A 103,701-nucleotide genomic window follows, 5' to 3' on the forward strand; every position below is an offset into this window, starting at 1 on the left:
CCCGACGTGGGTCCGTTCGTGTACGAGCCCACGGTGCTCACCGGGGTCACCGCGGCCATGGCCTGCCGTGACGAGGAGACGTTCGGACCGGTGGTCAGCATCTTCGAGGTGGGCTCCGACGAGGAGGCCCTCCGGCTGGCCAACGACAGCGACTACGGCCTCAACGCCTCGGTGTACACCCGCGACGTGCGGCGCGGTCGACGTCTCGCGGCACAGATCACCGCCGGCACGGTCAACATCAACGAGCCCTACGGCGCCGCCTGGGGCAGCGTGGCCGCCCCGATGGGCGGGATGAGGGCCTCCGGCGTCTCCCGCCGGCACGGCGCCGAGGGGATCATGAAGTACACCGAGTCCCAGACGGTGGCCGCGCAGCGCCTGGTGCCCCTGCGGCCGTTCCTCGGCATGTCCGAGCAGGCCTGGGTGAAGGGCATGACGGCGGCGCTGCGGGTGCTGAAGGCCGTGGGCCGCCCGTGAGCGACTACGACGTCGTCGTCGTCGGCTCGGGTTTCGGCGGCTCGGTCAGCGCCCTGCGGCTGGCGGAGAAGGGCTACCGCGTCCACGTCATCGAGTCGGGGCGCCGGTTCGCCGACGAGGACTTCGCCAAGACCTCGTGGAACCTGCGTCGCTACTTCTGGGCCCCACGGTTGAAGTGCTTCGGGGTCCAGCGCATCCACCGCCTCCCGGACGTCGTGGTGCTCGCCGGGGCGGGGGTCGGTGGCGGCTCGCTCAACTACGCCAACACGCTCTACGTACCCCCCACGCCGTTCTTCCATGACCCGCAGTGGCGTGACATCACCGACTGGCAGTCCGAGCTCGTGCCGCACTACCGGGTGGCCTCCAGCATGCTCGGCGTCGTCACCAACCCCTGCGAGGGCCCGGTCGAGCAGGTGATGCGCCAGGCCGCCGAGGACCTCGGGGTGGCCGACACCTTCCGCAAGACGCCCGTCGGCGTCTTCTTCGGTGTGCCGGGGGTCCGGGTCCCCGACCCGTACTTCGGCGGGGCTGGCCCGGACCGCACCGGCTGCACCGAGTGCGGCAACTGCATGGTCGGGTGCCGGGTCGGCGCCAAGAACACCCTGGTGAAGAACTACCTCGCGCTCGCCGAGCGTCTCGGCGCCACCGTGGAGCCGATGCGCACCGTGCTGGACGTGCGCCCGGAGCCGGGCGGCACGGCATACCGGGTCACGACCGAGGCGACCGGCGCCTGGCTGCGCAGGCACCGGCGCACCGTCACCGCCGACCAGGTCGTCTTCGCGGCAGGCGCCTGGGGCACCCAGCGGTTGCTCCACACGCTCAAGGACACCGGTGCCCTGCCGGCGCTCTCCGGCCGTCTCGGGCACCTGACCCGCACCAACTCGGAGGCCCTCGGGGGTGCGATGATGCAGAAGGCGCCCGAGGGGGTCGACCTCACCAAGGGTGTGGCCATCACCTCCTCGTTCCACCCGGCGCCCGACACCCACATCGAGAACGTGCGCTACGGCAAGGGCTCCAACGCCATGGGTGCGCTCGCGACCATCCTCGTCGACGGGGGAGGGTCGGTGCCGCGTCCGGTGAAGTTCCTGCTGGAGGCCGTTCGCCACCCGGTGGTCTTCCTCCGCTCGTTGTCGCTGTACCGCTGGAGCGAGCGCACGGTCATCGGGCTCGTGATGCAGACCCGCGACAACTCGCTGACCGTCTCCGGGCGCCGGGGCCTGCTCGGCGGCCGCACCCTGACCTCGCGCCAGGGCCACGGCGAGCCGAACCCCACGTGGATCCCGGCCGGGCACCGCTCGATCGTCGCGCTCGCCGGGCGCCTGTCGCAGGCCACGGGGCTGCGGGCCTTCCCGGGCAGCTCGCTCGGCGAGATCGTCGACGTGCCGATGACCGCCCACTTCCTCGGCGGCGCGGTCATCGGAGCCGACCGCGAGCAGGGGGTCGTCGACCCCTACCACCGGGTCTGGGGCTACCCCGGGCTGCACGTCGTCGACGGCTCGGCGGTCTCGGCGAACCTCGGCGTCAACCCGTCGCTGACCATCACCGCCCAGGCTGAGCGGGCCATGTCGCTGTGGCCCAACCGGGGCGAGCCCGACCCGCGGCCGGCCCAGGGCGAGGCCTACCGGCGGCTCGAGCCGGTGCAGGCGCAGCGACCTGCCGTGCCGAGGTTCACGCACGAGAGCGCGCAGGCCTGAGCTGGCCGGACAGGCCTGACCAGGCTGGACAGAAGAGGGGCCCGGCTGCTGCCGGGCCCCTTCTCGCTGCGGGTCAGCTCGACACGCTGCCCTCGACCGTCTCGGTGCCGGCCGAGCGGCCCTCCGAGGCGCCGATCTGCTGCTGGCCACCACGGCTCTGCACCTCGATCTTGCGAGGCTTGGCCTTCTCCGAGACCGGGATGGTCATCGAGAGCACGCCGTTCTCGTAGTGGGCGTGGATGTTCTCGAGGTCGAGGCCCTCGCCCAGGGTGAGCTGGCGCATGTAGCTGCCCGACGGCCGCTCCTGGGCGATCCACTCCGCCTGCTCCTCGCCGCGCAGCGTGCGCTCCGCGCGCACCGTGAGGGTGTTCCCGTCCATGTCGACGTCGATCGAGCCCGGGTCGACGCCGGGCAGGTCGATGTTGACGACGTAGTGGTCGCCGGCTCGGTAGAGGTCCATCGGCATCCAGCGCGGTGCGCGCGTCGCCGACGGGCCGCCCCACATCTGGGCGGTGAGCCGGTCCATCTCACGGAAGGGATCGAAGACAACAGCCACCAGAAACACCTCCTGCGTCCAGTCCGGTCCGCCACCGCGGCGAACCGGGTCTTGTGGCGTTGGGGTCGACCGGGTCCCGTCCGGCCGACCGCCCCCCTGACGGGTCAGGACCATTCTGCCTCGGACAACGCGGAGCGCAACAGGTGTATTCCGCTGCGGCACAAGGGCGCTCATGCGGGCTGGGTGGAGGTGGGTGCGGCTGGAGATGAGCCGGGGATGGTTCTCCAGCCGCACCACCCAGCACAACGACGGTGCTGTGACGGGGGTTACGTGCGGTACGGAACTTTTTTCGCAGGCCGGTCAGCAGTCCGGGAACCCTCGTCGCGCCACGAGTGCCACAGCGCGGCATACGGGCCCTCGGCGGCCAGCAGCTCGTGGTGGGTGCCGATCTCGCTGACCAGGCCGTCCTCGACCACCGCGACCCGGTCGGCGTCGTGGGCCGTGTGCAGCCGGTGGGCGATCGCGACCACCGTGCGGCCCTCGGCGACCGCGGCCAGCGATCGCTCGAGGTGCCGGGCCGCGCGGGGGTCGAGCAGCGAGGTCGCCTCGTCGAGCACGAGGGTGTGCGGGTCGGCCAGCACCAGCCGGGCCAGGGCCACCTGCTGGGCCTGCGCCTCGCTGAGCCGGTGGCCGCCGCTGCCCACCACCGTGTCGAGGCCCTCGGGCAGCGCCAGCGCCCAGCCGGCGGCGTCGACGGCCGTGAGCGCCGCGAGCAGGGTGCCCCGGTCGGCGCCCGGGCGGGCCAGCAGCAGGTTGTCGGCCAGCGTGCCGACGAAGACGTGGTGCTCCTGGGTCACCAGGGCCACCTGGGTGCGCAGGTCGCCGAGCTCGAGGTCGACCAGCGGCACGCTGCCCACCGAGACCACACCCGTGCGCGGGCCGTCGATGCCGGCCATCAGGCGGCCCAGGGTCGACTTGCCCGCGCCGGACGGGCCGACGATGGCGAGGCGCTCGCCGGGCCGGAGGTCGAGGCTGACCCCGCGCAGCACGTCACGGCCGCTGCGGTAGGCGTAGTGCACCTCGTCGACGTCGAGCCGGTCGCCGTCCGGGCGGGCGCCGGTGGCCACCCGGTCCGGAGGCACCTCGCCCACGCCGATGACGCGGGCGAGCGAGGTGGCGCCGACCTGAATCTCGTCGAGCCACATGAGCACCTCGTCGAGCGGTCCCACCATCTGGTGGATGTAGAGCGTGACCGCGGTGGCCGCGCCGGCGGTGACGTGCCCGTTCATCGCCAGCCAGCCGCCCCACAGCACCGAGCCGGCGACGGGGAAGAAGTAGCCGAGCTCGACGAAGGGGAACCACCGCAGCCGCAGCCCGAGGGTGTAGCGCTCGGCCTCGTAGCAGTCGCCGAGCGCCTCCTCGAACCGGCGCCGACGGGCAGGGGCGAGCGAGAGCGCGTCGATGGTGCGGGCGCCGTCGACCGTCTCGGAGACGACCCCGTTGAGGCTGGCGTAGGTGGCGCGCTCCCACAGGTACCCCTTGCCGGCGAAGCGCAGGTAGCGCCGGGTCGAGAACCAGTAGAACGGCAGGCCGACCAGCATCGGCAGGGTGGCCAGCGGTGAGGTCAGCAGAGCGGCCACCACCGTCATGACGATGGTGACGGCGGCGACGAAGATCGACGGGATGCCGAACCGCACGACGTGCGAGAGGGCCTCGACGTCGTTGGTGGTCCGCGCGACGAGGTCGCCCGTGCCGGCGCGCTCGACCGTCGACAGCGGCAGGTTCACCGCGCGGCCGATGAACTGCTCGCGCAGCTCGGCGAAGACGGTCTCGCCGAGCACCAGCGAGGCGCGCCGGGCCGCCCAGGTGAGGCCGGTCTGGAGCACCACGGCGCCGGCCAGCATCATGGCGAGCCGGTCGACCTCGGCCAGCGTGCCGTCGCCGGTCACCGTGTCGACGAGGCGGCCGACGAGCCACGGCCCGGCGAGGGCGGCCAGCGCCGCGAGGGCGTGCAGGCCGAGCACGACGGACAGGTAGCGCCGGTGCTGCCGGACCAGCCCGCGCGTGTGTCGCACGACGGCGGCCGTGTCGGCGATCGGCAGCGTCCGCCGCGCGTGGTCGGTCACCATGCCCATGTCAGTCCTCCTCCCCGCGGGTCACGATCGAGCGGTATGCCGGGTGCCCGGCCAGCAGCTCGTGGTGGGTTCCGCTTGCGGTCACCACCCCGTCCTCGACGAGGAGCACCTCGTCGGCCTCGCCGAGCACCAGCGGGCTGGCCGTGGTGACGACGGTGGTGCGGCCCCTGCGGGCCACCGCGAGTCGGCTGGCGATGCGGGCCTCGGTGTGCGCGTCGACCGCGCTGGTGGGCTCGACGAGCACGAGCACCTCCGGGTCGGCCAGCAGCGCCCGGGCCAGGGCGAGCCGCTGGCGCTGGCCGCCGGAGTAGGAGCGGCCGCGCTCCTCGACGAGCCCGTCGAGGCCGTCGGGCACCGCCTCGAGCACGTCGAGCGCGCTGGCCACCTGGAGCACCGCGTGCACCTGCTGGTCGGGGGTGCCGGTCCGACCGGCGAGCAGCCCCTCGCGCAGGGTTCCGGTGAACAGGCGCGGGTCGGCCTCGCTGACGACGATGCGGCGGCGCACCTCGGCGAGTGGGAGTGCGTCCAGGCGCTGACCGTCCCAGGTCGTCTCGTGGCGTCCGGGCCCGTGCCTGCCCAGCCGGTCGGCGATCGCCGCGGTCTCCTCGGGGTGGGCGGAGACCAGGGCGGTCAGGGCTCCCGCGCGCACGCGGACCCCGGAGAGCGGGTCGACGAGGTCGCCCGACGTCTCCGGCGAGGAGGCCTCGTCAGGGACACCTGGCTCCTGGTCGGGCTCGACGGCCAGGATCCGCAGCACCTTCCGGGCGGCGATGTGCGCCCGGATGAAGCGGTCGACGAACTCGGTGACGGTGCGCAGGGGCATGGTGAGGAACGCGGCATACCCGTAGAAGGCCACGAGCTGGCCGGCGGTGATGCGGCCGTCGAGCGCGAACCTCGCGCCGATCCACGTCACCAGCACCACGAAGACGCCGGGGAGCAGCACCTGCGCCGAGTCCAGGGCCGCCTGGACGCCGGCCACCCGCACCCCGACGCGCCGCACCTGCTGCGACTGCTCCTCGTAGCGGCGCAGGAAGGTCTGCTCGCCGCCGATGCCGCGCAGCACCCGCAGGCCCGCCACGGTGTCGGCGCCGAGGGTGGTGAGCCGGCCGGTCTGCTCGCGCTGGTCGGCCTGGCGGCGCTGCAGCGGGCGGACGATGAAGGACAGGCAGGAGAGCAGCACAGGCCCGCCGACGAGCACCAGCCAGCCCAGGGGCGGCGAGGCGGCCAGGAGGATCGAGCCCACCACGACGTAGCTCGCCAGCGCGCCGGTGAAGCGGCCGGCGACGTCGAACAGGCCGCCGATGCGCATGACGTCGTTCGCGAAGACGGCGATGACCTCGCCGGCGGGGATGGTGCGGGTCAGGGCGGGGCCCGCCTCCTCGATGCCGCGGGCCGTGAGCCGCGCGCTGCGGTAGGAGCCCTCGAGCCAGTTGCGCACCGCGAGGTAGTGCCGGGTTGCACCGGCCGCCGCGGCGAGGGCGCCGAGCCCGGTGATCACCAGGGCCCAGCGAGCCAGCCCGCCCCAGTCTCCCGGGACGATGCCCTCGTCGATGCCGTTGCCGACGGCCGCGGGCATGAGCGCCAGCGACACCATCCAGGTCGCCCCGGCGAGCAGGACGAGCAGCTGGATCCGCCACTGCTGCAAGGCGAGCCACAGCAGGAACCGCAACGGACCCCGGGTGTCCGGGGCCCCGGGGTCGTGGGTCAGTGGCGTGTGCATCAGGCTGCCCACGGTAGGTGTCCGGCGGGCCTGGACGACACTGGTTTTCCGGGCTCACGTAGCCTGTGGAGGTGCTGCGAACCGCCCTCAAGCCCCGCTGGCTGGGCCTGTTCGCGGTACTCGTCGCCATCCTCGTGTCGTTCACCTGGCTGGGCCTGTGGCAGCTCGACGTCGCTCGGGACCGGGGCCGCGCCGAGGCGGTCGAGAAGGCGCCGGCGCAGCCCGTCGTCGACCTCGCCACCGTGGTGGGCCCTCACCAGCAGTTCCCCGACGACGGGTCCGGGCGCCTGGTCCGGGCCACCGGCTCGTATGCCGCGGGCGGCCAGCTGCTCGTCGCGCCCAGGCTCCTCGACGGCCGCACAGGGTACTGGGTGGTGGCGCCGTTCGTCGTCGACAGCACCGGCGGCACCCTCGCCGTGGTCCGCGGCTTCACGACCGACCCGGCAGCAGTGCCCGAACCGCCCGCGGGGACGCTCACCCTGGTGGGGTCCCTCGCTCCAGGGGAGTCGCCCGCCGAGGCGCCCGCCCCGCCGGCCGGCGTCGCACCGGCCCACCCCCTGGCGGGCTCCATCGACCTCGCCGTGCTCGTGAACCAGTGGGAGGGCGACCTCTACAACGCCTTCGCGTTCGGCACCGAGGAGCGCGGCGCCGACGGTGCCCCCCTCGACGCGGCCCCGCTCGAGCGGGTGCCGCCGCCCCGGATCGGTGAGGCGGGGCTGTCGTGGCGCAACGCGGCATACGCGCTGCAGTGGTGGATCTTCGCCGCCTTCGCGGCCTACATGTGGTTCAGGATGGTCCGCGACGACGCGGAGCGCGACCGCCGGGAGGCGGAGCCGGTGACAGCCCCCGAGAAGGAGAAGAGCAGCACGTGAACGAGATCCGCGACCCGCAGGCAGCCCAGAAGGCCCTCACGTTCTTCAAGGTGATGGCCTTCATCGTCGGTGTGGGCCTGCTCGTCCTGGTGGCCGAGATGATCCTCAACTACGGGTTCGACAACCACGCCCTCGACTGGTGGCCGCAGCCGCACGGCTTCATCTACATGGTCTACCTCGTCGCCACCGCGAACCTGGGGTTCAAGGTGGGCTGGGGGCTCGGGAAGATGGTGCTGGTCATGCTGGCCGGGTGTGTGCCGTTCCTCTCGTTCTGGGTCGAGCGGTCGGTGGCGAGGGAGGTCGAGGGGCAGCTCGCAGGTAGCCTTGCCTCGTGACTGATGCAGCAGCCGCGGACGTGACCCAGGCCCAGGACGACGACCGCGTGGAGGCCACCGCGGCCGACGGCCCGGCGGTGCCCGAGATCGAGCTCCAGGCCCGTCCGGTGCTGGTCGTCGACTTCGGCGCGCAGTACTCGCAGCTCATCGCCCGCCGGGTGCGCGAGGCCAACGTCTACAGCGAGGTCGTGCCCAGCACGATGCCGGTGTCGGAGATGCTCGCGAAGGACCCGGCGGCGGTGATCCTGTCGGGCGGTCCGTCCTCGGTCTACGAGGAGGGCGCCCCCTCCCTCGACGGCGCGCTCCTCGACGCCGGGGTCCCCGTGTTCGGCATGTGCTACGGCTTCCAGGCCATGGTCCAGGCGCTCGGCGGCACCGTCGCGAAGACCGGCCTGGGCGAGTACGGCGCGACGCCCGCTCGCATCAGCGACACGTCCTCGGTGCTCTTCAACGGGCAGCCGGACGAGCAGTCGGTCTGGATGAGCCACGGCGACTCGGTGACCGAGGCTCCCGAGGGCATGCGCGTGACCGCCTCCACGGCCGGCGCCCCCGTCGCGGCCTTCGAGGACGACGAGCGCAGGCTCTACGGCGTGCAGTGGCACCCCGAGGTCATGCACTCCACGTTCGGCCAGCGGGTGCTCGAGAACTTCCTCTGGCGCGGCGCCGGCATCGAGGGTGACTGGACGGCCGCGAACGTCGTCGACGAGCTGGTCGAGGCGATCCGCGAGCAGGTCGGCGAGTCCCGCGTGCTGTGCGCGCTCTCCGGCGGCGTCGACTCGTCGGTGGCGGCGGCCCTGGTGCAGAAGGCCGTGGGCGACCAGCTCACCTGCGTCTTCGTCGACCACGGCCTGCTCCGGGCCGGTGAGGCCGAGCAGGTCGAGAAGGACTTCGTGGCGGCGACCGGGGTCGACCTCGTCGTCGTCGACGCGCGCGACCGGTTCCTGTCGTCGCTCGCCGGTGTCTCGGACCCCGAGGAGAAGCGCAAGATCATCGGCCGCGAGTTCATCCGGGTCTTCGAGCAGGCCGCCCGCGACATCGTCGGCGAGCACCGCGGCGAGGACGACCACCCGGTCGAGTTCCTCGTGCAGGGGACGCTCTACCCCGACGTGGTCGAGTCCGGTGGCGGCACCGGCGCGGCGAACATCAAGTCGCACCACAACGTCGGCGGCCTGCCGGAGGACCTGCAGTTCAAGCTCGTCGAGCCGCTGCGCTCGCTGTTCAAGGACGAGGTGCGCCAGGTCGGCCTCGAGCTCGGGGTGCCCGACGGCATCGTCTGGCGCCAGCCCTTCCCCGGGCCGGGCCTCGGCATCCGCATCGTCGGTGAGGTCACCGCCGAGCGGCTCGCGACCCTCCGGGCGGCCGACGCGATCGCGCGGGAGGAGCTGACCGCTGCCGGTCTCGACCGCGAGATCTGGCAGTGCCCCGTCGTGCTGCTCGCCGACGTGCGGTCCGTGGGCGTGCAGGGCGACGGCCGCACCTACGGCCACCCCATCGTGCTGCGGCCGGTGTCGTCCGAGGACGCGATGACCGCTGACTGGACCCGGGTGCCCTACGAGGTGCTGGCCAAGATCTCGACGCGCATCACCAACGAGGTGCCCGAGGTCAACCGCGTGGTCCTCGACGTCACCAGCAAGCCGCCGGGCACCATCGAGTGGGAGTGAGCCGATGACCGCGGGGGAGGCCGGGGACCTCGGCGGCACGGTGCGGCAGGGCAGCCTCAGCCGCGCGGTGATGCGGCACGTCGTGATCGGCCCGCCGCTGAGGCTGGCGACGCGCATGCGGGTCGAGGGTCGCGAGCACGTCCCGCCCACGGGGCCGCTCATCGTCGCCTCGAACCACCTGTCGTTCATCGACTCGATCGTCATCGCGCTCGCCTCGGGCCGTCAGGTCCACTTCCTCGGCAAGGCGGAGTACTTCCAGGGCACCGGCCTGCGCGGCGCGATGGTGCGCTGGTTCCACTCGACGGCCGGGACGATCCCGGTCGACCGCGCCGACGCCCGGGCGGCCGCTCGTTCCCTCGAGCTCGGCGAGCAGGTCCTGCGCCGCGGAGACGCCTTCGGGGTCTACCCGGAGGGCACGCGGTCGCCCGACGGGCGCCTGCACCGGGGCCGGACGGGCGTGGCCAGGATGGCCCTCAGCAGCGGCGCCACCCTGGTCCCGTGCGCGGTGATCGGCACCGACCGGGTCCAGCCGCCGGGGTCCAAGGGGTTGCGCCCCGCGAAGGTCACCGTGCGGTTCGGCCCGCCGGTCGACGTCGACGCCCTTTCGCAGCGCCACCAGAAGGCGGCGCTCCTGCGTGCCATCACCGACACCGTCATGGACGCGATCGGTGAGATGAGCGGTCAGGAGCGGTCCGGCCGCTATGCCAGCGACGTCAAGGCCGAGCTGGCTGCCCGCGAGCCCAGCAGCGCCTGAGCCCGACCCTTGCCCGACCCCGTGGCCGACGCCCTGCCCGATCCGCGGGCGGTTCGTGCGGCGGTCGCCAACGTGGCCTGGTGCGAGAGCGTATGCCGTGGGCACGGCATACCGGGGTCGGTCACCCACGGGATGTGGCTGGCCGGTGGCCGGCCCCCGCCGTTCTTCCCCGATGTCGTGACGCTGGCCCCGGGGTTGGAGGCCGCAGCAGTGGCCGAGGCGGTGCCGCGCCGGGACGGGGCCTCGGTCAAGGACAGCTTCGGCGACGTGGACCTCGGCGGTCACGGCCTCGCGGTGCTGTTCGAGGCGGAGTGGGTCTGGCACGAGGCCGCCCCGCCGGGTGGGGAATCGTCTCCGGCGGAGGGCTCGCTGCCGGCGGGGTCGTCTCCGGCGGAGAGCCCCGCGTGGGCGGAGGTCGTCGATGAGGCGGCGCTGGAGGAGTGGGCCGCGGCCAGCAGTCAGGCCGGCACGTTCCCGCCCGCCCTCCTGGCGGATCCCTCAGTGCGCTTCATCACCGCCCGGGGTGCCGGCGAGGTGGTGGGGCGGGCTGCACTCTGCCTGGGTGCCGGCGTCGTCGGCGTGAGCAACGTCTGGGCCGGTGGGTCCGGGGTGTGGGAGACGCTCGGGGGAGCGGCCTCCCGGCTGTTTCCCGGGCGTCCGGTGGGCGGCTACGAGCGGGGCGCCGACCTCGCCGAGGCGGTGGCGGCAGGGTTCGTGCCGGTCGGCCGCCTGCGCGTGTGGGTGCGCCGCTGAGGGCGTCCGGTGTCGGTCAGGTCGCTACCGCGGGTCGAGGGGGATGACCCGCTCGCGAACGACCCACGGAAAGGGCGGCCTCCACCGGCCCGTCCGGCGGAGGAGCACCAGGGTGAACGGCGAGGCCCACCAGACCGCGGCGGTGAGCACGACGGCGGCCACGGCGGGCCACCACGAGTCCAGGACCAGCCAGCCCACCAGGACGAGCGCCACGCCCAGGAGGAAGGCGCCCATCTGGACCAGGCCCGTGAGCATCAGGTTGGCGCGCTCGACCTGTTGGCCGTGGAGCAGGGCGGCGTTCCAGACCGCGACCACCTCGTCCATGGTGGTGAGCTCGACAGCTTCGGTGCCGCGGTCCTCCTCGACGTCGGCGACCGATGCGAAGTGGCTGACGAGGACCTCCACCGGCCCGCCCTCCACCACCTTGGTCACGCGGCCGCGCGCCGCCTGCCGTGTCATCTCCACCTCGACGTCGGCCAGCCCGCGTGCCTTCTGCATGCGGCGCGGCCAGGGCGGGACCTCGGGCCACCGCAGCAGGGTCTCGACGAGCGTGCCGTCGGCCAGGACGCTGCGGGCACGGACACTGGGAGCCCCGTGCATGTCGCTGATCTCGACCAGCGTGGTGCCGTCGGGCGTGGCCAGCACCGGTGCGGGCCGTTCGAGGTTCCGGAGGAAGTAGGCGTTGGTCTCGTCGTCGTAGGCGTCGGCCCAGGCCATCGTGCCGTCGGTGCCGTCGTCGAGCACCAGGCAGCCGGCCGCCAGCAGGCCGGCGTCCATGTAGGCGAGGATCAGCTCGGGGTGGCTGGCGTACTCGATGAGCCACGGCGCTTCCCGGTAGTGCATCGTCGTCCCCTCGTCGGCGGGTGCGTGCGGCACACCGTAGGCGCGGGGGAGGTGGCGCAGGCCCCGATCGACAGCCCGGTCCACCGTTCGGCCCACCCGGCCACCGGACGGCACCCGGGCTACCCTCGATGCCCGTGCGGCACACCATCTGGATCACCCTCTTGGCCCTTCTCCTCGCTGCCTGCGGCGGAGGTGGGGCCGGCCGCGCCGTGGGAGCGACCAGTGCGACACCGTCGGCGACGTCATCAACCACGGCGCCCACGACGAGCCGCACGCCCACGCGTTCCACCGCGCCGACCACCACCACGCCGCCCGCCCCGAGGAAGACCGCCACCGTGAAGCCGTCGCCGAAGCCCAAGCCTCGACCGGTCGGTCTCGTGGGCGACACGCGGAACGCCCTGGCCTTCGCGCCGCTGTCCAACCCCTCGGCGGTGACCATCGAGGGGTCGGTGCCCAGCTACCGGGCGTGGTCCACCTCCAAGGTGCTCGTGGTGGCGGCCTTCCTCGACACCGTCGTCGACGGCGACCCCAGCCGGCTCACCTCCACGCAGCGCACCCAGATCACGAGGGCACTCACCGAGTCGCACATGGACTCGACCATCGCCCTGCGCGACCAGATCCCCGGCAGCCCCGGCGCGGCGATCACCGCCGTGCTGCGGTCAGTGGGGGACACGACCACCGTGGCGCCAGACCGCTCCCAGGGCTCGATGCAGTGGACCATCCGCCAGCAGGTGAAGTTCATGGCCGCGCTCCACGGCGGACGGGTGGTGTCCAAGGCCGCGAGCGCGCACATCCTGGGGGTCATGCGGCCCATCCCGCAGCACCGATGGGGGCTGGGGACCATCGGGGCCGGGCCGTTCAAGGGTGGCTGGCTGCGCAGCGACACCGAGACCCGGCAGATGGGCATCGTCGACGGGTATGCCGTGGCCATCATCACCGCGGGAGTGGGGCCGGCGCTGGTCCAGACCGACGGGGACGCGGCGCACGTGCAGCAGATGAACTACCTGGCGGGAGTGCTGCAGAAGCGTCTCGGCTCGCAGTGAGTCGGGGCCTGGAGTCGGGGCCCGGTGCCGTCCTGAGGTGTCGGGGGGACTCCGCCCTCAGCTGTGGATGACTGCACATGGCTGTCGGTGGCGACCACTAGGATCGAACACATGTTCGATCGACTGGCGGAGGCGCAGCGGTTGCTGCGGGAGGAGTTCGAGGACTCCTGCCGCCCCGCTGGCGCGGTGGGCCTGTCGGATGCCGACCTGGCCGAGCGGGCGGAGGCGGCGCAGCGGGTGGCGAACATGGCGCAGGCGGTGCAGGTGCAGCGGGTGGCGCAGTACGCCGCGCGGGAGGACATCCGGTTGGAGGACGGCACGTTGGGGCAGCAGGACCGCGGGCTGGGGCACGTGAGCGAGTTCGCGGCCGGGGTGGTCGGGCCCGGGTTGGGGTTGTCCCCGGCCGGGGCGGACCGGAAGGTGGCCCTCTCGGCGCGGTTGGCCTCGCGGTTCGTCCCGACGCTGGCGGTGATGGCGGCGGGGGACCTGGATGACTACCGGGCCTCGGTGCTGGTGGCCGAGCTGGCCGACGCCGACGTCGAGGTGGCGGCCGCCGTGCAGGAGGCCGTGTTGCCCAAGGCGCCGGGATGGACGGCGGCGCAGCTGCGGGCGGCGGTGCGGCGGGCGCTGGCCCGGCTGGACCCCGACGCGGTGCGGCGCAGGGTGGAGCGGAACCGGGCCGAGCGGGGGCTGTGGCGGCGGCCCGGCGAGCCGGGGGTGTCTGAGTGGTTGGCGGTGCTGCCGAACGAGACCTCGGCGGCGTGCTGGGCGGCGGGTCGACGAGCTGGCCCGCCGGTACCGGGCCGACGGCGACGCCCGGACCCTGGACCAGGCCCGGGCGGACGCGATGGCCGACCTGGTGCTCGGGAACGCGACGGTGACCACCACGGTGACCTTCACGGTCCCGGCCGTGACAACGGGCTGGCCGGGCAGGTCCGGCAGCGGCTCGTCGACTCCGGGCCAGTTGACCCCGCTCGGGCTGCCCGTCGCCGAGCCGGGCGTTCCGGCGCCTGGCCTTCCGGGTGCCCCGGGTCTGCCGGTCGGGGTCTGTGACGTGGCCGGGGAGCCGGTGCCGGCGGGGGTGTTGCCGGTGGTCGAGGTTCCCGGGGTCGGGGAGGTGCCCGGGGAGGTGGTGCGCGGCATCGCCGCCGCGTTCGGCACCAGGGCGGTGCTGGCGTAGTGCGACTGGCGATCCGGCACCCTGGCGTCCGAGACCTGCCAGGCGTACCGGCCGCCGCCGTGGCTGGACCGGCTGGTCAGGGCCCGGGACGGGACGTGCCGGTTCTTCGGGTGCACCGTCCCGGCCCGGCGCTGCGACGTCGACCACGTGATCGCCCACCCGCGCGGGCCGACCGAGCAGGGCAACCTGATGTGCCTGTGCCGGCACCACCACCGCCTCAAGCAGCAGGAACGCTGGGCTGTGGAGATGACCCCGGACGGGGTGGTCACCTGGACCACCCCGGTCGGTGACCGGTTCACGACCTGGCCGGTCGACCACCTCGGGGTCCGTGACCTGCCGTCCAGCCTGGCCTCCTGACTCCAAAACCTGGCCTTCTGACGTGGCCTCCTGACATCACCTCCTCTGCGGTCGCCACGTGCCCCCAGCCCGGGCCGGGGTGTGCCGCGCGGCCCTGCCCTGCGCCACGCATTAGGGTTGGTGCGTGCTGAGGACGACGGCAGCGGTACTGGCAGGCAAGGCGGCGCGGGCCGCCTCGCGCCTTCGGGGCGGTGGGTCGGCGCTGCCGGGCCTGGTCGCCGAGAAGGTCGACCCCGGGTTCCTCTCCCACGCCCTGGCCGACGTGCCGCGGGGCATCGTGGTGGTCAGCGGCACCAACGGCAAGACAACCACCACCAAGATGCTGGTGGCCGTCCTGCGCGCCCACGGCCTCGATGTCTTCACCAACCCGACAGGCAGCAACTTCACCCGCGGCGTCATCTCCTCGATGCTCGGCGAGCTCCCCGTCAGTGGCCGCCTCAAGGCCGACATGGCGGTGCTCGAGCTCGACGAGGCGCACGCCCTGAAGTTCGCCGCCGCGGTCAGGCCGACGCACGCGCTGCTGCTCAACGTCGCCCGCGACCAGCTCGACCGCTTCGCCGAGATCGACCACACCGCACAGCTGTTGGCCTCGCTCGCCGAGCAGGCCACCACCGGGGTCGTGCTCAACATCGACGACTCCTTCATCTCCCGGATCCGCGACAAGGTCGCCGACGACGTCGCGGTCCGGTACTTCGGGGTCGACGCGTCGATCGCCGACCGGCTGCCCGAGATCCAGGAGCAGGACGTCCGCTTCGACGACGACTTCGTGCCGCCGAAGCCCGGTCCGGACGACGGCCTGCTCAAGCCGGGCGACGAGCGCACCTTCGAGGTCCTGTTCGGCGAGCCCGGTGACGGCGACGGGACGGGCCAGAACGTCGGGCCGCTCGAGCTCCAGCAGCGCGGTCTCGCGGCCATGATCAACGCCACCGCCGCCACGACCGCCGCCCGGATGCTCCTCGGGTCAGGCTTTGACACCGCCAGGGCCGAGGCCGCCCTGCGGGCGGTGACTCCGCCGTTCGGCCGTGGCGAGGTCGTCATGGTCGACGGCCAGCCGCTCGAGCTCGTGCTCGTCAAGAACCCGGCCGGCTTCACCGTGGCGCTCGGCACCTACGGCAGCACGCCGGTCAGCACGATGATCGCCATCAACGACAACTACGCCGACGGCCGCGACGTCTCGTGGCTCTATGACGTCTCGTTCGACAGCCTGCGGGAGCGCGGGGTCGCGATGACCAGCGGTGTGCGGGCCTACGACATGGCCCTGCGGCTCCAGTACGACGACGTGCCGGTCGAGGCCATCGAGCCCGACCTCGAGAAGGCGCTCGACGCCTTCCTGGCCGGCCACCGTGACCAGCCGATGCGCATCTTCTGCACCTACACGGCGATGATGAGCCTGCGCCGGGTGCTCGCCGCGCGCTACGACCTGCCCGACATCGGCGAGGAGGCCTCGTGACCGACTCCGTGTTCCACGCCCACCCGGCACCGGTCGACGTCGCCATCCCCGGCGAGCCCGAGGGCTCGGCCCGGGTGCCCAGCGCCGACCGCGCGGGCAAGGGCGTCATCAACCTCGTGCACCTCTACCCGCGCGAGATGAGCATCTACGGCGACCTCGGCAACACCCGCTGCCTGGCCGCCCGCATCCGACGCCACGGCTACAGCCCGGTCGTGCACCAGCACCACCCGGGCGCCGAGTTCCCGGCCGAGCCCCACCTGCTGGTGGGTGGTGGCGGGCAGGACTCCGGCCAGGTGCGGGTCGAGGCCGACCTCGAGCGAATCGGCGACCGGCTCCGCGAGCTGGCCGAGGGCGGCATCCCCATGCTGATGATCTGCGGCATGTACCAGCTCTTCGGCAACGCCTTCATCACTGTCGAGGGGCAGCGCCTGCCGGGCCTGGGCATCCTCGACGTGACCACCCAGGGCAACGCCAAGCGGATGATCGGGCCGGTCGTCCTCGACACCGAGTTCGGCGAGGTCGTGGGCTACGAGAACCACTCGGGCTCGACCACCCTCGGCGCCGGGCAGGCGGCCTTCGGGAAGGTGCGGGCCGGGTTCGGCAACAACGGCCGCGACGGCACCGAGGGTGCCCGCCTGCACAACGTGATCGGCTCCTACCTGCACGGCCCGATCCTGCCCGCCAACCCCGCCCTCGCCGACGCGCTGATCGGGCTGGCCGCCGAACGGGCGACCGGACGGCCGTTCGAGCCGGTCAGCCAGGACGACGCCGTGGCCGACCAGGCCCGGATGCGTCAGGTCCGCCGCCTGGTGAAGGCGTAGGGAGCGCACCCTCGGGGACGGGCTCGTCCACCGGTGTCGTCTTGGGGCTCACCGACCAGGCGAGCCACCCCATCGCGCCGAGCGGGACCTCCATCAGGTGCGTGTAGACGGAGAACAGCACCACCGCGGCCGTCGCGTTGGCCGGGTCGGCTCCCCACGCCACCAGCGCCGCCGCCGTCGCCGTCTCGGTGACGCCGAGCCCGCCCGGGGTCACGCCCACGGCGGTGAGCAGCCGCCCGATGGCGTACGCGGCGAAGACCTGGCCGTAGAACATGTCGACGTCGGTGATGCGCAGGCACAGCACGAACAGCACGAAGTAGACGGCGAAGAAGCCGGTAAGCCCGAGCGTCATCTTGAGCCAGCCGGTGCGCACGATGTCGCTGATCCGCGCCCGCAGGTCGATGACGAGGTCGCGGACGCTCATGGTGCGGGCGGTGCGGCGGGTGAACGGCCTGATGGCGCGGTCGATGCCCTGGCCGATGACCAGGGCCGCCCGCTCGGAGACGAGGATGGAGACGAAGACCGCGAGGATGGCCAGGCCGCTGATCGTCGCGGCGAGGGCGGCGTCCCGCAGCGGGGAGGGCACGTTCTCGGCGCCGGAGTAGAGCCCGGCGATCGCCACGACCGGCAGCGCGATGCGCGCCATGACGTTCCAGACGCCGGTCACGATCGCGGAGGTGGAGATGTCGCGCCGGGAGAAGCCCCACGAGCGGCAGATCGTGTAGGTCGCGGCGAGGCCGGCGGCGCCACCCCCCGGCAGCAGGTTGCCCACGGACGAGCCGGCGACGTTGACGATGAGCGCCTGCCAGTGGCGCAAGCCGTGCAGCGACCCGGTGAGCGTGAAGGTGTAGAACCACAGGCCGAGGACGACCAGGACCAGCAAGCCCGCAGCTGTCGCCGGCGCGACGCTCCCCAGCACGGCGAAGACGTCGGCCCAGCTCGTCTTGGCGAAGTAGGGAAGACCCCACACGAGCAGGCTGACGGCCAGGCACAGTCCCAGGACGACCTGGGCGACCTGGCGGGTGCGGGTGCGTGACCTCTGGCTCACGGCAGCCCCTCGAACACGTCGCGGGCCACGGGCGACCCCGTCGGACGCGAGGCGTCGACGTACCACTCGCGCCCGAACACCACGTCGTAGAGCGGGCGCGGGATGCGCAGGAACGCCGCCAGTGTCCGGTCGGCGCCGCCGTCCGCGCTCGCCTGGGAGGCATGGGCGCGCATGGAGGCCCGCTTGGCGGCGGCATACCGCCACACGCTGACGCGGTGGGTGATCTCCGACCGCGCGCTGAACGCCCGCTGGAACGAGGTGGGGTCGAACTCCGGGGGGAACCGGTAGACCCGCGACGCCAGGGAGATCGCCCGGCAGATGGTGTCGCGCGGCACCGTCGCCTGCAGCACCCTCGGCGTCCCGGCCAGCTCGGCCGCCAGCATGCCCACCCGGTGCACCTTGACGTGGTCGGGGTGCCCGTAGCCGCCGTTGCGGTCGTAGCCGAGCAGCACGTCGGCCCGCTCCTCGCGCAGGATCGCCGCGAGCCGCTCGGCAGCCTCCTCGTCGGAGGCGCGGGCGAAGCGGATGCGCCCGGGCGGGTCGGCGGACAGCTCGGGCCCGAGCCCGCTGTCGGCGTACCCGAGGTGCTCGACCCGCGCCACGCCGAGCCGCTCCGCGGAGGCGCGCAGCTCGCCGAGGCGACGCTCACCGAGCCGGCCGTCACCGGCATACGCACCCGACGCCAGGCCGAGGTCGCCGTCGGTGGCCACGACCAGCACCACGCGGTGCCCCTCCGCCGCGGCACGCGCCATCGTCCCCGAGGTCAGGAGGGCCTCGTCGTCGGGGTGGGCGTGGAAGGCGACCAGGGTATGGCTCATCACCTGCCATCCTGTCGCATGGCAGGCTCTAGCCCGTGAAGGTGGCGCTGCTGTCCGACTGTTACCTGCCCCGGCTGGGCGGGATCGAGGTCCAGGTCCACGACCTGGCGGCGCAGCTGCGCGCCCGCGGCCACGAGGTCGAGGTGTTCACCGCCACCCCCGGCAGCCACGGCGAGCGGCACGGCTTCATCGAGACCATCGACGGCACCCGGGTGCACCGCATGGCCCTGCGGCTGCCGTGGGAGCTGCCGGTCAACCCCCTTGCGCCCCCCGAGGTGCGCCGGCGGCTGCGTGACGGGGGCTTCGACGTGGCGCACGTGCACATGGGTGTGGTGAGCCCCTTCGCGACCGACATGGCCGACGCGGCCCTCGAGGTCGGCCTGCCCACCGCCATCACCTGGCACTGCCTGGTCGAGCGGTCGCGGCCGCTGTTCCGGCTTACCGGCCACGCGCGCCGGTGGCACCGGCGCGGTGCCGCGCTCAGCGCCGTCTCCGCCGTGACGGCCGCCTCCGTGCACGGCATCGTGGGCGGGCGCCCCAGGGTCGAGGTGCTGCCCAACGGGATCGACGTCGGGCTGTGGGCGCCGCCCCACCCGAGGGTCAAGCCGGCCGGGGTGCCGGTGCACGTGGTGGCGGCGATGCGGCTCGCGGCCCGCAAGCGGCCGATCGCCGTGCTCGAGGTCGCGGCCGCCGCCCGCGAGATCGTGCCGGCCGGCATCCCGTTCACGCTCGAGCTGATGGGGGAGGGGCCGGAGCTGCCCCGGCTGCAGCACTTCGCGAGAACCCACCACATGGAGTCGTGGCTGCGGCTGCCCGGGCGGGTCTCCCGCACGGAGCTGCGGCAGCGCTACTGGCAGTCCGACCTCTACCTCACGCCGGCCCGCCTGGAGGCCTTCGGCATCGCCGCCCTGGAGGCGCGCACCTCGGGCCTGCCCATCCTGGCCCGCTCCGGCACCGGTGTGGCCGACTTCGTGGATGACGGGGTGCACGGCATCCTCGCCGAGGACGACGACGCCCTGGCCGAGGCGCTCGCGATGCTCGTGGTCGACGACCGCCTGCGCACCGACATGGCCTGTCACAGCGCCACCATGCCGCCGGCGCAGGCCTGGCCCTCGGTGCTCGACCTGGTGGAGGCGGAGTACGCCAGGGCCGGAGCCGGCGGATGAGCGGGCGCCGGCACCCACCGACCCCCACGCTGCACGTGGTGGGGGTCGACGAGCGCGGTCTGGCCGTCGTCTCCTTCCGCCTCGCCCACGGGGCAGACCCGGTGGCGGTGCTCTTCGAGCACGGGTGGGTGGCCGAGTCGATCTGCGGCGTCGACACCGTGTCCGAGCCCGACCACGCCCTCACCCTGCGGTATGCCGTGCGGCCGGCATCCCCGCAGGACGCGCCCCGGGCGCGTGCGGCCGTGCCCACCGACGAGGGGCTCGTGCGGGAACCGGGTGAGCAGGTGCACCCCTACCAGCGTGCCGCCGCCTACGGCCTGGTCACGAGCGCCCGCGGGATCCTGCTGACCCAGCTCTCGGAGGCCACCAACGCCGCAGGGCGGTGGACGCTTCCCGGAGGTGGCATCGACCCCGGCGAGTCGCCCCTCGAGGCCCTGCACCGCGAGGTGTGGGAGGAGAGCGGTCAGCGGATCGAGGAGCCGGTGGTGCTCGACATCCACACCCAGCACTGGGTCGGACGAGCGCCCAGCGGCCGGCTCGAGGACTTCCACGCGGTGCGCATCATCTTCACGGCCCACTGCCCGTCGCCCACCGATCCCGTCGTGCACGACGTGGGGGGCTCGACCGCAGCGGTGCGCTGGGTGCGCCGCGAGGAGGTGGGGGGCTACCGGCTGACCCGCTCCTTCGCGCCGCACCTGAGCACCTGGCTCGAGCTGTAGCCGGATGCACGACGAGGGCCCGGGTTCGAGGCGAACCCGGGCCCTGCCGCCTGCCGTGGGTGCTCAGCTCCTGCGTCGCCGCGAGGAGAGCAGGCCCAGGGCCCCCAGCACCACCAGGAGCGCGCCGGCCGCCACGATGCCCAGCGGGCCCACGTTGCCCCAGTCGATGCTCCAGTCCGCCAGCTCCTGGGCGAAGGCTGCGGCCGCCACGAGCAGGCACACCAGTCCCAGGATGACCGGGGCGAGGTAAGGGCCCTTGACGAGCTCCGGCTCGGGGGCGGCATACGGACCGGCGCCCCGGGACGCCGCGGTGGCGCTCGCCGTGGTGGCGCTCGCCGCCGTGGGGGCGGGCACGGTCTCGGTCCGGTCCGCGGCGGGCGGGGTGGGCTGGGTGGGCAGGGCCTTGGTGCGGTCCTGCTCGGGGATGTTGTCGCTCATCTGGTCACTCCTTGCCGATGATGATCTCGCCGGCACCGACGTGGGCGTTGACCACGAGGTCGGTGGGGCCGCTGCCGATGACCTCGGTGCTGCTCAGGGTGCGGCCGCCGGGCCCTTCCTGGGACCACTGGTTGTTCTCGTCCAGGCCCCAGCCGCCGGCCTCCTTGACCTCGCCGACGTTCACGTCGCTGCGGACCTCGACCGTGAGGTCGTCGGGCACGTAGATGCGCAGCTCACCGACGCCGACGCTGGCATCGATCTCGCCGGGCGTGGCCGGGTCGGTCGGGTAGTCGCCGAGGTGCAGGTTCGCGGACCCGATGCCCAGGGAGTACCCCTGCGAGGAGGACGCCTCGGTCGGGCGCCACTCCCGGTCGCCCACGCCGCCGCTGATCTGCAGGCCGGGCACGATCGAGGCGAACCAGGTGGTGATGGCCAGGAGCACAGCGAGCAGACCCGTCAGCCCGGAGCGGAACCCGGCCAGGCCCATGCCCAGGACCGCGACACCGACGACCGTCAGGGCGGCAGCCAGGCTGACGACGTGGTCGTCGCCCGACCAGGCGTACTCGGCGTGCAGCCACAGGGTGAGGCCGTAGGTGGCCAGCGCCAGGCCCGACACGACCACGGCGGCGAGGAACCCGGCGGTGCGGTGACGGGGCCGCGGCGGGCGGGGCGGCAGCGGGGGCTGCGGGGGAGGGGGTGCGTACCTGCCCGGGCCACCTGGCACCACGGCGCCGGGCGGCAGCTGTGCGGCACCGGGCGCGCCCGGCGGCAGCTGCGCAGCACCGGCCGTGCCGGGCGACCGCTGCCCGGCGACGGGCGGCTGCTGGGCAGTCCCGGGGGGTTGCTGTCCTGCCTCCGGTGCGCCGCCCTCGCCACGACCCCGGGCCGTGGCCTTCTGGCCCACGCCCTCGCCCCAGGCGGCTGCCTGGGCGCCGGCCTGCTGGCCCCACTGGCCCGCCTGCTGGCCCCACTGGGCGACCTGCTGGCGGCGAGCCTCGTCGTCGCCGCGGTTGCGGGTCACGAGCCAGATGACGACGCCGACGGGGATCGCGACCCACCAGAGCCACCACAGGCCCCAGCCGTTGCCGTCGACGAACCCGGAGCCGCCGACCAGCGACAGCGCGATCAGCACGAGGAGCGCGATGCCCCAGAAGTCGCCGTGGCGCAGGCCCCGCTCCGCCACGATCTCCTCCTTGTCGTTGGGCACGAACGCCCACGCGATGAGGTAGAGCGTGACCCCCAGGCCTCCGAGGAGGATGAGGACCACGAGAACCGCCCGGATGACGAGGGGGTCGACGCCGAGGCGGTTGGCGATGCCGGAGCACACGCCGGCCAGCCACTTGTCCTCGGTGTCCCGGCGGAGGTCGAGCTCGCGGAGCCACCCGAAGAAGCGGTCCATCCCCGAGCTCTGTTGCGGAGTGCCAGCGGTCTGGCCAGGGTTCTGCGTCATGCCAACCATGCTTCCTGTGGGCTGGGTCCCTCACCATGAGGGTCGACCCTGACGGGACCCTGAAGTAGAGCCCTCCGCCCCTGAATACGGTGTTTGCGCCAGTCGGGGTGGTCCAAGATGGGCACATGCCCACCCCGTACGAGCGGCCCGCCACTGCCCTTGAGGCAGGGGCCGCGGAGCAGCGCCCGCCGCGGCGCACCCTCCACCGCCCTGTCGAGGGCAGGGTCGTCGCCGGGGTGTGCGCCGGCCTGGCCGAGCACCTCGGTGCGCCGGTGCGGCTGGTCCGCATCGTGTTCGTGCTGCTGGCGCTGCCCGGCGGTGCGGGCCTCGCGGCCTACCTGTTCCTCTGGGCGCTGACGCCGCAGTCGGTGCAGGGCGTGGTGGAGGGCGACGACGGCCGGGTGCCCGTCGACCCGGCCCGCCCGTCGGGTCCGGCGGTGCCGGTGGGCGAGGCCGCCTCGGCGGTGGGCGCCGCCACCGACGAGCAGGAGCGCTCGGCGACGCGCGCCCTGCTCGCGGGCGGGGTCCTCCTGGTGGCGGGGCTCGTGGCCGTGGCGCAGAGTGCCGGCTTCAACCTCCGCCTGGGCTTCCTGGTGCCGCTGCTCATCGTCGCCGTCGGAGCGGTGATCGCCTGGTCCCAGCTCGACGACGCCCAGCGCGGGCGCTGGCTCGGCTCCTCGGAGGGTCCTCGGCGGTTCAGCGTGGCGCGGTTGGTGTTCGGTGCCCTCCTGGCCCTGACCGGGCTGGTGATCGTGGCGACCCGTGGCCGCTCCCTCTCGGCGATCTGGGACATCGCCCTCGCCTCCCTGGCCGTCGTGGCCGGGTTCGTGCTCATCGCCGCCCCCTGGGGACTGCGCCTGTGGGGAGACCTGCGGCGCGAGCAGGCCGAGCGGGCCCGGGCCACCGAGCGCGCCGACATCGCCGCGCACCTGCACGACTCGGTGCTCCAGACCCTCGCCCTCATCCAGCGCCGCGCCGACGACCCCGCCGCCGTGGCGCAGCTGGCCCGCGCCCAGGAGCGCGAGCTGCGCTCCTGGCTGTATGCCGGCCAGGCCGGTTCCGACTCCACGCTCGCCTCCGCGGTCGCGGGGGTGGCGCACGAGGTCGAGGACGTGCACGGCACGCCCATCGAGCTCGTCGCCACCGGCGACCGTCCGCTGGACGACGGCGGCACCGCCCTCGTGCGCGCGGTGCGGGAGGCCCTGCTCAACGCGGTGCGCCACGGCAGGCCTCCGGTGTCGGTGTACGTCGAGATCGGCCCCGCCGGGGTCGAGGCCTTCGTGCGCGACCACGGTGACGGCTTCGAGCTCGACGACGTGCCCGAGGACCGGCTCGGGGTGCGGCAGTCCATCCTCGGCAGGATGCAGCGCCACGGTGGCAGCGCGCGGGTGCGCCGGCTCGAGCACGGCACCGAGGTGTGCCTGACCCTGCCACCGCTCGTGACCAACGGCGGCCCCGCCGAACCCGTCCGGACCGCTTCGCCCCAACCCCCTGCGGAGGCCTCCCATGCAACCCCGTGAGCCCCACGTCGAGGTCGTGCTGGTCGACGACCACCGGATGTTCCGCTCCGGCGTGCGCGCCGAGATCGGTGACAGGGTCGACATCGTGGGGGAGGCCTCGAACGTCGAGGCCGCCGTCGACGTCATCAGGGCGACCCGCCCCGCGGTGGTGCTCCTCGACGTGCACCTGCCGGGCGGCACCGGCCACGGGGGTGTCGACGTGCTGCACGGCTGCCGCGGCCTCGAGACGGCCGGTGGCCAGCCCGTGCGCTTCCTCGCGCTCTCGGTGTCGGACGCGGCGGAGGACGTCATCGCCGTGATCCGCGCCGGGGCCCGCGGCTACGTCACCAAGACCATCAGCGCGACCGACCTGACCTCGGCGATCCGGCGGGTCGCCGACGGCGACGCGGTCTTCTCGCCGCGGCTGGCGGGCTTCGTGCTCGATGCCTTCGGCGCGGCCGCGGGAGAGATCGCGGAGGTCGACGAGGAGCTCGACCGGCTCAGTGCGCGTGAGCGTGAGGTCATGCGGCTGATTGCGCGCGGCTACCAGTACAAGGAAGTGGCCAAGGAGCTGTTCATCTCGGTGAAAACCGTTGAGACACACGTTTCCTCGGTGCTGCGCAAGCTGCAGCTGTCGTCCCGCCACGAGCTGACGGCCTGGGCGATGGGGCGCCGGCTGCTGTGAACTAGGCTCCGGGCCATGGACTTCCTCAAGCACCTGCTCGTCCTCGTGCACCTGCTCGGCATGGCTGCGGTCGTCGGTGGCTGGCTCGCCGTGGTTCGCGCCCCGAAGGTCATCCCCCCCATCCTGTGGGGCGCCCGCGCGCAGGTGCTCACCGGCCTGCTGCTCGTCGGCGTCCTCGAGATGAATGACGACCCCGTGAACAACGGCAAGGTCGGCGTGAAGCTGCTCGTCGCCCTGGCCGTGGCGGCGTGCGCCGAGATCGCCAACGCCCGCCAGAAGCGTGGTGAGCCGAACCCCACCCTGGTGGGCGCCGCGGGCGCGCTCGCCGTCCTCAACACGGCGATCGCGGTGCTCTGGTAGGCGGGCGGAGACCTCAGCCGGCCGCCCGCGGGTCGCGTGCGGCGCGCCGGCCCTCGTCGTCGTAGCCGCCCTCGGGCGGGACCATCTCGGCTCGCACGCCGAGCAGGCGGATGGGGCGCTCGTCGGCGAGGCTGCGCAGCAGGTCGAGGGCGGTGTCGCCGATCAGGGTCGCGTCGAAGGTCGGCTCCGCTAGCTTGCGGCTGCGGGCGACCGTGAAGAACGGCGCGAAGCGCACCTTGAGGTGCACGCGCATGCACGGCCGCCCCTCTGCCGCAATGTCCTTCACGACCTGCTCGGCGAGGGTGGCCACGGCTGAGGCGATCTCGTCGGCGTCGCTGAGGTTCTGCTGGTAGGTGACCTCGCGGCCGTGCGCGCGCGGGATGTAGGGCGTGTCGTCGACGTGGGCGCTGCTGACTCCGCGCCCGAGGCGCCCGTAGTAGGGACCCATGGCGGGGCCGAACTCCGCTGCCAGGCGCTCAGGCTCCGCTGCCGCGAGGTCGGCCACGGTGGCGATGCCCAGGCCGGCCAGACGGGTCGAGATGCGCTTCCCGACGCCCCACAGGGCGCTGGTCGGCCGCTCGCCCATCACCTCGAACCAGTTGTCGCGGGTCAGCCGGAACACCCCTTGCGGCTTGCCGAAGTCCGTGGCGATCTTGGCCCGGACCTTCGTGTCGCCGATGCCGACCGAGCAGTGCAGGTCGGTGGCTGCCAGCACCTGTGACTGGATGCGCCGCGCGAAGGCCTCGGGGTCGTCGGTGTCGACGCCGACGAACGCCTCGTCCCAGCCAAGCACCTCCACCACGGCGCCCTCGAGGCCGCGGAGGGTGTCCATCACCTGCTGCGAGGCCGCCTCGTAGAGGGGTGCGTCGACGGGCAGCAGGACAGCCTGCGGGCACTTGCGGACGGCCACCTTGAGCGGCATGCCCGAGCTGACCCCGAACTCGCGGGCCTCGTAGGAGGCGGTCGAGACCACCGCGCGCTCCGCCGGGTCGCCGCGGCCCCCGACGATGACCGGCCGGCCCCGCAGCTCGGGGCGCCGCAGCAGCTCGACCGCCGCGATGAACTGGTCGAGGTCGACGTGCAGCACCCAGGGCGCCATGGCGACAGTCTGCCCGGTCGCCCTGACGGGTCAGGGGACGATCAACAGCTTTCCGGTGGTGCGCCGGCCCTCGAGCTCGTCGTAGGCCCGCGCCGCGTCCTCCAGCGGGTGCCGGCCACCGACCTCGAGGTGCAGCCGCCCCGCAGCCAGGTCGCCCAGCACCGAGCCGGCCCGCTCGAGCAGCTCCGCGCGGGTCGCCACGTAGTGCCCGAGCGTCGGACGGGTGAGGAACAGCGAGCCGCCCCGGTTGAGCCGCTGGATGTCGAAGGGTGGCACCTGGCCGCTCGAGGCGCCGAAGAGCACCATCATCCCCCGGGGCCGCAGCGAGGCGAGCGAGGCGTCGAAGGTCGCCCTGCCGACACCGTCGTAGGCGACGTCGACGCCAGCTCCTCCGTTGGCGGCCAGCACTGCCGCGGCCAGGTCGTCGGTCTCCGAGTAGTCGATGACCGTCGCTGCACCGAGCCGGCGGGCGATCTCGAGCTTCTGCGGCGACCCGGCGGTGGCGATGACCCGCCCGCCCCTGGCCGTGACCATCTGCACGAGCAGCTGCCCGACCCCGCCGGCGGCGGCGTGGACCAGGGCCACGGTTCCCGGCCCCACGGCATACGTGCTGTTGACCAGGTAGTGCGCGGTCATGCCCTGCAGCATCGCCGCGGCGGCCACGTCGAGGTCGAGTCCGTCGGGCACGGGCACCAGGTCGTCGACGGGGCGGTTGACGGTGGTGGCGGCGCTGCCGAGCCCCTGCCCCCACGCGACGCCGTCGCCGACCGAGACGTCCGCCACGCCCTCGCCCACGGCGGTGACGGTGCCGGCGCCCTCGGAGCAGGAGACGAACGGGGTGGCGATCGGGTAGACCCCCTCCCGCTGGTAGACGTCGATGAAGTTGACGCCCACCGCAGCCACCTCGACCTGCACCTCGCCGGGCCCCGGGTCCGGCACCTCGACGTCGCGGACCTCCAGGACCGAGGAGTCGCCGTTGCGGGGGACCACCAGGGCGCGCGCTGTCGTGCTCACCTGCCCGACTGTAGGCCGCGCGGCCGGGCGCCGCTCGGCCGGCTCAGCTCGTGGTGACCCAGTAGCGCCGCTTGCCGGAGCGCTCGTCCTCGAGGACGCCCCCGCACGCCTCGATGGTCCGCGCCGAGGCGGTGTTGCCGAGGTCGCAGGTCACGAGCACCCGGTCGAGGCCCCTGCGCGCGGCGACCGGCAGCACCGCGCGCAACGCGTCGGTGGCGTGCCCGCGCCGACGCGCACCCGGGCGCACGGCATACCCGATGTGCCCGCCGAGCTCGGCGAGGAACGGGTTGTCGAGGCTGTGCCGCAACGAGATCTGGCCGAGGTACTCGTCGCCGTCAGCCATCCACAGGTGCGTGGCGGGGACCCAGCCGGTGGGACGGGGGCTGTCGGGCTCGGCGTCGCCGACCTTCAGCCGCACCAGCCGGGCGAACTCGGCGGGGTCCTCCAGGCCCTCGCGAGTGAACGTGATGCCGGGGAAGTGCTCGTCGGCGGGCCACACCAGCACGCCGCTGTAGGCCTCCTCGCCCGCGTCGAGGAACTCGTCGACGGCGGCGAGGAAGGAGCTGTGGAAGCGCACGTGCGGGGTGGCGAGCTCGGTCATGGCACGACGGTAGGGCTCCAGGGCATCGGACGTCAGAGGCGCGCGACGACCTCGTCGAGCATCGCCTCGGTGAGCTTGCCCGTAAAGGTGTTCTGCTGGCTGACGTGGTAGCTGCCGATGAGCCGCACCGGTCGGCCGTGGCCCGTGGTGAGCAGGGTCTCGGCGCCGTGGCCGAACCGCGGCTTGGGGCGCGGCACGTCCCAGCCCACCCGGCGGGCGCTCGCGAGCGCGGCGTCCCAGCCGATGGAGCCGAGGGCCAGCATGGCCCGCAAGCGCGGGGCAGCGAGCTCCAGCTCGCGGTCGAGCCAGTGGCCGCACGTCTGCCGCTCGGTGGTGGTCGGCTTGTTGGCCGGCGGCGCGCAGCGCACCGCCGCGACGATCCGGATGCCGTGCAGCGCCAGCCCGTCGCCGCTCGCCCAGGAGTGCGGCTGGCTCGCGTAGCCGCCGCGGTGGAGGGCGGCGTAGAGCCAGTCTCCGCTGCGGTCCCCGGTGAACATGCGCCCGGTGCGGTTGGTGCCGTTGGCCGCCGGGGCGAGGCCGACCACGAGCACCTCGCCGTCGGGGTCGCCGAAGCCGGGGCCCGGACGTCCCCAGTAGGGCTGGTCGGCGAAGGAGGCCCGGCGGCCGTGGACCGCGACCTCCTCGCGCCAGGCCACGAGGCGAGGGCAGGCGCGGCACACCGAGACCCGCGCGTCGAGCTCGGCCGTGGTCGGCGCGCCGGACGCCAGCCGGGCCACCTGGGCGGGGGTGCGGGCGACGGGGGTGTCGGGGCCGGCGGGGTCACCCGGCCAGCCGGTGCCCGGTGGCACGGGGGAGGGGAACACCTGCCCGGTGACCGGGTGGGGCAGTGGCACGCTCACGGACGGACCCCCGGTGCCCCGGGTGGCCCGGCCGCGGGGAGGTCGGGCGGCAGCGCTGCGCCCGCAGGCGCGACGGGCGGCGCGGTCAGGCTGCGGACACCGGGGAAGCTGAGCGCGAAAAGGGTGGTCAGCACCATGACGACCCCGCAGCCGATCAGCGCCGGGTGCGGACCGAAGGACTCGGCGGCCGGGCCGGCCAGGATGAGCCCGAGCGGGCCGAGCATCAGCGAGCCCAGGGCGTCGTAGGAGCTCACCCGGGACAGCGCTGCGGGCGGGATCTCCCGCTGCATGGTGGTCTGCCAGAGCACGGTGAAGAGGTCGAAGCACACGCCCAGCACGAACGCGCTCGCAACCACCAGCCACAGGGGCGCGCTGCCGCCGAGGAGGAGGTAGGGCGGGGCCGCCCCGAAGCTCAGGAGCGTCACCGCGAGGATGGGGCGGCGGGGCCGGATCCGCATCGCGATCAGCACCCCCACGATCAGCCCGATGGCCTCGCCGGTGAGCACCGCGGTCCACGCCTTGGGCCCGCCGAGCTCCTGCCTCGCGACGACCGGGCCGAGCACGAGGTGGGCGGCCTGCCACACCATCACGAGCACCGAGAACTGCACGACGACGACCCAGAGCCACTGTCGGCTGCGGAACTCCTGCCAGCCGTCTCGCAGGTCGCCGAGGATCGTGCCGGAGACCTCTTGGTGGGCCCGGGCTCGCGGCAGGGCGAGGAGGGAGATCAGCAGGCCGCCCGCGCCGAACAGTGCGGCGGCGATGAGCAGCGCCCAGCCGCCACCCACCGCGACGACGACCACGCCACCGGCGACCAGACCGGCCACGCGGGCGACGTTGCCGCCGAGCCCCAACAGGGCGTTGCCCTGCTGGAGGTGGGCGGCCGGCACGACGTCGGGCACGATGCCGGTGAGGGCCGGCCAGACCATCGCGGTCGCGGTGCCCGAGACCGCGGCGGCGGTGGCCAGGGCCCACGTCGGCGCCTGCTCGCCCAGGATCATCAGGCCCAGGCCCACATGGGCCAGGGCGTTGACCCACTCGGCGGCCTGCAGCACGCGGTGGCGCGGGTACCGGTCGGCGATGACCCCGCCGGCGAGCGTGAACACCACGATCGCGACCGCCTCGGCCGCGAGCACCAGCGACAGGGTCGTGGGCGTGGCACCGGGCAGGTCGAGGATGCCGAACGCCAGGGCCACCGGTGCGAAGGCGATCCCGAGCATCGAGAGGGTGCGTGCGGCGAACAGGTACGCGAAACGGCGGTCGCGGAGGATCGCCACGTCGCTGCGGTAGTCGTGCACGGTCCCCACGCTACGGGCGGCCGCAACCGGAATTCGGCACGCAACGGGCTTCGGCCACGACAACCGTGCGCAGCGCCGCCCCGCGTGCCACGCTCGTGCCCGTGGCGGACCGGCGGCAGCGGTGGCGGCAGGCGGCGGAGCGTGCCGCCGACGTCGCGTGGCCGACCCGCCCGCGTGCGTGGCGCGACCTGCCGGGCCGGCTGCGCGGCACCCTCTCGGAGGTGTTGCGGCTGACCACCGCGGCGGTGCTCGCGTGGCTGCTCGCGTGGCAGGTGACCGGCGCGAAGTACGACCTGACCAGCGCGCTGACGGCCCTGCTGGTCCTGCAGGCCTCCGCCTTCTCCACCGTGCGGATGGGCCTGCTGCGGGTCGGGGCGGTGCTGACCGGCGTGCTCGTGGCCGTCGCCATCTCGACGCTGGCGGGCCTGACCTGGTGGAGCCTCGCCCTCGTCATCGCCGCCTCGCTGCTGCTGGCCAAGGTCTTCCGGCTCGGCGCCCAGGCCCTCGAGGTGCCGATCAGCGCCATGCTGATCCTCGGGGTGACCTCGCCCGACCTCGTGGCGGAGGCGCGGGTCGCGCACACCCTCGTCGGTGCCGCGGTGGGCGTGGCCTTCAACCTCCTCCTTCCGGCCGCGGTGCCGAACCGCCGGGCCGGCTCCGAGGTGCTGCGGGTCGCCTACGCGGCTGCCGACTGCCTCGACGGCGCGTCGCGCACCCTCGCGGAGGGGCAGGTCAGGCGGGCCGACCTCGCCCAGTGGGCCGAGCAGGCGAGGGCCGTCTCCGGGCCGCTGGCCACGGCGTCGCGCGCGGTCAGCCAGGTGGAGGAGTCCCGCAAGCTCAACCCCCGCGCGCTCGGCACGCAGAGCGTGGCCCCGGTGCTGCGCAGCGGGCTCGACCGTCTCGAGGGCTGCGTGCTGGCCATTCGCGCCCTGTTCGCCGTGCTCCTGCAGGAGCTGCCCGACGAGCCACCCGCAGCCGAGCAGCGTCCCGACCGGCCCGGCTCGCCTGCCTACGACGAGGACGCCCGCCAGGCGTTCGCGGTCGTGCTCAGCGACGTCGCCGACTGCCTGCGCGGCTTCGGCGAGCTCGTGCGGGCCGAGGCGGAGGGCAACCTCGAGGAGGCCGAGCGCGCGCTCGCCAGCAGCCTCGAGATCCTGCGCGAGACCCGCGCCATCCTCTCCGAGCTGCTGATCAGCCGGCCGAGCAGCGACGCCGGCCTCTGGCTGTTGCGCGGCACGATCCTGGCCGCGGTCGAGCAGGTGCTCGTCGAGCTCGACCTCGAGCGCCGGGTGCGCCAGCGCGAGGAGTGGCAGCGCCGCTCGGCCCTGACCCTGCCCCTGCTGACGGGTCTGGAGGTGCGCCTGCCCCGGGGCCGCCGCGCCCGGTGAGCGATGAGGTCGGTGTCGCCGCCGCACCGTAGGCTGGGCAGCAACATGAGCACGCTCTTCGACGACCTGCCCTTCCCCCGCCCGACCTCCACCACGGAGGCTGCCCGCGACACCGAGGTGGACGCCGCAGGCGTCCCCACCTGGGCTGCTGCCGCGGCGGCCGGTGAGGGCCCCGACGGCCCGGGCGTACGGCACACCGACCCCGAGGAGCTGCTGGCGGGACTCAACCCGCAGCAGCGGGAGGCGGTGCTCCACGAGGGCGCGCCGCTGCTCATCGTGGCCGGCGCGGGCTCCGGCAAGACCCGGGTGCTCACCAACCGGATCGCCTACCTGCTCGGCGCCCGCGGCGTGCAGCCCGGACAGGTCCTGGCCATCACCTTCACCAACAAGGCGGCCGCCGAGATGCGCGAGCGGGTCGCCGCCCTCGTGGGCCCCCGTGCCCGGTCGATGTGGGTGATGACGTTCCACTCGGCGTGCGTGCGCATCCTGCGCCGCGAGGCCGCCAAGGTCGGCATGAAGTCGACCTTCTCCATCTACGACGCCGCCGACAGCCAGCGCCTGATGTCGATGGTCATGCGCGACCTCGACCTCGACCCCAAGCGCTACCCGCCCCGCTCGTTCAGCCACCAGGTGAGCAACCTCAAGAACGAGCTCGTCGACGAGGAGGCCTACGCCTCGCGGGTCGCCGAGGGCACCCACCAGGAGCGCACCCTCGCCGAGGCCTACACGAGCTACCAGCGGCGCCTGCGCCAGGCCAACGCGCTCGACTTCGACGACCTCATCATGACGACGGTCAACATCCTGCAGGCCTTCCCCGAGGTGGCCGAGCACTACCGCCGCCGGTTCCGCCACGTGCTCGTCGACGAGTACCAGGACACCAACCACGCCCAGTACCAGCTCGTCCGCGAGCTGGTGGGCGGCACCGCCGACGCGCGGGTGCCGGCCGACGGGCCCAGCGTCCCGCCGGCCGAGCTCGTGGTGGTCGGTGACGCCGACCAGTCGATCTACGCCTTCCGCGGCGCGACCATCCGCAACATCGTCGAGTTCGAGGAGGACTACCCGGACGCACGGACCATCCTGCTCGAGCAGAACTACCGCTCGACGCAGACCATCCTGCAGGCGGCGAACTCGGTGATCGCCAAGAACCCGGAGCGCCGCAAGAAGAACCTGTGGAGCGACTCCGGCGACGGCGCCCGCATCGTCGGCTACGTCGGTGACAACGAGCACGACGAGGCGTCCTTCGTGGCGCGGCAGATCGACCAGCTCGGCGACCAGTACGGCGTAAAGCCCAAGGACGTGGCGGTCTTCTACCGCACCAACGCCCAGTCCCGTGCGCTGGAGGAGGTCTTCGTCCGGGTCGGCCTCCCCTACAAGGTGGTCGGTGGCACCCGGTTCTACGAGCGCCGCGAGGTCAAGGACGCGCTCGCCTACCTGCGGGTGATCTCCAACCCGACCGACACGGTCAACCTGCGCCGCATCCTCAACGTGCCCAAGCGCGGCATCGGTGACCGGGCGGAGGCCTGCATCGCCGCCCTCGCGGAGCGGGAGCGGATCCCCTTCATCGCCGCGTTGGGCCGTCCGGAGGACGCCCCGGCCATCGCGACGCGGTCCGTCACCGCCATCAAGGGCTTCACCACCCTGCTCGAGGAGCTGCGGGAGGTGGCCGAGCGCGACGACACCGGAGTGGGCGACCTGCTCGAGGCGATCGTCGAGAAGACCGGCTACCTCGCCGAGCTGCGGGCCAGCCACGACCCGCAGGACGAGACCCGCATCGAGAACCTCGCCGAGCTCGTCGCCGTCGCCCGGGAGTTCGACGAGAACCGCGCCGAGACCGGTGAGGTCGCCACCCTCGAGGACTTCCTCGAGCAGGTCTCCCTCGTGGCCGACGCCGACGAGATCCCCGACAGCGAGGAGGCCGAGGACCAGGGCGTGGTCACGCTGATGACGCTGCACACCGCCAAGGGCCTCGAGTTCCCGGTCGTGTTCCTCACGGGCATGGAGGACGGCACGTTCCCGCACATGCGGGCGCTCGCCGACAACCGTGAGCTCGAGGAGGAGCGCCGGCTCGCCTACGTCGGCATCACCCGGGCCAGGGAGCGGCTGCACATCTCGCGGGCGGCGGTCCGCTCCGCGTGGGGCGCCCCGCAGTACAACCCGGCCAGCCGGTTCCTCGACGAGATCCCCGAGCACCTCGTCGACTGGCAGCGCACCGGCGACACCCAGCTGGCCTCCCGCGGCTCGGCCCCCGCCGTGGCCAGGCTCGCCGCGCGCCCCGGCGTGCGCTCGCCGGGCAACCGCAAGGTCATCAGCCTCGACGCCGGCGACCGGGTCACCCACGACTCCTTCGGCCTGGGCACCGTCGTGCGGGTCGAGGGCGAGGGGGACAAGGCGATGGCCCACGTCGACTTCGGCGCCGACACCGGCGTCAAGCGGCTGCTCCTGCGCTACGCCCCGCTCGAGAAGCTCTGACCGTCGCCGGCCGGGCCCGGGCTGACACGAGCCCGAGCTGACACGGCCCGGAGCCGACACGCGAGCGCCCCCTCGGACCGGGTCCGAGGGGGCGCTTCACACGTTCTGCGGTGGGCTACTGCACGCCGCGCTCGCGCAGCCACGGCTCGGGGTCGACCGCGCCGCCGCCACCGGGGTGGATCTCGAGGTGCAGGTGCGGGCCGGTGGAGTGGCCGGTGTTGCCGCTCGTGCCCACCTGGTCGCCCACGGCGACCTGCTGGCCGACGGTGACGCTGATGGTGTCCATGTGGGCGTAGTACGAGACGGTGCCGTCCCAGTACTCGATCTCGACCTTGTTGCCGTAGCCGCCCTCCTGGCCCGCGAAGATGACGGTGCCCTGCGACATGGCCATGAGCGGCGTGCCCACGGGGCAGGCGAAGTCGTTGCCGTTGTGCATGCGTCCCCAGCGCATGCCGAAGCCCGAGGTGAAGGTGGCGCCGGCGATGGGCGAGATCCACTTGCGCTCGGCCTTGCGCTTGGCCTCGGCGGCGGCCAGGGCCTTGGCCTTGGCCGCGGCGGCAGCCTTCTTGGCGGCGGCATCCTTCTGCTTCTTGAGCAGGGCGGTGCGGGCGCGCTCGCGGGAGGCTCGCTGCTCCTCGGCCACGCGGGCCTGGGCGGCAGCCATCTTCAGCTCGAAGGCCTGACGCTCCTCGGTGGCCTCGGCGCGCTCCAAGGCGGCCGCGTCGGCCCTGGCGCGGGCCTCGGCGCCGGTCAGGTCCAGCTGGATGGGGGCGGACTCGGCGACCGAGGCCCCGGTGGCGGTCAGCACCAAGGTGGCCGCCGCGGCGGTGGGCAGAGCGAAGCCGGAACTGAAACTCTGGGGGATTCGGCGTCGTCCGTTGCTCGAGCCGCGGTGGCGGCCCTGGTAACGAGAACTCACAGAGGGTTTACCTTCACGTGCAGGGGACACGGGAACTGCGAGACTACTGCGTTACCTAGTCGTTACGCAAAGAGCCCCCCGGGGTTTCCCCTTCTTTTTGTCCGTTTTTGGTGGGGTTCACCTCACCCGATCGAGGTCTTTCCCTCCTCCGAACGGGTGACGAGCGTCATGGTCCGATCGGGCTACCGGACCCCATGGTCACCGCCCGCCGCGCGGCGCAGCGGCAGGGGCGTGACCCCCGAGGTGACGGTGTGGCCCTCGGAGTCGAGGTGGGCCAAGGTCGTGGAGATCCCGTGCACCACGCTGCCGAGGATGGGAAGCGACATGTGGCCCACGCCGTGCAGGTCGATGTTGCGCACGCTGAGGTCGGGGTGCTCGAGGGCGGCGTTGCGCTGCGGGAAGATCATCTGGTCGAGGTCGGACCAGTAGGCCACGAACCGGGTCCGGCAGTGGGGCACCGGCTGGTCGAGCTCGCGCATGAGACCGCTGCCGGGGCGGAGCTGCCGGGTGAGCTGGTTGTGCCAGCCGTATGCCGTGTAGGTGCCCTGGTGGGGCGTGCCCAGGGTGACGAGGGTGTGCACCCGCTCGTCGCCGCCGAGCCGGGTGATGTAGTAGCGGGCGATCAGGCCGCCCATGCTGTGCCCGACCACGTGGATCCGCTCGTAGCCGGTCTCGGCCACCAGCGCCTCCACCTCCTCGGCGAGGCGGGCCGCGGCGGCCCGCACGTCCGTGGTGAGCGGCGAGTAGTTCATCGTCGTGACGCGGCCGAACCCGCGCCGCCGCAGGCCCAGGCGCAGCAGGGTGAAGATGGAGCGGTTGTCGACCATGCCGTGCACGAGCAGGATCGGCGTCCCGGCCGCCTCGACGTCCGAGATGACCAGTCCGCGCTGCACCGGCGGCAGGTGCTCGACGCGGTAGCCGTGCTGGCTGTCGGCGCCGTGGCGGAACAGCAGGCCCGACGGGTAGAGCGCGAGGTGGGTGGTGAGCCAGGCGGCCTCGACCGCAGCGCCGACCACCCCGGTAGGCGTCGCCAGGGCCCGCACCGCGCCTCCGACGATGTCGTTGGCGGCGGCAGCGGTGCTGCCGACGGCCCGGACGGCGTCACCCGCACCGGAGAGGGCCCGGCCCCACAGGGACGCGCCGCGTGCGTGCGCGGCCGGTGCGGGGCGCTTGGGTGCGGCGGCCCTCCGGCGAGGGCGGGAGCTGCAGATGTTCTGCGACATGGCTCCGCCGACGGTAGCCCCTGCCGGGCCACTGCGCGCGGGCAAAAGGTCACGATTCGGACGTGTCGCGGCGGAGCAGCCGGTGCCACGCGGCGGTGGCGGCCCTCACCCCGGCTGCCGGGGGGTGGCCGGGACGGCTAGTCTGCGGCCCATGACTGAGACCCCAGTGCGTGTCGTGGTGGCCAAGCCCGGCCTCGATGGCCATGACCGTGGCGCCAAGGTTGTCGCCCGCGCACTTCGCGACGCGGGCATGGAGGTCGTCTACACCGGCCTCCACCAGACGCCCGAGCAGATCGTCGAGGCCGCCATCCAGGAGGACGCCGACGCCGTCGGCCTGTCGGTGCTCTCGGGCGCCCACATGACCCTCTTCGCCAAGGTCGTCGAGCTGCTCAAGCAGCGTGACGCCAGCGACATCGTCGTCTTCGGCGGCGGCATCATCCCCGAGGACGACATCCCCGAGCTGGAGAAGCTCGGCGTCGCCAAGGTCTTCACGCCCGGCGCCACCACCACCGAGATCGTCGACTGGGTGCGCTCCACCGTCACCACCGACTGAGCGTTCCCACCGCGCGCAGCGGAAGGGGCCCGGCACGTTGCCGGGCCCCTTCGCCGTCCACCGGTGCTTTGGGCGGGTCGCTCAGCGCACCACCGGCAGCGTGAAGCGGGCCGGCTCGAGGGGGTTCGCGCGGACGGTCACCGGCTGCACGGCATACGCGTTCTTGTAGGCGGCGTCGGTGCTCGCGAGGACGAGGCGAATGCGGTGCCCGGCCTCCACCCGGTGCACGACCGCCGGCAGCTCGATGCGCAGGGGCTGGGTCACGTCGGCGACCCGCACCGGGCTGATGAGCTTGTGCACCAGGGTCTGCGTGCCGTCGGGCGCGACGTCGTACATCTTGGCGAACACCTGCAGCTGCCCGGCCGGTCCCGTCGCCTGGGTGGCCGCGACGACCGGCGACTCGAAGCGGACGTCGAGGGTCGGCGCGCCGACGATGGTCGTGGGTGCGGAGAGGGCGGGGGTGGTCCAGGCGCCGAAGGTGCCGGGGGCGTCGCTCGGCGTGGTCGTGCCCTCGGGCAGGTCGACGGCACCCTCGAGGGCGGAGACCTCCGAGTAGGACGCGAACGCGCCGCCCCCGGGGTTGGACCAGCTCTTCGAGCCGGGCAGCACCGCGGCCCGGGAGGTCACGAGCTCGTCCGCCGCCGAGAGGTACCACGTCTGCCGCGTGCCGACCGGGTAGGAGTCCGCCGTGCCGTAGGCCGGCTCCGCGCTCCCGCTGTAGTCGACCCAGTCGCGGAAGTAGGCGAACTCCGGGCCGGCGTCGGCCGTGGTGCCCTTGAGGTGGTGGTCGAACCAGTCCTTGATCCGCCGGCCGAGGTAGGTGCCCTCGATGTCGGCGCCGCTCAGGTCGAGCTCGCCGGGGGCGGCGCCGCTGTGGCCGTTCGCCCCGCCCGAGTGGCCCCACGACTGCCAGGCCATCGAGACCTCCACGCCGCGCTCCTTGAGCCCGCGGTAGGTCGCCACCGCCTCCTGCAGGTTGAAGAGGGTGTCGTTCTGCCCCTGGATGAGGAAGGTGGGCACCTCCACGTCGTCGAGGTAGTGCGCCACGGACACCCGGTCGGTCAGGCGGTAGGTGTCGTCGGTGGGGAAGCCGAGGGTGTCGAGGGTGGCCTTGGCCCGGCACGCCTCGAGGACGAAGTTGGGGCACCCGACGTTGCGGGTGGGGTCGATGCTCGCCCCGGTGATGCCGTCGGCGATGCCGACGCCGAAGAACAGCGAGACCCATCCGATCTTCTGGGTGCCGGGGTTGGAGTCGGCGTAGGTCGTGCCGGTGGTGAAGCTCGTGTTGTTGGGGGCCAACGAGTAGCGCAGGTCGTTCCACGTGATCAGGGGAACGAGCGTGTCGACGCGGTCGTCGACCGCGGCCGTGGCGAACTGGATCTGACCGCCGTACGACCCGCCGATCATCCCGACCCGCGGGTCGTGGGTGGCGGCGTCGTCGAGTGTCGTGAAGTCGACGTTCAGGGTGCCCGGCCCGGCGGGCACGCCACCGAGGTTCGCCGAGTCGTATGCCGCGGACGAGCCGCCGCCGAGGAACGTCACCAGCGAGCGCGCCGCCACGCCGTCGACGCCGGGGTCGTCGAGCGAGATCTTGCAGCCGCTGTCGGGGAAGCCGAGGCCGGTGTAGGAGAGCACGGTGTAGCCGCGCTGGGCGAAGGCCCGGCCGATGCCGGCCTGGTCGGCCTTGCTCCCGCCGAAGCCGTTGGTGGTGAGGATCGCGGGCACCCGGTGGTCTGGACCGGCGGAGTGCGGCCGGTAGAGGTCGGCGTCGATGGTGCAGCTCTGCGGCCGGCCGAGGTCGTCCTTGCCGGCGGGCACGGTGAAGGACAGGCCGGTGAAGGTGTCGACCGCGTCGAGTGCCTGCTGTCGCTCCCGGGGGGCCGCCGTCACCGGCTGCGTGGCCACGACCGCGGCCGAGGCCACGGCGGTGAGCACGGCCAGAGCTGTGCGGACGGTCTTCGGGCGATGCGGCATGGGTACCTCCCGGACAGGGGCGGGCCGACGCTGGCGCTGCCCTCTGGTCGGACAACGACGTCGCGGCGCGGTCGGTTACGGGCCGGCCCGAGCCGTCCGGCTCCTGAGATGTGGCGACCACGACGTGGACGCCGCTCGCGTGGTCGGCGCGGAGAGGTGACCGGGCCTTTGCTCGGCGCTGACGATCCGGGGCCGAAAACCTTTGTCTGCCTTGCCTTCCCACGTGTTTGGCAAAGTCTTCGCAAGGAGCATTGACCTCCGCACGGGCGGGTCGATTGGGTCACCACCACGCCGAACCCCGCGGTGAACGACGCCGAGTCAGGAGGGGGCGCGACGTTCCTTCAGGTCCGCGACACCCAGGGCCGGACCCATCCATCGAGGAGACCCACCCGTGATCCGACTGTCCACCGGTGCCGCCTTCGGCGTCGCCGTCGCCGCGGCTGTGGCCGCCGCGCCCGTTGCGGGCGCCGCAGCCACTCCCGCCGCGACCCCCTCGTCCGACACCCGGCCGGCCGTCGTCGCCGAGCAGGCCCAGGCCGACCGCCAGCGCCAGTCCATGGGCCTGTCCAGCGACGAGAAGCTGACCGTGCGCGACGTGGTCGTCGACGCCGACGGCACCCGCCACGTGCGCTACGACCGCACGTACCGGGGGCTGCGGGTCCTCGGCGGCGACTTCGTCGTGCGCAAGAGCGCGGCCGGCTCGACCGAGCGCGTGTGGTGGAACGCCAGCGGCAGGGCCGCAGTGGCCTCCACCGCACCGGCGGTCGCCGAGTCCGAGGCGGAGCGCTCCGCTGCGCGCCGGGCGGGCTACTCACCGAGGAGCAACGACGGCGAGCTGGTCGTCTGGGCGAACGACAAGGCGCCCCGCCTGGCGTGGGACGTCCTCACCGAGGGTGTGCGGGCCGACCAGACGCCCAGCCGGCTGCACACCATCGTCGACGCGGACAGCGGCGCCGTCATCACGGCATACGACGAGGTGAAGAACGGCACCGGCAACTCGCAGTACTCCGGCACCGTCACCCTGAACACCATCTCGTCCGGCTCGACCTGGCAGCTGCGCGACAGCGTCGGCAACTACACGACCGACCTGAACGGTGCCACGTCCGGCACGGGCACCCAGTTCACCGACGCCGACAACACGTGGGGCACCGGCTCGCCGAGCAACCGGCAGACCGCCGGCGTCGACGCGCAGTACGGCGCGGAGAAGACCTTCGCCTACTTCAAGAACGTGCAGGGCCGCAACGGCATCTGGAACAACGGCACCGGTGCCCGCAGCCGCGTCCACTACGGCAACGCCTACGTCAACGCGTTCTGGGACGGCACCCAGATGACCTACGGCGACGGGTCGGGCAACACCAAGCCGCTCACCTCGATCGACGTGGCTGCCCACGAGATGGCCCACGGCGTCACCGAGAACACGGCGAACCTCAACTACTCCGGCGACGCCGGCGGCCTCAACGAGGCGAGCTCGGACATCTTCGGCGCCTCGGTGGAGTTCTACGCCAGCAACGGCGCCGACGTGGGCGACTACCTCATCGGCGAGAAGATCGACATCAACGGCAACGGCACGCCGCTTCGCTACATGGACCGCCCGAGCCGGGACGGCCAGAGCCAGGACTGCTGGACCACCAACACCAAGAACCTCGACCCGCACTACTCGTCGGGGCCCCTGAACCACTGGTTCTACCTGGCCTCGGAGGGCTCGGGTTCGAAGACCATCAACGGCGTCAGCTACACCAGCACGACGTGCGGCGGCGCCCCGGCCGTCACCGGAGCCGGCAGGGACAACATCGCCAAGGTCTGGTACCGCACGCTGGCCACCAAGCTCACGTCGGGCAGCACCTACTCCGCCGCCCGCGAGGGCGCCATCGCCTCGGCCAAGGAGCTCTACGGCGCGACGAGCGCGACGTGCGCCGCGGTGGAGAAGGCGTTCACCGCGATCTCCGTCCCGGCCGGCGCCGAGACCTGCGGCGGCTCGACCCCGCCGCCCTCGGGCAGCAACCTGCTGCAGAACCCCGGTTTCGAGTCGGGAGCCGTGAGCTGGACCGGCACGGCAGGTCCGATCACCAGCAACACCGGGCGCCCGGCCCGCACCGGCTCGTGGAAGATGTGGCTCGGGGGCAACGGCTCGACGAGCACCGAGACCGAGCAGCAGAGCGTCACCATCCCGTCCACGGCGACGTCGGCCACCCTGAGCTTCTGGCTCCGCACCGACACCGCCGAGTCCGGCAGCACGGCCTACGACACCATGAAGGTGCAGGTCGTCGACGGCTCCACGACGTCGACGCTGGCGACCTACTCCAACGTGGGCACCAACTCGACCTACACGCAGAAGTCGTTCAACGTCATCGCCTACAAGGGCAGGACGATCTCGGTGAAGTTCCTCATGAACGAGGACTCCTCGCTCCAGACGTCCTTCGTCGTCGACGACACCGCACTGACGGTCGGCTGACGCTCGCCGAGAGGGACCCCCGCCCCACGGCGCCCGACGTGGCACGGGGGTCCCTCGCGCGTGCGGGAGGGTCCGCACCCGGTCCCTTCGGCCGGATCACGGGCCGCTTCCGTCGTGCCTCACCGGGATCCGGGGCAGCGCGCCCTACCCTGCGGGGCCATGACGTCTGACCGCGGGCGCCGAGGGAACGACCGGCGCCGCACCGCCGCTGCTGCAGTCACCACGGTGCTGACGGGTGCGGTGGCCCTCGCCGCCTGTGGTGGCGGGGAGCCGGCCCGGGTTGCCGCCCCCACATCGCCCTCGACCACGACCGCCCCCACCCGGACGGCCACGCCGACCCCGACGCCGGCACTGGTGCCGCTGCGAGGCGGCCCCGTGCTCGCGGTGAAGATCGACAACACGCCCAGCGCCCGGCCGCGAGTCGGCCTCGACGTCGCGGACGTCGTCTACGTCGAGCCGGTCGAGGGCGGGCTGACCCGGTTGCTGGCGGTGTTCTCCAGCCGCCTGCCCAAGGAGGTCGGCCCGGTGCGCAGCGCCCGCGAGTCCGACATCGACCTGGTCGCCAACTACGGCCGGGTCGCGTTCGCCTACTCGGGCGGCTCGGCCTACACGGTGCGGGCGCTGGCCAGAGGCCGCCAGGTGAACCTCAGCTACGACGCCTCGGGCGAGGGCTTCCGCCGCGAACGCTCGCGACCCGCGCCCTACAACGTCATCGGCGACCCGGCGGCCCTCCTCGCAAGGGCCGGAGGCAGCGTCACGCCGAAGGACATCGGCTTTCGTTTCGGCCCGCCCGCCAAGGGCGGCACCGCGGCGGCGTCGGTGACCGCACGGTGGCCCGCCAGCCGGGTGAGCCTGGCCTGGAACGCCAAGCGGCGGCAGTACCTCGTCACCACGGACGGCAAGGCCGACGTCGGTCCCGACGGGCGCCAGCACGGGGCGTCGACGGTGGTGGTCCAGTACGTCGGGAGCCACCTGTCGGGCAACCGCGACGTCAACGGGATGCCCACACCGCTCGTGGACCTGACCGGCAAGGGCAAGGTCGTCGTCCTGCGCGACGGCAAGGCCTGGTCCGGGACGTGGAAGCGTGCGAGCGCCACGGCACCGACCAGCCTCACGGCGGGCGGCAAGCCCATCACCCTGGCCCCCGGCGGGCCGGTATGGGTGCTGCTCGTCACCCCGGGCCAGGGCGTGACGGTCGGCTGAGGGAGGGCTGGGCAGTGGCGGCCTATCCTTCGACCATGAGCGCGCGTGCGGTCGCTGCCGGTCTCACCGTCCTGGCCGCCCTCGGCGCCGCAGCCTGCTCCGATGGCGGCGAGCCGAGCCGCACCACGAGCACTGCCACCCCCACGCCCACCCCGACCGGCCCGCTGAGCGGGCCCGCCCTCGCCGTCAAGATCGACAACACGGCCAAGGCGCACCCCCACCTCGGCAAGGCGGAGGCCGACGTCGTCTACGTCGAGCCCGTGGAGGGCGGGCTGACGAGGCTGCTGGCGGTCTACTCCAGCACCATGCCGAAGGAGGTCGGCCCGGTGCGCAGCGCCCGCGAGTCCGACCTGGCGATCCTCGGGAACTACGGGCCCATCGCCTTCGCGTACTCAGGGGCCTCGTCCTACACGAACCGCTTCCTCGACAAGGGGGAGCAGGTCAACCTCAGCTACGCCGAGTCGAGCCAGGGCTACCGCCGCGAGAAGTCCAGACAGGCGCCCTACAACGTCATCGGCGACCCCGAGGCGCTCCTCGCCCGCGCGAAGGGCAGTGCCCGGCCCACCGACCCCGGCCTGACGTTCGGGCCGGCGCCGGAGGGAGGCGCCCCGGCCACCTCCGTGTCCGTGCGGTGGCCCGCGACGCAGGTGGCGTTCGCCTGGGACGCCGGGCGCAAGGAGTACCTGCTCTCCACGGACGGCAAGCCCGACGTCGATCCGGAGGGGAAGCAGCACGGAGCGGCGACCGTGGTGGTGCAGGTCGTCACGACGACGGCCTCGAAGAACAAGGACGTGACCGGGGCCGCCACCCCCGTGGTGCAGCTCACCGGTGAGGGGAAGGCCACGGTCCTGCGCGGCGGCAGGGCGTGGCCGGGCACCTGGTCGCGCGAGGGCCTCGCCGCCCCGACCTCGTTCGCCTCCGGCGGCACGGCTCTCACGATGGACCCTGCCGGCACCGTGTGGGTGCTGCTCGTGGCGCCCGGGCAGGCGGTCACGGTCCGCTGAGCCCGGCCACGCGGCATACCCGCCGGTAGCGTGAGATTGGTCCCTTCCCACGACCCGGAGAGGCGCCCTCGTCCGGCACAGGGCTAGTCTCGGGCGCGGACCACCCCCTTCGCAGATGAGGACGGATTCACCCGTGGATCTCTTCGAGTACCAGGCGCGCGACATGTTCGAGGCGCACGGAGTGCCGGTGCTTGCCGGCAAGACCGCGACCACTCCCGAGGGGGCCCGCGCGGCCGCCGAGGAGATCGGCCCCAGGAGCGGCGGCGTCACCGTCGTCAAGGCCCAGGTCAAGACCGGCGGGCGCGGCAAGGCCGGCGGCGTCAAGGTCGCCAAGACCGCGGACGAGGCCGAGCAGCACGCCCGCGCCATCCTCGGCATGGACATCAAGGGCCACACCGTCGGCACCGTGATGATCGCCCAGGGCGCCCGCATCGCCGAGGAGTACTACTTCTCGCTGCTGCTCGACCGGGCCAACCGCTCCTACCTCGCGATGTGCAGCAAGGAGGGCGGCATGGAGATCGAGCAGCTCGCGGTCGAGCGCCCCGAGGCGCTCGCCAAGGTCGCGGTCGACCCCAACACCGGCATCGACGACGCCAAGGCCCAGGAGATCGTCGACGCGGCGGGCTTCGACGCCGAGACCGGCGCCAAGATCGTCCCGGTGCTGAAGTCCCTCTGGGAGGTCTACCGCGACGAGGACGCCACCCTGGTGGAGGTCAACCCGCTGGTGAAGACCGAGGACGGCGAGATCATCGCCCTCGACGGCAAGGTCACCCTCGACGCCAACGCCGACTTCCGACAGCCCGGCCACGCTGCGCTCGAGGACAAGGCCGCGGCCGACCCGCTCGAGGCCGCCGCGAAGGAGAAGGACCTCAACTACGTCAAGCTCGACGGCTCCGTCGGCATCATCGGCAACGGTGCGGGGCTGGTCATGTCCACCCTCGACGTCGTGGCCTACGCCGGTGAGGAGTTCGGCGGCCAGAAGCCCGCGAACTTCCTCGACATCGGTGGTGGCGCCTCGGCCGAGGTCATGGCCGACGGCCTGCACATCATCCTCGGCGACCCGCAGGTGAAGTCGGTGTTCGTCAACGTCTTCGGCGGCATCACCGCCTGCGACGCGGTGGCCAACGGCATCGTCGGCGCCCTCAAGAAGCTCGGCGACGAGGAGAACAAGCCGCTCGTCGTCCGGCTCGACGGCAACAACGTCGAGGAGGGCCGGCGCATCCTCGCCGAGTTCAACCACCCGCACGTGATCATCGAAGAGACCATGGACGGCGCCGCCCGCAAGGCCGCCGAGCTGGCGTCGAAGTAAGGGATACACACCAATGGCAATCTTTCTCGACGAGAACTCCAAGGTCATCGTCCAGGGCATGACCGGCTCCGAGGGCATGAAGCACACCCAGCGCATGCTCAAGTCCGGCACCGCGATCGTCGGCGGCGTGAACCCGCGCAAGGCCGGCACCAGCGTCGACTTCGAGGGCGGCACCACGGTGCCCGTCTTCGGCACCGTCGCCGAGGCGATGAAGGAGACCGGCGCCAACGTGTCGGTCATCTTCGTGCCGCCGGCCTTCGCCAAGTCGGCCGTGGTCGAGGCGATCGACGCCGAGATGCCGCTCGCGGTCGTCATCACCGAGGGCATCGCGGTCAAGGACACCGCCGAGTTCTTCGCGTACGCGCAGGACAAGGGCACCACCCGCATCGTCGGCCCGAACTGCCCCGGCCTCATCAGCCCCGGCAAGTCCAACGCCGGCATCATCCCCGCCGACATCGCCGGTGGCGGCCGCATCGGCCTGGTGTCCAAGTCGGGCACGCTGACCTACCAGATGATGTACGAGCTCAAGGAGTTCGGCTTCTCCTCCGCGGTCGGCATCGGCGGTGACCCGATCATCGGCACCACCCACATCGACTGCCTCGAGGCGTTCCAGAACGACCCCGAGACCGACGCCATCGTCATGATCGGTGAGATCGGTGGCGACGCCGAGGAGCGGGCCGCGGCCTACATCAAGGACAACGTGACCAAGCCGGTCGTCGGCTACGTCGCGGGCTTCACCGCCCCCGAGGGCAAGACCATGGGCCACGCCGGCGCCATCGTCTCCGGCTCCTCGGGCACCGCGCAGGCCAAGAAGGAGGCCCTCGAGGCCGCCGGCGTCAAGGTCGGCAAGACGCCGTCCGAGACTGCCCAGCTCATGCGCGAGATCATGCAGGGCCTGCAGAAGTAGGTTCTGCCGCAAGGCCTTCCACGACAGCGGCCGGTCACCTCGATGAGGTGGCCGGCCGCTCGTCGTTGTGGCACGGCGCGTATGCCGCGTGCGCGCCTAGGGCAGGCGGGCCAGATCCATGAGGCGCTCGAGCTCGGCGAAGCCCTGCGCCTCGGTGCCGGTGAAGCCCTGGCCGTCGTCGGTGCCGTGGAAGACGAGGGTGCTGACGGCCCCCTCGGTCTGCATTCCCGTCATCCCGACCCACTGGTACATCGTCCCGGTGGCCTCGCCGCTGACCTCGGTGGTGAGCAGCCAGGTCTGCGGAACGGGGCCGCGCTTGGCCGTGGTGCGCCTCTCCGCCGTGCCGCAGCCCTTCATGACCAGGGTGTCGAGGCGCCTGATGTCGGCCTGCACGAGCTCGTAGCCCTGGGCGTCCTCGAACAGCCTCACCCGCTGCTTGCCGATGTAGTTGGCGTCGCCGCTGCCGGCGCGGATCGACACGATGCCCCAGCGGCCACCGATGCCGGCCTGGAACTCGTCGGTCTCGCACTGCACGATCGAGGCCGAGCCCTCCTGGTCGCCCTCGCCGGCATACGTGCGCTGGCCCTTGCCCAGGAGCTTCGACGACCACTGCGACGCCGGCACGAAGAGGCTCGAGGGCAGCAGCGGCTCGGACCCCACCACGGGCATGTCGTCCCCGGCGGTTGTCGTCGGTGACGGTCCCGCGGTCGTGGGGCTGGTGTCGCCGTACTGTTCCAGCCGCTGGGTGGCGATGGCCGCGAGGCGCTCGACCTGCTCGCGGGAGAACTCGCTCGACGGGTGGTCGGGTTCGGTCACGGTGACCACGGCGAGGTGCTTCCCGGCCGTGGCCACGGCATACCAGCCTGACCCGGCGCCGCCGGCCTTGTAGGAGTAGAGCCGCGGCCAGGAGTCGGTCTGCACGGGCGTCACCGCGAACTCGCCCTGCTGGCAGGAGCCGATCGCGCGTGCGACCGCGGCGGCAGCGCCCGACGCCGAGCCCGACGTCGCCGCCCACCGGGTCTGGCCGCCCTGGATGTTGCCCTGCGCCGAGAGCAGGGTCTCCGCCTGGACGGGCCTGCCCAGCTGGGTGGAGCCGAGGCAGGGGTCCGCCTCGTAGCTGGTGACCGCCTCGGTGCCGAAGTCGCTCGACCACCCGAGGGCCAGCTTCCACTCCTTGGCCAGCGGCAGCGCGCCGGGCTCGCGCAGGAACGGGGAGACGGCCTGGCGGTCCACCGGGGTGGTGGGAGCCGGAGTGGTGGTCGTGCTGGTCGCGGGCGGGACGGGCTGGCTGGCGTTGTCACCGCCGAGGGCCGAGAAGCCGACCACGGCAGCCACCAGGGCCCCGGCCGCGGCACCCGCGGTCCAGCCCAGCATGGTGCGCCGCCGGCGGGCGCTGCCCCGGGCCTTGACGAACCGCACGTCCGCCAGCGGCAGCGTGTCGACGTCGGCCTTCAGCGTGCCCAGCGACCGCCGGACGTACTCGTCGTCGGCCGGAGTCCAGGTGTCGGTCTCAGCCATGGTGGGACTCCTCGTGGCGCAGGGCCGCCGCCAGCTGGGCGCGGCCTCGGTGCAGGCGGGCCTTGATGGTTCCTGCGGGAGTGTTGGTCTCGTGGGCGATCTGCTCGATGCTCAGGTCGCCGATGTAGTGGAGCGTGACGGCCTCGCGCACGGGCTCGGCCAGGGTGCGCAGGGCGGCGATGACCGCCACCCGGTCCTCGGTGGGTGGGCCGGTGGCCGCCGCCGTGCTCTCGCCGTGCCGCTCGTAGGCGCGGTCCTGGCTCGACTGCTTGCGCCAGGCCGAGATCGCCAGCCGCCGGGCCACCGTGCGCACCCAGGCGAGCGGGTCGTCGTACGTGTGCACGTGCCCCCACTGCTGCCAGGCCCGGGCGTAGGCCTCCTGCGTGCAGTCCTGGGCGAGGTTCAGGTCACCGGTCGTGGCGTAGACGAGGTGGACGACGCGTCGCGCGGTGCCGCGGTAGAACGCGTCGAAGTCGGCCTCGGTGCCCTGCGTCGGCATCGCTGTCGTCGCCGCCCTCTCCTGGTGCAGTCGGATCTGGTCGGGCTGCTCGCCCCCCTCACCCCACCAGACGCGCGGCCCCACCGCGAGGGTTGCGGCCCGGCCGCAGTTTCTCGCCGGGGGTCAGAGCAGTCCGGGCAGGTGCGCCCAGGCGGCGGGGGTCGCGGTCGGCGGGACGCGCGCGTCGTCGCGGCGGGCGAGGACGAACCACACCGCGGTGCAGGGTTGCCCGTGCGGGTTGCTGAGCCGGTGCGGGGTCGAGGAGTCGAAGTGGATCGAGTCACCAGGCCCGAGCGAGTAGGTCTCGAAGCCGACCTGCACCTCGAGCCGGCCGGTGACGATGACGCCGTACTCGCGCCCGCCGTGCCGGACCATGTCGTCCTCGGGGCAGGAGGCGCTGCCGGGGCCGTACTCCACGTGCAGGAAGTCGACGAGCGGGTCGTCGGCCGTGAGTCGCTCCCACACGACCCCCGACATCTGCACCCGCCGCCGCTCGCCGGCGCGCACGACCGGCGCGTCGATCCGCGGCCAGGCGGCGGGGGTGGGCGTGGGGGCGTCGGCGGGGTCAGGGGCGGGGCCATCGGCCGGGCCGGCACCGAGCAGCTCGTTCAGCGAGATGCCGAGCACCGACACCAGCGCGTAGAGGGTGCCCACCGACGGCTTGGCCTTGCCGAGCTCGACCTGGGAGACGAAGCTCGGCGAGACCTCCACCTGGCGGGCCACCTCGCGCAGGGACAGGCCGCGTGCCTCCCGGGCCGCGCGGAGGGCGGCGCCGAGGTTCTCGGCCGTGGGCTCGGGGCCGGAGGGGGCCGACGGGGGAGTGGGTTCGGGCATCGGGTTCGATTCCCTTCCGCAGCCGGGTGCGCGGGCGGCCCGCGTGCAGTGTGACTGTACACCTGTCGCGAGGTGCGCCGGCGTGTCTGCCCGACGGCATACGTCATGTGAAGTAATACTTGACACCCCGCTCGGTCCGGTGGCGTAATCGCAGGTAACCCGAGACGAGTGTGAGGCGGGTCACCATGGCAGTGCGGACCTACGGCCCCAATGCGGTCGACTGGGAGCAGCGCATCGACCTCGACCGGCTGCGCCGCGACCGCCTGGCGCGGATCACGGCCGGGCTCGAGGCATCCTCGCTCGGCGGGCTGCTGTGCTTCGACTTCTCCAACATCCGCTACCTCACCTCCACCCACATCGGCACCTGGGCGCTCGACAAGCTGATCCGGTTCGCCGTCCTGCCGCGCGGCGGCCAGCCGGTGCTGTGGGACTTCGGCTCGGCAGCCCGCCACCACCAGCTGTTCAACCCGTGGCTCGACGGCGAGAAGCGCGCCCGCGCCGGCATCTCCACCCTGCGGGGCGCCTTCCACCCCGACTCGGGCACCGCCGAGGAGGTGGCCCGCAAGGTCGCCACGGTGCTGCGCGAGCACGGCATGGACGGCGAGCCCCTCGGCGTCGACATCGTCGAGATGCCGATCCTGGCGGCGCTGCGGGCCGAGGGCCTCGACGTGGTGGACGGCCAGCAGGTGTTCCTCGAGGCCCGCCGCATCAAGACCGCCGACGAGATCGGGCTGCTGACCCAGGCCTGCTCCATGGTCGACGCCGCCTACGAGGAGCTCTACGGCTTCCTGCGACCGGGCGTGCGCGAGAACGAGTGCGTGGGCCTGGTGAGCAAGGTGCTCTACGACCTCGGCAGCGAGTTCGTCGAGGGGGTCAACGCGATCTCGGGGGAGCGCTGCGCACCGCACCCGCACGTCTACAGCGACCGCATCGTGCGGCCCGGCGACCCGGCGTTCTTCGACATCCTGCACAGCCACCTCGGCTACCGGACCTGCTACTACCGCTGCTTCGCCGTCGGCAGCGCGTCGCCGGCCATGCGCGACGCCTACACGCGGTGCAGGGAGTACATGGACCTGGCCATCGCCCGGGTGCGGCCCGGCGCGACCACCGCCGACATCGTCGAGGTCTGGCCCACCGCGCAGGAGTTCGGCTTCGCCAGCGAGGAGGCGGCGTTCGCGCTGCAGTACGGGCACGGCGTGGGCCTGAGCATCTGGGAGAAGCCGATCTTCAGCCGCCTGGTCTCGCTCGAGCACCCGGAGACCCTCGAGGAGGGCATGGTCTTCGCCCTTGAGACCTACTGGCCCGCCGGCGACGGCTGGTCGGCCGCCCGGATCGAGGAGGAGGTCGTCGTCACCGCCGACGGCTGCGAGGTCATCACGAAGTTCCCGGCCGAGGACCTGCTCATCGCCGGCCAGCGGTATTGGACGGTCGGCGGGCCCCTGGCGCCGGTCCGCGAGTCGCAGTCGCACCTCAACACCGCCCAGGGCCGGGGGGAGCCGTGAGCACCGAGACCGCCGCCCCGGTGGACGCCGCCACGCTGCTCGGCTGGTACGAGCAGATGGCCGTCATCCGCGGCACCGAGAAGGCCGCGCACGACCTGTTCCTGCGCGGGCTCGTCAAGGGCACCACCCACCTCGCGGCCGGGCACGAGGCGGTGGCAGTGGGGGCCAGTGCCGCGCTGCGGCCCGACGACTACGTCTTCGCCACCTACCGGGGCCACCACCACGCGATCGCCCGCGGCGCGACCCCCGAGGGCTGCCTCGCCGAGCTGATGCAACGGCACACAGGGGTATGCCGTGCCAAGGGCGGCTCGATGCACCTCACCCAGGCGGACCACGGGATGATGGGCTCCTACGCGATCGTGGGAGCGCACCTGCCGATGGCCGCCGGAGCGGCCTGGTCGGCGAAGCTGCGGGGCAGCGGCCAGGTCGCGGTGGCGTTCTTCGGCGACGGAGCCACCAACATCGGCGCCTTCCACGAGGCGCTCAACCTCGCGGCCGTGTGGAAGCTGCCGGTGCTCTTCGTCTGCGAGAACAACCGCTACATGGAGTACACCGCGATCCACACGGTCACGGCGGTGCCCAACCCCGCTGCCGACCGGGCGGCCGCCAACGGCATGCCCGGAGTCGTCGTCGACGGCAACGACGTGGTGGCCGTGCACGACGCCGTGGGCCGGGCCGTCGAGAGGGCGCGCAGCGGTGCGGGCCCGACCGTCATCGAGGCGCTGACCTACCGGCACTTCGGCCACAGCCGCACCGACCCGGCGACCTACCGGCCCGTCGAGGAGGTTGAGGAGTGGATGGCCCGCGACCCGCTGCTGGTGGCCCGCAGCCGCCTCCTCGGGGAGGGTGCGACCGAGGCTGACCTCGACGCCGCCGCCGAGCGCGCCGCCGCCGTGGTCACGGCGGCGGTCCGGGCGGCCCAGGCGGCCCCACCGGCGGACCCCGCCGACGCGTACACCGACGTCTGGGCGGACGGAGGTGCGGCATGGCGAACGTGAAGGCCGGCGCCGGGGACTCCGAGGTGATGACCTACCGCGACGCGGTCGCCGAGGGCATCGCGCGCGAGATGCGGCGCGACGAGCGGGTCGTCTGCCTGGGCGAGGACATCGGCGCGGCGGGCGGCGTGTTCAAGACGACGGTCGGGCTGTTCGACGAGTTCGGCCCCGAGCGGGTCTGGGACACCCCGATCTCGGAGCAGGCCATCGTCGGCGCCGCCATGGGGGCCGCCATGACCGGCATGCGCCCGGTGGCCGAGATCATGTTCAGCGACTTCCTCGCCTGCTGCTGGGACTACCTGGCCAACGAGATCCCCAAGGCCCGCTACATGACCGGCGGCCAGGTGACGGTGCCGCTCGTGGTGCGCACGGCCAACGGCGGAGGTCTCGGGTTCGGCGCGCAGCACTCGCAGTCGGTGGAGAACTGGGCCCTCGCCGTGCCGGGCCTGAAGATCGTGGCGCCGTCGACGCCGGCGGACGTGGTGGGCCTGATGGCCTCTGCGATCCGCAGCGACGACCCCGTGGTGTTCTTCGAGCACAAGGGCCTGTTCGCCAGCAAGGGCCCGGCAGCGCCTCCGGAGCACGCCATCCCGCTCGGGAAGGCCAACATCGCCCGCGCGGGCACCGACGTCACCGTGGTCGCGCTCGCGGCCACCGTGCCCATGGCGCTCGAGGCTGCCGAGCGGCTGCACGGCGACGGCGTCTCGGTCGAGGTGGTCGACCTGCGCTGCCTCATCCCCCTCGACGTCAGCACCGTGCTGGCCTCCCTCGAGCGGACCAGCCGGCTGCTCGTCGTCGAGGAGAACCCCTACCAGGGTGGCTGGGGCGGCACCGTCGCCTCGGTGGTCGCCGACGAGGGCTTCGAGCTGCTCGACGCCCCGGTGCGCCGGGTCGCCGGTGACAACGTCCCCCTCCCGTTCGCGGATGCCCTGGAGCAGCAGGTCATCCCCACGGTCGACAAGGTCGTCGCCGCCGTGCGGCGGCTCGTCTCCTACTAGCGCAGCGCGGCCGTGCACGCGGCCGTCAGGAAGGGAGCAGCAATGGGCAAGATCCTCCTCAAGGGCGGGACCGTGCTGTCGGTCGACCCGCAGATCGGCGACCTCCCCACCGGGGACGTGCTCATCGAGGACGACCGGATCGCCGGTGTCGAGGCCAGCATCGACGCCGACGCCGAGGTGGTCGACTGCACGGGCCGCATCGTGGTCCCGGGCTTCGTCGACACCCACCGGCACACGTGGGAGGCGGCGATCCGCAACTGCGCGCCCAACGCCACGCTCGACGACTACTTCGTCGAGGTCCTCGACACCTTCGCGCCGCTCTACCGGCCCGAGGACGTCTACGCCAGCAACGTCGCCGGCTCGCTGGAGTGCCTCAACGCCGGCATCACCACCCTCGTCGACTGGTCGCACATCAACAACACCCCCGAGCACCCGGACGCCGCGATCCGGGGCCTGCAGGAGACCGGGATCCGCGCGCAGTACGCCTACGGCAGCGCCAACACCTCGCTCGAGAAGTACTGGTTCTTCAGCGCCGAGGCGATCCCCGCCGACGACGTGCGGCGCGTCCGCGAGACCTACTTCTCCTCCGACAGCGGCCTGCTCACCATGGCGCTCGCGACCCGCGGCCCCGGCTTCACCCAAGACCAGGTCGTGCAGGCCGAGTGGGGCATGGCCCGCGAGCTCGGCATCCCGGTCACGGTGCACGTGGGCATGGGCCGGCTGGCCGGCCGGTACGCGATGGTCGAGCAGCTCGACCGGCTCGGCCTGCTCGGGCCCGACACCACCTTCATCCACTGCTGCTACTTCAGCGACCACGAGTGGCAGCGGGTCAAGGACACCGGTGGCACCATCTCGATCGCCCCGCAGGTCGAGCTGCAGATGGGCCACGGGTGGCCCCCGGTCAACAAGGCGCGCCAGTTCGGCCTCCGGCCCAGCCTGTCGATCGACGTCGTCACCACGGTGCCGGGCGACATGTTCACCCAGATGCGTGCGGCCTTCGGTGCCGAACGGGCCCGGGTCAACGCCCTCACCTGGGAGTCGGGCGACCCGACCCCGGAGACCATGCTGACGGCCCGCGACATGCTGACCATGGCCACCCTCGACGGGGCGCACGTGGCCGGGCTGGAGGACCGCACCGGGTCGCTGACCCCCGGCAAGCAGGCCGACGTGGTCGTCATCGACGCGCGCGCCATCGGGATCGCGCCCGTCCACGACCCCGTGGCCGCCGTGACGCTCTCGGCCGACGTCTCCAACGTCGAGCACGTCATCGTCGGCGGGGCCTTCCGCAAGCGCGACTTCCGGCTGCTGGCCGACTTGGGCGCAGCCGTGTCCCGGGTCCAGGCGTCGCGCGACCACCTCGTCGAGGCAGCCGCCAGGGCGAAGGAGCCGGCTGCGTGACCACCCACCACCTCGTCCGCCGGGCCGAGTCCACGCGGTGGGCGCCGATCGCCGGCCCCCTCGCGGGGGCGCAGGGGTATGCCGCGTGGCCGGTCGTCGACGCCAGCACCCCGGCCGTGCACACCGGCTTCGGCCTGGGCCGGTTCGAGCCCGGCGGCTCCCTGCCGCCGCACGTGCACTCCTACGAGGAGAGCCTGTACGTCCTCGAGGGCCACGTGGTGGTGCAGACGCCGGGAGAGGCGGTGCGGCTGGCGGCCGGCGACTACGGGCTCGTCCCCATCGGGGTCCCGCACTCGCTGCGCAACGACGGCTCCGGCGACGCGGTCTTCGCGAGGATGTCGGCGCCCACCCCCCGGCCCGAGCACGACCACGACACCTTCGTGCTGCCTGCCCTGGCCGAGACCGAGCCGATCGGGGCCGATGTGCGGGACCCCCGGACGCGGCGCTACGGGCACATCGACGCGGCTGCCCTCGACCCCGAGCTGCAGACGCAGGACCGGCTGGCCGTCTCGGCGAGCATGCGCACCGCCCTGCTCGTCTACAGCGGGATCGCGGTGAAGATGATGGTCGACTCCGACCTCGGGGCCACGCAGTCGACGATGTTCATGGTGCAGTACGAGCCGGACGGGGTGGCGGGCGCGCACGACCACCCGTTCGAGGAGACCTACCTCATCGTCGAGGGGGCGGTGGAGGCCACCTTCGACGGCACGGCGTACCGGCTCGGGGTCGGCGACGTCGCCTGGGCAGGCGTGGGCTGCGTGCACGGCTTCCGCAACGTGGGCGACGGACCGGTGCGCTGGCTGGAGACGCAGGCGCCGCAGCCGCCGGGTCGGCACTCCTACCGGTTCGCCCGTGACTGGGACTACCTGAGGCAGCAGTTTGGAGGGTCGGCATGAGGACCGTGGTGATCGGCGGCACGTCGGGCATGGGGCTGGAGGTTTCCCGCCACCGGGCGCTCCTCGGCGACGAGGTCGTGCTCACCGGGCGCGACGCCACGCGCGCCAAGGAGGTGGCGGCGTCGATCGGGGCGTCCGCACGCGGCATACCCCTCGAGCTCGCCGAACCGCACACCATCGGTGAGGCGCTCGCCGACGTCGGGCCGGTCGACCGGCTGGTGCTTGCCGCGATCGACCGTGACGCGAACTCGATCGCGGACTACGACATCGACCGGGCGACGCGGCTGGCGACCATCAAGCTGATCGGCTACGCCGAGGTGATCCACGCGCTGCGCCCCGGCATGGGGGAGGGCGCGTCGATCGTGGTCTTCGGCGGTCGAGCCAAGGACCGCCCCTACCCCGGGTCGCTGACCGTCTCGACGGTGAACGGCGCCGTGACCGGCATGGTCAACGCGCTGGTGCACGAGCTGGCGCCGATCCGGGTCAACGCGATCCACCCGGGCATCGTGGGCGACAGCCCGTTCTGGGCGGGCAAGCCCGAGGGGGTGCTCGAGGGCTACCGCAGCCGGACGCCCACCGGCCGCCTGGCCACCATGGCCGACATCGTGGGCGCCGTCGACTTCCTGCTCGAGAACGGATCGGTCAACGCGGTCAACCTCTACGTCGACGGCGGGTGGCTGGTCCTGTGACCGCCGCCCTCCGTGTGGCCCTGCTCGGGACGGGCCGGATGGGGTCGGCCATGGTGGGGCGCCTGGCCGGCGCCGGCCACCACGTGACCGTGTGGAACCGCACCCGCGAGCGGGCCGAGGCGGTCGCGGCGAGGCACGGGGCTGCCGTGGCCCCGACGCCGCGCGACGCCGTGCACGGGGTGGCCGTGGTGCTCGTGTCACTGGCCGACGACGCCGCCGTGCGGGCTGCCTACGAAGGCAGCGACGGCCTCATCGCCGGGCTGCGGGCCGGTCAGGTGGTCGCCGACACGAGCACCGTCGACCCCGACACCCTGCGGGCCCTGGAGCCGGCGGTCAGCGCGACCGGGGCAACGCTGCTGGACACGCCCGTGTCGGGCAGCGTCGCCTCGGTCGAGGCCGGCTCCCTGCTCGTCATGGCCGGCGGCGAGGCGGCGGGCCTCGAGCAGGCGCGACCGGCGCTGGAGGCCATGGCCAGCCGCATCGTGCACCTCGGGCCGCTCGGCACCGGGGCCACGATGAAGCTCGTCGTCAACGCGATGGTGCACGCGCTCGACGTGGCGCTGTCCGAGGCGCTGGTGCTGGCCGAGCGCGCAGGGGTGGAGCGGGCGGCGGCCTACGACGTCATCGCGGCAAGCGCTGTGGGGGCACCCTTCGTGGCGTACAAGCGGGAGGCGTTCCTCCACCCCGACGACGCGCCGGTGGCGTTCGCCCTCGACCTCGTGGCCAAGGACCTCGCGCTGGCCGACGCCCTGGCGAGCCGGGTCGGCGCGGTCATGCCGCAGCTGTCCGTCAACCGCGAGGTGGTGGGGGAGGCCGTCGCTGCCGGGCTGGGCGGTGCCGACCTCAGCGCGGTGGCCCGCCACCTCAGGGAGCGCGCGGGCTAGCACCCCACTTTTCTGGTCGCGCCCGGCGTTGCACCCCGAGGCTCTGCGCATCCTCCGCGACCATGGACTCCTGATGAGTGTCATGGAGCTGCTGCGTGGTGTCCCGTCCCCGACCAGCGGGGGAGGGGCGCCCGACGGGCAGACCCCGTGGCACCGGTACCTGCTTGCCGGTGCCGGCACCGCCCTGGCCTCCTCGCTCGTCGTCGTGCTGCCGGCCCTCATCGCCTGGGTCGCCAGTCCCAGGAGCACCGTCCCCTGGACCGACGCCCTGGGCGTCGGGGCGAGCCTGTGGCTCCTGGCGGGCGGCAGCTGGCTGCGCGCCGGCACCGCCTCCATCGCCTTCGTCCCCCTGCTGCTGAGCCTCGGCCTGGTCGGCGCCGCGACCTGGGGTGCCTTCCGCAGCGCCGTCGAGGCTGCCGACGGGCACCCCTCCGCCGGGCACCGGTGGGGGCTGCTGCCGCACGCCGTGGTGCGCGCCCTCGGCCTGTGGGCGGCGGGGTATGCCGGGTGCGCGGCGCTGTGGGCCGCCGTCGCCGCGGCCTCCTCGCCCCGCCCGCAGGTGCTCGGCCTCGTGCTGCCGCTGCTCGGCGTGCCGGCGGTCGCGGTCGCTGCCGCTGCGGTGCGCCTGCTCTCGCACGACCCGGAGCTCGCCGGGCCTCGCTGGGGCCGTCCCTCGTTCGTGCCCGACGTCGTCCGCCGGGCGGTGCGCCCCGCAGCCGCCGGGGCCGGCGCGATGCTCGGTCTGGGCCTGGCCACGGTGGTGCTCCTCGTGGTGCTGCGGTTCGGCCAGGTGGCCCACCTGCACGACGCGCTGGCCCCGGGCGTCGTGGGCGGTGTCCTGCTGACGGTGGCGCAGGTGCTGTGCCTGCCGAACCTCGGCCTGTGGGCCGTCTCCTTCCTCGCCGGGACGGGGTTCTCGGTGGTCGAGGGCGCCTCCACGACCTGGACCGGGTCCCGCTCGGGCCTGATGCCGATGGTGCCCGTGCTCGGGGCGCTGCCCGACCCCGGCGCCTTCCCGGGCTGGCTCCCTGCCCTGGGACTGCTGCCGGTCGGGGTGGGCGCGCTCATCGGGTGGCGCTCGCTGCGCTCGCTCGCCCTGCTGTCGACCACCCGCACCAAGCTGCTGGTGACGGGCACCGCCGTGGCGCTCGCGGCGGGCGCGATCGGACTGCTCGACGCCGTCGCGGGCGGGTCGCTCGGCTCCGACCGGCTGGCCGACCTCGGGGCGCCGGCCGGCCCGATGGCCCTGGCCCTGCTCGTCGAGTTCGCGCTCGGCGCGGGGGTCGTGCTCGCCTGGGACCGCTGGCGCCTGCGCCGCTGAACCGCCGAGGCCGCGCACGACGTGCTGAGGCGTTGCGCGGGGCCGCACCCTGACGACGATGTATGCCGCAGGGGCGGCCTACGGGTGCAGGCGCCGCGAAAGCCGCTCCTGCGGCATACGAGGTCGGGGCGCCCGCGGAGCGGACGCGGCGGCCGCGGTGCCTGGGCTTGGCGCTAGGGTCGCAGCGTGACCGCGCCCGACGCCGCCACCGCAGCGCCCGTCCCCGACGGGCCCGCCGGCATCGTCGTCCTCGTCTCCGGCAGCGGCACCAACCTGCAGGCGCTCATCGACGCCGCCGCCGACCCGGCCTACGGCGTGCGCATCCTCGCCGTCGGGGCCGACCGCGACGGCATTGCCGGCCTCGACCGGGCCGGACGCGCCGGCATACCGACGTTCGTGTGCCGGGTGGGCGACTTCGCCGACCGCGCCGCCTGGGACGTCGCGCTGGCCGAGGCCATCGGCGCCTTCTCGCCGTCGCTCGTCGTCTCCGCGGGCTTCATGAAGCTCCTCGGCCCCGCGGTGCTCGGCAGGTTCACCGTCGTCAACACCCACCCGGCCCTGCTGCCGGCGTTCCCCGGGGCGCACGCCGTGCTCGACGCGTTGGCCTACGGCGCCAAGGTGACCGGCTGCACCGTGCACGTCGTCGACGCCGGCGTCGACACCGGGCCGGTCATCGCGCAGACCGCCGTGGACGTGCGCGACGACGACACCGAGGAGTCGCTCCACGAGCGCATCAAGACCGTCGAGCGCCAGCTGCTCGTCGACGTCGTGGGCCGCGCGGCCCGCGAAGGACTCACCGTCACCGACCGAAAGGCCACCATCCCGTGAGCGAGCAGACCGCACCGTCGCCCGTGGAGCGCCGACCGATCAGGCGGGCCCTGGTCTCCGTCTACGACAAGACCGGCCTCGACGAGCTGGCCGCCGGGCTGCACGAGGCCGGCGTCGCCATCGTGTCGACCGGATCGACCGCGCAGCGCATCGCCTCGGCCGGGGTGCCCGTCACGCCGGTCGAGGAGCTGACGGGCTTCCCCGAGTGCCTCGACGGCCGGGTCAAGACCCTGCACCCGCGCGTGCACGCGGGCATCCTCGCCGACACCCGCAACCCGGACCACGTGCGCCAGCTCGAGGAGCTGGGGGTCGAGGGCTTCGACCTCGTCGTGGTCAACCTCTACCCGTTCACCGACACCGTGGCCTCGGGCGCCTCGCAGGACGAGTGCGTCGAGCAGATCGACATCGGCGGCCCCACGATGGTGCGGGCGGCGGCCAAGAACCACGCCAGCGTCGCCATCGTCACCAGCCCCACGGCATACGGCTCGGTGCTGGAGGCGGTGCGCGGCGGCGGGTTCACCCTCGCGCAGCGGCAGCGGCTCGCGGCCGAGGCGTTCGTGCACACGGCGACCTACGACGTGAACGTCGCGTCGTGGATGGGCAACGTCGTCACCGACACCTCCGACGGCACCGGCTTCCCGGCCTGGGTGGGGGCGACCTGGGAGAAGGCCGCGGTGCTGCGCTACGGCGAGAACCCGCACCAGCGGGCGGCGCTCTACACCAACGGGTTCGTCCCGCAGCCGGGGCTGGCTCAGGCGGAGCAGCTGCACGGCAAGGAGATGTCCTACAACAACTACGTCGACGCCGACGCCGCGGTGCGCGCGGCCCACGACCACGGCGACCAGCCGACGGTGGCGATCATCAAGCACGCCAACCCCTGCGGCATCGCGGTGGGCGGGTCCATCGACGTCGCCCACGCCAAGGCCCACGCGTGCGACCCGGTCTCGGCGTTCGGCGGGATCATCGCGGCGAACCGGCCGGTGAACGCCGCGATGGCCGAGGCGGTCAAGGACGTCTTCACCGAGGTCGTCGTGGCGCCGGCGTTCGACGACGACGCGCTCGAGATCCTCAAGGGCAAGAAGAACATCCGGCTGCTGACCTGTGCCCCACCGGCCCGGGAAGGGGCTGAGATCCGGCCCATCTCCGGCGGGCTGCTCATGCAGGCGCGCGACACCGTCGAGGCCGAGGTCGAGGGCGGCGGCGACGACCCGTCGCGGTGGACGCTGGTGTCGGGCGAGGCCGCCGATGAGGCCACTCTGGCCGATCTCGCGTTCGCCTGGAAGGCGATCCGCGCGGTGAAGTCCAACGCGATCCTGCTCGCCAAGGACGGCGCCTCCGTCGGCGTCGGCATGGGCCAGGTCAACCGGGTCGACTCCTGCCACCTCGCCGTCTCACGGGCGGGGGCGGAGCGGGCCAGCGGGTCGGTGGCGGCCTCTGACGCGTTCTTCCCCTTCGCCGACGGCCTGCAGGTGCTGCTCGACGCGGGCGTGCGCGCGGTCGTGGCGCCGGGTGGCTCGATGCGCGACCAGGAGGTCATCGACGCGGCGACGGCTGCGGGCGTCACCATGTACTTCACCGGGACGCGGCACTTCGCGCACTGACCTCCTCAGCGGGTGAGCTGGCGCAGGGTGACCGGTCGGCCGCGGCCGATCTCGGCGACCTGCGCGAGGTAGAGCTCGGCGCAGGCCAGGGCGTCGGTGAGGGCGTCGTGCGCCCGGTAGCGGGGCAGCCCGTGCCGGGCGCGGGCTGCAGCCAGGCGCAGGCTCCCCGCAGCAGGCTCCTGGGTCCACCCCGTGGTCAGCAGCCGGTGCTCGAGCGCCATCGTGTCGACCGCGACGGAGGGCAGGTGCTGTCCGTGCACCCGCCGGCAGGCGACGTCGAGGAACCCCTGCTCGATCGCCGCGTGGTGGGCCAGCAGCACCCGCCCGGAGAGCGCCCCGAGCAGGACGTCGAGGGCGGCGGGCAGGTCGAGCCCGGCGGCGACCCGGTCGTCGGTGAGACCGTGCACCGTCGCGCTGTGCCCCACGCCGCCGGCGCTGCGGACCACCACCTGGCCGGCACCCGCGAGGACGATGCTGGTGCCGTCGACGGGCACGAAGCCGATGCTGACGATGTGGTCGTGGTCGGGGTCGAGCCCGGTCGTCTCGAGGTCGACCGCCAGCAGGCGCAGGCTCGTGTGGTCCGTGCCCGAAGGGGGGAACGGCTGGGCGAGGTAGACGCGCAGCGCCCCCTGGGGGCCGGCCGCCAGCTGCCGGGCGCGACGCCGGTCCGGGGAGCTGCGCAGGATCATGACAGGTAGTGCAGCGGGTAGGTGCGGGCCAGGACGGCCTGCCCCTGCTTGACGACCTGGAAGGCGTCACGCAGGTGGCGCTTGTCGAACGCGCTGAGCTCGTCGGGGCCCACGTAGTTGTCGGGTGCCCGCCCGGACCTCACCTGGCTGGCCTGGTGGCGCAGCCGCACCTGGCCCAGGAACTCCATGGCCCCGGCCAGGTCGGCCGCCGCCTCGGCGCTGAGCCGGCCGGCGCTCGCGACCGCCCGCAGCCGGGCCAGGGTGCTGACGTGCGGCGTGCCCACGGCGAGGGCGTGGACCCGGGCGAGGTCGACGATGAGGCCGAGGCCCTTGCGCTTGAGGTTGAGCGTGTCGACGTGCTCGCCCGCCCCCTCGAGCACGAACCCGCGGAAGAAGCCGATCGGCGGGTGGTTGGAGACCGCGTGCTTGGCGAGGTGGGCCAGGAAGGTCGTCCGGTGGGGCGCCTGGGCGAGCACGTGGTCCTGCAGGTTGGTGAACAGCTCCGCGGCGCCGTGGAGGGGACGCATGTCGAAGAAGATGCTGCCGGCGAGCACCGCGTCAGGGTGCGGCGTCGTCATCCAGCCGGCGAAGGTGCGCTTCCACTGGCCCAGCGGCTGGCGCCACTTTGCGTTGGTGGCCATCACACCACCGGTGCAGTAGGCGTAGCCGCAGGCGGCGAGGTCGTCGCTGACCCTCCGGGCGAGGGCCTCGAACCAGGCCGCGTCGCCGGGGGTGGCCTCGTCCGAGAGCAGCAGGGCGTTGTCCTGGTCGCTGGCCAGGCCCTGCTCGTGGCGGGCCTGCGACCCGAGCGCCACCCAGCACCAGGGGACGGGGGCGGGGCCCAGGCCGGCAAGGGCGAGGTCGAGCAGGCGGCGGCCGGTGGCGTCCCCGATGGCGGTGGCCACCCGGCCCACGTCGTCGGCGGAGGCGTCCTGCTCGACCAGCTGCTGCACGACCTGCGGCAGCCTGGCGCTCAGCCTGACGACCTCCTCGACACTGCTCGCCTTGCGGAGGTCGCCCACGAGGTAGATGGGGTTGGCCTGCTCGAGCCTGATCAGGTCGGTGCTGGTCACGATGCCGACGAGCTGGCCGTCGTCGACGACGGGGACGTGGTGGATGTTGCGCGCCACCATCTCCATCAGCACCTCGAAGGCGAGGTCGTCGGGCGAGGCGGTCACGGGGTTCGCCGTCATCACCGACGCCACGGGAGAGGAGGGGTCGCGACCCTCGGCCAGCACACGGTTGCGCAGGTCGCGGTCGGTGACGATGCCGACCAACCGGCCGCCGCGCACGACCAACAGCGACGACACACCACGGCTGCGCATGGTCTCGGCGGCCTTGCGGATGCTCACGTGCGAGTCGGCGGTCTCGGGCGCTCGCGCGACCAGGTCGCGGGCCGCGACCCTGAGCCCCGCGAAGCGTCGGCCCGCGATCTGCGCGGTGAACTGCGCCTGCTGGGCTCGTTGGCGGTGGCGGCGGTCGAAGAAGGCCTTGAAGTCCGGGTGCTCGCGGCACAGCTCGAGGAACGCCTCGGCTGGCACGGCCAGCACGAGCGAGTCCTCGATGGCGGTGAACTCGTAGGACGAGGGCGTCTCCTGCAGCAGCGGGGACATCGCGAAGGACGTGCCGCTCTCCGAGCGCTCGACGAGCTCGCCGTCGCGGTCCCTGATGTCGATGGCCCCGGACCGGAGGACGTACATGACGTCGGTGTGCTGCCCGACCGCGAGCAGCACGCTCCCGCGGCGGAAGTAGCGGACCTCGAGGCGGGAGACGAGGCGCTCGAGCACCGGGCGGGGCAGCGTGTCGAACGGCGCGTGCTGCGCCAGGAACTCGCGGATCTCGACCAGCTCGGTGTCCATGACCCGCGCATCATGGCACGCAGGGCCGGGGGCGGTCTCGGGGACAAGGACCCCCAACGCGGTTCGGGGTGTTGCCGAGCGCCACAGCACTCGGCAACACCCCGAACCGGTGATGCGTCGGACCTGGGTCAGCGGCTCCAGCGGTAGCCGGTGGGCTCGCCCTCGCCGAGGTCGACGATCGCGGCCACGGGGCCGCCGCCGTCGGGGCCCTGGTGGGCGGCGGAGACCGAGACGAAGACGGCAGGGTCGCCGGTCACGGCTGCGGTGACGCCGCCGACGCAGGACTTGATCTGGCGGTGCCAGTGCACGTCGGAGTCGTCGAGCATCGCGTTGCGGCGGCCGTGCACGGTGCCGTCCTGGCTGACCTCGCACTTGAGGAAGACGTTGACGAGGCGGCCCTGCAGGTCGGTCCAGTGCGGACGCTCCGGCAGGTCGAGGCCGGCGCTCTTGACGGCCTCCCAGATGCCGTCCTGGTCGAGGGCGTCCTTCATGACCGAGTGGCCGATCCGGTAGCGGCCGCCGATGCCGCGGGTGTTGCCGACGACGACGATCTGCGCCTGGTCGAGCTCCACGCCCGAGGAGCAGGAGGCGACCGAGGAGTACAGGTCGCGGTTGTGCATGACGTCCTCGTCCGACGGCATCTCGATCTCGCCGAGGGCGACGGCGATGCCGAGGCCGGTGGTGCCGTTGGAGAGGTCCATCGACTCGTGGGTGTGCTCGGTCCACACCTTCATCCCGCGGGACTTGGCGTCGCGGATGGTGTGGATGGTGAGCAGCGGGGTCTTGGTCTGCACGTAGTGCACGTCGGCCGGGTCGGTGATGCCGGCCCGCTCCATGGCGACCTTCACGCCGTCGGCGACCTTCTTGACCATGCCGACGTACCCGATCTCCTCGGGCTTGATCGGCTCGCTCATGGCGAACCCGACGGTCAGGCGCAGGTCGTCGGACTGCTCCGCCTTCTCCGCGGGCACGGTCGCGAAGATCGTGGCGTGGGGGCTGATGACGCCGTCGGTGCCGCCGGACCACACGATCGGCACCTGCTTGACCTGCTCGGCCGGGGCGCCCTTCTCGATGAGGACCTCGCGGAACGCCCGGTCGGCGATGATGCGGGTGTAGTCGTTGACGCCGCCGTTGCCCTCGGTCTTGCCGATGATGGCGATGACGCGGCTGGCTTCCATGACGCCGTCATCGATGAGCTTGGCGAGCTCGGAGGCGTCCGCGACGCTGTGGATCGGGACCTTGCGGACCTCAATGGGCTCGGGCACGTGACTCACCTTTCTGGTTCGTTGCTTGTTGCTGGACGTTCTCGATGACGGTGCCGACCTGGCCCGGCGTCTCGATGGCCTCGGTGATGCGGTCGAGCGAGGTGATGATGCTGCGCTGCCCGCCGCTGCGGACGAACCGCAGCGCCGCCTCCACCTTGGGGCCCATGGAGCCGGACGCGAAGTGGCCCTGCGCGGCATACTCCTCCATCTCGGCGAGGCTCACCCGGCCGAGGGGACGGGCGTCGGGCGTGCCGTAGCCGATGACGGCGTTCTCGACGTCGGTGGCGATGACGAGAACGTCCGCGTGCACCGAGCGGGCGAGCACGGCGGCGGTGAGGTCCTTGTCGATGACGGCCTCGACGCCGCGGACCTTGCCCTCCTCGGTGCGGATCACCGGGATCCCGCCGCCGCCTGCGGCCACCACGACGTAGCCGGAGTCGATGAGCGTGAGGAGCGTGTGCGTCTCGAGCACCTCGATGGGCTCGGGGGAGGCGACGACCCGGCGCCAGCCCTTCTCTCCGCGGTCCTCCCAGGTCTGCCCGTGGTCGATGAGCACCTGGGCCTGCTCGCGTGGCAGGAAGCGCCCGATGGGCTTGGTGGGCTTTGTGAAGCCGGGGTCGTCGGCGTCGACGAGCGTGCGGGTGATGAGGGCGGCACAGCGGCGGTCGACGCCGCGCTGGCCCAGCGACCACTCGAGGGTGTCGAGGATCGTGAAGCCGATGGTTCCCTGCGTCTGCGCCCCGCACCAGTCCAGGGGGACGGGCGGCACGACACTGGCGGCGAGCTCGTTCTTCACGAGCAGGTTGCCGACCTGTGGTCCGTTGCCGTGGGTCAGCACGACGTCGTGACCCGCCTCGACCAGCCCGGCGATGTGTTCCATGGCCCGGGCGATGGCGTGGCGCTGCTCCTTGGGGGCGGCGCTGCCGTCCGGGCCGGTCATGGCATTGCCGCCGAGCGCGACGAGGACCCTCATGCCCACCTCCATTGGTCTAGGGCGCGAGCCTAGGGAGGTTCGGGGTCCGCCCGCGTTGGCACCTCCTGCCCAACGATCCGCCCGCTGTTGGGAGATGTATGCCGTGCGGCCAGCTCCTCGAGCGTGCCGATTCGCCCAGGCCAGGCGGTAGCGCTCGACAAGGGCGGCCTGCAGGGGCCGGCCGGGCACCCGCAGGTCGTCGACCCAGGGTCGCGCCCCGCGGTCGAGGAGGTCGGGGGTCGCGGTGTGCAGGGCTGCCAGCCACTCGACCAGCTCGCGGGCTGTCGCGACGTCGAGCAGGTCGTGGAAGTTGCCGGGTTGCCCTGCGACGTGGGGCTAGGGCGCCAGGGCGTAGGTCACGTCGAGCGGGTGGGTCACCTGACCGGCTCCGGTGCGCAGTGGCGCTCGACTCCAGGCAGTCCTCGCCTGCTGTCGCACCGCGATTCGCGGTGCAGGGGGCTAACCGCTGCCCCGCTGGCTGGGGCACCGGTTAGCGCGGCGCCGACGTTCAGTCGTGCACAGGGCAGCCGTCGGGGAACTGCGACGTCGGGGCGCAGGCCGCCATGGTGACGTCGAGGACCGTCCGGTGCCGCACCAGCCCGGAGCGGTAGGTGACCTCGTAGCCGCGGTAGACCCAGGTGCCTTCGCGCGCCAGCCGGTAGCGGACGAGGACCTGCACCAGGCCTGCCCGGTCCTGGGCGTCCGTGCGCCGGGGGAGCACAGCGCCCTGGGATGGGCGGCGCTGGGAGGCAGGAACCTCCTCGTACCCGCGGCCGTCTGCGATGCCGATGTAGCCGCGCGTGTCGACCAGCGGAAGCGGGGCCACCTCCACCGCCGTGACGGCGACGCCCGCGTCGGCTCCGTGCTCGGGCAGTGGGCGGATGCTCTCGATCTCGAGAGGGAAGAGACCCTCGTTGACCAGGGTCACGTTGCCCACGGTGACCTCGGCGCCCACGTCCCTCGTGATGCTCGAGCCGTGGCCGAGGTGGGGACCCAGGGGGCCGGCTCCCGTGCCGATCCCCGTGACCGCCATGACGGCGAACAGGGAAGCGGCCAGCAACGTCCCCGCCGCGATGTGGCGGGTCAGGACCACCCACCAGCCGGCGCGCGGACGCGCAGGCGCCGCCGCGGCATTCGACTCACTGACCCCGCCCCCATGACGGTGAGTATGGGGGCGAGGTGGCACCGCTGTCCTAGTTCCGGCCCAGCCTGCGGTAGCGGTCGAGCCGGGCCTGCAGGCGCTCCTGCCGGTCCATGCGCGCCAAGGTCGCCAGCTCGTGCTGGATGGATTGCGACATGCGCTGGCAGAACTGCTCCGGCTCGTCCGCCGCGTCGGGGTGCTCGGCGACGATGCGGTCGACGATGCCGTCGGCGAGCAGGTCGAGCGAGCGGACCCGCTGGCTGGCCGCCAGCTCCGGCGCACGGCTGGTCTCGCGGTAGAGGATGGCCGAGGCACCCTCGGGCGGCAGCGGCGACAGCCAGGAGTGCTGAGCACAGATCACGCGGTCGGCCGGCATGACCGCCAGCGCGCCACCGCCGGTGCCCTGGCCGAGCAGCACGCACAGGGTGGGGGCGTCGAGGGTCACGAGCTCGGCGAGGGAGCGGGCGATCTCACCGGCGAGGCCACCCTCCTCGGCCTCCTTGGAGAGCGCCGCACCGGCGGTGTCGATGACGCTGACCAGCGGCAGGTTGAGCTCGTGCGCCAGACGCATGCCGCGGCGGGCGACGCGAAGCCCCTTGGGGGACAACGGGTCCTCGACGGTCTGGCCGCGCCGGTCCTGGCCGAGCACGACGCAGGGGGCGCCGCCGAAGCGGGCCAGTGCCATCAGCATGCCGGGGTCGTACTCGCCCTGACCGGTGCCGTGCAGCGGCAGCACGTCCGTGGCACCGAGGCGCAGCAGCGCCCGCACACCCGGCCGGTCCTCGCGGCGGCTGCGGGTGATGGACTCCCACGCCGGCAGGTCGGGCAGCTGCTCCTTCGGGATCTCGGGCACGTCGGGCAGGTCCTCGCGTGGCGCCATGAGCACGCTGAGGGCACGGTCGGCCACCTCGGCCAGGGCCTCGACGGGCAGCACGGCGTCGATGAGGCCGTGCTCGAACAGGTTCTCGGCGGTCTGCACGCCCTCGGGGAAGGGCTTGCCGTAGAGCGCCTCGTAGACGCGGGCGCCGAGGAAGCCGACCATCGCGCCCGGCTCGGCCACCGTGACGTGGCCGAGCGAGGCCCACGACGCGAAGACGCCGCCGGTCGTGGGGTGGCGCAGGTAGACGAGGTACGGCAGGCCCGCCGACTTGAACGCCGCGCAGGCGGCGCTGATCTTCACCATGCCGACGAAGGCCGGTGTGCCCTCCTGCATGCGCGTGCCGCCGGAGGAGGGGGCGGCGAAGAGCGGCAGCTCCTCCTCCTTGGCGCGCTCGAAGGCCAGCACGATCCGCTCGGCCGCGACCGCACCGATCGACCCGGCCAGGAACCGGAACTCACCCGCGATGATCGCGACGCGGCGCCCGCGGATGGTGCCCTCGCCGGTGATGATCGACTCGTCGGTGCCCGCCTTCTCGGCGGCGGCGGCGAGCTCCGCGGCATACGCGCTGTCGGCCTCGGTGGGCTGCACCGGGGCCACGTCCCAGCTCTTCCAGCTGCCCTCGTCGAGCACGGTCTCCAGCAGCTCGAGGGCGCCGAGGCGGCGCGGCTTCTCGCTCACGCCTGGTCCTGCTCGTCGAGCCAGGCGCGCACCGCGTCGTTGTGCCGGCCCAGCATCGGCGGGGCGAGGTGGTCAGCCCGCCCACCGGCATACGCGTTGTCGTCGAAGCGGATCGGCGGTCCGGGGATCTCGATGGAGCCGAGCACGGGGTGGTCGATGTCGAGCACGAGGCCCTGCGAGCGGGTCTGGTCCCACTCGTAGACGCGGTCGAGGGTGCGCACCTCGCCGGCGGGCACGCCGATCTCGTCGAGCGTGGTGAGCAGGTCGGCGAGGGTGCGGTCGGCGAACGCGGCGTTGACGGCGGCGTTGACCGCGTCACGGTGGGCGACCCGCTCGCGGTTGGTGGCCATGCCCTCCGCAGCCGGGTCGATGCCGAAGGCGGTCGCGAGCTTCACCCACAGGCCCTCGCTGCCGCAGGCGATCTGCAGCATGCCGTCCTTGCACTCGAACAGGCCGTAGGGGGTGATCGACGGGTGGTGGTTGCCCTGGCCGTGGCCCACCTCGCCGGCGACGGTGTAGCGGGTGCCCTGGAAGGCGTGCACGCCGACGATGGCGGCCAGCAGCGAGGTGCGCACGACGCGGCCCTTGCCGGTGCGGTTCCGCTCGTGCAGGGCGGCCACCACGCCGTAGGCGCCGTACATGCCCGCGAGCAGGTCCCCGATCGGCACGCCGACGCGGGTGGGCTGGTCGGGGGAGGGGCCGGTCAGCGACATCAGGCCCGCCTCGCCCTGGGCGATCTGGTCGTAGCCGGCGCGCCCACCCTGCGGCCCGTCGTGCCCGAAGCCGCTGATCGACAGCACGATGAGCCCGGGGTTGATCTCGTGCAGGCGCTCCACCGTGAAGCCGAGGCGGTCGAGCACACCGGGACGGAAGTTCTCGATGAGCACGTCGCCGTGGCGCACCAGCCGGGTCAGCGTCTCGCGGCCGTCGTCGGACTTCAGGTCGAGGGTCACCGACTCCTTGTTGCGGTTGCACGACAGGAAGTAGGTGGAGATCGGGTCGTCCTCGGGCCCCACGAAGGGCGGGCCCCAGCCGCGGGTGTCGTCACCGGCGCCGGGGGACTCGACCTTGATGACGCGAGCGCCCATGTCGCCGAGCATCATTCCCGCGTGCGGGCCGGCCAGCGCTCGGGACAGGTCGATGACGGTGGTGCCCTCGAGGGGTGCGGTCACGGTGTGCTCCTGGTGCTGATGGGACGGTTCGACAGGTGAGCCGGGGTATGCCGTGGGGTCGAGCCTAGGCGCGGCGTCGGGGGAGGACGCTGGCAGCCCGCGATGGCTGGAGGGTCCTCGCGCTGTCAGATGTTGCCCAGTCGGACCCGGGGAACCGGGGGACGACGAAGCCCCCGGCCCAGGGTCTGGGGGCCGGGGGCACCGTCGGGCACCTGACGTGGGGTCGTCGTCAGTGCCTGCTCTCCCGGTCGTAGTTGCGACCGAGGAAGGCGGGGACGCTCGCCCACCGGAGGGCGAACATCATCACGAGCAGCGTCGCGACGTACGGCAGCATCGAGATGAACTGGTGCGGGATGTCGATGCCGCCCACCTGGACGCGCAGGGCGAGCACCTCCATGCCGGCGAAGAAGGCGGAGCCGGCGAGGATGTACTGCGGGCGCCAGCCGCCGAAGAACGCCAGCGCGATGGCGAGCCAGCCGCGCCCGGCCACGATGCCCTCGGTGTAGGTGCCGGTGTAGGTCATCGGCAGGTAGGCACCGGCCAGGGCCATCAGGGCACCGCCGGCGGTCGAGCACCAGATGCGGGTGCGGGCGACGCTGACGCCGAGGCTGTCGGCGGCCTTGGGGTTCTCGCCCACCGACCGCAGCTTGAGGCCGAGGTTGGTGCGGTAGAGCATCCAGTAGAGGAACCCAGAGATGAGGAACGCGAAGTAGACCATCGCGTCCTGCGTGAACAGGATCTGGCCGACACCCGGGATCTCCGAGAGCAGCGGGATCGTGACGTCAGGCAGGGTGTCGATGAGCGGCGGGGTGAGCGTGACGCCGATGACCACCTTGTAGAGCAGCGACGCGATGCCCACGGCCGCGAAGAACAGGGCGAGGCCGATCACGAACTGGTCGAGGCGGAAGCGCGTGGTGACCCAGCCCAGGAACCAGCCGAAGGCGGCGCCCACGAGGGCGGCGACAAGCAGGCCCATCGGGTTGCCGCCCATCTTGAGGGAGACGAGGAACCCGACGCTGGCGCCGAGCATCATCACGCCCTCCTGGGCGACGTTGAACACCCCGGCGCGGCCGGCGAGCATCGTGCCCTGGGCGGCGAGGATGTAGGGCACCATCGCCGTGACGACGAGCTGCAGGAACGGCACGACCTCGTTCATCGCGAGGACCTCCTCAGACGGGCCCCGACGACGTCGGAGAACAGCAGGAACAGCAGGATGAGGGCTTCGACGATCAGGACCATCTCCATCGGCACGTCGGCGCTGCGCTGCATGGCGCTCGCTCCGACCTCGAGGACGGCGATGCCGAAAGCGACGAAAGGCACGGCGAGGGCGTTGCCCCGCGCGATGAGCCCGATGATGATGCCGAGCAGAAGGTAGTTGGACTGCATGCCCTCGATGAGCTTGCCGTGCACGCCGGCGACCTCGATGGCCCCGGCGAAACCGGCCAGCGCACCACCGACGACGAGGGAGCCGACCGCCACGCGGCCGATGCGCACGCCGTGGACGGCGGCCGCCCTCGGGTTCGTGCCGACAGCCCGCAGCTCGTAGCCCGGCACGGTGCGGCGCATGACCACCACCGTGGCCACCGACACCAGGAGCGCCAGGAACACACCGGTGTGAAGCGGGGGCGTCCCGATGAGGGGGAGCAGTCCGCCCTCACCGATCGGCACCGTGGTGGGGTGCCCGGCGGCCGGGTCGCTCCACACCTCGCTGGCGACGTAGTCGACGATGCCGAAGCTGACGAAGTTCAACAGCACCGTGCTGAGGATCTCGTTGACCCCGAACCGGTCCATGAGCCAGGCGGCGATCCACGCGTAGACGCCGCCGGCGAGGACGCCGACCAGCAGCACGAGAGGGAGCAGGACCACCATCGGTGAGTCCTTCATCGTGATGCCGACCGCAGCCGAGGCGGTCGCGCCGACGAGCAGCTGGCCCTCGCCACCGATGTTGTACTTGCCGGCGGCGAGCGGGATCGTGAAGGCCAGTGCCAGCAGCACCAGGGGCACCCACTTGTGCACCGTCTCGATGAGGCCGAACGACGACTTGAACGACGTGGTGACGATGGCGCGGAACGCCTCGATGGGGGAGTGCCCCAGGAGCGCGATCACGATGCCCGAGACCACGAAGGCCAGCAGGACCGCGATGACGTAGGACAGCAGCGTCTGCGTCAGCCCGGCGCCTCGGCGCGTGGTCGTCGGCGACGGTGTCGTGGCGGGCGGGGTGGCGGTGGTGGTCATGCCTTGTCCTCGAGACCGGCCATCAGGTGGCCGAGTTCGTACTGGTCGTAGTGGCCCCGCTGGCGCTCGCCCACGATCCGGCCCGAGTAGAGGACCAGGATGCGGTCGCACAGGTGCGTCAGCTCGTCGAGGTCCTCCGACATGAGCAGCACCGCGGAGTGCTCCTGCGCGGCTTCCCGGACCCGGTCGTAGACGAACTGGGTCGAGGGGATGTCGAGGCCACGGGTGGGGTTGTGCAGGATGAGGAAGCCCGGCCGGTGGGAGAAGGCCCGGGCCAGGATGACGCGCTGCATGTTGCCGCCGGAGAGGGCGGCAGCGGGGGCGGACGGCCCGGACGCCTTGATCGAGTAGGCCTTGATGGCCTCCTCGGCGTGGCGGCGCGCCGCCTTCCAGTCGACCAGCGGGCCCTTGCGGAACCGGACGCTGCGCTGGGCACCGAGGACGAGGTTCTCCATGATGCTGGCCGAGGGCAGGATGCCGTCGCGGTGCCGGTCCTCGGGCACGTAGGCGACGCCCGACTCGAGCCAGACGGCGGTCGGCCGACCGGCGAGCGGCTCGCCGTCGACCTCGACGGCGCCGCTGTGCAGGGCCCGCACACCGGCCACGCCCTCGGCGAGCTCGACCTGGCCGTTGCCGGCCACGCCGGCGATGCCGACGATCTCGCCGCGGCGGAGCTCGAAGCCGACGTCGTGCGTCGCGGCCACCCCGTGGTCGTTGTGCACCACGAGGTCGCGGACCGTGACGCGCACCGGGGCGTCGCCCAGGTCACGCGTGTCGGCGACGGAGACGGGGGCAGGGGCGTCGGCCGGCACGGCGTCGCTGGGCGCTCCCATGCCGGCCGTGACGACCTCGGTCACCCGTCCCACCGCCGCGTCGTCGCCGACCATGAGGGTGGCGAGGTCGGCGGCGGAGGTGTCGGCCCGGCGCACCGTGCCGACCCGCTTGCCGTCGCGCATGACCGTGAGGGCGTCGCAGACCGCCATGGTCTCGCGGATCTTGTGGGTGATGAACACGACGCTCATGCCCTCGTCGACGATGGCCCGCAGCGAGCCGAACAGCGAGTCGACCTCCTGCGGCGTCAGGTTCGTCGTGGGCTCGTCGAGCACGAGCACCTTGGCCCCGCGGTACAGCGCCTTGAGGATCTCGACCCGCTGCCGCAGGCCCACCGAGAGGCGGGCCACCTCGGCATGGGGGTCGACGGTGAGGCCGAAGCGCTCGGAGAGCTCGGCGATCCGTGAAGCCGGCTCCTTGAGGTCGACGGTCGGCCACGAGGGCAGCGACGTCCCGAGGACGATGTTCTCGGTCACGGTGTAGGTGTCCACCTGCAGGAAGTTCTGGTGGACCATGCCGATGCCGTGCGAGATGGCGTCCCGCGGGTCGCGGATGTCGACGGTGGACCCGTCGAGCACGACGCTGCCGGAGTCGGGCCGGTACAGGCCGTAGAGCACGTTCATGAGGGTGGTCTTGCCCGCACCGTTGCCGCCGAGGAGGCCGTGCACCTCGCTGCGGCCGACGGTGAGGTCCACCCCGTCCAGGGCCACGACGGGCCCGAAGGTCTTCCGGATCCCCTCCATCGCGAGGAGGGGAGCGGAGGAGCCCTGGGCCACGCCGAGGCGCGACTCGTCCACCGAGGTCATGTCGGGTCGGCCCGTCACTTGATCGGGGTGAGGTTCTTCTCGACCGTGATGGCGCCGGACTTGATGTCCTCGACCGCCTTCTCGACCTTGGTCACGACCTCGGGGGAGACGTTCTTCGGCGGCTGGATCGAGACACCGGCGTCGAAGCCGAGCGGGAAGTAGCCGGAGGTGGTGCCGCCCTGGATCTTGGTCAGCATGTCGTTCAGCGGCTTGGTGAAGTCGTAGATCGTCGAGGTCGCGTAGTGCTCGGGGTCGAACTGCGACTTGTCGGTGTACTTCGCGGTCACCCGCACGTCGGCAGCCTTGCCCTTGGTGGCCTGGAAGGCGCCGACCATGCCGAGGTTCAGCGAGCCGACGATGACGTCGTTGCCCTGGCCGATGAGCTGGGTGGTGATCTGCTGCGCCTTGGCCGGCTCGTTGAAGTCACCGGTCCAGACCGGGGTGACCTTCGCCGAGGAGCCGCTGTCCTTGAGCGCCTGGTTGATCGCGTGGACCTCGGAGTAGGAGAACGGCAGGCTCAGGCCGCCGACGTAGCCGATCTTGCCCGACTTCGTGGTCGCGCCGGCGAGGATGCCGATCGGGTAGAAGGCGACGTGGAAGTTGCGGTCGAGCACCCACAGGTTGGGCACCGGCTCCTTCGGCTTGTCGTCGAACTCGCCGATGAAGGTCACGTTGGGGTTCTGCTTGGCCAGCTTCTGGGTGGCCTCGAAGTACTGGCTGCCGTGGCTCCAGATGACGTTGTAGCCGTCGGCGAGGTACTCCTTCATGACGCGCTCGGCGTCGGGCACGGGCACGCTCTCGGAGTGGGCGGTCTCGGCCTTGAGGTTCTTCTCGGCCGCCTCGAGGGCGAGCAGGCCGAGCGAGTTGTAGTCGGCGTCGGTGGCCGATCCGGAGAAGAGCGCGGCGACCTTGAGCTCCTTCTCGCCTCCCTCGCCGCCGGAGCCGGAGGAGCCGCCGCCACAGGCGGAGAGCGCGAGCGCGAGGGCCACCGTCGGGGCGGCCAGGCGGATGAGGGACGAACGAGCCATGAGTGCCTCCGAGAGGGGAAGGGGCGCCGGCGTCCTTGCCGGCAGGGGCCGGGAGCCCCGCTGTCGTTGCGAGGAGCGTGCCAGCGCGATAAGGGCGGTACGTCGTCAATATGTGACAGGTGCCACTGGTCCCGGTTGTGCCTTTTCTCCAGCGGTTCGGGCGGTGTCCCACATACCGGTCCGTAGGGTTACAGAGGCATTAAGGGGTGTTTCGAGCAGCCTCCATGGCCTCTGCCCACGTGGTAGGTCGGTGGCCGAGCAGGGCCCACAGCCAGGCGTTGCCGCCCACCAGGCCCTCGCGGTCGTAGGTCGAGAACATGGCCAGCAGGTCTCGCCTCGCGTCCTCGGGCAGCCCCGTCCCGGGACCGGCGAGCCAGTCCCCGCGTGGGGTCTGCGCAGCCGTGACCGGCCGCCCCAGCACCTCGCTCGCCTGCGCGGCCATCTCGCGCACGCTCAGCACCTCGGGCCCGGCGAGGTCGTAGGTCTGCCGCTCGTGCCCCGCCTCGGACAGCACCGTCGCCGCCACGGCCGCGACGTCGCCGAGGTCGACGTTGGAGAAGGGGGAGTCGAGGGAGTAGGGGACGCTGATCGAGCCGCTCAGCGCCGCCGGCAGCAGGTTCTGGTGGTATGCCGCGGGGCGCAGCACCGTCCACGGCACCCCCGACGCCCGCACCACGTCCTCCGCCCGCGCCTTGCGCAGGTGGTGCGGCATCGACGCGTCGTCGGGGTGGAGCACCGAGTGGAACACCAGCCGCTGCACGCCCTGCCGGGCGGCCGCGTCGGCGACCAGCCGCGCCATCTCGACTTCGTCCGGGTGCACGTTCGGCGCCAGGTGGTAGACGCCCCACACGCCGTCGAGGGCCCCCTCGACCCCGGCCCCGCTCGCGAGGTCGAGCACGGCGAGCTCACCGGCACCGGCGGCATACACGGCCTGCGCCGAGGAGGGCGAGCGGACGGCGGCGCGCACGCAGAAGCCCCGCGCGGCAAGGGCGCCCGTCACGGCGCGTCCGGTCTTGCCGGACGCGCCCATGACGAGCACCCGCGGCGCGGGGCTCCCGGGGGTCACCAGCTCGTCAGAGCCAGTCGACATCCGCCGCGCTCTTGCCCTCGGCCAGGCGGGCGTAGCCCGGGCCGCGGTCGAAGAAGGGTTCCGCGGGCCGCTCGGCGCGCAGCTGCTCGCGCAGCGCGTCGGAAGCCTCCACGTCGACGACCGGGTCGTCCTTGGTGCCGGTCGCCACGACGCCGTAGTCGCGGCGGGCGCCGTCGAAGGAGACCTTGCCCCAGCGCAGGTCGCGCTCGACCTCGTCGTAGGGACGCTCCAGCGGGTCGCCCCAGCCGCCGCCGCCGGTGGTGCGGATGCGGATGACCTGGCCGGCCTTCACGGGCTCGGCGTCGGCCAGCGCGTCGACCTCGCGCTCGTTCGGGCCACCGAGGTCGATGGTGACCTCGAACGGCCGTCCGGCCTTGCCGCCCTTGACGCCCCAGCAGGCGAGGATCGAGCGGTCGGCGATCGACATGAAGTTGGCGTCCTTGAGCATCCGGATCTGCTTCTCGTAGCCCAGGCCACCGCGGTAGCGCCCGGCGCCGCCCGAGTCGACGGCGAGGCCGAGGCGCTCGACGATGAACGGGAAGCGGGACTCGGTGAACTCGGTCGGCAGGTTCCGCGAGTCCGGCACGACGTGGATGGTGTCCTCGCCGTCGGCGTAGTAGCGGCCGCCCGAGCCGCCGCCGAGCACCTCGCGCATGAGGTAGTCGTTGCCGTCGCGGTCCTTGCCGTAGACCCCGGTGTAGCGGATCGTCTCCTGGTCGGCCGGCATCTTGCCGTCGACCGCCTTGGCCACCACGCCGGCCAGCACGCCGAGCAGGCGCAGGATGACGAAGGTGCGGGCGTTGGTGGGCGCCGGGAAGATCGGCGTCAGCAGGGTGCCCTTCTCCGGGAAGCGCATCTCGATGAGCGGCACGATGCCCTCGTTGACGTCGAGCTCGGCCATCCGCTCCGGGGTGTCGGCCAGGTTGCGCAGGATCGGAGCGAGCCACTTCTTGAGGAAGTTGCCGCCGACGTAGTCGCCGCAGTGGTTGATCGGGCCCTTGGCCTGTGGGGCGGTGCCGGTGAAGTCGATGATGAGGCGCGGGCCCGCCGGACGGCCGTTCTCGGGGTCGGCCGGGGCGTCGCTCACCTTGGTCAGCGTGATCCGCTGCGTGTGCAGCGTCGGCTCGTCGACACCGTCGTGCTCGGCGTAGTCCTCCCAGACGTAGGTGCCGTCGGGGATCTTGGACAGGATCTCGCGGCGGTAGGTCTCCGTCGTCTTGTCGAGGATGCCGTCGAAGGCGGCCTCGACCGTCTCGCGGCCGTAGCGGCCGAACAGCTCCGACAGGCGGCGGGCGCCCATCAGGCAGGCCGAGCACTCGGCGTCGAGGTCGGCGGCGAGGCTGTCGGGCATGCGGGAGTTGCGCGTCATGATGCGCAGCGCGGCCGTGTTGGGCCTGCCGGCCTCCCACAGCTTGATCGGCGGGACGGCCAGGCCCTCCTCGTAGACGCTCTGGGCGCCCGACGGCATCGAGCCGGGGCAGGCGCCGCCGATGTCGTCGTGGTGGCCGAAGGCCTGCACGAACGCGACGACCTCGCCCTCGTGGAACACCGGCACGGTGACGCACAGGTCGGGGAGGTGGCCGATGCCGCCCTCCGACTCGTAGACGTCGTTGTGGAAGAAGACGTCGCCCTCCTGCATCTCCTCGAGCGGGAAGTCCCGCACGATCGGGTGCACGAGCGCCGAGTAGGAGCGGCCGGTGAGCTTGCGCAGCTGGCGGTCGTGGATGCCGGCGCGGAAGTCGTGCGCGTCGCGGATCATGGGCGAGCGGCTGGTGCGCGCGATGGCGGTCTCGACCTCCATCTCCACGCTCGCCAGGGTGCCCTCGACGATCTCGATGATGATCGGGTCGACGGTGGTGCCCTCGGCGGTGAGCCGGTTGCCGTGCTCGTATGCCGTGGGCAGGCCTGCGGGGTTCACCGGCTTCGCCGCGACGATCGCGGCGAGGTCGGCGCCCTGGGTCTGGGCAGCCGCGGCGGTCTGGGCTGTCTGCGTCATGGCGCTCAGGCCTCCTTGGTGATGACGAGGTTGCCGATCGCGTCGACGCGAACGGTGAAGCCGGGGTGGACGGGCACGGTCGAGCCGAACTCCTCGACGATGGCCGGGCCGCTGAGGGTGTCGCCGGCGCGCAGGTCGGGGCGCCAGTAGACGTCGGTCTCGACGTAGCCGACCTCGGCGTCGAAGCAGACCGGGCGGGTGGACTTGCGGGCGCGCTCGGCGACGCCGGCCTCGCCCTCGTTGGTGCCGACCTCGCGCAGCTCCGGTCGGGTGATCGGGCCGACGCCGGTGACCCGCAGGTTGACCCACTCGACCTGCTGGTGCGGGTCACCCTTGAAGTCGTACCCGTACAGCGCGCGGTGCTCGGCGTGGAACGCGTCGGCGACCTTCTCGGCATACGCTGCGTCGACGGTGCCCTCCGGCGCCGTCACACGCACCTCGAACGCCTGGCCGAAGTAGCGCAGGTCGACGGTGCGCGTGAAGCGGTGCTGGTCGCGCGGGAAGCCCTCTGCGTCAAGGGCCTTCGCGGCCTTGTCGGTGAGCTCGTCGAAGGTCTTCTGCACCGCGGCGTAGTCGAGGCTGTGGTGCTTGGCGACGGCGGTCTGCACGTAGTCGTTCTTGACGTCGACCGTGAGCAGGCCGAACGCCGAGACGTTGCCCGGGTTCTGCGGCACGACCACGCCCGCGAGGTCGAGGATGTCGACCAGGCGGCAGGCCAGCAGCGAGCCGGAGCCGCCGAAGGTGGCCAGCATGAAGTCGCGCACGTCGAGGCCGCGCTTGACGCTGACCTGGCGCAGGGCGTTGGCCTGGTTCCACGCCGAGATCTCGAGGATGCCGGTGGCGCACCGGTCGGGGTCGATGCCGAGCCTGGCCGCGATGGCGTCGATGCCGGTCTTGGCCGCCTCGGTGTCGAGCGGGATCTCACCGCCGAGCAGGTGCGGGGGGATCCGGCCGAGCACGACGTGCGCGTCGGTGATGGTCGGCTCGGTGCCGCCCTTGGCGTAGCAGAGCGGGCCGGGGTCGGCGCCCGCGGACTGCGGTCCGACCTTGAGGGTGCCCTCGGGGGAGATCCACGCGATGGAGCCACCGCCCGCGCCCACGGTGACGACGTCGATCATCGGGATCTTGCTCGGGTAGGCGCCGACCGTGCCCTCGGTGGTCAGGGTCGGCTCGCCGCCGAGGACCACGCTGACGTCGGTCGAGGTGCCGCCGCCGTCGCAGGTGAGCACCTTGTCGAAGCCGGCCTTCCTGGCGATGAGGCCGGCGCCGAGCGCACCGGCCGCGGGGCCGGACAGCACCGTGGTGATGGGCTGGTGCACGACCTCGTCGGCGGAGAGCACGCCACCGTTGGACTTCATGATGTAGAAGGGAATCGACTCGCGGCCGCCCTCGTGGGCTCCGGTGAAGTCGTCGAGACGCGTGTGGATGTTGGTGACGTAGCGCGAGACGTTCGGCTTCACCGCGGCGTCGACCAGGGTGGTCATCGAGCGCTCGTACTCGCGGTACTCGCGCAGCACCTCGGAGGAGATGGAGACGACGGCGTCCGGGTGCTCGCGGCGCAGGATCTCGCGCATCCGCAGCTCGTGCTCGTCGTTGGCGTAGGAGTGCAGCAGGCAGACGCCGATCGTCGTGATGCCGCGGTCCTTGAACCAGCGGGCGGCGGCGACGGCCTGCTCCTCGTCGAACGGGCGGATCTCGTTGCCCTCGAAGTCGAGGCGGCCACCGACGGTCTTGACGTAGTCGGCGGGGACGATGCGCGGGGGCTTGACCCAGAAGTAGGAGTTGCCGTAGCCGTCCGGCACGGCCTGTCGGGCGATCTCGAGCATGAACTCGTAGCCCTCGCTCGTGATGAAGCCGAGCTGCTCGACCTTGCCCTCGAGCAGCTTGTTGGTCGCGACGGTGGTGCCGTGGCACACGGCGGTGACGTCGGCGCCGGTGGCCCCGAGCATGTCGAGCACCTTGTGCACGCCGTTGATGAAGCCGTCGGCCGGGTTGCTCGGGGTGGAGGGGGTCTTGGTGGTGAGCAGCTCGCCGGAGTCCTCGTCGAAGGCGACGACGTCGGTGAACGTGCCACCGGTGTCGATGCCGATCCGGATGCGGCGTGGCTGCGTCGGCGCTGCGGACATTCGCGCTCCTGAAGTCTGGGTGGTTCGCGGGGTTATCGCTGGCGACGATTCAACCGGCGCAGCGCGCCCGTTTCGTTGGCACAACCTGCCAACGGATCCCCGGTATGCCGCAACACCTCACCACCCGGCCCTGCCGGACGCGGGTCGGCGCATGGGTCAGCGCAGGGTCGGCGCAGGGGTCAGCCGCCGGCGAGGCGGGCGCGGTGCTCGTGGGGGATCAGCGGCGTCTGCGCCCGGGCCTTGATCTGCTGCACGGCCCACGTGTTGCCGTCGGGGTCGGCGAATCCGAAGAAGGTGCCGCCGTCGCGCTCGTCGAACACGGTGACCGCGCTGCACTCCACCCCGCGCCCGAGCAGCTCCCCACGGGCGGCTGCCGCGTCGGCCACGACCAGCTGCAGGCCCCGCATCGAGCCGGGCGCCATCTCCTGCTGGGACGGCAGGGTGCCGACGACGATGGAGCACCCGGAACCGGGTGGCGTCAGCTGGGCGAAGTCCATGTGGTCGGTGGTCGTGCGGTGGTCGAGCGCGAAGCCGACCTTGTCGCGGTAGAACGCGATCGCGCTGTCGATGTCACTGACGGGGAGAACGACGACCTCGAGTGTCCAGTCCATGCCCGCCACCATCTCGCACTTCTGGCCACCGACTCGGCGTCTCCGCGCGATTTCCGCGCCGGTATGCCGTGCCAGTGGCCAGACGTGGGGGAGATCTGGGTCGTCAGTGCTCGAAGGGGGACTCCGCCGGGCGCTCGAGGTCCTCGCGGTGCTTCCTGATGAGGTCGAGGTTGCGGTCGCGCAGGTGGTCGAAACCCTGCTTGATGTTCGAGCCGGGCGTCAGCGACTTCAGGCCCTCGGCCGGGTCGAGCCGCGCGGAGACCCAGCCCTCGTGGCTGGCCGCCTTGGCCACGATGTGGCCGATCGGGGTCACGATGTGGCTGTTGCCGAAGTAGAGCACGCCGGCCGAGTCGATGCCGGTGGCGTTGGCGCCGACGACGAACACGTGGTTGTCGTAGGCGCGGGCCCGGGAGGTCAGCTCCCAGACGTCGGCGCTGCGCAGCAGGGCGGACGGGCGCAGGATGACCTCCGCGCCCTGCACCGCCTGGATGCGCGAGAGCTCGGGGTAGTCGCCGTCGAAGCAGATGATCATGCCGATCCGGCCGAGGTCGGTGTCGCACACCGCGACCGTGTCGCCCGGGGTGACCCAGCCGCCGTGCTGCACGTGCTCGCTGAAGAACGGGTGGGTCTTGCGGTAGACGCCGAGCACCTCACCGCTGGGAGCGATGAGCACCGAGCTGTTGTAGACCACGCCCCGCTCGGGTCCGCGCTCGTAGGTGCCGACGCAGATGTGGACGCCCAGCTCGCGGGCGACGTCCTGGATCGGCTCGATGACCGGTCCGGGCAGCTCGGAGACGAGGTCCCACAGCTCCTCCACGGAGCAGTCGGGGGTGAAGCCGGTGGTCGCAGACTCCGGCAGCACCACGAGCTCGGCGCCGGTGTCGGCCACGGCCCGGCGCGTGAAGTCGACGCACTTGTCGAGGTTCTTGCGCACGACCTCGGCCGAGAGCGCCCCGGCCACCGGCGCGATCTGGACGGCCGCCGCGGTGAACGCGCGCATCAGCGACGCCGCCCCAGCACGGCGCCGACGACCACGCCGGCGAGGGCGATGAGCGCGCCGAGACCGACGCCGAGGGCGAACCGCTGGTCGGCACCAGCCACGGCAGCAGGCCCACCGGCATACACGGGGGCGCCGGCCGGGACGGCGCCGGGCGCAGCCCCGATGGCAGGCACCGCGGGGGCGCCGGGCAGGGCGGGGGCGGCCTTGCGGACCCCGGCGATGTCCTGGTCGACCGCGGTGAAGAACTGCCCGGCCATCTTCTTGCTGACGCCCGCGAGCATGCGCTGGCCGACGCCGCCGATGGCGCCGCCGACGGCCGCGTCGGCGTCGTAGGTCAGGTTCGTGCCGCCGTTGCCGTCCGGTGACAGGCGGACCTTCACGTCGGCGTCGACGGTGCCGGGGGCGCCGGAGCCCTTGGCCTTGAGCGTGAACGCCTCCGGGTGCTGCTGCTCGGTCAGGTGCACCTGGCCGTCGTAGGTGCCCTTGATGGCGGCCACGCCGGCGGTGATGCTCATCGCGTACTGGTGGGGCCCGATCTCGGTCAGGGTGTTGCAGCCGGGGAGGCAGCGCGCCAGCGACTCGGGGTCGTGGAAGGCCTCCCACACCCTCTCGGGCGGGGCGGCGAGCGAGGCGGTGCCGGAGATCTTCATCGGGTGGGCTCCTGGGTGTTCGACGGGGCAGGTGCAGGGTGGGGATGCCGGAGCGAGGGGATGTCACCGGCCTCGTGGCGCTGGCGGAGCTCCCACAGCTCGACGGGGGAGATGGGCATGGAGGTGATGGGGAAGCCCTCGGCGTCCTCGATCGCCGACGCGATCACGGCCGAGACCGGGATGCAGCCGGCCTCGCCGGCGCCCTTGATGCCCAACGGGTTCAGCGGCGACGGCGTCTCGAGGTGGTCGGCCTCGACGTGCGGGACCTCCGAGGCGTAGGGCATGAGGAAGTCCATGAACGAGGCGTTGAGCAGCTGGCCCGACTCGTCGTAGGCCATCCGCTCGTAGAGCGCCCCGCCCACGCCCTGCGCGACTCCGCCGTGCACCTGGCCCTCGACGATCATGGGGTTGATCATCGTGCCGCAGTCGTGGATGACGCAGTAGCGCAGGATCGTGATCTCGGCGGTGACGGGGTCGGTCTCGACGATGGCCGCGTGCATGCCGTTGGCGAAGGTCGCCTGGGTGGGGGAGTAGAAGTCGCGGCCCTCGAGACCGGGCTCCTCGTCGTCGGCCACCGGCGGCTTGTCGGGGTCGAACGTGCCGGCGAACTGGGTGGCAGCCTTCGCCGCGTCGTCGAACGCGTAGCGCAGCGGGTTCGACAGCACCGCAACGGTGCCCAGTGGCATCGACGTCGTCGGGGCGCCCTTGACCTGCACGACGCCGTCGACGATCTCGAGGTCCTCCTCGTCGACCTCGAGGGCGTCGGCCGCGATGCGCAGGGCCTTGGCCTTGACGTTGCGGGTGGCGAGCGCGATCGCGTTGCCGCTCATCACCGCAGCGCGCGAGGCGAACGTGCCGACGGCATACCCCATCTTGCGGGTGTCACCGGTGGTGACGTGCACGTCCTCGAGGCGCACCCCGAGCTCCTGGGCCACGATCTGCGCGAACGCGGTCTGGTGGCCCTGGCCCTGCGTGGTCAGGCCCGTGGCGACGTTCACGCGCCCGGAGGTCTCGATGACGATGTGCCCGCCCTCGTAGGGACCGACGCCGGTGCCCTCGACGTAGCAGCCGATGCCGAGACCGACCTTGCGGCCCTCGGCCTCCGCCTCGGCGCGGTAGGCCTCGAAGTCGTCCCAGCCGACCAGCTTCTTCAGCTTGTCGAGCGAGGCGGGGAAGTCGCCGCTGTCGTACTTCAGCGGCCGGCCGTCCTGGAAGAGCAGCCCGTGGTCGTAGGGCATCTCCTCGGGGAGGATGAAGTTGCGCGAGCGCACCTCTGCGCGGTCGATGCCGAGGTAGTCGGCGATGGCGTCCATGGTGCGCTCCATCGCGAAGACGCCCTGCGGACGGCCGGCGCCGCGGTACGGCGTCACGAGAACGGTGTTGGTGTAGAGCGACCAGAACTCGCAGCGGTAGGCGCCCGGCTTGTAGGGGCCGAGCAGCTGGGTCGAGGTGATGATCGGCACGATGATGCCGTAGGGCGTGTAGGCGCCGTTGTCGTGCCAGAACTTCACGTCGAGGCCGTGCACCCGGCCCTCGTCGTCGAACCCGACCGTGACCGTCTGCAGCTGGCCGCGCTCGTGGGCGGAGGAGATGAAGTGCTCGCGGCGGTCCTCGGCCCACTTCACCTCGCGCTTGAGCAGGCGGGCGGCCCAGGGGACGAGCACCTCCTCCGGCCACGGGTGCATGATCTTCACGCCGAACCCGCCGCCCACGTCGGGCGCGATGCACTCGACCTTGGCCAGGGGCAGCTCGAACTTGGCGGCCACGGCGGCCCGCACCCCGGTGGTGGTCTGGGTCGAGCTGTAGATGCGCAGCTCGCCGTCCTCGTCGTTCCATCGCGCGTAGACGCCCTTGCCCTCCATGGGCATGCAGGCGCTGCGCTCGATGGACAGGTCGAGGGTCAGGGTGTGCTTCGCCTTCGCCAGGGCGGCCTCGACGTCACCGTTCTGCTGCACCATGTGCGCCGCGACGTTGCCCGGCGCGTCCTCGTGCACGAGGTGCTCGCCGTCGCGGGCGTTCTCGATGCCGACGACGACCGGCAGCATCTCGTAGTCGACCCGGATGCGCTGGCAGGCGTCCTCGGCGGCGTAGCGGTCGCTGGCAACCACCATCACGATGGGCTCGCCGACGTGGTTGACCTCGTCCCTGGCGAGGGCGTAACCGGTGCGGCCGTGGGTCAGCGTCGGGTGGGGGATCAGCAGCGGCAGCGGCTCGGCGACCTTGCCGGGCAGGTCCTCCCACGTGTAGATCGCGACGACGCCCTCGACGTCGACGGCATCGGTGACGTCGATGTCGGTGATCCGGGCGTGGGCGTGCGGGCTGCGCACGAACGCGGCGGCGAGGGCGTGCTGGCCGAGGTCGTCGAGGTAGCGGCCGCCGCCGGTGACGAGCCGCGGGTCCTCCTTGCGCCTGATGGGGGCGCCGAACATCTGGGTGGTCATGCGCCCTCCCCGGCGCTCTCCTCGAGCCGCTCCGTGCGGATCTCAGCCGCGCGCAGGACGGACTTGACGATGTTCTGGTAGCCGGTGCAGCGGCACAGGTTGCCCGAGATCGCCTCACGCGCCTCCTCCTGCGAGGGGCTGGGGTTCTCCTCGAGGTAGGCGGTGACGGTGGTGAGGAAGCCCGGGGTGCAGAAGCCGCACTGCAGGCCGTGGCACTCGGCGAACGCCTGCTGGGCCGGGTTCATCCGCTCACCGGTGGCGCACGGACGGGCGTCCGGGGCGTCGCACAGGCCCTCGACGGTGGTGATGCGGTGGTCCTGGGCGGTGACCGCGAACATCAGGCACGAGCGCATCGGCTTGCCGTCGACGAGCACGGTGCAGGCGCCGCACACGCCGTGCTCGCAGCCGACGTGGGTGCCGGTGAGCTGCAGGTCGTGGCGCAGAAAGTCCGACAGCAGCCGGCGCGCAGGCACCGACGCGGTGCGCGGCAGGCCGTTGACGTTCACGGTCACGTCGTGGACCTGCTCGGTCGTCATGTCGGTCATCGGTCGCTCGACCCCTTCGTCGTCGCTGCGTTCTCGGCCGCCTGGCGCAGGACCCGACGGGCGAGCTCGCCCGCCAGCATGCGCCGGTAGTCGGCGGTGGCGTGGATGTCGGCCTCGGGCTCCACGTGGGCCCGCACGGACTCGGCCGCGGCCGCCCAGTCGGCGGTGCCCGGCTCGCTGCCACCGACCACGTCGGTGAGGTCGAGCACCGACGGCACGTCGGTCACCGAGACGAACGAGGAGCGGGCGCGGGTGATGACGCCGTCACGCACGGTCACGGCGACCGCGACCCCGGCCATGGCGTAGTCGCCGTGGCGCCGGGCCGACTCCGCGAAGGCCGTGGCCGTGCCGGGGGCGAAGCGGGGAAAGCGGACGGCGACCGCCAGCTCGTCCTCGGCCAACGACGTCTCGAGGGGCCCCTGGAAGAAGTCCACCGCGGCGATCTCGCGGGCGCCCTGCGGCCCGGTCGCCTCCACGACGCCGCCGGTGAGGGCGAGGATGGCCGGCATCTCGCCGGCGGCGTCGGCGTGGGCGATGGAGCCCACCGTGGTCCCGCGGTTGCGGATGGCGGGGTGGGCGACGTTGACGAGCGCCTGGCGCAGGAGCGGCAGCGCGGCATACGCACCCTCGTGGTGCTCGAGCTCGGCGTGCCGCACCAGGGCACCCACGCGGACCGCGTCGTCGCCGACCTCCACCTGGTCGATGCCGGCCACCCGGTTGATGTCGACGAGGTGGGCCGGGGAGGCCAGGCGCATGTTGAGGACCGGGATCAGGCTCTGGCCGCCGGCGAGGATCTTGCCGTCGTGGCCGACCTGCGCGAGGACGCTGACGGCCTCCTCGACGGAGCGGGGTGCGTGGTGCACGAAGGGTGCGGGCTTCACCGGACTGATCCTGCCTGTTTTGTGCTGGGGGAACTAGGTGTTCTGCTGCGTTGTGCGGCGCTGGCTTTGGCAACTCTTGCCGAGTGTCCCCGGCGGTATGCCGCAGGCCCCCGATCGCGGCGGATCGGGGGCCTGCGGTACGTGCCGGCCCGGTGGGTTCCCGGGCGCTGGTCGGGTCAGTGCTTGCGCAGGTCGGGCCCGCCGGGCTTGTCCTGGTACAGGTCGTCGATGCCGTCCTGGTCGCCGTAGCCCGCCTCGCGGGTCAGCAGCATCGTCGTCGGGGCGTCGGCCCGCAGGCGCAGGTCCTCCGGCGCCAGCGAGCGGGCCAGGTGGTAGGCGCCGACGGCCACGATCGTGCCGAGCGCGATGCCGCCGAGGGTGAAGTCCTCGGTGAACTTCAGCTTCACGTCACCGATGCCGATGACGATGCCCGCGGCGACCGGCACGAGGTTGATCGGGTTGCCGAAGTCGACGCCGTTCTCCTTCCAGATCTTGGCGCCGAGCAGGCCGATCATGCCGTAGAGCACCACGGTGATGCCGCCGAGGACACCGCCCGGGGTGGCGGCGACGAGGGCCCCGAACTTCGGCGAGAGCCCGAAGAGGATCGCCACGATCGCCGCGACGTAGTAGGCGGCCGTCGAGTAGACGCGGGTGGCGGCCATGACGCCGATGTTCTCGGCGTACGTCGTGGTGGGGGAGCCACCGACCGAGCTGGCGAGCATGGTGCCCACACCGTCGGCGGCGATGGCGCGGCCCATCACCGGGTCGAGGTCGTGGCCGGTCATCTCGGCGACGGCCTTGACGTGGCCGGTGTTCTCGGCGATGAGGGCGATCACGGCGGGAAGCACGAGAAGGATCGCGGCCACCGTGAAGGACGGGGCGTGGATGCCGACGATCTCCTTGCCGTCGGGGCCGGTCGTCGTGCCGGGCGGGAAGCCGAACCAGGCAGCCTCACCGACGGCGTCGAGGTTGACGCGCCAGTGGGTGGTGACCTCGCCGGCGGCGGCGTCGAAGGAGGTGATCTTGCCGAAGACCTGGTCGAAGACCCACGACAGCACGAAGCCGAAGATGAGGGCCAGGAACACCGCGATGCGGCCGATGAAGCCCTTGAAGGCCACGGCGCACACGATGGTGAACGTCATGACCAGCAGCGCGATCCACTGGTCCTGCGGCCAGTAGATGTTGGCCACCACGGGCGCGAGGTTGAAGCCGATGAGCATGACCACGGCACCGGTGACGACCGGCGGCAGCACCTTGTGGAGCACGGTCGAGCCCATGAAGTGGATCAGCACGCCCACGAGGGCGAGCACGGCGCCGGCCACGAGGATGGCGCCGGTCACCTGGGACGAGTCACCGCCTTGGGCGCGGATCGCGGCGACACCACCGACGAAGGCGGCCGAGGTGCCGAGGTAGCTGGGCACCTTGCCCTGCACGATCAGCAGGAAGGCGATCGTCGCGACACCGCTCATCATGATCGCGAGCTGGGCGTTGAGGCCCATGATCAGGGGGAAGACGAAGGTCGCGCCGAACATGGCGACGACGTGCTGGGCGCCGAGGCCCACGGTCTTGCCCCAGGAGAGGCGCTCGTCGGGGGCGACGACGTCGTCGGGGCCCATCGTGTGACCGTCCCCGTGCAGTTTCCAACCCAAGCCCAAGGCCATGCCTTCTCCTTCACTGCGGCCCGTCATCCGATATGACGTGGCTCACGCCCCAACGGGGGTTAGGCGAAAACTAGCGCCACACAGGGGGATTCGTTTCGGCAATAGTTGATACCGCGAGGGGCGTGTCGTTCGTCAGTTCTCGCTTTGTCACGCGCCCATAACGAGAAAGCCTCAGATACCTCGCATTTGGTGCACTTTGAGGGCGAGAGCCAAGGTCAGGCGCAGCTGCGGGTCGGTGGTGAACGGGCCCAGCATCTTCTCGAGCTTCACGATGCGGTAGCGCAGCGTGTTGTAGTGGAAGAAGAGCAGCCGGGCGGTCTCGGCGACGTTCATGTTCGTGTCGATGAGGATGCTCAGCGTCTGGCGGAGGTCGGCGTACTCGGGGGAGTCGTCGGTGGCCAGCTCGCCGAGCGACTCCTCCACGAACCGGCGCAGGTGCCTGCTGTCGGGGATCAGCGCGAGCAGGCGGAAGATGCCCAGGCCGTCGAAGTGGGTCAGGGCGCCGTCGCCGTGCATCTGCCGGCCGACCGTCACCGCGTTGAGCGCCTCGTCGTAGGCCTGGGGCAGCTGCGCCACCGAGTCGATCGGGCGTGAGACGCCGGTCGAGAAGGTGCGTCGCCCGCCACCGCCGTCGCCCCGGACGACGCGGGCGACCTCGGACACCGCGCGCATGATGCGGTCGGTGTCGGAGGGGTCGCTCACCGGGAGCAGCGTGACCACCTCCTGGCTGAAGCCCATCACCGGGCACTGCGGGTCCCGCACGGCGACCGCGTGGGTCCAGGCCCGGGCGAACCGGTGCTGCAGCGACCTGACCTCCTCGGCCGACCGGGTGGTGTGCGCGTCGTCCTCGTCGGTCTCGGCGACGACGACCACCATGGGCCGGTCGATGTCCCAGCCGAGCGACCGGGCGTGCGCGATGGCCTCGTCGGTGGTGCCGGCCCTCCCGGCCAGGGCGTCGCGCAGGAACTCCGCGCGGTACTTGCTCTCCACCGCCGAGACGGCCTGCTCCTTGGTGATGGCCAGGGCGGCGACGGTGGCGGCGCGCTCGAGCACCCGGACGTCGTCACCGGTGAGCATGCGGTGGCTGCAGAAGGCGACGAGCAGGCCGTGGTCGAGTGAGCCGGCGACGATGCGCACGGCGGCCCGGTGTGCCTCGGGGCCGTGCAGCGGGCGGATGCCGACGGGCTCGTTCTCGGTGATGAGGCGCCCGGTGCGGTCGAAGCAGTCGAGGGCGAGGGCGTGCTCGAGCTCGCCGTTGGGGCCGGCGCTGGCCAGCACCCGTCCGTCGGTGGTCGTCACCATCGCCGCTCCGTCGAAGAAGCCCACGAGCTGCTCGCAGAGGTCCTCGAGCGACCCGCCGGCGAGGACGATCTGGACCAGGACCCGGTGCACCTCCTCGAGCCGGTCGAGCACCGAGGTCTGGTGGTCGAGCATGGCGCCGAGCGCCTCGGTGTTGAGCTGCTCGCCGGCGTCGGGCTCGGGCACGACCAGCAGCGCCAGACCGGCGTCCGCCGCGGCGGACCTCCACGGCGCCCCTGTCTCCGGGGTGGTACCCGTGACCGCCAGGGCGGCCACCCCGGCCCGGGCGAGGCGCTCGAGCACGTCGGGTTGGCGGGCCAGGGCGGCGTCCGCCGCGTCGGACCGGGCGATCACCAGGTGGTGGCGCAGGGAGGCGCCCGTCTCGAGCAGGTCCAGGGCCTGGGTGAGGGTGGAGGTGCGCACCACCGGTGCCTGGAGCTGGCCGGCCGAGGCCTGCACCACGGCATGGCGTGCCGAGGGCAGCTCGGTGACCACGCGCAGCGGGACGCCCGAGACCGTCGGCTCGCCCGAGGGGGATGTCAAGTCGCCGTCAATGCGGGGCTGATCGTTGGCAACTTTCACCATGAAGGAAGGGTAACCGGGCTCGATAGCGTCGCCTGCACCGGTCGGGCGCCCAGCCTGTGCTGGGCGCCCGACCGCCCGACCACCCCAGACCCGGAGGGAAGCCAGGTTGGCCCACGCAGGCGTCCCCGCCCGATGGCCCGCCGCAGTGTCGCCCCTGCTGGCGGAGGCGGTGCAGGCCGCGCCCCGGCCCGCCCGGGTGCTGGCCGCCTTCCCGACGGCGCTCTACCTCCACCTCGACAGCCTGGCCGACGAGCCGCGCCGCCCGGCCGCGGAGCCGCGGGTCCGGCAGGTGCTGCCGGTGCTCACCCGTGACGCCCTGCGGCTGCCCACCGGCCTGCGCCTTGGGGAGCCGGCGGCCTCGGTCGCTTGGGGCGTCGAGCAGGGCGCCGACGTCGTGGTCGGCGCCGGGCGGGTCCGCCTGCCGGGTGCCGACGTGGTAGCGGTGCGCACCTGGCGCCCCACCCGGGTGCCCAACCCGGCGTCGCCGGTGCAGCAGGCCGCCCTGGCTTCGGGGCTCGACGCGCTCGAGGCGACGACCGGTGGGGTCGTCCTGAGGGACCTCGCCCGAGACCTCACCGTCGCCGCCCTTGCGGCGGCAGACCCCTCCCTGCCGACCAGCCCGGCCGGCGCGCGGGTGAGGCAGCTCGTCTCGTCGCTCGTGGGCGCCGGAGACGGTCTCACCCCCTCTGGTGACGACGCCCTGTGCGGGGTCGTGCTCGCCCTGCGCGCGGCGGGAGCTCCCGCCGAGGCGCGCTCGGCGCTGGCCGCCGAGGTCGACCGGGCCCTGCCCGCCACCACCAGCCTGTCGGGGTCCCTCCTCCACGCCGCGCTGGAGGGGTATGCCGTGCCCGAGGTCGTCGCGCTCGTCGGGGCCCTCGGCCGAGGTGACCTCGGCACCGTCGCCCGCGTGCTCCCCGGTGTGCTCGCCATCGGCCACAGCTCGGGCGCCGACCTGCTCGCCGGCGCCGCCGGTGCCCTCGAGGCGCTGGCCGGGGCGGTCCCCGGCCCCACCGACCTGTCCCTGTCCGACAGCACCCCGACCACCTCACACCCCCAACCGGAAGGAGCCCGCCGTGTCTGACCACGTCGAGCTGCGCCGCGGCGCCTACTACGACTCCGTGAGCCTCATGCAGGTCTCGCGCACGGTGGCGTCGGCGCCCGGTGTCGAGGCCGCGCAGGTGGCCATGGCCACCGACCTCAACACCGACGTCATCCGCAGCATGGGCTTCGAGGTCCCGGCCGATACCGCGGCCAACGACCTCATCGTGGCGATCCGCGGCGACGAGGCGGGCATCGAGGCAGGCAAGGCCTCCCTCGAGGCGGCGCTCGCCGAGCTCAAGAGCGCCGGGGCCCACTCCGGCGGGTTCGGCGAGGCCCCGCCCCGGCGCACCCTCGGCGGCGCCATCGAGTCCTCCGAGGCGAACCTGGCGCTGGTCTCGGTGCCCGGCCAGCACGCCGCCGTCGAGGCGTTCGACGCCATCAACCGCGGCGTCTCGGTGATGGTGTTCTCCGACAACGTCCCCGTGGAGGACGAGATCCGCCTCAAGGACGCAGCCGCAGCCGCGGACGTGCTCGTCATGGGGCCCGACTGCGGCACCGCGGTCGTCGGTGGCGTGGCCCTCGGCTTCGCCAACGCCGTGCGCCCGGGGGCGGTCGGCATCGTCGCCGCGTCGGGCACCGGGGCCCAGCAGGTCATGTGCCTGCTCGACGCCGCTGGTGTCGGCATGAGCCACTGCCTCGGGGTGGGTGGCCGCGACCTGTCGTCGCAGGTGCAGGGACGCTCCACCCGCCAGGCCCTCGCGGCGCTCGCCGCCGACGAGGCGACCACCTCGGTCATCGTCGTCTCCAAGCCCCCGGCCGCCGAGGTGCTCGCCGAGATGCACGCGTATGCCGCGGGGCTGGGCGTGCCGGTCCACTGGGCCACGCTCGGGGCCGGCCGCCCCGACCTCACCGCAGCGGTCGAGGAGGCCCTGCGCGCCGACGGCCACGCGGTGCCCGAGTGGCCGTCGTGGGCCACCGAGCAGCAGCCCGCCCCCAGCGGCGCGCTCCGCGGGCTGTTCTGCGGCGGCACCCTCGCCGACGAGGCGATGCTCATCGCGAGCGAGCAGCTCGGCGGCATACGGTCCAACATCCCGCTCTCGCCCGAGCTGGCCCTCGGCGCCGACCTGCGCGACGACTCCCACGTGGTCATCGACTTCGGCGACGACGGCATGACCCAGGGCCGGGCGCACCCGATGATCGACCCGTCGCTGCGGCTCGAGCGCATCGCGTCGGAGGCCAAGGACCCGACGTGTGGGGTGCTGCTGCTCGACCTGGTGCTGGGCTACGGCGCCCACCAGGACCCGGCCGACGAGCTTGCCGACGCGATCCGGTCCGCGCGGAGCGCTGCGCAGGAGTCCGGTCGCGAGCTGCCGGTCGTCGTGTCGCTGACCGGCGTCGAGAACGACCCCCAGGGCCTGCAGCGCTGCGCCACCACGCTGCAGCAGGCCGGGGCTTCGGTGTTCCTCTCGAACGCCGCGGCCACGCGCCACGCCCTCTCGCTGCTGCCCGCCGGCCAGAAGGCCGTCGACTCGACCGCCCAGGAGAACTGACATGACCACGAGCCCGCTGCACGGCCTGTTGTCCGCCGACGTCTCGGTCGCCACGGCCGGCGTCTCCCTGTTCGCCGACGCCCTGCGCGCCCAGGCCGTGCCCGTCACCGAGGCGGCCTGGCAGCCCCCGCTCGACGGCACGGCCGCCGACCTGTCCGTCGTGCTGGCCGACCCGCGCCGCGAGCCCGCCAACGCCGAGGCGCTGCGCCGCATGACGGCGGCTGGTGCCGACCTCGTCGACGTCCGCCCCGCCCACGAGGCGCTCGGCCTCGAGAAGGGCACCTTCCTGCACGCCGGACCGCCCATCACCTGGGACCGGGCCTCTGGACCGCTCAAGGGCGCCCTCATCGGCGCGATGCTCTTCGAGGGCCTCGCCGACACCGTCGAGGAGGCGCAGGCCAGGCTCGCCAAGGGCGACGGCATCACCCTCGAGCCGTGCCACCACCGCGACGCCGTCGGCCCGATGGCCGGTGTCATCTCCCCGTCGATGTGGGTCTACGAGCTGCGCGACGAGGTGCACGACGGCACCTCGTGGTGCTCCCTGAACGAGGGCCTGGGCAAGGTGCTGCGCTACGGCGCCTACGGCACCGAGGTCATCGACCGCCTGCACTGGATGAACTCCGTGCTCGGTCCGCTGCTCCAGCAGGCCGTGCGCAAGGCCGGGCCCATCGACGTCAAGGCGATCATCGCCCAGATGCTCCAGATGGGCGACGAGGGCCACAACCGCAACCGGGCCGGAAGCCTCATGCTGCTGCGCGAGCTGCTCCCCGCCCTCATCACCGCCGAGGGCTCCTCCGACGACATCGCCGAGGCGGTGCGGTTCTCCGGGGCCAACGAGCACTTCTTCCTCAACCTCGGCATGCCGGCCTGCAAGCTGTCGACCATGGCCGCCCACGGAATCCCCGGCTCCTCGGTCGTGACCACGATGGCCCGCAACGGCACCGACTTCGGCATCCGGGTCTCCGGCACCGGCGACGAGTGGTTCACCGGTCCGGCGAACACCCCGGAGGGCCTGTTCCTCGGCTCCTACGGCCCCGAGGACGCGAACCCCGACATCGGCGACTCGGCGATCACGGAGACCGCGGGCATCGGCGGCTTCGCCATGGCCGCGGCCCCGGCGATCGTGCGCTTCGTCGGCGGCGACGTGCCGTTCGCGCTCCGGGCGACGCAGACGATGTACGAGATCACGGTCGGCGAGCACACGGCATACCAGGTGCCCATCCTCGAGTTCCGGGGCACGCCGACCGGCATCGACGTCTCGGCGGTCGCCCGCACGGGCATCCTGCCGCAGATCAACACGGGGATGGCCGGTCGCGTGGCCGGAACCGGGCAGGTGGGTGCCGGTCTGGTCACGCCGCCGGAGCAGTGCTTCACCGGGGCGCTGCGGGCGCTCGCCGCGCGCGCCTAGGGCTCGCGCCCGGCCACGGGTCAGCCCGGACGGGGGGCGACGTCGACGTCGTCCCCCGTCGCGAGGTCGGCGCACTCCACCAGCTCGTGCGGGTGGGCCGCGAGGTACGCGCGGGCGCCCTGGTCGCCGGCGGCGGACGCGAGCACGCCCGCCCAGTGGTCGCGGCCCAGCACCACGGGGTGGCCCGGCACCCCCTCGTATGCCGCGCGGCCCAGGGCCGTGGGCGCGGTGCCGACGACCGCGAGCACCCGGCTCACGACCTCGGGGCCGACGTCGGGGGTGTCGACCAGGCCGACCACCGCGCAGTCCGTGCCGGAGCCCTCGAGTGCACGCAGGCCGGTCGCAAGCGAGGGCCCCATCCCCTCTGCCCAGTCGTCGGCGACCACCGCGGCGGCCCAGGGCAGCCCTTCCACCAGCGCCGCCACGGACTCGGCCGCCGCGCCCGTGACGACGACGACCCGCGCGCACCCGCCCTCGTGCAGGGCGCGCGCCGCGCGCCTCACCCACGGCTCGCCGCCCTCGGAGCGGACCAGGGCCTTGGGGCCGCCCATCCGGCGGCCGGCCCCGGCAGCCAGCAGCAGTCCGGTCGCGCCACGCATGGCGCCAGCGAACCACATCGTCGGTGCCGCCGAGGGCGGGCCGGGGTCGCGTGGCAGGATACGGAGGCGTGACGGCGCGCATCCTCGACGGCAAGGCGGTCCTGGCGACCATCAAGGACGAGCTGAAGGCGCGGGTGGCGGCGCTGGCAGAGCGGGGCATCGTGCCCGGTCTCGGCACCGTCCTGGTGGGCGACGACCCGGGCAGCCACTGGTACGTCGGCGCCAAGCACCGCGACTGCGCCGAGATCGGCGTGACGAGCATGCGCCGCGACCTGCCGGCGGGGTCCTCGCTCGAGGAGGTGCTCGAGGTCGTGGCCGAGCTGAACGCCGACCCCGCCTGCACCGGCTTCCTCGTCCAGCAGCCGACCGGGCTCGACGAGTTCGCGATCCTCTCCGCGGTCGACCCGTCCAAGGACGTCGACGGCCTGCACCCGACGAACCTCGGCTGGCTCGTGCTGGGCAAGGCGGCTCCGCTGCCGTGCACCCCGATGGGCATCATCGAGCTGCTGCGCCGCCACGAGGTGCCGATCGCCGGCGCGAAGGTCGCGGTCGTCGGTCGCGGCATCACGGTGGGGCGCCCGCTGGGCCTGATGCTGACCCGCCGCAGCGAGAACGCCACCGTCGTGCTCTGCCACACCGGCACGCGCGACCTCGCCGCAGAGGTGCGCTCGGCCGACATCGTCGTTGCCGCGGCGGGTGTGCCGAACCTCGTCACCGCCGAGATGGTCAAGCCCGGCGCCGCCGTGCTCGACGTCGGCGTCAGCCGCGTCGTCGCCGAGGACGGAACCTCCAAGGTGGCCGGCGACGTCGACCCCGGGGTGGCCGAGGTCGCCGGCTGGGTGAGCCCGAACCCGGGGGGCGTGGGGCCGATGACGCGCGCCATGCTCCTGACCAACGTGGTCGAGGCGGCCGAGCGCGCCGCATCCGGGGCCTGAGCCCCCGGTGACCGCACCCAAGCTGGGGTGGTGGTGGGTCGCCACCCCCGTGCTCCTGGCCGGCCTCGCCCTCTTCGCGCTCGACCGGGTGCGCCTCGCGGGCTTCGTGCTGGCTGCCGGCCTGGGCCTGGCCGCGCTGCTGCGGCTGGTGCTGCCCGCCTCGAGGAGCGGCGGCCTGGCCGTGAGGTCACGGGCGGTCGACGTGCTCACCATGGCCGGGCTCGGGGTCGCGCTCGCGGTCATCACCGCCGTGCTCGACCTCACCCCCCAGACCTGAGGCTCGGCTCAACCCGCGCCGCGCTCGTCCACCAGGGCCGCCAGGCCGTCGAGCACCCGGGCCAGGCCGAACGTCCAGGCGTGCTCGGGGTTGTGGGCAGACCCCTGCGCCGCGCCCGCCGCGCTCCCGACGCGCGCCGCTCGCGGGTAGGCGGCGGGGTCGAGCACCCGGGCCAGCAGCGGGGCGTTGGCCTCCCACCACGCCGTGTCGTCCATCGCCGACTCCACCTGCGCCCGCCGGGTGGCCTCAGCGGCCCTCGCGTGGTTCTGCACGAAGCCGAGCACGAAGGCCAGTGCCGCGTCGGTCTCGACGTCGCCGAGGCCGGTGCCGTCGAACGCCGCCAGCTCGTGCTCGTACTTCGCCATCACGCCCGGCCCGAGGGGCGGGCGGCTCGAGGCGGCCACCTCGGCGACCCAGGGGTGCTGCTCGAACAGCGCCCGGTTGGCCTCGGCCACGGCGGTGACCCGGCGTCGCCACGACCGGCTGCGCCGACGCGGGCGGTCCATCCTGAGGTAGACGGCGTCGACCATGAGGTCGAGCAGCTCGGCGCGGCCCGGCACGTAGGTGTAGAGCGACATCGGGGCCACGCCGACCTGCTCGGCGACGGCCCGCACGGTGACGGCGTCCAGCCCGCGCTCGTCGGCGAGGGCCAGGGCTGCCTCGACCACGTCGTCGACGCTGCGTGACGGCCGGGGCCCCCGACGCCGCGGGGCGGGCGCGTCGTCGCCGGAGTGGCGCCACAGCAGGGCCAGGGTGCGGTCCGGGTCACCGGCGCCGGTGCGGTCGGCGGGCATGGGAATGATCCTGCCAGAGACGACGTTGTATGCCGTACGTCGTACGAAGTACGGCGAGCCCGCCTGTCCGCCACCCACCCGGGAGACCCGCATGCACATCACCGAGTCCGCCTTGTCGCTCAACGTCGCCGACGTCGAGGCCTCCGCCCGCTGGGCCGAGCAGCACCTCGGCTTCAGCCTCCAGATGGAGGCCGACGGCTTCGCCTCCCTGCGGCACCCGGAGGCGGGTTTCAACCTCATCTTCCTGCGCACCGGCCTCGAGACGTTCAAGCCCGCCTCGGTCGCGGGTCCAGCGGACGGCCTGCTCGTCGTCTTCGTGGTCGACGACGTCGACGCCGAGCTCGCCCGGCTGCAGGCGGAGGGGGCCACGGTCGTCACGCCACCGGAGACCGAGCCCTGGGGCGAGCGCTACGCCCAGGTGGCCGACCCGAACGGCGTCGTCTACCAGCTCGTGCAGTGGGTGCACGAGCCCCCGCAGGGCTGAGCGCGGGAGCCGGCCACTCGGCATACCCGCCCGCACACGACGAAGCGGCCCGCCCCTGTGGGGGACGGGCCGCTGTCGTGTGGAGGAGTCGACGTCAGCCGATGAGGCCGAGGCCGCGCACGGCGTCGCGCTCCTCCTCGAGCTCCTTGACGGAGGCGTCGATCTTCGAGCGGGAGAAGTCGTTCACCTCGAGGCCCTGGATGATTTCCCAGCGGCCGTCCTTGACGGTGACGGGGAACGAGGAGATGAGGCCCTCGGGCACGCCGTAGGAGCCGTCGGAGCAGACCGACATCGAGACCCAGTTGCCCTCGGCGGTGCCCAGGGCCCAGTCGCGGGCGTGGTCGATGGTGGCGCTGGCCGCCGAGGCAGCCGAGGACGCGCCGCGAGCCTCGATGATGGCCGCGCCGCGCTTGGCGACGGTGGGGATGAAGGTGTTCTCCAGCCACTCCTGGTCGTCCACCGTCTCGGCGGCGTTCTTGCCCGAGACCTTGGCGTTGAACAGGTCGGGGTACTGCGTCGCCGAGTGGTTGCCCCAGATCGTCATGTTGGTGATCTCGGTGACCGGCACGCCCAGCTTGGCCGACAGCTGCGAGATGGCGCGGTTGTGGTCGAGGCGGGTCAGGGCCGAGAAGCGCTCGCGCGGGATGTCGGGCGCGTTGCTCATCGCGATGAGGGCGTTGGTGTTGGCCGGGTTTCCGGTCACCGTGACCCGGATGTCGTCGGCCGCGACCTCGTTCAGGGCCTTGCCCTGCGGGGCGAAGATGCCGCCGTTGGCCTCGAGCAGGTCGCCGCGCTCCATGCCCGGGCCGCGCGGGCGGGCGCCGACGAGCAGGGCGTGGTTGACGCCGTTGAAGATGGTGTTGGGGTCGTCGCCGATCTCCACCCCGGCCAGCGTCGGGAAGGCGCAGTCGTCGAGCTCCATGACGACGCCCTCGAGGGCCTTGAGGGCGGGGGTGATCTCGAGGAGGCGCAGCTCGACGGGGGTCTCCGGGCCGAACAGCGCACCGCTGGCGATCCGGAAGAGGAGGCTGTAGCCGATCTGGCCGGCCGCGCCGGTGACGGCGACCTTGACGGGGGTTGTGCTCACGGTTGGCCCTTCACATCGCTGGGTTGGGAGGGTCCTTCACGGACCATCGCGACGTTAGCAGGGTCCCGCGCAGGGCTCCTTCGGTGGCTAGGCTCCGGCCCATGCCGATCCCCGAGTACGTCCGGTACCTGCGCAGCCACGTGGGCAACGAGCTGCTCCTGCTGCCCGGCGTCAGCGGTGCGGTGCTGAACGAGCGGGGAGAGGTGCTGCTGCACCAGCGCTCCGACAACGGTCAGTGGGCGCTCGTCAGCGGCATCCTGGAACCGGGGGAGCAGCCCGCAGAGGCGCTCGTGCGCGAGGTCGAGGAGGAGACCGCCGTCGGGGTCGAGGTCGTCGGGCTCACCAGTGTGTGGGTCACCCCGCAGGTGACGCACCCCAACGGCGACCGGGCGCAGTACGTCAACCTCTGCTTCCTGTGTCGCGCCGTCTCCGGTCAGGCGCGGGTGGCGGACGACGAGTCGACCGCGGTGGGCTGGTTCGCGCCGAACGACCTGCCCGCCGGCATGGCCGAGTCGTCGCGGCGCAAGCTCGAGCTCGCGCTCGCCTTCGACGGCGCGGCCTGGTTCGAGGCGGCGGGACGTCCGGACCGGTCCGCCGGGCCCGAGCCGCTCGTGGTCCTCGATGGTGTGGGTCCGGAGCCGGTGGCGGTGCGCCGTGCCCGCCGCGACGACGTGCCGGCCATCGTGGCCATGCTCGCCGACGACGCGCTCGGCGAGTCCCGCGAGCATCCCGGCGACCTCTCGCCCTACCTCGCCGCCTTCGAACGCATCGACGCCGACCCGGCGCACCTGCTCGTCGTCGCCGACGCCGCGGGCGAGGTCGTCGGCACCCTCCAGCTGACCGTCCTGCCGGGCCTGTCGAGGGGCGGCGCGCTCCGCGCCCAGGTCGAGGCCGTCCGGGTGGCCGACTCCCAACGGGGGCAGGGGCTCGGCCAGGCGCTCCTGCTCTGGGCGGTCGAGGAGGCCCGGGCCCGCGGCTGCACCCTCGTGCAGCTCACCACCGACAAGCAGCGCACCGACGCCCACCGCTTCTACGAGCGGCTCGGGTTCGTCGCCTCGCACGAGGGCCTGAAGCTGCACCTGGAGACGGCATGAGCAGGCTCGAGGGCGACCTCGTCGCGCTGGGGGAGCGCTTCGTCGCCGAGGCGAGCCCACGGTTCAAGGACTTCCGCGTCGACTTCGAGAAGATCAGCAACGCGGCGTCCCGGACCATGCGCGTCGAGGAGGAGGACCTCGACCTGGCAAAGGCGATGTGCTTCGACACCGACTGGGCCCTGCGGCTGCCGCTCCAGCGGCGGTATGCCGCCGAGGGCGCTTGGGAGCCACTGCTGCAGTACCACCTCACCAGGACCAAGCGGTACTGGAGCAGCACCTCGCCGTTCCCCGACGAACCGGCCCAGGCCGTGCTCGATCTGTTCGCCGAGCACGGCCGCGCCGACCTCGGGCTCACCCACGTGCGCACCCACGTCGAGGTGATGCTCAAGCGGCTCCGCAGGGACCTGTCGAAGCGCAACCCGCGCGGCCCCGGTAAGCAGTACGACGAGGCGACCCGCCGGATCCTCTCGGCCATGGATGCCGCCGTCGCGGCACACATCCCGGAGGGCAAGCGCGACCTGCTGCGCGACCTCGAGGCCGTGGAGCCCTACGTCATGGCCCACGGCAGCAAGGACGACCACGCCTGGTTCGCGGAGGTCCGCCGCGAGGTCTGGATGGAGCGGCGCGCCTGATGGCCCCGTCCGGCGCGCCGCACCCCTCGCTGTCGTGTCAGTGGCGTCGAGCCCGCCGGTCGAGGTTCCCGGCCTGCGCTCCGAGCCCGCCGGCAAGGGCGTCACCGTGACCACCGTCGCGGCCGGCCCCGCCCACTTGGGGGACCTAGGACTCTGGCAGCACGAGCCGAGCCCGCCGAAGCGTGGAGGTGACTCCAGGAGGTGGTGACGATGCCGAGGCTGGGTGTCGCCGTGGTGAGGCAGTACGAGCGTGGCGTGGTGTTCCGGCTGGGAAAGCTGCGCAACGTCCGGGAGCCCGGGATGCGGTTCATGATCCCGCTGGTCGACCGCATGGAGAAGGTGAGCCTGCGGACGGTCACCATGCCGATCCCGTCGCAGCAGATCATCACGCAGGACAACGTCTCCATCGGCGTGGCCGCGGTCGCCTACTTCCGGCGGGTCGACCCGGTGCGCTCCATCATCGAGATCGAGAACGTCGAGTCCGCCGTCGGTCAGTACGCCCAGACGACCGTCCGCAACATGGTCGGCCGCTCCACCCTCGACGAGGTGCTCAGCAACACCGAGGCGCTCAACGAGGCCATCAAGCGGGTCCTGGACGTCACGACGGAGCAGTGGGGCGTGCTCGTGCAACTGGTCGAGCTCAAGGACATCGAGCTGCCTTCGTCGATGCAGCGGGCGATGGCCAAGCAGGCGGAGGCCGAGCGGGAGAAGCGCGCCAAGATCATCGCCGCCGAGGGCGAGGCGCTGAGCGTCGGCAAGCTCGCCGAGGCCGCCGACGTGATAGCCAGGAGCCCCATCGCGCTCCAGCTGCGCAACCTGCAGGTGCTCTCCGAGATCGCCGTCGAGAAGAACTCCACGATCATCTTCCCGGCGCAGTTCTTCGAGAGCACCCGAACGGCCTTCGAGTTCCTGCAGCGCGAGAAGGACGAGTCCGCACGCCTCCCCGCGCCGACGGCACCGCTGCCCGTGAGCGACCGCAACGGCGAGATGTCCTTCCCGTAGCCCTGGAGACCGCGTAGCCATCCTGGAGATGGGTGTGCCGGGTCGTCACCCGTCAGCAGGTGCCTCAGGTCACCGGGCGGTGGTCAGCGAAGTCGGCGAGGATGCAGACCATGACCCGGCGCTGGCTCTTCGCCGACCAGCTGGGCCCGCACTTCCGGTCGGGGCGCGAGGGCGTCCTGCTCGTCGAGAGCACCGCAGCGCTGGCCCGGCGCCGGTACCACCGGCAGAAGCTGCACCTGCTGCTGTCGGCCCTGCGGCACCGGGCGGCCGAGCTCGGTGACTCCGCGGTGCTGCTGCGCACGCGCACGTACAACGAGGCCCTCGACCAGCTCGGTGAGACCGTGCGGGTCCACGAACCGACGTCCCGTGCGGCGGCCGACCTCGTCCACCGCCTGCTCGAGGACGGCCGCGTCGAGGCGGTCGACCCGACGCCCGGCTTCAGCCTCGCCCGCGCCGACTTCGCGCAGTGGGCCGGTGGTCGCCGCCGGCTGCGCATGGAGGACTTCTACCGGTTCCAGCGCCAGCGGCTCGACCTGCTCGTCGACGACGGCCGTCCCGTCGGCGGGCGCTGGTCGTTCGACCAGGACAACCGGGAGCCGCCGCCCAGGGGGCAGGACCACCTCGACGTACCGGCGCCCTACCGCCCGCGGGAGGACGAGATCGACGCGCAGGTGCGCGAGGAGCTCGACCGCTGGGAGCGCGACGGCGTCGTGAGCACCGTCGGCAGCGACGGCCCGAGGCTCTTCGCCGCCACGCGCCGCGAGGCCCTCGCGGCGCTCGAGCGCTTCGTCACCGAACGGCTGCCGGCCTTCGGGCCGCACGAGGACGCCATGCTCCGCGGGGACTGGGCGATGGCCCACAGCCTGCTCTCCCCGACGCTGAACCTGGGCCTGCTGGACCCGGTCGAGGTGGTGCGCCGTGCGGTCCGGGCGTACGAGGAGGGGCAGGCGCCGCTGGCGTCGGTCGAGGGTTTCGTGCGCCAGGTCATCGGGTGGCGCGAGTACGTCTGGCACCTCTACTGGCACTTCGGCCCGACGTACCGGCGGCGCAACGCCCTCGCCGCGCACGAGCCGCTCCCGCCCTGGTTCGACGACCTCGACGTCGACGCGGTCGACGCCGCCTGCCTGCACGACGTGCTGGCCGGTGTGCGGGACCGGGGCTGGGTGCACCACATCCCGCGCCTGATGGTGCTCGGCAGCTGGGCCGCGCAGCGCGGCTACGACCCGGACGAGCTCACGGAGTGGTTCCAGACCCGGTTCGTCGATGGCTACGACTGGGTCATGCCGGCCAACGTGGTCGGCATGAGCCAGCACGCGGACGGCGGGGCGATGGCGACCAAGCCCTACGTCTCCGGCGGCGCCTACATCAACAAGATGTCCGACTACTGCGGAGGCTGCCGCTACGACCCCAAGGTCAGGGTGGGGGAGCACGCGTGCCCGTTCACCGCCGGCTACTGGGCCTACCTCGACCGCAACGCGGAGCGGCTCGAGGGAAACCCGCGCCTCGCCCGCCCGCTCCAGCAGCGCCACCGCCTCGCGGACCTCGAGGACCTCGTCGCGCAGGAGCGCTCCCGCGGCGACGCGGCCCCCTGACCAGGACCCTCAGACAGGTATGCCGGGTGGTCACCACGCGTGGTGACCACCCGGCATACCGGGGTGGGTGGTGCGCTGCGGCTAGCGCAGGGACGCCAGCGCCTCGTTGAAGGTCTTCGACGGGCGCATGACCGACGACGCCTTGGCCTCGTCGGGGCGGTAGTAGCCGCCGATGTCGGCCGGCTGGCCCTGCACGCCGATGAGCTCGGCCGTGATGGCCTCCTCGTTGGCGCTCAGCGACTCCGCGAGCGGCGCGAACGCCTGTGCGAGCTCGGCGTCGTCGGTCTGCTTCGCGAGCTCGTCCGCCCAGAACATCGCGAGGTAGAAGTGGCTGCCGCGGTTGTCGATCTGCCCGACCTTGCGGGCCGGGGACTTGTTCTCGTTGAGCAGCCGCTCGGTCGCCCGGTCGAGGGTGTCGGCGAGCACCGTCGCGCGCGGGTTGTCGGCCGTCGTCGCCATGTGGCGCAGGCTCTCGGCGAGGGCGAGGAACTCACCGAGGCTGTCCCAGCGCAGGTAGTTCTCCTGCACGAGCTGCTGCACGTGCTTGGGGGCGGAGCCGCCGGCGCCGGTCTCGAACAGGCCACCGCCGTTCATCAGCGGCACGACCGAGAGCATCTTGGCGCTGGTGCCCAGCTCGAGGATGGGGAACAGGTCGGTGTTGTAGTCGCGCAGCACGTTGCCGGTGACCGAGATGGTGTCCTCACCGCGGCGGATGCGCTCGACGGAGAGCTTGGCCGCCTCGACGGGGGAGAGGACCTTGATGTCCAGGCCCTCGGTGTCGTGCTCGGGCAGGTACTGCTCGACCTTGGCGATGAGGTTGGCGTCGTGGGCGCGCTCGGGGTCGAGCCAGAACACCGCCGGCGTCTGCGAGGCGCGGGCGCGGGTGACGGCCAGCTTGACCCAGTCGCGGATCGGGGCGTCCTTGGTCTGGCAGGCGCGCCAGATGTCACCCGGCTGCACGTCGTGCTCCATGAGCACGTCGCCGGCGCTGCCCACGACCTGGACCTTGCCGGCCTCGGTCATCTCGAAGGTCTTGTCGTGGCTGCCGTACTCCTCGGCCTTCTGCGCCATGAGGCCGACGTTGGGCACCGAGCCCATCGTGGTCGGGTCGTAGGCGCCGTGGGCGCGGCAGTCGTCGATGACGGCCTGGTAGACACCGGCGTAGGAGCTGTCGGGGATCACCGCGAGGGTGTCGTGCTCCTCGCCGTCCGGGCCCCACATGTGGCCGGAGGTGCGGATCATCGCCGGCATGGAGGCGTCGACGATGACGTCGCTCGGCACGTGCAGGTTGGTGATGCCCTTGTCGGAGTTGACCATCGCCAGGCGCGGGCCGTCGGCCAGCCCCTTCTCGATGGCGGCGCGGACCTCGTCGCGGACGCCCTCGGGCAGCTTGTCGAGCCCCCCGAGGATGGAGCCGAGGCCGTTGTTGGGGGAGAGGCCGGCAGCGGCGAGCTCGGCGCCGTAGGTCTCGAAGACCTCGGGGAGGAACGCGCGCACGACGTGGCCGAAGATGATGGGGTCGGAGACCTTCATCATCGTGGCCTTGAGGTGCACGGAGAACAGGACGTCGTCGGCCTTGGCCTGGGCGACCTGCTCCTTGAGGAAGGCGTCGAGCGCGGCGGCGCGCATCACCGTGGAGTCGACGACCTCCCCCTCGAGGACCTTGAGGTTCTCCTTCAGCGGCGTGGTGCCCGACTCACCGACGAACTGGATGGTGAGGGTGTCGTCGGCCGGCATGACCACCGATTGCTCGTTGGAGCGGAAGTCGTCCTTGCCCATGGTGGCGACCCGGGTCCTGGACTCGGCGCTCCAGGCGCCCATCGAGTGGGGGTGCCTGCGGGCGTAGTTCTTCACGGCCTGGGGCGCACGGCGGTCGGAGTTGCCCTCACGCAGCACCGGGTTGACCGCGCTGCCCTTGACGCTGTCGTAGCGGGCGCGGGCGTCCTTCTCCTCGTCGGTGGTCGGCTCGTCCGGGTAGTCCGGCAGCGCGTAGCCCTGGGCCTGCAGCTCGGCGATGGCGGCCTTGAGCTGCGGCACCGACGCCGAGATGTTCGGCAGCTTGATGATGTTGGCCTCCGGGGTGGTGGCCAGCTGACCGAGCTCGGAGAGCGCGTCGCCGATCCGCTGCTCCTGCGGCAGGCGGTCGTCGAACGCCGCGATGATGCGTCCCGCCAGGGAGATGTCGCGGGTCTCGACCTCGACGCCGGCGGTGCCGGCGAACGCCTCGATGACCGGGAGGAACGAGTAGGTCGCCAGCATGGGCGCTTCGTCGGTGAGGGTGTAGATGATCTTGGCCATGAAGGCGGCACTCCTGCTGTCGTCGGGTCCTGCGGGCGCGCGAAAGGCGGGCGCACTGGCGGCGCTCGTGAGAAGAACGCGCTGTTCAGGCTAGCGAACGCGCCTCCGGCCGCGACCGGGGTGCCGACCTCAGCGAGCTGCCCCACCTGCCGTCGGTGGCAGGTCCTCGGCGCGGATCTCGCCGGAGATGTCCTCCGTGCGGCGGTCGATGCTCGTGATGACGTGGTAGGTGGCACCCGCGATGGCTGCGCCGGCGATCGGCGCCACCCAGAAGAGCCACAGCTGGGCCGGTGCACCGTTGCCGTTGAAGAACGCGACAGCCGTGGAGCGCGCCGGGTTGACCGACGTGTTGCTGATCGGGATCGAGATGAGGTGGATCAGCGTCAGCCCCAGACCGATGGCGATGGGCGCGAAGCCCACGGGCGCCCGTGCGTCCGTGGCGCCGAGGATGATGTAGAGGAAGAAGGCGGTCAGGAGGACCTCCGCGCACAGCACGGCCACGAGGCTGTAGCCGCCGGGGGAGTGCTCGCCGTAGCCGTTGGCGGCCATGTTCCCCGTGGCGTCGAACCCGTCCCTGCCCCGGGCGACCGCGTAGAGCGCGGCGCCGGCGAGGAGCCCGGCGCCCACCTGGGTGGCGACGTAGGCCGGCACGTCCCGCCACGGGAAGCGCCCGGCCACGGCCGCACCGATCGTGACGGCGGGGTTGAAGTGCGCCCCGGAGACGTGGCCGACCGCGTAGGCCATCGTCATCACGGACAGGCCGAAGGCCAGGGCGACCCCCAGGAAGCCGATACCGAGCTGCACGCTCTGGCCCGCCACCACGTTGGGGGCCAGGAAGACCGCCGCGTAGATGGCGCTGCCGCACCCGCCGAAGACCAGCCAGAAGGTGCCGAGCGCCTCCGCGCCCAGCCGCGAGCTCATCGCAGGAGTACGCATGGTTCCTCCCATCCCCTGGGGCCACGGGCGCGACCCGGTGTCCCTGCCACCACTGTCCTCCTCGGTATGCCGCGTGGCCGGGTTTCCGGGGAAGCCGGATCCCGTGGGCCACCGGAGCACACCGGATGAGCTCTCCAGAGCGCCCTGAAGCGCTGTGGGGGCGCGTTCGCGCAGGTCAGCGAGGGGGCGACCGGCCCCTTCCGGCCCCTCGGTCGGGGCCCTGCCCGGGGGTGGTCACGGGCCCCCGGAAACGGTGCTACAGTTATGCCATCGCCGAACGCCAAGCGCGCTCGATCCGGTCGCTCCTCACGAAGGAGCCGGATTTGACGCCCAAGTTGCGAAGCGAGTAAATTAGAAGGGTTGCCCCGGACACTCCCGCTGAAAAGCGAAGTGAATGGTGCGCGTCCGAACCTTGAGAACTCAACAGCGTGTCAAAAATCGATGCCAATTACCTCGTCTCGAGGGGTGTCTGAACCAGCTTGATGGTTGGGGATGTGCTTTTCGATTCGATTTTCCTTTGGTT

At 72.6% G+C, this 103,701-nt stretch carries 92 protein-coding genes and 1 pseudogene (1 of these 93 cut by a window edge); 47 read left to right on the top strand and 46 right to left on the bottom strand.

All coding sequences use genetic code 11. From position 1 onward, the window contains the following. Nucleotides 1-474, top strand: the 3' portion of a protein-coding gene (locus tag P0Y31_RS15835; protein ID WP_275871095.1) for a succinic semialdehyde dehydrogenase. 1,119 nt of this gene lie to the left of the window's left edge; 474 of the gene's 1,593 nt are visible here — the last part of the coding sequence; the start codon falls outside the window, past its left edge; the stop codon is at nucleotides 472-474. Beyond that, a complete protein-coding gene (locus P0Y31_RS15840) occupies nucleotides 471-2,168 on the top strand; it encodes a GMC family oxidoreductase (RefSeq protein WP_275871097.1) in 1,698 nt (565 codons plus the stop codon). The genes P0Y31_RS15835 and P0Y31_RS15840 overlap by 4 nt, the downstream gene beginning before the upstream one ends. 73 nt (nucleotides 2,169-2,241) lie before the next feature. On the opposite strand, the gene P0Y31_RS15845 is transcribed toward P0Y31_RS15840, so the two are convergent. The 3 genes from P0Y31_RS15845 to P0Y31_RS15855 form a co-directional block, all read right to left on the bottom strand. Next, a complete protein-coding gene (locus P0Y31_RS15845; RefSeq protein WP_275871099.1) occupies nucleotides 2,242-2,724 on the bottom strand; it encodes an Hsp20/alpha crystallin family protein in 483 nt (160 codons plus the stop codon). A gap of 266 nt (nucleotides 2,725-2,990) precedes the next feature. Then, entirely contained in the window at nucleotides 2,991-4,799 is a 1,809-nt protein-coding gene (locus tag P0Y31_RS15850) for an ABC transporter ATP-binding protein (protein ID WP_275871101.1), read from the bottom strand. 1 nt (nucleotide 4,800) lies between these two features. Continuing rightward, nucleotides 4,801-6,519 carry an ABC transporter ATP-binding protein gene (locus P0Y31_RS15855; RefSeq protein WP_275871103.1) on the bottom strand — a complete coding sequence of 573 codons (1,719 nt, stop codon included), beginning with the start codon at nucleotides 6,517-6,519 and terminating at the stop codon, nucleotides 4,801-4,803. Nucleotides 6,520-6,590: 71 nt separating this feature from the next. Between P0Y31_RS15855 and P0Y31_RS15860 the strand changes: the two genes are divergently transcribed. The 5 genes from P0Y31_RS15860 to P0Y31_RS15880 all read left to right on the top strand — a co-directional run bounded on the left by P0Y31_RS15860 (nucleotide 6,591) and on the right by P0Y31_RS15880 (nucleotide 10,894). Next, nucleotides 6,591-7,391 carry an SURF1 family protein gene (locus P0Y31_RS15860; RefSeq protein ID WP_275871105.1) on the top strand — a complete coding sequence of 267 codons (801 nt, stop codon included), beginning with the start codon at nucleotides 6,591-6,593 and terminating at the stop codon, nucleotides 7,389-7,391. Next, nucleotides 7,388-7,726: a DUF3817 domain-containing protein gene (locus P0Y31_RS15865; RefSeq protein ID WP_275810451.1), complete on the top strand. Its 339-nt coding sequence runs from the start codon at nucleotides 7,388-7,390 to the stop codon at nucleotides 7,724-7,726. The genes P0Y31_RS15860 and P0Y31_RS15865 overlap by 4 nt, the downstream gene beginning before the upstream one ends. 77 nt (nucleotides 7,727-7,803) lie before the next feature. After that, entirely contained in the window at nucleotides 7,804-9,387 is a 1,584-nt protein-coding gene (guaA, locus tag P0Y31_RS15870; protein ID WP_275871300.1) for a glutamine-hydrolyzing GMP synthase, read from the top strand. A 4-nt stretch (nucleotides 9,388-9,391) separates the two neighbouring features. Next, entirely contained in the window at nucleotides 9,392-10,141 is a 750-nt protein-coding gene (locus tag P0Y31_RS15875) for a lysophospholipid acyltransferase family protein (protein ID WP_275871107.1), read from the top strand. Nucleotides 10,142-10,150: 9 nt separating this feature from the next. Further along, a complete protein-coding gene (locus P0Y31_RS15880; RefSeq protein WP_275871109.1) occupies nucleotides 10,151-10,894 on the top strand; it encodes a hypothetical protein in 744 nt (247 codons plus the stop codon). 24 nt (nucleotides 10,895-10,918) lie between these two features. On the opposite strand, the gene P0Y31_RS15885 is transcribed toward P0Y31_RS15880, so the two are convergent. Beyond that, the gene (locus tag P0Y31_RS15885; protein WP_275871111.1) at nucleotides 10,919-11,737 is read right to left on the bottom strand and encodes a hypothetical protein; all 819 of its coding nucleotides are present in this window, start codon (nucleotides 11,735-11,737) and stop codon (nucleotides 10,919-10,921) included. Between the two features lie 335 nt (nucleotides 11,738-12,072). On the opposite strand from P0Y31_RS15885, the gene P0Y31_RS15890 reads away from it, so the two are divergent. The 6 genes from P0Y31_RS15890 to P0Y31_RS15915 all read left to right on the top strand — a co-directional run bounded on the left by P0Y31_RS15890 (nucleotide 12,073) and on the right by P0Y31_RS15915 (nucleotide 16,588). Further along, nucleotides 12,073-12,780 (top strand): hypothetical protein, encoded by a 708-nt coding sequence (locus P0Y31_RS15890; protein ID WP_275871113.1) that lies wholly within the window; start codon nucleotides 12,073-12,075, stop codon nucleotides 12,778-12,780. Between the two features lie 111 nt (nucleotides 12,781-12,891). Beyond that, a complete protein-coding gene (locus P0Y31_RS15895; RefSeq protein ID WP_275871115.1) occupies nucleotides 12,892-13,833 on the top strand; it encodes a DUF222 domain-containing protein in 942 nt (313 codons plus the stop codon). A 1-nt stretch (nucleotide 13,834) separates the two neighbouring features. After that, on the top strand, nucleotides 13,835-13,960 hold the full coding sequence (locus P0Y31_RS15900) for a hypothetical protein (RefSeq protein WP_275871117.1): 126 nt from the start codon (nucleotides 13,835-13,837) through the stop codon (nucleotides 13,958-13,960). A gap of 147 nt (nucleotides 13,961-14,107) precedes the next feature. Next, entirely contained in the window at nucleotides 14,108-14,317 is a 210-nt protein-coding gene (locus P0Y31_RS15905) for a hypothetical protein (RefSeq protein ID WP_275871119.1), read from the top strand. A 124-nt stretch (nucleotides 14,318-14,441) separates the two neighbouring features. Continuing rightward, nucleotides 14,442-15,767, top strand: a complete 1,326-nt coding sequence (locus P0Y31_RS15910; protein WP_275871121.1) for a Mur ligase family protein — start codon at nucleotides 14,442-14,444, stop codon at nucleotides 15,765-15,767. Beyond that, nucleotides 15,764-16,588 (top strand): cobalamin biosynthesis protein CobB, encoded by an 825-nt coding sequence (locus P0Y31_RS15915; protein ID WP_345803643.1) that lies wholly within the window; start codon nucleotides 15,764-15,766, stop codon nucleotides 16,586-16,588. Before P0Y31_RS15910 ends, P0Y31_RS15915 begins: the two co-directional genes overlap by 4 nt. Here P0Y31_RS15915 and P0Y31_RS15920 read toward each other — a convergent pair. After that, a complete protein-coding gene (locus P0Y31_RS15920; protein WP_275871123.1) occupies nucleotides 16,521-17,636 on the bottom strand; it encodes a lysylphosphatidylglycerol synthase transmembrane domain-containing protein in 1,116 nt (371 codons plus the stop codon). The genes P0Y31_RS15915 and P0Y31_RS15920 overlap by 68 nt on opposite strands. Further along, nucleotides 17,633-18,454: a PIG-L family deacetylase gene (locus P0Y31_RS15925; protein ID WP_275871125.1), complete on the bottom strand. Its 822-nt coding sequence runs from the start codon at nucleotides 18,452-18,454 to the stop codon at nucleotides 17,633-17,635. The genes P0Y31_RS15920 and P0Y31_RS15925 overlap by 4 nt, the downstream gene beginning before the upstream one ends. Nucleotides 18,455-18,489: 35 nt before the next feature. Between P0Y31_RS15925 and P0Y31_RS15930 the strand changes: the two genes are divergently transcribed. Together P0Y31_RS15930 and P0Y31_RS15935 are read left to right on the top strand one after the other, a co-directional pair. Continuing rightward, nucleotides 18,490-19,620 carry a glycosyltransferase family 4 protein gene (locus P0Y31_RS15930; RefSeq protein ID WP_275871127.1) on the top strand — a complete coding sequence of 377 codons (1,131 nt, stop codon included), beginning with the start codon at nucleotides 18,490-18,492 and terminating at the stop codon, nucleotides 19,618-19,620. Next, entirely contained in the window at nucleotides 19,617-20,339 is a 723-nt protein-coding gene (locus P0Y31_RS15935; RefSeq protein ID WP_275871129.1) for an NUDIX domain-containing protein, read from the top strand. Before P0Y31_RS15930 ends, P0Y31_RS15935 begins: the two co-directional genes overlap by 4 nt. Before the next feature lie 63 nt (nucleotides 20,340-20,402). Here P0Y31_RS15935 and P0Y31_RS15940 read toward each other — a convergent pair whose 3' ends face one another. Both P0Y31_RS15940 and P0Y31_RS15945 read right to left on the bottom strand, forming a co-directional pair. After that, nucleotides 20,403-20,777, bottom strand: coding sequence for a hypothetical protein (locus P0Y31_RS15940; protein ID WP_275871131.1), 375 nt, complete (start codon nucleotides 20,775-20,777; stop codon nucleotides 20,403-20,405). 4 nt (nucleotides 20,778-20,781) lie between these two features. Further along, nucleotides 20,782-22,227, bottom strand: coding sequence for a PspC domain-containing protein (locus tag P0Y31_RS15945; RefSeq protein ID WP_275871133.1), 1,446 nt, complete (start codon nucleotides 22,225-22,227; stop codon nucleotides 20,782-20,784). 125 nt (nucleotides 22,228-22,352) lie between these two features. On the opposite strand from P0Y31_RS15945, the gene P0Y31_RS15950 reads away from it, so the two are divergent. The 3 genes from P0Y31_RS15950 to P0Y31_RS15960 are packed head-to-tail and all read left to right on the top strand — an operon-like array spanning nucleotide 22,353 to nucleotide 24,771. Then, the gene (locus P0Y31_RS15950) at nucleotides 22,353-23,747 is read left to right on the top strand and encodes an ATP-binding protein (protein WP_275871135.1); all 1,395 of its coding nucleotides are present in this window, start codon (nucleotides 22,353-22,355) and stop codon (nucleotides 23,745-23,747) included. Beyond that, nucleotides 23,734-24,411 (top strand): response regulator transcription factor, encoded by a 678-nt coding sequence (locus tag P0Y31_RS15955; protein ID WP_275871137.1) that lies wholly within the window; start codon nucleotides 23,734-23,736, stop codon nucleotides 24,409-24,411. The genes P0Y31_RS15950 and P0Y31_RS15955 overlap by 14 nt, the downstream gene beginning before the upstream one ends. Nucleotides 24,412-24,426: 15 nt before the next feature. After that, nucleotides 24,427-24,771 (top strand): hypothetical protein, encoded by a 345-nt coding sequence (locus P0Y31_RS15960; RefSeq protein ID WP_275871139.1) that lies wholly within the window; start codon nucleotides 24,427-24,429, stop codon nucleotides 24,769-24,771. Nucleotides 24,772-24,784: 13 nt separating this feature from the next. Here P0Y31_RS15960 and P0Y31_RS15965 read toward each other — a convergent pair whose 3' ends face one another. Genes P0Y31_RS15965 through P0Y31_RS15985 form a run of 5 tightly spaced genes read right to left on the bottom strand, consistent with a single transcriptional unit; the run spans nucleotide 24,785 to nucleotide 29,643 of the window. Then, nucleotides 24,785-25,870 (bottom strand): DNA polymerase IV, encoded by a 1,086-nt coding sequence (locus P0Y31_RS15965; protein WP_275871141.1) that lies wholly within the window; start codon nucleotides 25,868-25,870, stop codon nucleotides 24,785-24,787. A gap of 30 nt (nucleotides 25,871-25,900) precedes the next feature. After that, on the bottom strand, nucleotides 25,901-26,884 hold the full coding sequence (locus P0Y31_RS15970) for a quinone oxidoreductase (RefSeq protein WP_275871143.1): 984 nt from the start codon (nucleotides 26,882-26,884) through the stop codon (nucleotides 25,901-25,903). A 43-nt stretch (nucleotides 26,885-26,927) separates the two neighbouring features. Then, nucleotides 26,928-27,485: a GNAT family N-acetyltransferase gene (locus tag P0Y31_RS15975; RefSeq protein ID WP_275871145.1), complete on the bottom strand. Its 558-nt coding sequence runs from the start codon at nucleotides 27,483-27,485 to the stop codon at nucleotides 26,928-26,930. Between the two features lie 32 nt (nucleotides 27,486-27,517). Continuing rightward, nucleotides 27,518-28,345 (bottom strand): uracil-DNA glycosylase, encoded by an 828-nt coding sequence (locus tag P0Y31_RS15980; RefSeq protein ID WP_275871148.1) that lies wholly within the window; start codon nucleotides 28,343-28,345, stop codon nucleotides 27,518-27,520. Continuing rightward, on the bottom strand, nucleotides 28,342-29,643 hold the full coding sequence (locus P0Y31_RS15985) for an MFS transporter (RefSeq protein ID WP_275871150.1): 1,302 nt from the start codon (nucleotides 29,641-29,643) through the stop codon (nucleotides 28,342-28,344). The genes P0Y31_RS15980 and P0Y31_RS15985 overlap by 4 nt, the downstream gene beginning before the upstream one ends. Nucleotides 29,644-29,744: 101 nt before the next feature. On the opposite strand from P0Y31_RS15985, the gene P0Y31_RS15990 reads away from it, so the two are divergent. Beyond that, nucleotides 29,745-31,031: an FUSC family protein gene (locus P0Y31_RS15990; protein WP_275871152.1), complete on the top strand. Its 1,287-nt coding sequence runs from the start codon at nucleotides 29,745-29,747 to the stop codon at nucleotides 31,029-31,031. Nucleotides 31,032-31,076: 45 nt separating this feature from the next. After that, a complete protein-coding gene (gene pcrA, locus P0Y31_RS15995) occupies nucleotides 31,077-33,500 on the top strand; it encodes a DNA helicase PcrA (protein ID WP_275871154.1) in 2,424 nt (807 codons plus the stop codon). A 115-nt stretch (nucleotides 33,501-33,615) separates the two neighbouring features. Here the strand turns inward: pcrA and P0Y31_RS16000 are convergent, their stop codons facing one another. Together P0Y31_RS16000 and P0Y31_RS16005 are read right to left on the bottom strand one after the other, a co-directional pair. Continuing rightward, nucleotides 33,616-34,419, bottom strand: coding sequence for a M23 family metallopeptidase (locus P0Y31_RS16000; RefSeq protein ID WP_275871157.1), 804 nt, complete (start codon nucleotides 34,417-34,419; stop codon nucleotides 33,616-33,618). A gap of 182 nt (nucleotides 34,420-34,601) precedes the next feature. Further along, the gene (locus P0Y31_RS16005; protein ID WP_275871160.1) at nucleotides 34,602-35,642 is read right to left on the bottom strand and encodes an alpha/beta fold hydrolase; all 1,041 of its coding nucleotides are present in this window, start codon (nucleotides 35,640-35,642) and stop codon (nucleotides 34,602-34,604) included. 151 nt (nucleotides 35,643-35,793) lie between these two features. Here P0Y31_RS16005 and P0Y31_RS16010 point away from each other — a divergent pair, with 151 nt between their 5' ends. Then, the gene (locus P0Y31_RS16010; protein ID WP_275810373.1) at nucleotides 35,794-36,195 is read left to right on the top strand and encodes a cobalamin B12-binding domain-containing protein; all 402 of its coding nucleotides are present in this window, start codon (nucleotides 35,794-35,796) and stop codon (nucleotides 36,193-36,195) included. Nucleotides 36,196-36,276: 81 nt separating this feature from the next. Here P0Y31_RS16010 and P0Y31_RS16015 read toward each other — a convergent pair whose 3' ends face one another. Next, nucleotides 36,277-38,169, bottom strand: coding sequence for an alpha/beta fold hydrolase (locus tag P0Y31_RS16015; RefSeq protein WP_275871162.1), 1,893 nt, complete (start codon nucleotides 38,167-38,169; stop codon nucleotides 36,277-36,279). A gap of 391 nt (nucleotides 38,170-38,560) precedes the next feature. Here P0Y31_RS16015 and P0Y31_RS16020 point away from each other — a divergent pair, with 391 nt between their 5' ends. From P0Y31_RS16020 to sucD, 5 genes are all read left to right on the top strand, one after another. Continuing rightward, a complete protein-coding gene (locus P0Y31_RS16020; RefSeq protein WP_275871164.1) occupies nucleotides 38,561-40,621 on the top strand; it encodes a M4 family metallopeptidase in 2,061 nt (686 codons plus the stop codon). A 159-nt stretch (nucleotides 40,622-40,780) separates the two neighbouring features. After that, nucleotides 40,781-41,824, top strand: coding sequence for a DUF3048 domain-containing protein (locus tag P0Y31_RS16025; RefSeq protein ID WP_275871166.1), 1,044 nt, complete (start codon nucleotides 40,781-40,783; stop codon nucleotides 41,822-41,824). Between the two features lie 35 nt (nucleotides 41,825-41,859). Beyond that, nucleotides 41,860-42,828, top strand: a complete 969-nt coding sequence (locus tag P0Y31_RS16030) for a DUF3048 domain-containing protein (protein ID WP_275871168.1) — start codon at nucleotides 41,860-41,862, stop codon at nucleotides 42,826-42,828. A 133-nt stretch (nucleotides 42,829-42,961) separates the two neighbouring features. Then, a complete protein-coding gene (sucC, locus tag P0Y31_RS16035; protein WP_275871171.1) occupies nucleotides 42,962-44,137 on the top strand; it encodes an ADP-forming succinate--CoA ligase subunit beta in 1,176 nt (391 codons plus the stop codon). Between the two features lie 13 nt (nucleotides 44,138-44,150). After that, nucleotides 44,151-45,044, top strand: coding sequence for a succinate--CoA ligase subunit alpha (gene sucD, locus P0Y31_RS16040; protein ID WP_275871173.1), 894 nt, complete (start codon nucleotides 44,151-44,153; stop codon nucleotides 45,042-45,044). A gap of 96 nt (nucleotides 45,045-45,140) precedes the next feature. On the opposite strand, the gene P0Y31_RS16045 is transcribed toward sucD, so the two are convergent. The 3 genes from P0Y31_RS16045 to P0Y31_RS16055 are packed head-to-tail and all read right to left on the bottom strand — an operon-like array spanning nucleotide 45,141 to nucleotide 47,895. Beyond that, nucleotides 45,141-46,562, bottom strand: coding sequence for a hypothetical protein (locus tag P0Y31_RS16045; protein WP_275871176.1), 1,422 nt, complete (start codon nucleotides 46,560-46,562; stop codon nucleotides 45,141-45,143). After that, nucleotides 46,555-47,145, bottom strand: coding sequence for a SigE family RNA polymerase sigma factor (locus tag P0Y31_RS16050; protein WP_275871178.1), 591 nt, complete (start codon nucleotides 47,143-47,145; stop codon nucleotides 46,555-46,557). Before P0Y31_RS16050 ends, P0Y31_RS16045 begins: the two co-directional genes overlap by 8 nt. Nucleotides 47,146-47,184: 39 nt before the next feature. Further along, nucleotides 47,185-47,895, bottom strand: coding sequence for a helix-turn-helix domain-containing protein (locus P0Y31_RS16055; protein ID WP_275871180.1), 711 nt, complete (start codon nucleotides 47,893-47,895; stop codon nucleotides 47,185-47,187). A gap of 185 nt (nucleotides 47,896-48,080) precedes the next feature. Here P0Y31_RS16055 and P0Y31_RS16060 point away from each other — a divergent pair, with 185 nt between their 5' ends. The 10 genes from P0Y31_RS16060 (at nucleotide 48,081) to purH (ending at nucleotide 59,007) form a co-directional block, all read left to right on the top strand. Continuing rightward, a complete protein-coding gene (locus tag P0Y31_RS16060) occupies nucleotides 48,081-49,397 on the top strand; it encodes a Xaa-Pro peptidase family protein (protein WP_275871182.1) in 1,317 nt (438 codons plus the stop codon). Beyond that, nucleotides 49,394-50,395: a thiamine pyrophosphate-dependent dehydrogenase E1 component subunit alpha gene (locus tag P0Y31_RS16065; protein ID WP_275871184.1), complete on the top strand. Its 1,002-nt coding sequence runs from the start codon at nucleotides 49,394-49,396 to the stop codon at nucleotides 50,393-50,395. Before P0Y31_RS16060 ends, P0Y31_RS16065 begins: the two co-directional genes overlap by 4 nt. After that, on the top strand, nucleotides 50,383-51,390 hold the full coding sequence (locus tag P0Y31_RS16070; RefSeq protein ID WP_275871186.1) for an alpha-ketoacid dehydrogenase subunit beta: 1,008 nt from the start codon (nucleotides 50,383-50,385) through the stop codon (nucleotides 51,388-51,390). Before P0Y31_RS16065 ends, P0Y31_RS16070 begins: the two co-directional genes overlap by 13 nt. Before the next feature lie 42 nt (nucleotides 51,391-51,432). Further along, nucleotides 51,433-52,788: an amidohydrolase family protein gene (locus P0Y31_RS16075; protein WP_275871188.1), complete on the top strand. Its 1,356-nt coding sequence runs from the start codon at nucleotides 51,433-51,435 to the stop codon at nucleotides 52,786-52,788. Next, on the top strand, nucleotides 52,785-53,684 hold the full coding sequence (locus P0Y31_RS16080) for a cupin domain-containing protein (protein WP_275871190.1): 900 nt from the start codon (nucleotides 52,785-52,787) through the stop codon (nucleotides 53,682-53,684). Before P0Y31_RS16075 ends, P0Y31_RS16080 begins: the two co-directional genes overlap by 4 nt. Further along, nucleotides 53,681-54,373: an SDR family oxidoreductase gene (locus tag P0Y31_RS16085; RefSeq protein ID WP_275871192.1), complete on the top strand. Its 693-nt coding sequence runs from the start codon at nucleotides 53,681-53,683 to the stop codon at nucleotides 54,371-54,373. The genes P0Y31_RS16080 and P0Y31_RS16085 overlap by 4 nt, the downstream gene beginning before the upstream one ends. After that, nucleotides 54,370-55,257, top strand: a complete 888-nt coding sequence (locus P0Y31_RS16090; RefSeq protein ID WP_275871194.1) for an NAD(P)-dependent oxidoreductase — start codon at nucleotides 54,370-54,372, stop codon at nucleotides 55,255-55,257. Before P0Y31_RS16085 ends, P0Y31_RS16090 begins: the two co-directional genes overlap by 4 nt. A 73-nt stretch (nucleotides 55,258-55,330) precedes the next feature. Next, nucleotides 55,331-56,578: a DUF6350 family protein gene (locus tag P0Y31_RS16095; protein WP_275871196.1), complete on the top strand. Its 1,248-nt coding sequence runs from the start codon at nucleotides 55,331-55,333 to the stop codon at nucleotides 56,576-56,578. 186 nt (nucleotides 56,579-56,764) lie between these two features. Continuing rightward, nucleotides 56,765-57,406, top strand: coding sequence for a phosphoribosylglycinamide formyltransferase (purN, locus tag P0Y31_RS16100; RefSeq protein ID WP_275871198.1), 642 nt, complete (start codon nucleotides 56,765-56,767; stop codon nucleotides 57,404-57,406). Further along, nucleotides 57,403-59,007, top strand: a complete 1,605-nt coding sequence (gene purH, locus P0Y31_RS16105) for a bifunctional phosphoribosylaminoimidazolecarboxamide formyltransferase/IMP cyclohydrolase (protein ID WP_275871200.1) — start codon at nucleotides 57,403-57,405, stop codon at nucleotides 59,005-59,007. Before purN ends, purH begins: the two co-directional genes overlap by 4 nt. 5 nt (nucleotides 59,008-59,012) lie before the next feature. Here purH and P0Y31_RS16110 read toward each other — a convergent pair whose 3' ends face one another. The 22 genes from P0Y31_RS16110 to P0Y31_RS16215 all read right to left on the bottom strand — a co-directional run bounded on the left by P0Y31_RS16110 (nucleotide 59,013) and on the right by P0Y31_RS16215 (nucleotide 87,407). Continuing rightward, nucleotides 59,013-59,696: an exonuclease domain-containing protein gene (locus P0Y31_RS16110; RefSeq protein ID WP_275871203.1), complete on the bottom strand. Its 684-nt coding sequence runs from the start codon at nucleotides 59,694-59,696 to the stop codon at nucleotides 59,013-59,015. Beyond that, the gene (locus P0Y31_RS16115; protein ID WP_275871205.1) at nucleotides 59,693-61,555 is read right to left on the bottom strand and encodes a DUF294 nucleotidyltransferase-like domain-containing protein; all 1,863 of its coding nucleotides are present in this window, start codon (nucleotides 61,553-61,555) and stop codon (nucleotides 59,693-59,695) included. Before P0Y31_RS16115 ends, P0Y31_RS16110 begins: the two co-directional genes overlap by 4 nt. A 128-nt stretch (nucleotides 61,556-61,683) precedes the next feature. Beyond that, nucleotides 61,684-62,820 (bottom strand): ring-opening amidohydrolase, encoded by a 1,137-nt coding sequence (locus tag P0Y31_RS16120; protein ID WP_275871208.1) that lies wholly within the window; start codon nucleotides 62,818-62,820, stop codon nucleotides 61,684-61,686. Further along, a complete protein-coding gene (gene arcC / locus P0Y31_RS16125; protein WP_275871210.1) occupies nucleotides 62,804-63,793 on the bottom strand; it encodes a carbamate kinase in 990 nt (329 codons plus the stop codon). Before arcC ends, P0Y31_RS16120 begins: the two co-directional genes overlap by 17 nt. 508 nt (nucleotides 63,794-64,301) lie before the next feature. Next, nucleotides 64,302-64,886, bottom strand: a complete 585-nt coding sequence (locus P0Y31_RS16130) for a hypothetical protein (RefSeq protein WP_275871213.1) — start codon at nucleotides 64,884-64,886, stop codon at nucleotides 64,302-64,304. 100 nt (nucleotides 64,887-64,986) lie between these two features. Continuing rightward, nucleotides 64,987-66,492, bottom strand: coding sequence for a carboxyl transferase domain-containing protein (locus P0Y31_RS16135; protein ID WP_275871215.1), 1,506 nt, complete (start codon nucleotides 66,490-66,492; stop codon nucleotides 64,987-64,989). Then, complete coding sequence (locus P0Y31_RS16140; RefSeq protein WP_275871217.1) at nucleotides 66,489-67,664, bottom strand: CoA transferase; 1,176 nt, start codon at nucleotides 67,662-67,664, stop codon at nucleotides 66,489-66,491. Before P0Y31_RS16140 ends, P0Y31_RS16135 begins: the two co-directional genes overlap by 4 nt. Nucleotides 67,665-67,893: 229 nt before the next feature. Then, on the bottom strand, nucleotides 67,894-68,820 hold the full coding sequence (locus P0Y31_RS16145) for an ABC transporter permease (RefSeq protein WP_275871220.1): 927 nt from the start codon (nucleotides 68,818-68,820) through the stop codon (nucleotides 67,894-67,896). Next, nucleotides 68,817-69,899 carry an ABC transporter permease gene (locus P0Y31_RS16150; RefSeq protein ID WP_275871222.1) on the bottom strand — a complete coding sequence of 361 codons (1,083 nt, stop codon included), beginning with the start codon at nucleotides 69,897-69,899 and terminating at the stop codon, nucleotides 68,817-68,819. Before P0Y31_RS16150 ends, P0Y31_RS16145 begins: the two co-directional genes overlap by 4 nt. Beyond that, nucleotides 69,896-71,554, bottom strand: coding sequence for an ABC transporter ATP-binding protein (locus tag P0Y31_RS16155; protein ID WP_275871224.1), 1,659 nt, complete (start codon nucleotides 71,552-71,554; stop codon nucleotides 69,896-69,898). Before P0Y31_RS16155 ends, P0Y31_RS16150 begins: the two co-directional genes overlap by 4 nt. After that, the gene (locus P0Y31_RS16160) at nucleotides 71,551-72,564 is read right to left on the bottom strand and encodes a BMP family protein (RefSeq protein ID WP_275871226.1); all 1,014 of its coding nucleotides are present in this window, start codon (nucleotides 72,562-72,564) and stop codon (nucleotides 71,551-71,553) included. The genes P0Y31_RS16155 and P0Y31_RS16160 overlap by 4 nt, the downstream gene beginning before the upstream one ends. A gap of 199 nt (nucleotides 72,565-72,763) precedes the next feature. After that, on the bottom strand, nucleotides 72,764-73,654 hold the full coding sequence (locus P0Y31_RS16165; protein WP_275871228.1) for an NmrA family NAD(P)-binding protein: 891 nt from the start codon (nucleotides 73,652-73,654) through the stop codon (nucleotides 72,764-72,766). Then, nucleotides 73,638-75,650: a hydantoinase B/oxoprolinase family protein gene (locus P0Y31_RS16170; protein WP_275871231.1), complete on the bottom strand. Its 2,013-nt coding sequence runs from the start codon at nucleotides 75,648-75,650 to the stop codon at nucleotides 73,638-73,640. Before P0Y31_RS16170 ends, P0Y31_RS16165 begins: the two co-directional genes overlap by 17 nt. Nucleotides 75,651-75,655: 5 nt before the next feature. Continuing rightward, entirely contained in the window at nucleotides 75,656-77,776 is a 2,121-nt protein-coding gene (locus tag P0Y31_RS16175; protein WP_275871233.1) for a hydantoinase/oxoprolinase family protein, read from the bottom strand. 179 nt (nucleotides 77,777-77,955) lie between these two features. Next, nucleotides 77,956-78,387 carry a VOC family protein gene (locus P0Y31_RS16180; protein ID WP_275871236.1) on the bottom strand — a complete coding sequence of 144 codons (432 nt, stop codon included), beginning with the start codon at nucleotides 78,385-78,387 and terminating at the stop codon, nucleotides 77,956-77,958. A gap of 103 nt (nucleotides 78,388-78,490) precedes the next feature. Next, nucleotides 78,491-79,387: a carbon-nitrogen hydrolase family protein gene (locus P0Y31_RS16185; protein WP_275871239.1), complete on the bottom strand. Its 897-nt coding sequence runs from the start codon at nucleotides 79,385-79,387 to the stop codon at nucleotides 78,491-78,493. Next, complete coding sequence (locus tag P0Y31_RS16190; RefSeq protein ID WP_275871242.1) at nucleotides 79,387-80,037, bottom strand: carbon monoxide dehydrogenase subunit G; 651 nt, start codon at nucleotides 80,035-80,037, stop codon at nucleotides 79,387-79,389. Before P0Y31_RS16190 ends, P0Y31_RS16185 begins: the two co-directional genes overlap by 1 nt. Further along, a complete protein-coding gene (gene cutA / locus P0Y31_RS16195) occupies nucleotides 80,034-82,478 on the bottom strand; it encodes an aerobic carbon-monoxide dehydrogenase large subunit (protein WP_275871245.1) in 2,445 nt (814 codons plus the stop codon). The genes P0Y31_RS16190 and cutA overlap by 4 nt, the downstream gene beginning before the upstream one ends. After that, a complete protein-coding gene (locus P0Y31_RS16200) occupies nucleotides 82,475-83,023 on the bottom strand; it encodes a (2Fe-2S)-binding protein (protein ID WP_275871247.1) in 549 nt (182 codons plus the stop codon). The genes cutA and P0Y31_RS16200 overlap by 4 nt, the downstream gene beginning before the upstream one ends. Next, nucleotides 83,020-83,904: an FAD binding domain-containing protein gene (locus P0Y31_RS16205; protein ID WP_275871250.1), complete on the bottom strand. Its 885-nt coding sequence runs from the start codon at nucleotides 83,902-83,904 to the stop codon at nucleotides 83,020-83,022. The genes P0Y31_RS16200 and P0Y31_RS16205 overlap by 4 nt, the downstream gene beginning before the upstream one ends. Before the next feature lie 176 nt (nucleotides 83,905-84,080). After that, nucleotides 84,081-85,520, bottom strand: a complete 1,440-nt coding sequence (locus P0Y31_RS16210; protein ID WP_275871252.1) for a solute carrier family 23 protein — start codon at nucleotides 85,518-85,520, stop codon at nucleotides 84,081-84,083. A 216-nt stretch (nucleotides 85,521-85,736) separates the two neighbouring features. Further along, nucleotides 85,737-87,407, bottom strand: a complete 1,671-nt coding sequence (locus P0Y31_RS16215; RefSeq protein ID WP_275871254.1) for a helix-turn-helix domain-containing protein — start codon at nucleotides 87,405-87,407, stop codon at nucleotides 85,737-85,739. 187 nt (nucleotides 87,408-87,594) lie between these two features. On the opposite strand from P0Y31_RS16215, the gene P0Y31_RS16220 reads away from it, so the two are divergent. From P0Y31_RS16220 to P0Y31_RS16230, 3 genes are read left to right on the top strand one after another with little or no spacing between them, the layout of a single operon-like run. Further along, the gene (locus P0Y31_RS16220) at nucleotides 87,595-88,530 is read left to right on the top strand and encodes a DUF2877 domain-containing protein (RefSeq protein ID WP_275871257.1); all 936 of its coding nucleotides are present in this window, start codon (nucleotides 87,595-87,597) and stop codon (nucleotides 88,528-88,530) included. Then, entirely contained in the window at nucleotides 88,523-90,040 is a 1,518-nt protein-coding gene (locus tag P0Y31_RS16225; protein ID WP_275871260.1) for an FdrA family protein, read from the top strand. The genes P0Y31_RS16220 and P0Y31_RS16225 overlap by 8 nt, the downstream gene beginning before the upstream one ends. 1 nt (nucleotide 90,041) lies before the next feature. After that, nucleotides 90,042-91,448 (top strand): DUF1116 domain-containing protein, encoded by a 1,407-nt coding sequence (locus P0Y31_RS16230; RefSeq protein ID WP_275871263.1) that lies wholly within the window; start codon nucleotides 90,042-90,044, stop codon nucleotides 91,446-91,448. A gap of 20 nt (nucleotides 91,449-91,468) precedes the next feature. Here P0Y31_RS16230 and P0Y31_RS16235 read toward each other — a convergent pair whose 3' ends face one another. Then, nucleotides 91,469-92,047: a nucleotidyltransferase family protein gene (locus tag P0Y31_RS16235; protein WP_275871265.1), complete on the bottom strand. Its 579-nt coding sequence runs from the start codon at nucleotides 92,045-92,047 to the stop codon at nucleotides 91,469-91,471. 68 nt (nucleotides 92,048-92,115) lie between these two features. On the opposite strand from P0Y31_RS16235, the gene P0Y31_RS16240 reads away from it, so the two are divergent. Both P0Y31_RS16240 and P0Y31_RS16245 read left to right on the top strand, forming a co-directional pair. Beyond that, the gene (locus P0Y31_RS16240) at nucleotides 92,116-92,982 is read left to right on the top strand and encodes a bifunctional methylenetetrahydrofolate dehydrogenase/methenyltetrahydrofolate cyclohydrolase (RefSeq protein WP_275871267.1); all 867 of its coding nucleotides are present in this window, start codon (nucleotides 92,116-92,118) and stop codon (nucleotides 92,980-92,982) included. A 7-nt stretch (nucleotides 92,983-92,989) separates the two neighbouring features. Then, on the top strand, nucleotides 92,990-93,259 hold the full coding sequence (locus tag P0Y31_RS16245; RefSeq protein WP_275810219.1) for a DUF3017 domain-containing protein: 270 nt from the start codon (nucleotides 92,990-92,992) through the stop codon (nucleotides 93,257-93,259). A gap of 8 nt (nucleotides 93,260-93,267) precedes the next feature. Here P0Y31_RS16245 and P0Y31_RS16250 read toward each other — a convergent pair whose 3' ends face one another. Further along, complete coding sequence (locus tag P0Y31_RS16250) at nucleotides 93,268-94,053, bottom strand: TetR/AcrR family transcriptional regulator (RefSeq protein WP_275871269.1); 786 nt, start codon at nucleotides 94,051-94,053, stop codon at nucleotides 93,268-93,270. Nucleotides 94,054-94,144: 91 nt separating this feature from the next. Between P0Y31_RS16250 and P0Y31_RS16255 the strand changes: the two genes are divergently transcribed. Further along, the gene (locus P0Y31_RS16255) at nucleotides 94,145-94,537 is read left to right on the top strand and encodes a VOC family protein (protein ID WP_275871271.1); all 393 of its coding nucleotides are present in this window, start codon (nucleotides 94,145-94,147) and stop codon (nucleotides 94,535-94,537) included. A 94-nt stretch (nucleotides 94,538-94,631) separates the two neighbouring features. Here the strand turns inward: P0Y31_RS16255 and P0Y31_RS16260 are convergent, their stop codons facing one another. Further along, entirely contained in the window at nucleotides 94,632-95,624 is a 993-nt protein-coding gene (locus tag P0Y31_RS16260; protein ID WP_275871274.1) for a malate dehydrogenase, read from the bottom strand. 101 nt (nucleotides 95,625-95,725) lie between these two features. On the opposite strand from P0Y31_RS16260, the pseudogene P0Y31_RS16265 reads away from it, so the two are divergent. The 5 genes and pseudogenes from P0Y31_RS16265 to P0Y31_RS16285 all read left to right on the top strand — a co-directional run. Beyond that, nucleotides 95,726-96,136 (top strand): annotated as a pseudogene (locus P0Y31_RS16265) (NUDIX domain-containing protein); the annotation flags it as partial. A 177-nt stretch (nucleotides 96,137-96,313) separates the two neighbouring features. Next, the gene (locus P0Y31_RS16270) at nucleotides 96,314-96,718 is read left to right on the top strand and encodes a GNAT family N-acetyltransferase (protein WP_275871305.1); all 405 of its coding nucleotides are present in this window, start codon (nucleotides 96,314-96,316) and stop codon (nucleotides 96,716-96,718) included. Next, complete coding sequence (locus P0Y31_RS16275) at nucleotides 96,715-97,350, top strand: hypothetical protein (protein WP_275871276.1); 636 nt, start codon at nucleotides 96,715-96,717, stop codon at nucleotides 97,348-97,350. Before P0Y31_RS16270 ends, P0Y31_RS16275 begins: the two co-directional genes overlap by 4 nt. A 210-nt stretch (nucleotides 97,351-97,560) precedes the next feature. Further along, nucleotides 97,561-98,352, top strand: coding sequence for a slipin family protein (locus P0Y31_RS16280; RefSeq protein WP_275871278.1), 792 nt, complete (start codon nucleotides 97,561-97,563; stop codon nucleotides 98,350-98,352). A gap of 110 nt (nucleotides 98,353-98,462) precedes the next feature. Beyond that, nucleotides 98,463-99,944 carry a cryptochrome/photolyase family protein gene (locus P0Y31_RS16285; protein WP_275871281.1) on the top strand — a complete coding sequence of 494 codons (1,482 nt, stop codon included), beginning with the start codon at nucleotides 98,463-98,465 and terminating at the stop codon, nucleotides 99,942-99,944. An 81-nt stretch (nucleotides 99,945-100,025) separates the two neighbouring features. Here the strand turns inward: P0Y31_RS16285 and P0Y31_RS16290 are convergent, their stop codons facing one another. Both P0Y31_RS16290 and aqpZ read right to left on the bottom strand, forming a co-directional pair. Further along, nucleotides 100,026-102,242: an NADP-dependent isocitrate dehydrogenase gene (locus P0Y31_RS16290; RefSeq protein WP_275871283.1), complete on the bottom strand. Its 2,217-nt coding sequence runs from the start codon at nucleotides 102,240-102,242 to the stop codon at nucleotides 100,026-100,028. Between the two features lie 129 nt (nucleotides 102,243-102,371). Continuing rightward, nucleotides 102,372-103,178, bottom strand: a complete 807-nt coding sequence (gene aqpZ / locus P0Y31_RS16295; RefSeq protein WP_275871285.1) for an aquaporin Z — start codon at nucleotides 103,176-103,178, stop codon at nucleotides 102,372-102,374. Nucleotides 103,179-103,701: the final 523 nt, after the last annotated feature.

Origin of the sequence: Knoellia sp. 3-2P3 (assembly GCF_029223115.1) — a bacterium.
Classification (GTDB): Bacteria; Actinomycetota; Actinomycetes; order Actinomycetales; family Dermatophilaceae; genus Pedococcus_A.

Excerpts from the sequence above, each read along its gene's own strand:
- P0Y31_RS15850 (WP_275871101.1), bottom strand. The coding sequence starts at position 4,799 with ATGGGCATGGTGACCGACCACGCGCGGCGGACGCTGCCGATCGCCGAC.
- P0Y31_RS15855 (WP_275871103.1), bottom strand. The coding sequence starts at position 6,519 with ATGCACACGCCACTGACCCACGACCCCGGGGCCCCGGACACCCGGGGT.
- P0Y31_RS15875 (WP_275871107.1), top strand. The coding sequence starts at position 9,392 with ATGACCGCGGGGGAGGCCGGGGACCTCGGCGGCACGGTGCGGCAGGGC.
- P0Y31_RS15885 (WP_275871111.1), bottom strand. The coding sequence starts at position 11,737 with ATGCACTACCGGGAAGCGCCGTGGCTCATCGAGTACGCCAGCCACCCC.
- P0Y31_RS15895 (WP_275871115.1), top strand. The coding sequence starts at position 12,892 with ATGTTCGATCGACTGGCGGAGGCGCAGCGGTTGCTGCGGGAGGAGTTC.
- P0Y31_RS15925 (WP_275871125.1), bottom strand. The coding sequence starts at position 18,454 with ATGAGCCATACCCTGGTCGCCTTCCACGCCCACCCCGACGACGAGGCC.
- P0Y31_RS15935 (WP_275871129.1), top strand. The coding sequence starts at position 19,617 with ATGAGCGGGCGCCGGCACCCACCGACCCCCACGCTGCACGTGGTGGGG.
- P0Y31_RS15940 (WP_275871131.1), bottom strand. The coding sequence starts at position 20,777 with ATGAGCGACAACATCCCCGAGCAGGACCGCACCAAGGCCCTGCCCACC.
- P0Y31_RS15945 (WP_275871133.1), bottom strand. The coding sequence starts at position 22,227 with ATGACGCAGAACCCTGGCCAGACCGCTGGCACTCCGCAACAGAGCTCG.
- P0Y31_RS15950 (WP_275871135.1), top strand. The coding sequence starts at position 22,353 with ATGCCCACCCCGTACGAGCGGCCCGCCACTGCCCTTGAGGCAGGGGCC.
- P0Y31_RS15955 (WP_275871137.1), top strand. The coding sequence starts at position 23,734 with ATGCAACCCCGTGAGCCCCACGTCGAGGTCGTGCTGGTCGACGACCAC.
- P0Y31_RS15960 (WP_275871139.1), top strand. The coding sequence starts at position 24,427 with ATGGACTTCCTCAAGCACCTGCTCGTCCTCGTGCACCTGCTCGGCATG.
- P0Y31_RS15965 (WP_275871141.1), bottom strand. The coding sequence starts at position 25,870 with ATGGCGCCCTGGGTGCTGCACGTCGACCTCGACCAGTTCATCGCGGCG.
- P0Y31_RS15975 (WP_275871145.1), bottom strand. The coding sequence starts at position 27,485 with ATGACCGAGCTCGCCACCCCGCACGTGCGCTTCCACAGCTCCTTCCTC.
- pcrA (WP_275871154.1), top strand. The coding sequence starts at position 31,077 with ATGAGCACGCTCTTCGACGACCTGCCCTTCCCCCGCCCGACCTCCACC.
- P0Y31_RS16005 (WP_275871160.1), bottom strand. The coding sequence starts at position 35,642 with ATGTCGCAGAACATCTGCAGCTCCCGCCCTCGCCGGAGGGCCGCCGCA.
- P0Y31_RS16010 (WP_275810373.1), top strand. The coding sequence starts at position 35,794 with ATGACTGAGACCCCAGTGCGTGTCGTGGTGGCCAAGCCCGGCCTCGAT.
- P0Y31_RS16015 (WP_275871162.1), bottom strand. The coding sequence starts at position 38,169 with ATGCCGCATCGCCCGAAGACCGTCCGCACAGCTCTGGCCGTGCTCACC.
- P0Y31_RS16025 (WP_275871166.1), top strand. The coding sequence starts at position 40,781 with ATGACGTCTGACCGCGGGCGCCGAGGGAACGACCGGCGCCGCACCGCC.
- P0Y31_RS16030 (WP_275871168.1), top strand. The coding sequence starts at position 41,860 with ATGAGCGCGCGTGCGGTCGCTGCCGGTCTCACCGTCCTGGCCGCCCTC.
- sucD (WP_275871173.1), top strand. The coding sequence starts at position 44,151 with ATGGCAATCTTTCTCGACGAGAACTCCAAGGTCATCGTCCAGGGCATG.
- P0Y31_RS16045 (WP_275871176.1), bottom strand. The coding sequence starts at position 46,562 with ATGGCTGAGACCGACACCTGGACTCCGGCCGACGACGAGTACGTCCGG.
- P0Y31_RS16055 (WP_275871180.1), bottom strand. The coding sequence starts at position 47,895 with ATGCCCGAACCCACTCCCCCGTCGGCCCCCTCCGGCCCCGAGCCCACG.
- P0Y31_RS16060 (WP_275871182.1), top strand. The coding sequence starts at position 48,081 with ATGGCAGTGCGGACCTACGGCCCCAATGCGGTCGACTGGGAGCAGCGC.
- P0Y31_RS16070 (WP_275871186.1), top strand. The coding sequence starts at position 50,383 with ATGGCGAACGTGAAGGCCGGCGCCGGGGACTCCGAGGTGATGACCTAC.
- P0Y31_RS16075 (WP_275871188.1), top strand. The coding sequence starts at position 51,433 with ATGGGCAAGATCCTCCTCAAGGGCGGGACCGTGCTGTCGGTCGACCCG.
- P0Y31_RS16085 (WP_275871192.1), top strand. The coding sequence starts at position 53,681 with ATGAGGACCGTGGTGATCGGCGGCACGTCGGGCATGGGGCTGGAGGTT.
- P0Y31_RS16095 (WP_275871196.1), top strand. The coding sequence starts at position 55,331 with ATGAGTGTCATGGAGCTGCTGCGTGGTGTCCCGTCCCCGACCAGCGGG.
- P0Y31_RS16110 (WP_275871203.1), bottom strand. The coding sequence starts at position 59,696 with ATGATCCTGCGCAGCTCCCCGGACCGGCGTCGCGCCCGGCAGCTGGCG.
- P0Y31_RS16115 (WP_275871205.1), bottom strand. The coding sequence starts at position 61,555 with ATGGACACCGAGCTGGTCGAGATCCGCGAGTTCCTGGCGCAGCACGCG.
- arcC (WP_275871210.1), bottom strand. The coding sequence starts at position 63,793 with ATGAGGGTCCTCGTCGCGCTCGGCGGCAATGCCATGACCGGCCCGGAC.
- P0Y31_RS16145 (WP_275871220.1), bottom strand. The coding sequence starts at position 68,820 with ATGAACGAGGTCGTGCCGTTCCTGCAGCTCGTCGTCACGGCGATGGTG.
- P0Y31_RS16150 (WP_275871222.1), bottom strand. The coding sequence starts at position 69,899 with ATGACCACCACCGCCACCCCGCCCGCCACGACACCGTCGCCGACGACC.
- P0Y31_RS16160 (WP_275871226.1), bottom strand. The coding sequence starts at position 72,564 with ATGGCTCGTTCGTCCCTCATCCGCCTGGCCGCCCCGACGGTGGCCCTC.
- P0Y31_RS16165 (WP_275871228.1), bottom strand. The coding sequence starts at position 73,654 with ATGTCGACTGGCTCTGACGAGCTGGTGACCCCCGGGAGCCCCGCGCCG.
- P0Y31_RS16170 (WP_275871231.1), bottom strand. The coding sequence starts at position 75,650 with ATGACGCAGACAGCCCAGACCGCCGCGGCTGCCCAGACCCAGGGCGCC.
- P0Y31_RS16175 (WP_275871233.1), bottom strand. The coding sequence starts at position 77,776 with ATGTCCGCAGCGCCGACGCAGCCACGCCGCATCCGGATCGGCATCGAC.
- P0Y31_RS16180 (WP_275871236.1), bottom strand. The coding sequence starts at position 78,387 with ATGGACTGGACACTCGAGGTCGTCGTTCTCCCCGTCAGTGACATCGAC.
- P0Y31_RS16185 (WP_275871239.1), bottom strand. The coding sequence starts at position 79,387 with ATGCGCGCGTTCACCGCGGCGGCCGTCCAGATCGCGCCGGTGGCCGGG.
- P0Y31_RS16190 (WP_275871242.1), bottom strand. The coding sequence starts at position 80,037 with ATGAAGATCTCCGGCACCGCCTCGCTCGCCGCCCCGCCCGAGAGGGTG.
- cutA (WP_275871245.1), bottom strand. The coding sequence starts at position 82,478 with ATGACCACCCAGATGTTCGGCGCCCCCATCAGGCGCAAGGAGGACCCG.
- P0Y31_RS16200 (WP_275871247.1), bottom strand. The coding sequence starts at position 83,023 with ATGACCGACATGACGACCGAGCAGGTCCACGACGTGACCGTGAACGTC.
- P0Y31_RS16210 (WP_275871252.1), bottom strand. The coding sequence starts at position 85,520 with ATGGGCCCCGACGACGTCGTCGCCCCCGACGAGCGCCTCTCCTGGGGC.
- P0Y31_RS16230 (WP_275871263.1), top strand. The coding sequence starts at position 90,042 with ATGACCACGAGCCCGCTGCACGGCCTGTTGTCCGCCGACGTCTCGGTC.
- P0Y31_RS16235 (WP_275871265.1), bottom strand. The coding sequence starts at position 92,047 with ATGCGTGGCGCGACCGGACTGCTGCTGGCTGCCGGGGCCGGCCGCCGG.
- P0Y31_RS16250 (WP_275871269.1), bottom strand. The coding sequence starts at position 94,053 with ATGCCCGCCGACCGCACCGGCGCCGGTGACCCGGACCGCACCCTGGCC.
- P0Y31_RS16255 (WP_275871271.1), top strand. The coding sequence starts at position 94,145 with ATGCACATCACCGAGTCCGCCTTGTCGCTCAACGTCGCCGACGTCGAG.
- P0Y31_RS16270 (WP_275871305.1), top strand. The coding sequence starts at position 96,314 with ATGCTCGCCGACGACGCGCTCGGCGAGTCCCGCGAGCATCCCGGCGAC.
- P0Y31_RS16275 (WP_275871276.1), top strand. The coding sequence starts at position 96,715 with ATGAGCAGGCTCGAGGGCGACCTCGTCGCGCTGGGGGAGCGCTTCGTC.
- P0Y31_RS16280 (WP_275871278.1), top strand. The coding sequence starts at position 97,561 with ATGCCGAGGCTGGGTGTCGCCGTGGTGAGGCAGTACGAGCGTGGCGTG.
- P0Y31_RS16285 (WP_275871281.1), top strand. The coding sequence starts at position 98,463 with ATGACCCGGCGCTGGCTCTTCGCCGACCAGCTGGGCCCGCACTTCCGG.
- P0Y31_RS16290 (WP_275871283.1), bottom strand. The coding sequence starts at position 102,242 with ATGGCCAAGATCATCTACACCCTCACCGACGAAGCGCCCATGCTGGCG.
- aqpZ (WP_275871285.1), bottom strand. The coding sequence starts at position 103,178 with ATGCGTACTCCTGCGATGAGCTCGCGGCTGGGCGCGGAGGCGCTCGGC.